Raw genomic sequence first — 110,188 nt, 5'->3', positions numbered from 1 at the left:
TATAGAGTAAACGTAGGGGGAAAACATGTTTTTAGTCAAGAAAAAACTAGTTTCAACTCAAACCAAATGAAAAGTAGACCGAACCAGGCGGAAAGTGGTCAGAAAAACATCGTTTAGCATCCGTTTTGAGTAGACATAGCAGCGATCGGTTCAGGAGAAAAGGGACTGTCCCGTTGAGTGCGTATGCCCGGAAAGGTTTTCAATGAAGGATCAGTTCGTTTGTTCTTCCTTGTTTTTTGGGCCATTACCCGGCGTGGGAAGCTGCGCGATCATAAACCAGCTGACTTGCTTCGAAACGAACATCAGCCTGAGCTTACAGGTTTCGAAAGAGCAAGGAAATTGATAAATGGCTAGTACAAATTATCCAAAATCGACTCATCGAGGTAACTTGTTGACTGAACGTCGACCGCCTCGGGCTCAAGACTAATGTACTGAAACGCGATATCTTTATCCACTAAGCCATCGTCGGTGCCGTGGATGTAGGAATTAAACGAAGACATCTCCCATTTAGAAGGATGACTGACCAGATTATGAATTACCGGGATTTGATGGATGTATAAAAAGCAAGTGGTGATGTAATCAACATTTGCAAAATCGTCGAGGGACGCTATGCGTTCGTGATTTAATATTTTCGCTTTCGTGGGTTGTGAAAAATAGCGGCCGGTTTGTCGATTTTCCTTATTATAGGCTCGGGTGTACGAACTGGTCATTAATCGTAAATTAACCTCCAGCTGCTGCTGCAACTTACCTTTTTTATTGACTCTCAGCGACAATCCTTCGGGTTTTACCTGCACCAAAAGATGAAAATGATTTGGCACTAAACACCATGCCAAAATGTTACAACACGGATGTACGTATGCTCGCAGTCTTTCTTTGAAAAAAAGATAGTTTGTTCTGGACTTAAAGACGGGTTCGTTTGACCGATTGAAAATATGGTAGATGTTATCTGCTTCGAATTTCATAACTACGCTAATTTTACTGGTGTAGAATACAAATTACAACCTTTCGACCAAATAAACTACAAATCTATCTTAAATTATAGTGTTCTTTTTGGGTGCTGGTCAGAGTCTCCGAAACAAGCAGTCATTTGGCGACTATTAGGCTAACGATCAGTCCTCATTCTCCTGTTAATAAACGGAATTCCGAATGTTTCGCCGTACTTGCATCAGTGTTTTCAAGTACATTTAGGCACAAAAAAGCGGAGTCGTAAAATCAACAATTCAATTTTAGTACGAAAAAACCCTTCAGCTGATGATGAGCTGAAGGGTTCCTGAGGATTCATCCCCTGATCACTCTTTACTTCGCCACTAATTTTTCTGTATAGTTACTTTAATTACCTGTGACGCTTCGGGCCAGGGGAATCCATCATCAAGCATGCGCACCGTCCCTCCTTCAACATCTTCGTTCGAGGTTTTCGCGCCGGGATACTCGTTTGGTTCGGTTCCGGCATCCCAAATCATTACTTCGCTGGTAATGTCTTTTACCGCATTGCCAACGGTTAGTTTGAACCCATCGTCGCCAAAAGCAAAAAACTCGTCATTCGAATTTCCCAACATACTGGCTATACTCAGGTATTTATTGGGCTTTGCCTCAATGGTGAATGTATACTTATCACCGGGGAATATTGGCCCTGCACCACCGGCAATATCAGGCATATTGTAAACACCCGAAGTATAACCATTATCCATCAACGATGTGTTTAATTCTGAAGGATCTCCCGTTTCAGCAAGCAGCTCCAGGCCCCATCCATAATCGGGGTCATTTTCGGTAAATACAGGTCTGTCGTCTTTGTCATGAATAACCCATAATACAGGCGCAATTGGCGAAACGTAGCCGCTATTCATCGAAAGGTAATCACCTAAAACAGATGCATTTCCTGTTTCAGCAAGGTCTTCAAGCCCTTTGTCGTAATCAGCCATTCCGGCTTCAAAGAGCGGGTTCTCTGCTGAGTGCACCACCCAGGCGACTGGTGAAATACCCGTTGTTGTTGTAGCTAGATTGTCGATGGTTACCGTAAACATACTGTTGCCATCATAATCCAGCGTCACCTTCAGATTTGTGCTAACCATGCCGTAATCATAGCCATCGCCCACAGCCGACATTAACTGAACGACCCCATTTTCATCAGCACCATCATGCATGTTTGCCATGCCAGGCATCTGGTTCATTTGCGTTCCTGCGTCCCACAACATTACTTGCGAGGTAATATCTCCGGTTACGGGGCTACCACTGTTATAAAGGTCAATTCCCATTCCATCGGGGGCATAAAATCCGTCGTTCGAAAAACCATACATGGTTGCAAAAGACAATTTATGATTTGGACCTGCATGGAACGAAAATTTGAACGACTCTCCCGGGTGTGCGGGACCTGCCACACTGGCTCCCTCCGGAATACTTGAAACACCCGACTCGAAGAACATGTAATTGGTAGAAACATTTTCAACTGTTACTGTGTACATTTTCGCAGGAAGATGATCGCCACCATGTGGAAAATCTTTTTTAAGACATTGGGTGAATAACAATCCGACCAATGCCAAACTCAATGTTAATCTGAAAACTTTCATAGCAATAAATTTTTTAAATTAATCTATCACTAAGGTCTGGCTTAAGTATCACAGAAAAGTCACGAGCCGTTAAACTTTTAATAACGAATTAATTAGAATAAATCCATGCGTCTGAGAGAATGCGAAACGGAGCAGCTCAAGCAACATGATGACTGTCGTTGAAGCCCCGCTATCAGGTTGTTTTGAGTGATGAAGCATTGTGAAATCCTCGGAGGAAATCTTCCGTTTTCATGCGTTTCTTACCACTTAGTTGAAGGTCGGTAACAATTAGCCATTTATCGCCTGCAGCAATTTTCAGATAGGTTTTATCATCCGAATCAATTGTTCCGGGCTTAACATCGGTAGCCTCATCAAAATCGGCAAAGTAGATTTTCATTGAATAGCTTTTGCCCGATTCGTCTTCCAGTTCGGTCCAGGCTGCCGGGTAGGGCGATAAACCTCGAATTTGGTTGCGAATTTCTTCAGCCGGTTTATTCCACTCAATACGGCAATCATCTTTAAAAATTTTAGGAGCCGGCTTTAATTCATCTACTTGAATGTCATCTTGCTCCATCGCTGAGTAGTTGCCTTCAGCTAAAGCATCAACCGTTTTCAACACTAAGCCTGCTCCAATATCCATCAGTCGGTCGTGAATATCTCCAACCGTATCATTGGTGCCGATGGGTGTTTTTTCGTTGAACAGGATTGCTCCGGTGTCAATCTCGTGCGATAGCAGGAAGGTCGTTACGCCGGTTTCTGTGTCGCCATTCATTACAGCCCAATTTAATGGAGCCGCTCCACGGTACTGAGGCAAAAGCGATCCGTGAAGATTGAATGTTCCTAATCCTGGCATATCCCAAACCACTTCGGGTAACATTCGAAAAGCAACCACAACCTGTAAGTCCGCATTCAGGCTTTTGAGTTCTTCAATAAATTCCGGATTTTTCAATTTTGGAGGCTGCATAATGTGCAGTCCTTTTTCAACAGCGTATTGTTTTACCGCGGACTCGTGGAGTTTGCGACCTCTGCCGGCAGGTTTATCCGGCGGAGTAATCACACCAACAATTTGATAGCCATTTTCAACTAAAGCCTTCAAACTCGCCACTGCAAAATCAGGCGTTCCCATAAAAACAATGCGTAAATCTTTTCCGGTCATGATATCTGCTTTTGTGCAAAGATACATTTATCGAGAAAGAAATTCCAAAATACAAATGGATAACCAAGGCAAATCAGGGAGTCTGGTATTTTCTGGCCACATCGGGTCGTAATTTCCGATTTCCTTTTTTAGCTTTCGGATCGTAGGGGCAATGCTTACAGCCATTGGAACAACAATAACCTCGCTTTACCAAATAACTTTCGGTCATTACCCAGTAACCTTCTTTGGAAAGGTAGTAATCTTCTCCTTCTACTGAGTTATCGTAACTATCGGGAAATAAATGATCAAACATCCCCATAACGAGTGCTAATCATATTTGAATTTCTGAAGGAAATGCCCCATGCGGTCGCGTTTGGTCTTCAGGTATTGCTGGTTGTATTTGTTTGGTTCCACTTCAACCGGGATCGTCTCGGTAACTTCCAGCCCGTATCCCTCAATGCCAACACGCTTTACCGGATTGTTGGTCAGCAATTTCATTTTGCAAACACCAACTTTTCGCAGTATTTGAGCGCCAACTCCATAGTCACGCTCGTCAGCCTGAAATCCCAGGTGGATGTTGGCATCGATGGTGTCCATGCCCTCGTCTTGTAGTTTGTAGGCTGCTATTTTATTCATCAAGCCAATTCCACGACCTTCCTGCATCATGTAAACAATCACGCCTTTGCCAGCCTCTTCAATCATTTCCATAGACTTGTGCAGCTGTTCTCCGCACTCGCAACGCATCGAACCAAAAATATCTCCGGTCATGCACGATGAATGCATGCGAACCAGAATTTCCTCTTTTTCTTCCCAGCTACCTTTAATCAGGGCAACGTGTTCTGCTCCGTTTGATTTCTGACGAAAAGGAATAATTCTGAAATCGCCGTATTTAGTTGGCATTTGAACTTCTTCGCCTTGATCAACCAAACTTTCAAATTTCAGCAGGTAGGCTATCAAATCTTTGATGGATATAATTTTCAGGTCAAACTTATCAGCGACCTCCATCAATTCCGGAAGTCTGGCCATGGTGCCATCTTCGTTCATAATTTCGACCAATACACCGGCAGACTTAAGTCCTGCCAAACGAGCCAGGTCGATTGCTGCTTCAGTGTGTCCGGCACGGCGCAATACACCGCGGTCTTTTGCTTTCAATGGAAAAATATGCCCGGGACGCCCCAGCTCTTCCGGATCGATATCATCATCAGTTAGTGCCAAAATTGTTTTTGCCCGGTCGCTGGCAGAAATTCCTGTCGTGCAGCCATGCCCCGTCAAATCGACAGAGACGGTAAACGGTGTTTGGTGTGACGAGGTATTTTTACCAACCATCAGCTCGAGATTAAGCTCCTCACAGCGACTTTCAGTTAACGGTACACAAATGAGCCCTCGCCCATGCGTTGCCATAAAGTTTACCTTTTCAGGCGTCATTAATTCAGCCGCGGCAATAAAATCACCTTCATTCTCACGATCTTCGTCGTCTACAACAATAATCAGATCCCCTTTTCTAATGGCGTCAATTGCCTCGGGTACAGTATTTAATTTGAACTCGTCCATTGTGATATTTGGTTTGCAAAATGCAGGTGCAAAACTACGGAAAAATATCGATTTTAAAATGACAATTTACACCTTTGCCCGCTTGGATTTCTCCCAAACAACAGATTGTTTGCCTTTAAAGTAGCGAACAATTCCTTTTATGGAGGCGTAATTCATGGCAACGAAATAGTACGGAATAAAGAAAAACTTGAAACGAATCTGCTTGTTTTCTGACTGCCAGCCAATTGCGGCAACAACGTACAGAATAAGCTGAAAATACAGAAACACCGCATAGAAATTATCGATATCAAACGTGTTGTTTTTCAGTAAAATTAAGAGATTGATAAGAAAGATGGCAAACAGTGCAAAAGGAGCAATCGTCCATCGAAGTATTTTATGCGAGATATACTGAAAACTAAGCCAGCCGTTTCGGAAAGGGTTGAGCAGCTGTGGCAACCGGAAAATGGTTTGCAGGCCTCCTGCGGCAATTCGTATTTTGCGCTTCAGTTCTTCTTTTACACTTGCCGACGCTGACTCTACAGCATAAGCATTTGGCGTATATGCAACCCGATATCCACTCTCGGCAATACGCAGCGAAATGATAAAGTCATCAAGAATAGTATCCGGCTCAACCGGCTTAAATAAATCGGTGCGAATGGCAAAAAGTTCACCGGCAGCGCCAACTGCTGAACTAAACTCAGCATCCATTCTTTTTATAAACGATTCCAGTTTCCAATAAAATCCTTCCCCGGAAGCAGCTGCAGAGTCCTCGTCCTTTTCCAAGATTCGCTTTTCGCCGGCAACACAACCAACTGATGGGTTTTGAAACTGACGGACAATCTCCATGATTGATTGTTCCCCCAGAATGGTATTACTATCGGAAAACATCACCAGTGGAGTTTTAACAAAAGCTAACCCTCGGTTCATGGCATGAATCTTCCCGAGCCGCTCGGGCGTGTGTTCGACCTGAAGTTCCGGGAACTGTCGCAGAAATTCTGGTGTTCCGTCAGTCGATCCGTCAGTCATCCATAAATACTGGATTTTATCTTTGGGGTAATTCAGCTTGAATGAGTTCTCTACTTTTTGCCGGGCAACTTCAATTTCATTGTAAGCCGTTACAAACAAACATACTTCAGGAAGATTAGCCGTATCAAGATTGAGTCCTTGCGGTTTCGCAACAAACAAGCGCTTAATTATTACCAATATCCATATGATTGCTGCATACCCCACGTAGGTGTATAAAACCACGATTAAGGATATCAGGAATAAGATCTCAAGCATTGATTTGCTGCTTATAAAAATCGATTAAGGATTCGGCAAACGCCATATTGTCAAAATGTTCGTTCGTAAAATCTACGGCATTTTTACAAAGTTGATCGTATTTCGACCGATCATTGATCAATTTAACAATTCCCTCGATAAAGGAATTAGCATCGTCAGCTAAAATAAAATGCTTGTTATTTTCTACCGCAATACCTTCTGCTCCAATTGCCGTAGAAATAATCGCTTTCCCGAGCGCCAACCCTTCGATGATCTTCACGCGCATACCACTTCCGGACAGCAATGGAACCACCATGATTGCTTTTGAATTCATGAACGAATAGGCATCTTCAATTTCACCAAGATACTCTACATTCTTATATTTCAGCTTCGACTCAAGCCAGTCCGGTGCATTTCGTCCGGCCACGTAAAATTTAAGCTCCGGACATTTCTGATGTACTTTCATCCAGACGTTTTCCAGGAACCAAAGCAGTCCTTCCTGGTTCGGAGCCCAGTCGAGCGCTCCAATATGGAATACCGACGGATATTCTAATTTCCCGGCTCTGGGAACAAGCGTGGCTAAGTCGATGCCCGCCTGTGTGGTATGTTTCGGTTTTGTATTCCCCAATTGATCCAGAATGTCTCCATCGCGATCGGTGATTGGAATTAAAACATCATAATCGTTTAGGTGTCCAATCTCAAATATCTTAATGCGTTTAGCGAGTAGTTGAAGATAAATTCGCTTGATTCCCGGCGTTACTGCCGCGGTTCGCTCCCAGATCTCATGCTCTACATTGTGAGCCCGGTAGGCGATTAACGCACTCGAGTGTTCTTTAATTAATGAGATGTAAGGACAAAGGTATAGCCCTTCAAGCTGTATAACATCATATTCATTGTTTCGCAGCGTCTTAATTAGCTGATTAGCGAAACTCTCGTCCAGAAAACGTCGTGCATTATACGGAAGCTGCGAAAAAAGCAAATTGCCGATCAATCCACCCATCGTTATTTTGGCCGGGACTTCAACCAGATGGAAGTTGACTTTTTCTTTAAGACTTTCCGGTATATCCTGAATTGAAATATGATGTTTATGCGTGTTCATGGCCAGTACATCAACCTCGTGCCCAAGTAATGAAAAGCCTTTGCATATGGTTAACATAGCTATTGCACCCCCGTCTTTCGGGGGCCATGGAACTTTATTACACAACTGAAGAATTCTCATATTATGAAGTGGTTTCCGGTTTGCTTTTTCGCTTAAACAAAAAGCTAAATAAGCGTTTAAGCTGATACTGATATACTTCAATGTTGAGTAAGCCGGAGTCGTTAGCTGATTTATAGGTTAAAAATATGCCTAAGGGTAAAAACAAGTAGGTTGAAAACCACATGCCATTGGTCATGTTCCACATGTCTTCCCGCGCAAATTTCTCTCCCGTAATCGAAACCATGTAATAGGTAATAAACATTAAAATGGATACAACCACAGGCATTCCTAATCCGCCTTTACGAATAATGGCTCCAAGTGGTGCTCCAATAAAAAAGAATATAAAGCAGGCAAAGGACCAGGTGAACTTTTTATGTTTCTCCATGGTCAGCTTATTGATCGATTTCTTTTGATTATATAGTTCGTTCAGGTTTTGATTAATGGTCTGATGGTTGGTGCGAGCCTGCCCAATGGCCATGGTTATCAATTCATTTTGAACCTGTGGAGCAAGAGCCTGATAAATTGTGTCAAAAGCAACAATGGTATCCTGTACAAATCGATGAGGATGCTGGATTGAATCCTGGGTTTCGGTTAAGGCAAGCACCCGGTCATTTAAAGCTCTGGGGTATCGCATTGATATTGCAAACCGCCTGACTCGTTTTTTATACGACTGATACATGGAGTCTTCAATGAAGTTCAATTGATCAAGGTTCATCATTTTATAATGACTTCGCACTCGACTTTCGTCAGTGCGCTCAAAATCAAAACCTTCCAGAGGAATCGTTACAACTTCCTTTCCAAATCGTTCTCTTCGAAAAGGGAAGGTTCTGTTTTTCCCTCTTCTATTTGGCTCTACGTCAGTTGCCGACTGACCATTAAACATGGTCATGGTCATGTATTTTTTATCTTCTGAAATCTTCATAAAACCGGAGTCGGCCACCGTTACTTTCACATTTCCTTTATTTTCTTTGTGATCATAAATCATTAAACCATAAAGCATATTGTTATTTTTGCTCTTCCGATCAACTTTTATGCTGTAGCCGTCAATTTCATTTGTAAAAACACCTTCAGATATCACCATTTCCGGCTTTTGTTTTTTCACGCTAACCAATAAAGCTCCAAATTTCAGATTTGTTTTTGGCAGAATATTGTTGGAAAAATAGAAGGCGAATACCGTCAGTGCAATCGCAACACCTATTAATGGTTTCATGATTCGAAATAATGAAATTCCGGATGCTTTAATCGCAACCAGCTCATAATTCTCACCCAAATTACCGAATGTCATAATCGATGCCAGCAGCATGGCAAGGGGAAAAGCCATCGGGACAAGCGCAAAGGAAGCATACAGCATCAATTCTGCGACAATGTTCCATTCTAAACCTTTGCCAACCATGTCATCAATGTACTTCCATAGAAATTGCATTAGCAGTACAAAGACACAAATGAAAAAGGTCATTAGAAATGGCCCCAAGAAAGTTTTTAAAACAAATATGTGTAGTCGCTTCATAATGTATCGTTGGAAACGAATACAAAGCTAAGTTATTTTGAAGAAATTGAAAGTTAAAAAACCCTTAACAACCAAGGATGTGTTTTAGGTCAGCAATTTGCGAATTCCATAATTCCGATGTTTCTTCTTCTTCATCTGTGGTATCAATCACAATTAAAGAAACATCTCCGGTTAAATCATCTTTCGTGATCTTAAACTCAAAATACCCTTCTTCTTCATCAACCCAGTTATACCGAACAAGTTTATCTTCTTTTTGCAGTGTTTTTTCAGCTTGTTGCTCCGACCCTTCCCATATAAAAGTATAAATTTTACCTCTTACCTGTACGTCATCAGCAAACCATTCGGCTAGCCCTGATGCAGTGCTCAGTCGGTTATACAGCACTTTAGGAGAGCAATTCATCGGATATTCTAACTGGATCTCAATTTTTTCAGACATGGATTTTATGTTTGTCGCAATATAAGTAATAACTCTCAAATTAGCAATCAGTTTTAGTCTCCACCACAGAACAATGAAACAACAAATGACAGGCTCCTCAAAAGGACTTTTGAAACGCAAAATGAAAACACTTTACAGAAAGTCACTCATGACTGATCAACTATGAATATACAAAACGTGACATTTTTAACACCGAAGACCATTCATCCAACACAGTCTTTAGTTTTTAGCAGCGCCCACGCTAGCTCTAATCTCCTCTTGATTTATCAATCCAGCCAATCACTACACAACATGGAAGACATACGCCCCACCCCACTTCATAAATATGTAAAAAAGAAACAAACACCCCACCACAAACGGAGCCCACTCTACAATTGCTCACAATTAGAAGCTAACACCCATCAAAAATACAAGACCATGGCCAAAACTCAAGCTATTTTTAAAGAACACCCCCACAGATAACGGCTCCCCCGTAAATTGAAAACAAATTAACAAAACAATGTCTATTTATAATCATTCTAAATAAAGCTCATTTAACAAACACAAATTGCACATAACAACCTGTAAAAAAAAGACATATATAGATTATTAAATATTCCTGAGAAATACAACAAACACTAAATCATGACTTTTGTCATAATAGTTTAACTGCTAATATTTTAAAAATTTCTCTCGTATTTCTATTTTTCTATTTTTGTACTCGTTAATGTTTTTTAACATCTATTGAAATTTCATCAATATCAAATTGAGCGTTTCATGGAGAAAAGACTTAATTAAATCATATTTAACGTTTGGGGGAATGTTAATGATTTGATGTAATTAATAGTTATTATGGAGGGAGTTGTTCTTATTAGCCGTATGGTATCAAAAGAAAGAAGCACAAGAATATCAATAACTTGCGCTCCCTCAAATAGCTACAATTTGAAAAAGCAAGTTATTTGAAGAATTTTCGATACAAATATCCGAATTGCGATTTTTTGAACAATTGTTTTGCAAATTCATTTTTTTATATATTTTCGTATTCGTTAAGGTTTTTTAACATTTATTGAAATTGAAGGTTTCAAACTATTTTTTTTTCTGAGAGGAACGATTTGTTTGGGGGAATAAACGTTCCGAACTCTCAACAGGGGGATAAAAATTGAATTTTTACTATCCTTATTACAGATAAGAATTGATGCTGTTTAATTATTAAAATTATTTCTATGAAAAGAATCGCATTATTACTTGCAATTTTTGCAATTGGTTTGCAGTCGGTTTGGGCTCAAACCAAGGAAATTACAGGTACGGTAACTTCCGCGGAAGATGGAAGTACCATTCCTGGAGTTTCTGTATCGGTTAAAGGTACCACGCTTGGTACAATTACTAATCTTGATGGGCAATATACTTTGAAAGCCCCACAAGATGCCAATACATTGGTTTTTTCGTTTGTTGGTATGCAAACTTTAGAGGCTACCATTCAAGGAACAAAAGTTGATGTGGAAATGGAATCAGATGTCGTTGGAATTAACGAGGTTGTAGTAACAGCCTTAGGTATTAAACGATCTGAGAAAGCCATTGGGTATGCAGCTTCTTCTGTTAACGCAGAAGAACTAACCAAAACCAGAAACTCAGACATCATGTCTGGTGTCTCAGGTAAAGTTGCAGGTGTGCAAATTTCATCGAGCTCGTCTGACCCGGGTGCTTCAAACTCTGTAATCATTCGTGGTGTTTCTTCCTTAGGAGGAAGTAACCAACCATTATATGTTATTGATGGAGTTCCGATGACGAACAACTCCAGCGGTAGTACAAGTCTTGATGAATCCTATGACTTTGGTAATGCTGCTAACTTGGTTAACCCGGATGATGTTGAAAATATCACAATCCTAAAAGGTGCATCCGCTACAGCTCTGTACGGTAGCCGTGCATCCAATGGCGTTGTGCTTATTACCACTAAGGATGGAGCAGGTAAAGCTTCGGTAGATTTCAATTCTAGTATTGAGTTTTCGGACATCTTACGTTTGCCGGAATTCCAAAACAAATTTGGAATGGGCTGGGATGCACACCATACCATGAATGAAAATGGTAGCTGGGGACCTGCTTTTGATGGTAGTCTTCGTTTATGGGGTACTGTGTACAATAACTCGCAAAAGTTAAAACCTTTTCTTCCTCAAGAGAATAACGTAAAAGATTTCTTTGATTACGGTTTAAAGTACACTAATTCTGTTTCTTTATCTGGAGGAAACGATCAAACCTCCTATTATTCCTCTTTATCGTACGTAAAACAAGATGGATTGGTGCCAACTGACATCGACTTATACAATAAGTATACTGCATCTTTCAGAGCCTCTCAACAAATCGGTAATCTGAAAGTGTCAACATCAATAAACTATTCACAACAAGAAAATAGTTTTGCCCAAACCGGTCAGGGATTAACTGTTATTAATGGGCTTTATCAAACTCCGAGAGATATCAGTATTGTAAGTCTGGCTGACTATAAAACGGATCCATTTGATACGCCGGACTATTATTATACACCATATGGTATAACGAACCCATATTTTGTCATTGATAATATGGAAGCTGCATACGAACAGAAAAAGTTTTTTGGTAAGATGCAGTTCGATTATGAAATTATGGAAGGCCTGACTGCCATGTATCGCTTAGGTATTGATGCTTCTGATGATATGCAGAAAATTGGGATCCCCGAAGTACAAGCTGCCCCTGGAACTCCTAACGAGGGTTCGTCAACCAATCAGGAAGGTACTGTTACCAAAGGAGCTACCAGACGTCATGAATATACACATGACATGTTAATGAACTACAATAATACGTTCGACGATTTTTCAATTGGAACAGTTGCTGGTTTGAATATTAACGAACGAAATGTCAGCTCAGTGAGTGGTTCTGTTACCGGACTAGACATCCCTGGATTCTATGATTTGAGTAACTCATCGTCAACTCCGGTTCTCAACGAGTTCTATTCAAAACGGAGGTTAATTGGATTGCTTGCAAGTGTAGAGATCGGGTATAAAGAACTTCTTTATTTAACATTAAATGCTCGTAACGACTGGTCTTCAACTCTTCCTAAAGACAATAATCAATTTTTCTACTATGGTATCGCATCAAGTTTTGTCTTTAGTGAACTACTTTCTGATAATGCAAAAAGTGTAATCGACTTAGGTAAAATTCGTTTAGCTTACGGTACTACTGGTAATGATGCTCCTGTATATGCCATTAATCCGGCATTTATTAAGAGTTCAATTTACAATCCATTCAGAACATTAGATTTCCCATTAAATGGACAAAATGCATTTGAAGTAGGAAACACGTTGGGTAATCAGTTATTACAACCTGAAATTTCGTCAGAGTTTGAGATTGGAATGCAAATGAAGTTTTTTGGAAATCGTTTAGGATTTGATATCGCATATTACAACAAAACCTCAGATAACCAGATTTTTGGATTAGCATTAGCTCCATCCACCGGTTATACGAATCAAACAACCAACCTTGGTGAAATCAACAACAAGGGTCTCGAGTTCCTTTTAGAAGGTACACCAATCCAATCCAGAGATTTTAGCTGGGACATTTTATTAAACTACTCTCAAAACGAGAATGAATTGGTAAGTCTTCCGGAAGAACTTGGAGATAAAATTCCAATCGGAGGCTTAAGCACTGTTGGCTTTGTCGCTATTGTTGGTGAACCTATTGGCTTGTACGAAGGAACAGTTCCTCAGCGAACCGAATCAGGACAAATCATTGTTAATCCGGGGACAGGACGCCCACTGACTGCAACTGAAAAGCAAATTATGGGAAGTGCTGACTATGATTACACCATGGGCATTACAAACTCTTTCAGCTATAAAGATTTTACCTTAACTGCGGATTTGGATATTCGCCAAGGTGGTGTCATGTTCTCAAGAACTGCTGACATTAACTATTTTACCGGAAACATTGTACAAACAACGTATAACGATCGTCATACGTTCATTATACCAAACTCGGTAATCGAAGACCCTGATAACGAAGGAAGCTATGTTGAAAACACAACGCCAATATCAAAAGAAGACTTTGATGATTATTTTTCAGACGGCGGAAGCTTACTGGATGAATCATGGCTGGTCTCTCGTTCATTTGTGAAACTAAGACGTGTTGCCCTTACGTACAACTTACCAAATAGCATTCTTAATAAAACACCTTTCGAAGGGATTTCACTAACTGCTTATGGTAATAACTTGGCACTCTGGACTCCTGCCGAAAATAATTTAATCGATCCTGAGGTAACTACATTTGGTAATGACCTGGAAGGTAAGTTTGGAGAATTTACTGCAAACCCATCAACACGCAGTTGGGGTCTAAACCTTAAGTTGAATTTCTAAAAACAGAGAACATGAAAAGAATATTAATAATACTTACAATATTAAGTACAACATTGGTTTCCTGCGAGAGCTGGTTGGATGTAAACGACAACCCGAATGTTCCAACGGAAGTAACCACTGAATTGGTGCTGCCTGCAGCAGAAGCATCTATTGCTGTTCAGGTTGGAGGAATGCTCTTTAATACGGGTGGATTTTACGCTCAATATTGGTCACAAGCGCCAGAAGCAAACCAATACAACGGGTTGGATAAGTTTGATGTGAAGACCGACTTTTTGGATAACCAATATACGGAATTATATGCCGGTGCATTAAATGACCTGGAATATATCCGTACAGCCTCAACGGAACAAGAGGATTGGGGAAACTACCTTGTTGCAACAGTATTGCGCGCATATACTTACCAACTACTCGTTGATTTGATCGATAAAGTTCCATATACTGAATCTCTTCAGGGCACGGGTATTCTAAACCCAGTATTTGATGACGGAAAAGTTGTGTATGATGGTCTAATTACTGAACTTGATGATGCGTTAGGTCGCGTTACCGGATCTGAGATCGTGGCCTCAACTGACATGTTACTTGGAGCAGACATAGATGAATGGATTGGTTTTGCAAACGCGATGAAATTAAAAATATTTATGCGTCAAAGCGAAACAGCGTCGAATCATTCTGCCGAAGTTAAAGCCTTGATCGACGCTAACAATTTCATGTCAATGGATGTTATGTTTGCCTCTTTCGCAGACGAACAAAACAAAAGAAATCCTTGGTATGATACAGAAGTTGACCGTTTAGGTGGTGTAAACCATGTTGCTACCCACAATATCATAAGCTATCTAAAATCGACTGCTGATCCTAGACTGGAAACGATATGGGCCGCAGCAACTGTTAACGACCAGTATAATGGGAACTTTCCAGCCGGGAAAACGATTCCAGGAATTAAAAACGAAGATTTTAGCTTCCCAATCGTTGGTGCAACTCAACCGATTTACCTGTATACCATGTCAGAATTATATTTCTTTATTGCTGAAGCTGAACTGCGTTACAACAATGATGCAACAGCTGCAAAAGCAGCTTATGAATCTGCAATTGATGCGAGCATAGCGCTACATGGTATTGCAACTCCGGGATCAGAACTTTACGGAGCTGGAAAACCCATAGAATTCAACGAAACTCACAAACAGATTATGATGCAAAAATGGGTATCGTTAGCATTAGTGAACAACATTGAAGCCTGGTTTGAAATCAAAAGAACAGAATATCCGTCTATTTCAGATGCCACTGTGGCCTCTATTCAATCTAATCCAGATGCTTATACTCCCGGAGATCGTATTAAACCATATGAAAATACGCTTGGAGATGGAAAATGGTTAACCCGATTCTACTATCCAGATGCTGCGGTTTCAAGCAATGAAAATACACCATCTCAGCCTGCACTGACAGATAAAGTTTGGTGGGATCAAAATTAATATTTAAAACACAGAGATATGAAAAAGATATTAGCAAGCCTTTTTATATTAAGCATCTTATTTGCTGGATGTGAAAAGGATATTACCACAGAAGATGTTTCTCAAATAACATACTTCGCCAATTTTACGGTTGAAGGAGAAAGTCTGATTTATCATGATCTTGGCACTCCCTACACCGATGCTGCAGTTACAGCAGAAGAAGACGGGCAGGAACTTCCCGTTGAAGTTAGTGTATCAGGGGAAATTACAGGCTATTCAGGCACGACTGTCAATACTGACGTAATGGATAAATATGTAATTTCTTATTCCGCAATCAATAGCGATGGTTTTCCAGCTGCAGCAACCCGAACAGTTGTGGTTGGCAAAAGTGGCGATTTAGTCAACAGCATTGAAGGCGTATACACATCGTCAGTGCAGCGCGCTCCGGCTTTTGCAGCTTCGGATCAGTACAATGACATGGAATATATTTTCATCACAAAAACCGGAGATAATACCTATGAAATATCCGGCGCAATTGGAGGGTATTACTACATTGGACGCGACTATGGCTATGCATATGCTGCCCAGGGAGCTGTCATCACTGCGAATAGTATTCCGGCTAATGATTTCTCTATTACTCAAGCTTCAATCCCCGGATTCGGCCTTGATATCGACATTACAAATTTCACTGTTGATCCAGATAGTAAGATGATTACGTTCACAGGAGCAGGTGATTTTGGCGATGGTGAATTTCATGTTCAATTAAAACAAATACAGTATTAATTGACTATTGATTTTTTTAACATCTAAAATTTTATCAAATATGAAAAAGCTTATTAAATATTTATTCATTCTTGCTCTGGTAATTGGTTTTGCGGCCTGTCAGGAAGAATATGAGGTTGGAGATGCAGGTGCCAAGACCTTATCTGGCGACTGGGTTGTAATCGAGTACAACCTCGATGTTGAAGCCCTTTACGGACCATACACCTTACAGGTGTATAACACTTCTTTTGATCCGGACATGATCTGGATTGAAAACATCTACGATAGTGGGTACAAAGTTAAAGCAAACAAACTGTCGGATACGACATTTGGTGTTACAGGAGCTACTGATGTTACCGGTGGACATGATGGCACTATGGACATTGTCGATGGTGAAGTTTTTGATAACGATAGTATCTCATTCCGTGTCATTTTATATGATGCTGATGGAGAAATCGCTGATGACTACTTAGAAGCAGGACACCGTTATACCGGTTGGGCTGACGATCAACATTAATAAAAACACTGGACTGGAGTGGTACTTCTTTCTCCTTCAATTTCAAAGAAAAGTTCTCAGTAACTGCCGCTCCGGTCCTCCTTACAAAAAAGAAGCTGTCCTTTTGGGCAGCTTCTTTTTTGCTATAAAAAAACTGGCCGCCTCAAACTAAAAATTGAGACGGTCAGTTTATATTTATTTCAGTTCTTAAATCTGTATTGTTTATTTAGAACTTGTCAGTTCTTCGGTCAAAATTAGTTTACTTCACCGTTTGCGATCAGCCACTCCGCAATTTGTACCGCATTCAGGGCAGCCCCCTTTTTAATTTGATCACCCACACACCAAAATGTCAGTCCTTTGGGGTTGGTGATATCTTTCCGCAATCGACCAACATACACATCATCCTTACCCGCTACAAACAAAGGCATTGGATATTCATTGCTCTGAGGTTTATCAATTACCGTTAAGCCTTCGAATTTCTCAAATGCTTCGCGAACCTGAGCAACAGTTAGCTCTTCTTCGGTTTCTACCCAAATGGCTTCGGAGTGAGAACGGGCAACAGGAACACGCACACAAGTAGCACTAACCTCAGTGTCGGTATGCATAATCTTTTTGGTTTCCCAGTTCATTTTCATTTCCTCTTTGGTGTAGTCATTATCCAGGAACACATCAATATGAGGAATAATATTCATCGATAACTGATAAGCAAATTTATTAATCGTAGGCTCTTCACCATTTGCAATCTGACGAGTTTGCTCTTCCAGCTCTGCAATTCCCTGCGCACCGGCACCACTGGCAGCCTGATAAGTTGCCACTTGCACTTTTGTAATTTTCGATAAATCCTGAATCGGTTTTAACGCCACTACCATCTGAATCGTTGAACAGTTCGGGTTGGCAATAATATTTCGTGGGCGAACTTTTGAATCCTCTGGATTTACTTCAGGAACAACCAAAGGTACATCATCATCGTAACGAAAGGCGCTGGAATTGTCAATCATAATTGCTCCATGCTTGGTGATTGTTGAAGCAAAATCTTTAGAAATTGATCCGCCGGCTGATGTCAGGGCAATATCAATATCCTTGAAATCATCGTTATGTTTCAGCTCTTTAACAGTCAGTTTCTTTCCTCTAAATTCATACTCTTTCCCAGCACTTCGGGCCGATCCAAATAAAACTAACTCATCGAGTGGAAAATTACGTTCGGCCAAAACTTTTAGAAATTCCTGACCAACAGCACCACTTGCTCCAACAACTGCAACTTTCATAATTAAAATAATTTTGTTAACTTCATTTTACTAATCTACGTTCTTCTGCACGTAGTATAAAGTCCGCAAAATTAACGGTTTGCTTTTAATTTTTCACACAATGTGGCGTACAAATAGTGTTTTTCTTTTTCTGCTTATAAATTTATTAACAATTGAAAGTCATGCAACTGAGATTTGGCATGAAGATTTTTCAACTCCAAACCTAGGCGTTTGGGGCGATGCCGACGGTTCAACCATTCATATTGACACTTCTTCAGTAAAGAACTGGTCCATCAAATTTGACAACTGCATCTTTACTGCAGAAGACGACTATGTGAAAACCGTTTCAACTTCTGGTGGTCGTTTTGAAGCATTGGACAGTGATGGAGAAGCGGTCTGGATTTCAGAATGGATTTCAATCCGAAACTATTCAATGATTAATTGTGAGTTAGTAGCCAAAGAAACTGGCAGTGGAAAAAATCCGGAGAGCAAGTACCTAAAAGCTTTCTATCAATTGGATGGGAACGAAAAAGTTCAGTTTGAAACAAATGGCATCAACGAAGGGAACTGGGGCGAATCCGTGGTCAGTCAATCACAACTAAACGGCGACTCTCTTCGGGTAATCGTGTACCTAAACAGCAGTTATGCGAACGACAAAATTATTTTGGATGACATCCGGGTTTGGAGCGATCAGGCTGAAAAGATTGATGAAAACCAGCTGGCTAAAGCAGGAGATATTCTAATTAATGAGGTACTTTTTAACCCTTATTCTGACGGTGTCGATTTTGTAGAAATTTTTAATAAGTCCGAAAAAACAATCAGGCTTGATCATTTATTTTTGGCCAATCGAAATGAGGATCAATCTCTAAAACAGCTTATTGCTTTGTCCAAGTCGTCAATCCTGTTTAAACCCCAAACCTACCTCGTGCTGTGCAAGGATCAAGATAAAATACTGAGCTTTTACGATACCAATTGTTCCTCATGTTTTCTCGAAATGAATAGTATTCCGGCGTTTAATAATGATGATGGCCATGTCGTTTTACTCAATGATTCGCTGGAAGTCATTGATGAAATGAACTACGCTGAACGTATGCATCACCCACTTTTAATCGATAAAGAAGGTGTTTCGCTGGAACGAATTTCACTTACTGAATCTGGCATGAATCCCGCCAACTGGAACTCAGCCACTGCTGAAAATCATTTTGCGACTCCCGGTTTTAAGAATTCGATAGCCGATTCAGAAAACATCTCAGAAGACTTGGTGGAACTCAATCCTAACGTTTTTTCACCCAACAACGATGGTTATAATGACATGCTTCACATCAGTTATCAGTTTCGCAGGACGGACTACATTGCCAATCTAACAATATTTAACTCGGCAGGTCAGGCCATTCGTGAGCTGGTGAAAAACGAACCGGTCGGCAGTCGCGGCGAATGGACCTGGGAAGGACAGCAAAACGATGGAAACAAAAGTCGTATCGGCCTCTATATTTTATTGCTCGAACTACATTCGCCCAATGGTGATGTCAAGCAATATAAAAAAGTTTGTACCTTGACTGGCCGACTGGAATGATTTTTTAAAATTTTTGTAACAGACCATCACAATAACAGACCAAAAAGAAAAAACAAAACATGAAACGCAGCCTTCATTACTTCGCGTGGAGAGAAGTCACCCGATCTTCCGCATTTGGGAAAAGTCTGGCAACCACGATTATGCTCGGCTTCTTGGCCCTCTATTTTTCAGCCAATTTTTTGATACTCGGATTTTTTATACCGAATATAATTGGAGAAGAATTCCCTGACGCTAATCCGGTAAGCATTTTCAACAGTTATTTGCTGGTTTATTTTGCTTTTGATCTGCTTTTCCGGCAGATCTTACAAAATTTACCAACCATTAGCTTCAAGCCATTTATTATTCTGAATGTGAAAAGAAGCCAAATTGCCCGTTACCTGCTGTTACGATCAACCATTCACTTTTTCAACTTTCTCCCCTTCTTTTTATTAATCCCTGTAACGTTTTCTCTTGTAGCAGCCAACCATCCACTAGCGAACACATTGGCTTGGTTTATCGGAATAGTGCTAATGATTTTCACGAACCACTTCTTAACAACCTATCTGAAATGGTGGATTAATGAAAGTGGCTATGGCTTTTACATTTTTATTGGCTTGTTTGTAAGCTTGTATGCGATCAATTTCTTTGGAGTAGCAGATTTAACCGGAATGTTTGGTCACTTTTTCGATTCAATTTTGGTTAATCCGTTACTGGCACTTGCATTGCTCATTCCACTTGTTGTATTTATTGCCCTCAATTTCAATTACCTGAAGAAAAACCTTTACCTCAATCTGGTTGCTAAAAAGCAAAAAGACAACACTGTTCGTGATTTTTCGTGGATGAACCGATTGGGAGACTATGGAAAATTTATTTCGCTGGAGCTACGCATGATTTGGCGAAACAAACGCCCACGCACCCAATTTATGATGACCATTCTTTTTCTATTTTATGGTCTGTTAATTTACAAAGATTCCGGGAACGGCATTCCCGATTTTATTTTTATACTGGGAGGACTGCTCATGGTTTCGATGTTTTCCATCTCGCTGGGGCAGTTTTTCCCCGCATGGCACAGTGGCTATTTTTCGATGCTGATGACCCAAAATTTTAAAATGAAGCAATTTCTGCAATCATTTTATTACATGAATGTGGTGGTTTCCTTTGTGTATTATTTACTGACCCTACCCTACGTGCTTCTCGACTCTCGAATCATTTATTATCATTCAGCCATGCTGCTTTATCACATCGGCATTAATATGAACCTGATATTTTTGTTCGGAAAAAACAGCAAACGTGCACTTGATTTAAGTGGATCATCCATGTTCAACTATCAGGGAATGGGAGCATCGCAGTGGCTGATCTCTTTCCCGTTGATCCTTGGTCCGGTTATCATCTATGCCTTATCAAAATTGGTACTTGGTGCCAACGGCGCATTAATTCTTTTAGGAGGGTTGGGTATCGTAGGTATTTTAGCTCAACCTCAACTATTTAATTACTTTACAAGAGCTTACTTAAAACAGAAACATCGTTTAATTAAAGACTATAAAAATTCCTGATCATGATAGAAATTAGCAACCTGATAAAAGCATACAATAAAGAAGTTGTTCTGAACATTCAGCAGCTGACGATAAACCGTGGAGAAGTATTTGGTTTAGTGGGCAATAATGGAGCCGGAAAAACTACTTTATTTAACCTCATTCTCGACCTGATTGTGCCGAGCAAGGGACACGTAATTAACAACCAAATCAACGTTCAGGAATCCGAGGATTGGAAATCATTCACCGGGGCATTTATAGATGAAAGCTTCACCATTGGCTACCTCACGCCCGACGAATATTTTGGTTTTATTGCAGAACTTCGTGAACTGAACCAAGCCGACATGGACAAACATTTGGATCGCTATGAAGATTTTTTCAATGGAGAATTGCGTGGCAAAAAGAAATTTATTCGCGACCTGTCGAAAGGAAATCAAAAAAAAGTCGGTATTGCTGCGGCAATGATGGGTAATCCGGAAGTCGTTGTTTTGGACGAACCGTTTGCAAACCTCGACCCCGGATCTCAATACAAATTGCGCCATCTAATTAAAGATCAGGCTGTAGAAATGGGAACCACCTTCCTGGTTTCCGGGCACACGCTTGATAACATTATCGATGTTTGTTCGAGGTTAGTGATTCTTGAAAAAGGAAAAATTGTAAAAGACGTACCAAAAACGGAAACAACGCTCAGGGAAATTGAAGACTTCTTTGCCGGGGTGAAAGAAGAAGCCGGACTTGAGCTATAACTTCAGGATACAAAACTGGCAGTGGGCTTTCCTCCCACTGCCAGTTTTGTAAAACATAAGTTGTCTTGCTATTAGATCAATTCCTTAATCACTTTTATAGCACTTTCGTAATCGGGCTCATCTGTTACTTCAGGAACAATTTCAGCATATTTTACTACGCCATCTTTATCAATTACAATTGTACCCCGGGTAAGCAAACGCAACTCTTTAATAAGGTACCCATATTTTGTTCCAAAATCAACATCTTTATGATCCGATACAGTGATCACTTTATCCAGCCCTTCGGCAGCACAAAAGCGGTTTTGAGCAAAAGGCAAATCACATGAAATCGATAAAATAACGGCATCGCCTAAGTTCGAGGCTTCGTCATTAAACTTGCGGTTTTGCGCCTGACAAACGCCTGTGTCGATAGATGGATAAAGCGCTAAGACACGCACTTTACCGTCATAGTCTGATAATTTTACGGGGCTTAAGTCTGATCCAACTACTGTAAAATCAGGAGCCTGATCTCCCACTTTTATTGGTTCGCCTAATAATGTTAATGGATTTCCTTTGAAGGTAATTTTTCCGGTTGTTTCTTTCATTTCTTTGTTATTTAATTTCAAGCTAAAAAACAAACGAATATCACACTTGTTTAGTCAACCCTCATGCTATTTTTGAGCTTTTTTTTAGTTCCTGCTTATTTGTTTTATAATCACCGGTTTATCGAGTATCTGTGCGATAGCTGCTCCCGCTTGAATTTTTCGAACCACATTCATTCCTTCAATCTAACCAGAGTGGAAGCTAACTTCATCGCTATTTTTTTTTTAAGAAACAAAAAAAGAACTCACTATGAAGATGAATTCGGTCAATACAAATCAATTAAGAAACGAATAATTTTTTCTTGTGATCATTTAGTTCACATTGTATTAACTACTGATTAACAAAGACTAGCAATCTTAGCATCAACTAATTTACTTAGTTCATGAAATCGAAAATAAGAGATTTAAAAGTTTCTGTTATTTCAGATGTACACTTGGCTACTCACGCTTGCAAAGCCAAACCATTGCTTAAATATCTAAAATCAATCAATCCCGAAATTTTAGTTTTAAATGGTGACATCATTGACTCCTGGCGTTTTTCACGAAACTACTTCCCCAAGCCTCATTTAAAAGTGGTTCGCCAATTTATTAAGATGCTGGAAAAGGGAGTGAAAATCTTCTATATCACCGGCAATCACGACGAATTCCTACGGAAGTTCAATGGTGCCGAAATGGGAAACCTAAAAATCGTCAACCAGTTAATACTGGACTTGAACGACCAGAAAACGTGGATTTTTCACGGAGATCTGTTCGACCACGTCATCCATCAGGCCAAGTGGCTGGCAAAATTTGGAGCCGCAATTTACGGATTACTCACTGTTGCTAATAAATCCGTTAATGCGATGTTGCGAGTGTTCAAATTAAAGGATGTAATTATATACAAAAGCATAAAAAAGAAGTTGATTAAAGATAAAACTCAACTCACACACTTTGAGGAGGTAATCACCAAAATTAGTGGCGAACGCAATTACAAAACCGTAATTTGCGGGCACACGCATATCCCGAGAGATAAGTCGACACTCACAGCGAATGGTTTAGTTCGCTATATCAACTGTGGCGACTGGGTAGAACATTTTACGGCAGCCGAGTACCACCATGAAAAATGGCATCTTTTTCATTATATCGATAATCAGGAAGATGATGAAAACAATGACGAACCGGACATTCCCAATAAAAAGGAAGTCTACAAATCGCTCTTCCAGGAGTTAGCAGTGGCCAACCTATTGTAAGCTGATATATGAAAATACTATACGCCATTCAAGGCACAGGAAACGGGCACCTGGCCCGGGCAACCGAAATTGTTCCCATACTAAAAACAATGGCCGAAACCGACGTTTTGGTGAGCGGTATTCAAGGAGATTTAAAGCTCCCGTTCGATGTCAAATACAAACACTATGGGTTAAGCTTTATTTTAGGGAAAAAGGGCGGTGTCAGTTTTTCCAAAACCTTATTAAAATTAAAACCGTTTCGCTTTATTAAAGATGTATACAAACTGCCGCTCGACAATTACGATTTGGTGCTCTGCGATTTTGAGCCTGTTGCTGCCTGGGCATGCAAACTGCGAGGGAAAAAAGCCGTTGGGGTGAGTCATCAAAATGCCGTGCTTCACCCAAACGCGCCAAAACCCCAAAAAGCAGATTGGTTGGGAAATACGATTCTGAAAAAATACGCGCCAAGCACCAAAAAATATGGGTTCCACTTTCAGGAGTTGGATGAGAACAATTTCACCCCGGTGATTCGCTCTGCCATCCGAAAGGCTAAAGTGAAAAAGCTATCGCATTACACGGTTTACCTGCCAGCCTACAGCGATGATGAAATTATCGCCGCCTTATCGCCATTCAATGAAGTCCGCTGGGAAGTGTTTTCAAAGCATAGTGCAAAAAACGATGAGCAAGGGAATATTCGAATCCGTCCGGTTTCACTCGAACATTTTACCCAATCGTTTACCACATGCACAGGCATCTTGTGTACGGCTGGTTTCGAAACACCTGCCGAGGCTATTTTCATGGGTAAAAAGCTTTGTGTTATCCCGATGAAAAAACAATATGAACAAGCTTGTAATGCCGCGTTCTTAGGTGAAATGGGAGTGATCGTGTTGCCGGAATTAAAAAATCAAACTAAAAAAATAGACGAATGGATCAATCAATCTGATTCACTGCAAATTAACTATCCGGATCATACACTCGAAATTCTTGCTAATATTCTTCACTCGGCATAATTATTGCTAACAAAGAGACTGGTTCGTATTTTTACCAAAAATCAATCTCAGGTGGTCAGAATAATTTTGCTTGTTTGCTCGCTCTTTATTTCAACTTTCCTTTATGCACAGCGGCTTTTAGTTACTGATGCAAAAACAGGAAACCCGATCGAAGGTGTAATCGTTTTTTCTGAAACCAGAAGCACACAAACCAACAAACAGGGATTGGTAGATATCAGGCAGTTTCATCCAAACAAAGCGATTCATTTTAAACACTCTTCGTACCTCAACTACAAAGCCAATAAACAAACACTTTGGTCACTCAACTACAAGGTTGAATTGCTAATTGACCCGGTAAAGTTGGACGAAATCGTTATTTCCGCCAATCGAAGGAGCCAATCGAAACTGGAAGTTCCCAACCAGATAGTCAGTATCAATCACGAAGAAATAGCTTTGGCTAACCCACAAACAACAGCAGACTTGTTGAATACAAAAGGGGGCGTTTTTATTCAAAAAAGCCAGATGGGGGGCGGCAGTCCGATGATTCGCGGTTTTTCAGCAAACAGGTTGTTGCTAGTCATTGATGGCGTCAGGATGAACAATGCCATTTATCGCAATGGCAATTTACACAATGTTATCTCGTTGGATGCAGCCTCAATTGAGCACACCGAAGTTATTTTTGGCCCCGGTTCCGTCATGTATGGCAGCGACGCTTTGGGCGGTGTTCTTCACTTTCAAACCTTGTCGCCCAAATTGTCAACCAACGAACGATACAAGCAGTCGCGCAATGCCTTTGTACGATACGCCAGTGCGAACTTCGAAAAAACAATTCATGCTGATTTTAACCTCGGGAATGAAAAACTGGCGACAGTAGCCAGTTTTACGGTTACCGACTTTGACGACCTGATGATGGGGAAACATGGTCAGGACTCCTATTTAAGGCCTGAATATGTTGAAAATGATCAAATCGTTGAAAATCCGGATTGGCACAAACAGGTTCGAACTGGATACAGTCAGTTTAACTACCTGCAAAAAATCAGATACCGCCCCAACGAACGGTGGAACTTGGTTTATGCCTTTCATTTGTCAACAACTTCCAATATTCCGCGTTACGACCGCTTGATTCAATATAGCGACGAGAAACTGAAATACGCCAAGTGGTATTACGGCCCTCAAAAGTGGAATTTGCACTCACTTAAAATCGAAAGGAAAACTCAAAATTTATTTTTCGATCAAACAAGCTTTTTAGCAGGATGGCAGAACTTTACAGAAAGCCGCCACAGCCGAAAATTAGGCAATGAAGAACTAACCAGCCGAACAGAAAAGTTGGACATATTTAGCTTGAATCTTGATCTCGACAAGAAGATTGACCAAAATAACTTTCTGTATTATGGGTTCGAGGGAAACTTTAATTGGCTGAATTCTATGGGAGTCGTTAAAAACGTGAACACCAGTCAAACGCAGGAAACTTCATCTCGCTATCCAGATGGCTCTACCACTTCAAGCTTGGCAGCCTATGCCAGCTACAAACTTTCACTGCATCAAAGAGTCACCCTGAATCTTGGAGGTCGTTTTTCCATCAATCAACTTCAAGGCGAATTCGACCGACAATTCTTTGATTTCCCTACAGATGGATTTGACAACACCCACTCTTCGTTTACCGGAAATATCGGATTAGTCTTTCACCCAACTGAATATTGGCAGTTTAATGCCAACGCATCCAGTGGTTTTCGCGCCCCCAACATCGATGATATTGCCAAAGTATTTGACTCCTCACCGGGGAATGTAGTGGTTCCCAACCCGGATTTAAATCCGGAATATGCCCGGAACGTCGAAATCGGCATTCTACGAAGTGTGAAAAATCTAGCCAAACTGGAGCTTAACTTCTTTTACACTTACCTCAACGATGCGATAGTTCGCCGCCCTTATTTGCTGAACGGTCAGGACTCTGTTTTGTACGAAGGAGAAATGAGCCGTGTAGAAGCACTCGTAAATTCAGATTATGCACACATTTATGGTGGAGACCTGAGCATGGAGTGGATTCTATCATCGAAAATACGCAGCCGAAATTCCATTACGGCTACATTTGGAGAGGACAGCGCGGGAATGCCTGTTCGACATGTAGCTCCGGTATTTGGCAGTTCTCACTTGTTGTACAACGACCACAATAAAACAATAGACCTATATCTAAATTTCAACGCTAAACTTTCAAATTCGAAATTAGCTCCAAGCGAACGGGAGAAAACCTATCTCTACGCTCAAGATTCCAATGGTAATCCTTATTCGCCCGGCTGGATCACGCTGAACCTAAAATCGTCATTTCAATTAACCGAAAAATACAGCCTGAATTTAGGGATTGAAAATATTCTCGATAAGCGTTATCGTCCCTACTCTTCAGGAATTGTCGCCGCCGGACGAAATGTTATCCTTTCGTTTAAAGCCATCATTTAGACTTCGCTTCTGTCCAAATCTGGAGGCCTGATCATTCTCTGCCGACCTACCAAAGTTTAAATTATCGAACTGTTTACATCACCCAATGATTTTTGTATATTGAGTGTCAAATCACATCATTGTCCAAACTTAGAATTTTCACTATGAAAAAGTTAAAAAATTTTCTAATAGGCTTACTTATCGTCGCCCTTGCATTGTTAATAGTAGCGTTCTTTTTACCCCGCCAGGTTCATGTTGAACGAAGCGGAACAATTGAAGCTCCCCCCAAAGTTGTTTTCAATCAGGTTAATAATTTGCATACCTGGGAAAAATGGGCTGTATGGAACCAAATTGATCCGGAAATGAAAGTTGAATTTGAAAATACAGGTGTCGGAGAAGGCGCTGCTTATACGTGGGAAAGTGAAGATTCTAACGTTGGCTCGGGGAGATTGACCATTACTGCTTCGGAGCCCTACGATTCGATTGCGACAGAAATGGATTTTATGGAAAAGGGAACATCTTCAGGCTATTTTTTATTTGAAGAGGTAGAAAAAGGCACAAAAGTTACCTGGGGATTTGACACAGATTTGGGCAATAACCCGGCTGCCCGCTGGATGGGTTTGATGTTTGATTCGATGCTCGGGAAAGATTTTGAGAAAGGAATTGAGAACCTGGGCGTTGTCTCAGAAACCATTGTCCAGGAAGGGCGTCCCATTGTTGAAATAGTTACTGTCCCTGAATTTAACTACGTGAGTATGCGTAGCAACATTCAATTTGAAAACACTTCAACCCAAATGGGAGTGATGTACGGAAAGCTATCGAATTTCATTGACAATAATGACTTAATGATGACGGATACTCCTTACGCGATTTACCATAAGATTGATGGAACAATGATTGATTTGGAATGTGGTATTCCGGTTGAGTATAAAACTGAAACAAATGGCGATATCATTTCTGGAGTCATGCCAACTAAAAAATATGCCACGGCAGATCATTTTGGATCGCACGAAACGCTGGGTGAAACACATCAATTTATACAAAACTGGATAGTCGAAAATGGCTTTGAGCTTGTTGGCAGTCCGATGGAGAAATACCTGACCGATCCGCAAAAAGAACCGGATGTATCAAAATGGGTGACAGCCATTTATTATCCGGTGAAGTGAGTTTTAATCCAGAATGCTTGTGCTTACAAAGTGGTCAAGCCAAATCATTCTCCCATACTTTTTTTCTAATCGTTGACGGGATGCCTGATAAGCTTCAGTTTGTTCTGTTTGGTAATAGGCTTTCACGATAAGTGCCTGAAGCAAAACAGGAATCCAACTACACTCGGCCATTTCATCGTCTTGAAAAAGGTCGAGCGCTTTTTGGTAGTCTTCGATTGCCTGCACTTTATCTCCACCAAAAGCCTTGGGACGATTAAATAGCTGGTTGCCTTTTTCCAACCACAGAAAAGGCTCGTTTGAATTGAGATCTTCAGCCATTTTTAGGCTTTTTTGCAATTTGGGTAAAACAAGGGGAGCATTAAAAATTGAAAAGGCAATTTGGAATCCGTAAAAAGCCGTTTGAATACAATATAACTTTGGTGAATCGGGGAATTTGGCAATAGCCTGATCCAGCATTTCCTCAGCAGTTTCGTGCATTTTCTTGGCGCTTTCTTTTTTGTCATTCCCCAAATAATAACCAATCAAACCGTATCTGGCCATCAATATTTCAAGCTGCCATTCCAGCGAACCATCAGACTCTTTCTCCATTTTTTGGATATGTTGTTCCCAGTTTTCCATATCTCCCTTAATGTATGTCTTCTTTAACTGGCAACGTGCCTTTTCGAGTGATGTTTGTCCACAAGAGGTGAGCCCTACGAAAAGCACCAATCCAAAAATCAAGAGTCCTATTTTCTGCATACTAAATCCTATCTTCATTCATTTTCAACTTGTTTTTCTCCTTGTACAACTGCCACCAGGGAATACGAGGAACTTCATGATGCTCCCAGTGGTAACCAAAAAAATAACAACTTAACATGGCCCACCAATGTGGCCCTCTCTGGCTGCGTGCTTTATGCGGCTGCATTTCTTCTTGATGTGGTTTTCGATGTGGCAAGAACGTACCAACAAAAAACAACTGAAAAGTAGCCAATATTGCCGGAATAATCCAATAAACAATCAATTGTTCTGGTTCAAACCAAATTTTTAAAAGATTAAAAGCCACAGCCATAAACAAGAATTGCCAAATGGTTGCATAGCGTTTCAAAAACATAAACCACCAAACGAAAAAGTTCTGCGATTTGACATAGTAATCCGGATCCTTCTCTGTTGCCGGAAACTGATGATGCAAATAATGGTTCTTCCTCAATTTTTGATAGGAAAGCCCCGCAAAAAGCAACGATGACATCCATCCGAAAATGCGGTTGACTTTCATTTTATTGTTGATTAAACCGTGCATTGCATCGTGTCCGGTAATAAACAAACCGGTATACAAGTATGCTTGAATAATCACATGCAAGTAAGTCCAAACTGATCCACCATCGACCTGCAAAAAGAGCAGGCAATAAAGCAAATGAACCAGCCAACAAGCAATAACAACTATGGCAACAAAAACACCCATCAAATTAAGTTTAATGTCAAATTTAAGCTCAAGAAAAAGGCTAATTGCAGGAAGAGTATCCAAATAGCCAATTTATTCTCTACCTGCAGTTTCCCGGCTCGCATCAGCGAAAAAACGAATAACGACACCAAGTACCAATCTAAATAGTTTTTAAGCGGAATTTGTTCAGTTTGCCACTCCCACATCTTCAACGCAGTAGCTACCGGCTCCATCACAAAATCAAACCCAACCATCAACAAAGCCCCGAGGAACGGGAAAAACCATCGATGATTGATACTGCCTAAAAGAGCGAAAATGCAGTATGATAAAAGCAGCCAGTTCGCGCCAATCAGCAAAGGAGTATTATTTAGTTGAAAGCCCAAAGCTCTCCCATAAGTATATTGGCCAAAAAGCAGTTGAGTATTTACGCCAATCATTTCGGCTAAAAATCCGAGCAATCCTATTGTCAGGAAAATAATTCCTGCTTTAAAAGTCCACTGCTGATGAAAAACGAACAATAAAATGGTGGTCAATAATAAATTGAAAGAAGTCAGACTAACAAAAATCGGATAAGTTTCATCGAATGAAAAGCCAACGATCCCAACCAGATAAAGAATACCGAGAATTATTTTGACTGACTTTATGATTTTAGGATTTTCGATCATCTCGTTTTTAACTTTTCTTCAACCATCTCGGCAACTATTTTTGCTGATGATAAACACAACGGGATTCCGCCACCCGGGTGCACACTTCCACCCACAAAATAAATATCTTTCAAATCACGCCTGAAATTCGGATGCCGATTGAACGCTGAAAACGAACTGTTTGAACTTGGTCCATACATCGCCCCCTGAAACGAACCGGTTCGATCTTCGATTTTTACCGGATCCAACGTTTTTTCAAAAACAATCTGACCTTCCATATCTTCCCCAAGTATCCGATTCAGCTTTGATAAAATATTCCTGCGCGTCTCCAACTTTAGTCTTGTCCAGTCTTGCCCCACATTTTCAGGCGCATTGACCATTACAAACCAATTTTCCATCTCGTCAGGTGCATCGTCCGAATTTTCTTTACTACTGATAAACACATAAACAGTCGGATCAGTTGTAATTTCTTTTCGATCAAACAAGTATGAAAACTCCTTTTCGTAGTCACCACTAAAAAAGATATTGTGCAAATCCAGTTGGCCAAAACGCTTTTTCATTCCCCAGTAAAAAATCAAGGCCGAAGAAGAGCGCTCTGCTTTTTCAATTCTAGTCAATCGCTTTTTGTCCGGCAACAAATCCGAATAAAACTGATGAATATCCACATCACTAATCAAAACGTCACAATCTTTCGTTTCGCCTTTTACCACCACTCCTTTCAAACTCTTTTCCTCCACCAGTACTTTTTCAACTGGTGTATTGAAATAAAAATTGACTCCCAGTCGTTTCGCTTGCTCCACCAACGAACTCGTAATTTCATACATTCCGTGAGAAGGAAAGAAAGCGCCCAGGCTGTGTTCCAAATGCGAAATAACGCTCATCGTTCCCGGTGTTTTATAGGGATTTGAACCATTGTAAGTGGCATAGCGATCAAACAACTGAACGATTCGCGGATCTTTAAAAGACTCTTCGTTAAGCTTGTGAAGTGTTGAAAAAGCCTTGAGCCGGGCAAATTGCAACGCCTTCAGAAAATTGTCCCAAGTCAGCAATTTCGAAAGTCGATGAAATGAATTGAATATGAATATTGGCGCTGTAAGTTGATAAACCATTGCCGCATGCTTTAAATAAGCAACTATCTTCTTTTCCGAAACTTGCGTTTTCGCCTCAACCTCACGAGCAAATTTATCGACATCAGAGAAAGCCGACAATCTTGTTCCATCTTCAAAAAAGTATTTTGTGACCACATCTAGTTTTCGGTATTCAAATTTTAAATCATCATCAAGCAATTCATCAACTAAATGAGGCAAGGTAAATAACGATGGTCCCATGTCGAAGCGAAAGCCATCTTGACGAAATTCGTTGATTTTTCCTCCGGGATTTGCAGCCTGTTCAAAAACATCTACAGCAAAACCTAAGCGAGCTAAGCGAATGGCAGCAGCCAAACCGGCAACCCCTGATCCAATCACGATGCCATTCAATTTCCTTTGTTTCATGGTTTTAAATCTGGTTACTGAAAAAAATCTTCATCTAATCTAAAACATTTTGCGTCAATTTTGTTTAAGTGTATAGGTAATTTATTGAACAAAGATGAAAAAAAAGGCACTAATTGTAGGAACAGGACTGGCCGGACTATCCACCGCACTAAGACTTACAACGGATGGATACGAGGTAGAGATGGTAGAAAAATACCATCGCCCAGGGGGGAGGCTGAATTTACTGGAGAAAGATGGGTTTAAGTTTGACATGGCTCCAACCTTTTTTAGTATGAGCTATGAATTTAAGGAACTTGCGGATTACTGCAAAATCAAAATGCCTTTTGAATTCGTTGAACTGGATCCGCTGTATTCAGTTCATTTTGAGGGAGACAAAAGATCATACTTAATTTATAAAGATCTAAAAAAGCTGGCAGAAGAATTTCAGAATGTAGAACCGGATTTGGAACGTAAAATCCGACGTTTTCTAAAATCAGCCGGCGAGATCTTTCATGACACAGAGCATATTGTCATCAAACAAAATTTTGACAGTTTACTCTCCTACTTATTGCAATTAACCCGCGTACCAATTAAACATGCTCCAAAAATGTTTTACTCGATGTGGCGGGAAATGGAGAAAAATTTCGATTCGTTTGAAGTCAAAGTCATTTTCTCGTTGGTGGGCTTTTTCCTGGGTGCTACGCCTTTCGATACACCAGCTGTCTATTCCATGCTCAACTATACCGAACTAGTGCACGACGGCTACTACAACGTAAAAGGAGGCATGTACAAAATTGTGGAAGGCATGGTTGAGGAACTCAAAAAGAGAGGTGTTAAAATGCACTATGGCGTAGAGATTGACCATTTTGAAAAGACGAATAAGCAGCTGACAGCTTTCTATGATAAAAGTGGCAAAAAATGGGAAGCTGATGTTTTTGTGGTGAATGCTGATGCCGCCGCTTTTAGAGGCAACGTGATGAACCGAAAAAAATATGCCCCTGCAAAATTGGATCAGAAAAAATGGACCTTGGCACCGCTAACAATCTATTTGGGATTGGATACAAAAGTGACCGGGATGTACCATCACAATTATTTTCTGCGGAGAAACTTTAAAGAGTATGCCAATAAAATTTTTAAGAACAGCATCAAACTAGACAAGCCCTATTACTATGTGAATATCCAGTCGATGCACAACCCAAGCTATGCTCCGGAAGGCAAAGAAAGCGTTTTCATTCTGTGTCCGGTGCCCGATCTTCGGTACAAAACGGACTGGGATGATGCCGAAGATATTGCTGACGCAATTATAGCAGACATGGGCGAACGTACCGGATTCAATTTTGCCAAGCATATCGAATCGGAAACCATCTATACTCCCAAGCAGTGGGAAAGCACTTTTAATTTATATCAGGGCAGTGGTCTCGGCCTTGCTCACGATTTGAATCAAGTGGGTGGTTTCCGCCCGTCAAATAAAGATGAAGAATTCAAAAACCTCTACTACACCGGTGCATCAACAGTACCAGGAACCGGACTGCCAATGACCGTAATAAGCTCAAGACTAGTAACCGAACGAATACTGAAAGACCATGGACACATATCATAAAAATAATCTCGCCTGTAGCCGAATCACGACACAGAATTACAGCACATCCTTTTCGCTGGGTGTGCGTATGCTGAACAAGAAATACCGCCCGGCAATTTATAGCATTTACGGGTTTGTGCGGTATGCCGATGAGATTGTAGACACATTTTTTGAGCAGGATCAGGAAACTATTTTCGAAGAGTTTAAGAAAGAAACTTTCATAGCAATAAAGAGAGGGTTCAGCATTAATCCAATTCTCGACAGTTTTCAACGAGCTGTTCGCACTTATCATATTGAGCGGGAGTTGATTGATGCTTTCCTTTACAGCATGGAGCTCGATTTGCATAAAACGACCTATGATCCGATTATGCTAAAAACCTATATTTACGGATCGGCAGAAGCAGTTGGATTAATGTGCCTGCGTGTTTTTTATGCTGACGAACCAGAAAAATATGACCAGTTGGTTAATCCCGCACGCAAGTTGGGAGCAGCATTTCAAAAGGTAAACTTTTTGCGCGATGCTCAGGATGATTTTAAAAACAAAGGACGAATTTATTTTGAAAATATTGACTTCAACCAGTTTGACGAAGACACAAAAGCACAAATAGAAAGAGAAATAGAACGCGATTTTGCAGAAGCTTTTCAAGGATTGAAAGCCCTTAAAAAGGAAGTCCGTTTTGGAGTTTATCTGGCTTATATCTACTATATAAGGTTATTTCGGAAGATTAAACGAGCAAATCCATCGCAAATATTAAAGACTCGTTACAGGGTTTCAAACCCAAAAAAAATGTATCTTCTGGCAAACGCCTATTTCAAAAATACATTTAACCTTTTGTAAATGGATTTGCAACAGTATACTTATGCCAGTTTATTACTAGTAACCATTGCTATTCCTTTGGCTTTAAGTTTCGATAAAAAAGTACATTTTTGGACGAGTTGGAAATATCTGTTTCCTGCGATTTTAATTACCGCTGTCGTTTTCATTTATTGGGACATTCAATTCACCAAAGCTGAAATCTGGAGTTTTAACCACAGGTATGTTTTAGGCTATTATTTCCAGGGTCTCCCCATCGAAGAATGGCTGTTCTTTCTGGTTGTGCCGTATGCGTGTCTTTTTATTTACGAAGTACTAAACTCGTACATCCCAAAAATTGAGTTCCCAAATCTATTTGCAGCCATCAGCCTGGGGTTAATTATCCTATTCGCAATAATCAGCTATTTTAACTGCGGCCAGCTTTATACCTTTTTCAATTTTCTGTTTGCAGGAATATTCCTCGCTTATGTTATTTTTCGTAACCGCTTTAAGCAGCACCTAACGAAATTCTATTTCACCTACGTCATTGCATTAATACCTTTCCTGATAATCAATGGAGTGCTGACAGCCCTGCCTGTTGTTGAATATCATCCGGCGCACATACTAAATATTAGGGTATCCACCATCCCAATTGAAGATTTTGGTTACCTCTTTCTGTTGCTTTTGATGAACACTTCGATTTACGAGACTTTAAAAACGCAGAAGTATTACTAAATCACCAACCACCAAAAGCAACATTTTGCCTGACTAGGCTTTATTCGGCGACGGCAATCTTAATAACAAGCTTTTTTACGGGCTCCGATTGTTCGATCATCATACAAGGGCGATGCACATCGTCCGGAAAAAACAAAAAAAAGCAATCTGGTGTCGCAGTAAAAAACTCACCATCTTGTTCGCCAAAGAAAATTAAGTCTTTTTGTTCGTTATAATCCTTTGGATCGGTACCCTTTCCGAGTGGCAATACACCTATCAATTCCTGCCCTGCTACGACATATTGTAAATCAATATATTTTCTATGAGCTTCCCATTTTGCATCTTGAGGGTTTTTAGTCTCATATTCTGAAACCATTGCAAATACTTGATCTCCTACCAACGGATATTTTCCCACCTCCAACGACTTTAAGTCTTGTTTTAAAAAGTTGAATACTTTTTGCCACCACTCCGGATGAGCATGATACTGCTCGTAAAACTTACTTAAATTAATTGAAGCGTGTGCTTGTATATCAACCAATTCTCCCCATTGCTTGCTATGGAACCATTCTTGCGTTTTCTTCATTTTCCCAATCCTTATAAATCAACTAAAAAAATAATTCTGAACAAAGATATGAAAATGCTTTGCTGAATATCCGTTTTCATACCACAATTGAGCCGGTTATACTGGCGAACTTGAAGCAAAAACTAAAGACTCACAGAATATCAAACACTTACAAAAATAGTCATTTATGGCATTTTGTGATTCAAATTCGACAGAACAGTTCATTCACATTCGATCGTGCTTTTAATGCAACCACTTGAGGTTTAAGAAAAGCAAGGTTAAATAATTATGAACTATAATGTTAACAAATATTAAACTTTAATTACAACATGCTCAAATGCCAATTTTATTCTCCAACTTTAGGTCTGATATTTTTTTAAATAGAAAAACTTATTGCGGGGATGGACTTATTCGGAGTTGTAAAATTAATTCATGTTTTCCTTTTAGCTACAGTTAAGTATTTTATCACATTTCCTTATGCGTTGCTCATCGGATTGGATAAAACACAGGCTATTATTGCCGTAACCGTAGGTGGAATTAGTGGGTTTTTCTTTTTTTACTACATGAGTACCGTTTTAATCAATTTCGTAAAACGAAATAAAATTCATGCCGTTCATTTTTCCGCTAAATATCTCCGGGTTGATTTGAATCGTTTCATTCAGAAATTTAAAATTAAATCACCCAAATCATTACGGAAAAGAAGACTTTTCGTGAAGTTCCGAAACAAATACGGTTTTTTGGGAATCATCGTGGCTACACCAATATTTCTCAGTATTCCGCTGGGAGCATTTTTACTGAATCGGTATTATTCCAGAAAAAAACATGTATTTGCCTATATGGTGCTTTCTATTTTAGGATGGTCGCTTATCTTCTCCGCCATCACAATCGTTTTCGCAAAGCCACTTTAATTATTGCTCTTTGATACTCAAAACCTTATCTTTAATGATTCAAAAGAATGAATTATTAAGCGATGAAACGTGAAGAGTTTTATACTTTTTTAGACACTTGGGAAAACATTCATATTCTGATTGATTACTTAATTGACTACCCCAATAAAATTAAAGATCTAATTGACATCGGATTGAATGACTCCAAAAAACAAAGCTGGCGAGCTATTTGGATCATCGACAAAGTCCACGAAAAGAAACCGAAACTGGTTCGTCCATTTATCCCACAGTTTGTTGAAGCACTAACTTTTATTTCGAATGAGAGTAAGCTTCGACACCTATTGAAACTTATCAGTCTCAATCCGATACCCAGCGAAAAGTTATCTTTCCTGTGGGATTATGCAATGACCGGATTTACGAATGCCTCGCGCCCCATCGCCATTCGTGTTCATGCGATGCAGATTTTATTTGAGATTTCTAAAACGATTCCTGAATTCAAACCCGAACTTGCTCAGTTGATTGAACATGAAATAGAGTTTCATGATTCAGCGGGTATCCGGTCGCGCGGGAAAAAATTGCTTGCGAAACTATACAGATCGAAAAAAATTTAATACAGCTAAATACTCATTTTCAATTCGCTTCGGTGACACCCTTCAAAAAGCTCGTTTTTTTTCTTTAAAAATGATTGGACGAATGATTTTTTTTATATTTTTGCAGCGTCTTTAAAGAAAAGGCAATAATGATTGACCCGTGGTGTAATTGGCAACACGTCTGGTTTTGGTCCAGAAGAGTCCAGGTTCGAGCCCTGGCGGGTCAACAAAAAGGAAATACAAACGACATCAAAAGCCTGTAAGTCTACTGATTTACAGGCTTTTCTTATTTTTATCCAATCAATGTAAATCAAACAATTTCGGGTCACATAGCTCCGCTCTTTGTCCGTTGACTGTAACCCGCAAATAAATTGGGGACAATCCGTTCTGATCTACCTGTGCATTTCTTATAACAAACAAAACATTCAAGTCGTACTGCATAATCTTTCCTCCATTTTTTAATTACAAAAACACTCCCGATTCGTGGTCGGAGGAAGTGCAAAACAATGCAATAAGAGGCAATAGATGAGTAGATTGCAGGATCTCTGGTGAGTTATTTTGATTTTGGAAAAATACTCCCGAATTCTACGCCTAAACTTCAGGCAATACTGCAAATTTCAGGATAGTACTAAAATAAAAAATGCCTGAAATTCATTGACTTCAAGCATTTTAATTAATTTTATTTAACAATAAGGCTCCCCAGGTAGGACTTGAACCTACGACCTACGGATTAACAGTCCGCCGCTCTAACCAACTGAGCTACTAGGGAATTTATACTGGTTTTTCGACCTGTTTTCGGAACGTTTTCCTGTCAAAAGCGATGCAAAAATAACAGCTTTTATTAAAACAAAAAACAAAATTGGAAAATTTATGCCACCAAAAGCAAGATTTTATTCAGCCATGAATAACCCCGCAGATATGAACTTTCATTCATAGAGCCAAAGAGTTTTGATTTCCAGCGCATTCATCGAAAAAAGACAACAAAAGTCAGATGTCCACCACTGATAATATTTTTCTTCCGGGTCCTGCACAAAAGCCAACAGAGGAAACTAATCGTATTTCTGCGCTACATTAAGAAATCCAGAAAGCAATTCCTTCGATTACCGTTACGTAAAGGATGAATTTCACGGATTCTCTTTCTTTCGGAATCCCATTTTATTAACTATTTTCGCCCTAATTTTTATACGAATTTGAACTATGTGGGTTTGGCTTTCCGGAATTATTCTTAGAAACAGAAGAGCGTTACTTTTCCTATTGGGTCTGGTAACTATTTTTATGGCTTATATGGCCTCAAAGGTTGAAATGTCATATGAGTCAGCCCAACTACTTCCTAAAAAGGACAGCGCCTATGTCGATTATCAAAAGTTCCGTGAGCTTTTTGGCGAAGAAGGAAACTTGATTGTGGTTGGCGTTGAAAATCCCGACTTTTTTAAACTTGACCATTTTAAAGAATGGCATCAGCTCGTTGGCAATTTAAACGACATTGATGGCGTTGAGAACCTTTTGTCTGTTTCAAATGCCTATAACCTAATCAAGAACAAAGAAAAGCGGACGTTCGAAGTTGAAAATATTTTTCCCGCAGAAGTTAAATCACAAGAAGAACTTGATAGCCTGTCCAATGTTTTTCAAAGCTTACCATTTTACCGGGGGCTTCTTTACAACACTGAAAACGACTTCTACCTATTGGCAATTACGGTCAATAAAGACAAAATGAAATCTAAAAAACGGGAAGAACTGGTTAAAGCAATAAAAAACACTTGTGACGATTTCTCCGAAGAAACCGGTTTAACGCTTCACTTTTCAGGGCTCCCCTACATCAGAGTAATCAACTCCATAAAAATTAAAAAAGAAATTTATCTGTTTAGTGCGCTCGCATTATTGCTGTGTATTATTACGCTGTTTCTTTTCTTCAGATCATTCAAAGCGGTTCTATATCCGGTTATCATCGTCATTACAGGCGTAATTTGGGCTATCGGAACAATGGCAATATTCGGGTTCAAAATCACTTTGCTTACCGGGATGATCCCATCCTTACTCATTGTGATCGGGATACCAAACAGTATTTACATGCTAAACAAGTACCATAACGAGTACAAACAGCATGGAAATAACATTAAGGCCTTACAGCGAGTTATTATTAAAATTGGGAATGCCACATTTTTAACAAACCTGACTACTGCTTCCGGCTTTGCAACCTTTGTAATTACCAACAGCGAAATTTTAAGACAATTTGGTATTGTTGCAGCCTTGAATATTCTCACATTATTTGTGCTTTCGCTTTTGCTAATTCCTATTTTATTCAGTTTTGCCCAGCCTCCCGGCGAACGCCATATTAAGCACCTTGAAAGTAAGCTTTTCAAAAATATCGTCCTTCATTTAGAGAACATCTCACTCAATCACCGGAAAGTAGTTTATGGCGCCGCAATTGCCGTGGTGCTCATTGGGTTTTATGGCATAACGTTAATCAAAAGCTCTGGCTACATGGTCGATGACATACCGGAAAGCGATATTATTTACAAAGATTTGAAATTCTTCGAGAATCAAGTTGATGGATTGATGCCGCTGGAAATTATCATCGACACCAAACGCCCGAATGGGGTGATGAACTTAAGTGTTTTCAGAAGAATGGAGAAACTTGAAGAACGTTTAGAGAAATATGATGAGCTTTCATCTTCAACATCATTGCTGAATATTCTCAAGTTTTCGAAGCAGGCCTTTTACAACGGGAAAGAACGTTATTACAGCCTGCCCAACAATCAGGAGAAAAACTTTATCCTGTCTTATGCCACTAAAAGTGAGGAGGAAGAGAACGCTGGCGTAAGTGCGCTGCACTCATTTTTGGACAGCAGTAAACAAGTTACCCGCATTAACATTCGGATGCACGATGTTGGAACTGAACGCATGCAGGAGCTGTATGATGATTTTAAAATGGAAGTCGACTCCGTTTTTCCTCCCGATAAATTTGATGTCACTGTTACCGGCTCGAGCGTTACATTCTTTAAAGGAACACAGTATTTGGTTAAAAACCTGTTCAGCAGTTTAACCCTGGCTATTTTCCTGATTTCAGCTTTTATGGCTGTCATGTTTTACTCTTGGCGAATGGTGGTCATGTCACTCATTCCGAACATTGTACCTCTTATTTTCACTGCGGCCATTATGGGTTTTATTGGTATTCCGATTAAGGCATCAACTATTTTAGTATTTAGTATAGCTTTCGGAATTTCGGTTGACAACACCATTCACTTTTTAGCAAAATACCGACAAGAATTAGCGGTAACCGGATGGAACATCCGACAATCCGTTAAACTGGCATTGCGCGAAACCGGGGTGAGTATGATGTATACTTTTGTTGTTCTTTTCTTCGGATTTGGCGTATACAGTGTGTCAAACTTTGGAGGCACTGCAGCTCTTGGAATTTTGGTTTCGCTAACCTTACTGGTAGCCGTTTCTTCAAACTTAATTTTACTTCCCTCCCTGCTTATTGGACTCGAAAAGCACACAACAACAAAATCTTTTCATGAACCCTTACTTCAAATTTACGATGAGGAAGAGGACATTGAGTTGGATGAATTAGAGATTGAGGGTTCGTCAAACAAAAAGGATGAACAAAAAGGATGAAGTCAGCACAATCAATAAAAGAACTACAACAACTCGTTGTTAATCAAATTGCTGAAGAAGCAGAGAAAATAGGAAAAACGAACCCGGTTAATCTTTATCAACCTATTGATTACACGTTGAACATGGGTGGGAAAAGACTGCGCCCGGTTATGCTACTCTTAGCTTGCGACCTTTTTTCCGGCGATGTTCAAAACGCCTTACCTGCGGCTATTGCCGTTGAAGTTTTCCACAACTTCACACTGCTCCACGATGACATTATGGATCATGCTGAGATTCGCAGAAACATGCCAGCAGTCCACAAAAAATACAGTGAAAATGTGGCGATCCTATCAGGCGATGCCATGTCCATCAAAGCCTATCAATATCTACTGACGGTAGATCATCCCAACATACAAGAAGTTACCCGTTTGTTTTCAAAAACAGCCATCGAAGTTTGCGAAGGGCAACAATACGACATGGACTTTGAAACCCGTCTGGATGTGAGCATCGATGACTATCTGGAGATGATACGACTGAAAACAGCGGTGTTGATTGCCGGAAGCTTTAAAATGGGAGCCTTGCTGGGGAATGCCTCGCAAGAAGATGCAGAAAGGCTTTATCAATTTGGAATCAACCTCGGATTGGCTTTTCAGCTTCAGGATGACCTCTTAGATGTATTTGCAGATCAAGATAAATTTGGAAAAAAAACAGGAGGTGATATTATCGCCAACAAAAAAACTTTTTTATTACTTCAAGCGTTAGCTATTGCAAATCGGGAACAAAAAGCCGAATTACAAGATTGGATCGACCGGAAGGAATTTAATCCGGAAGAGAAGATCGATGCTGTCAAAAATATATACATTGATTTAAAGCTACAGCACATTAGCCAGCAAAAGTCAAATGAATTTTATCAGAAGGCAATGGAAGAGATCGATACAATAAACGTTCATTCAGATCGAAAACAGGCGATCATTAAACTCGCCCAAATGATCATGAAAAGGGAAAAATAATAGCTATTAACAAATGAATCTTGAACACGCCAAACATTAGAATATTAGTCAAATTAAATTTGTGCAATTAGGCACGTTTTAGTAATTTTCCGCCCCACAGAAGTAAAATTTTTATCATGAATAAAAATATCGGTAGAGTCGCTCAGGTAATTGGTCCTGTGGTTGATATCAGCTTTGATCAGGAAGGTAGTGAACTTCCAAATATTAACGATGCGTTAGAAATCGTTCGTGAAGGCAACACCAATCTGGTTGTCGAGTGCCAACAACATATCGGAGAAAATACAGTTAGAACCATCTCGATGGACTCGACTGACGGGCTAAAACGGGGGATGGATGTAATTGCCACCGGAGCTCCAATCACCATGCCCAAAGGACAAATGGCACTCGGACGCCTGCTAAATGTTACTGGAGATGCGGTGGATGGAATGAAAAATATCCCTAAAGAAGGGTTAAATATCCACAACGAACCACCAAAGTATGAAGACTTAACAACCGAAACCGAGGTTCTTTACACCGGAATTAAAGTAATCGACCTGATTGAACCGTATGCCAAAGGAGGTAAAATTGGCTTGTTCGGTGGGGCCGGTGTTGGAAAAACAGTATTGATTCAGGAGTTAATCAACAATATTGCCTTGGCACACAGCGGGCTATCTGTTTTTGCTGGTGTCGGAGAACGAACTCGTGAAGGAAACGACCTGTTACGTGAGATGATCGAAGCTAAAATTGTTGATTATGGAGACGAGTTTAGAGAAGCAATGGAAAAAGGCGAATGGGATCTTTCGAAAGTAGACCCCGAAGCCCTTAAAAAATCCAAACTGGCTCTTGTGTTTGGCCAGATGAATGAACCACCCGGCGCACGTGCACGGGTAGCACTTTCCGGATTGACAATTGCCGAAAGTTTACGTGATGGTGAAGGATCAGACAGCGCAGGTGGTCGTGATATCCTGTTCTTTGTTGACAATGTATTCCGTTTTACTCAGGCTGGTTCTGAGGTGTCAGCATTGCTCGGACGTATGCCTTCAGCAGTAGGGTACCAACCTACTTTGGCAACTGAGATGGGTGTTATGCAGGAACGGATTACCTCAACGAAAAACGGATCTATTACATCGGTGCAAGCCGTGTATGTACCTGCAGATGACTTGACCGACCCCGCTCCTGCAACAACCTTTGCCCACTTGGATGCAACAACTGTATTGAGCCGTAAAATCTCAGAACTTGGTATTTATCCTGCCGTTGATCCATTGGATTCAACCTCACGGATTTTGACTGCAGACATTGTTGGAAACGAACATTACAACTGTGCTCAACAGGTAAAAGAAATCCTGCAGCGTTACAAAGAACTTCAGGATATTATTGCCATTTTAGGTATGGATGAATTGTCGGAAGAAGACAAGCTTGTTGTTCACCGCGCACGTCGTGTTCAACGATTCCTGTCTCAACCGTTCTTCGTTGCCGAACAATTTACCGGACTAAAAGGAAAGCTCGTTTCAATTGAAGATACCATCAAAGGATTCAACATGATTATGGCTGGTGAAGTTGACCAGTATCCGGAGTCGGCCTTTAACCTGGTTGGGACAATTGATGAAGCCATTGCTAAAGGAGAAAAAATGCTGGCTGAAGCCGAAGCTTAAAACTAACCCGAAAAGCTATGTTTCTTGAAATCATAACACCATCAAAAAAAGTATTCTCAGGAGAAATCACATTGATTAAGCTTCCTGGAGCAAAAGGTTCATTCGAAATTCTTAACAACCATGCCCCAATTATTTCAACCTTGGAGGAAGGCAAAATCAAAATCATTGAGGCAAACGAGCAAATTAGTTTTTTTGATGTGGACGGAGGAGTTGTTGAAGCCAAGAACAATAAAATCATTGTACTTGCCGAATCTGCATAAAAACATAACCTATTAAATAAAATACCCTGAAAATATGTATATTTCAGGGTATTATTTTTACCATTGAATTCCAAGATACTCATCATACGATTTAGCTCTATTGGGGACATTGTATTAACCAGCCCTATTATTCGATGCATAAAAGAGCAACTAGACCAAGTTGAAATCCATTTCCTGACCAAGGAAAAACACAAGGATCTTCTTCGTGCCAATCCTTATATAGACCACTTACATCTTTATAATTCAAATCTGTCAGACATTATAAAGCAACTTCAGAAAGAGAATTTTGACTACATCATTGACCTACACCACAATCTGCGGAGCCATATTATTAAGCAGAATCTGAGAACGAAAGCTTACTCGTTGCAAAAACTCAACGTCAAAAAATGGCTGTTAGTCAAATTCAAAATTAATATTCTTCCCCACGTTCATATTGTCGACCGCATGATGGACACTGTTGCTCCACTGGGTGTAGAGAACGACAACAATGGTCTTGATTATTTTATTCCGAAAGAAGAAAATTATCCATTTGGGCAAATACCGGATTCATTCCCCAGAAAGTATGTAGCAATTGTGCTGGCTGGCACTTACTTTACCAAAAGACTTCCCGCCAAAAAACATTTGGAAGTGATCCAACAACTTGATGTTCCATTCATATTACTTGGAGGGAAAAATGAAGTCAAGCTTGCACGGGAGATCGAAAAGCAAACGACACAAAACGTATTAAATCTTTGCAACAAACTAACGATTAACCAATCGGCCTCCATTGTAAAAAATGCCACATTGATAGTAGCGAACGACACTGGCTTAATGCACATTGCTGCGGCCTTTAAAAAGAAAATTTTATCCATCTGGGGAAGTACCACTCCCGAACTTGGAATGACACCCTATCTGGCTCATCCGGCATCGAAAAAGCAAAAAGTTGAAGGTTTAAACTGTCAGCCATGCTCCAAAATTGGTCGACATAGCTGCCCGAAAAAACATTTTCGTTGCATGCTAAATCAGAACACAACGGAAATCGCTAACTGGATTAACAAAAACTTTTAGCCAAATGCTTGCTCTATTCGACCTAAAGCCTGCTCCAAGGTTGCCCGCGGACAACCAATATTTATACGCATAAAACCACTACCCTGCTTACCAAACTGCACTCCTCGGTTTAAACCAACGCCCGCATCAATCAACTTAGCATTCAGATCATCATCACTCAACTGATATTCCGAAAAGTCCAACCAAATCAAATAAGTAGCTTCCGGTTTCATTGGCTTAATATTAGGTAGCTTATCTGCCAGGTAGCTTTCTAAAAAACGATAGTTTCCCTGCAAATAATCCACCACTTGGTCAACCCATCCTGCTCCTTCACGATAAGCTGTTTCAAGAGCAATGGAACCAAAAATATTTCCCATATGTAAATGAGGAACTTTCAGTGTTCGCTCATATCGTACAAATAGTTTTTTATTCGGTATCACCACAAAAGAAGTTGTTAAACCAGCAATGTTGAATGTTTTACTACCTGCCATACACACGATGCAATTATTCGCAATCTCGTCAGAAAGTGTTGGCAACGGAATATGCTTGTGCCCTTCGAAAACCAAATCCGAATGAATTTCGTCAGAAACAATAAGAACCTTGTTTTCAAGGCAGATGGTTGCCAGTTCGGTCAACTCATCTTTGGTCCAAACCATCCCCCCGGGATTTTGCGGATTGCACAACAGAAGCATCTTCGTATTTGCTGTAATTTTTTGTTTGAGATCATCTAAATCGAATGTGTATCTGCCACCAGCTAACTTCAGCGGATTTTCGACCATCTTACGTCCCAATCCTTTTATCGAATCGTAAAAAGGGAAATACACCGGCGGCTGCACAATTATCTCATCGCCAGGCTTGGAGTAAGTATCAATAGCCAGCGTTAATCCGGCCACAACTCCCGGACTAAATGAGATCCACTCTTTCTTTACCTTCCAATTATGTCGCTTGTCTAACCACTGAATAATAGCATCAGAATAGGAATCACTCCGAAATGTGTAACCTAAAACCTCATGCTCCAACCTATCCTTCAGAGCCTCAACAATAAAGTCGGGGGTTTTAAAATCCATATCAGCCACCCAAAGTGGCAATAAATCATCTGTTCCAAAGAACATCTGACGTCCATCGTATTTCAAACTATTCGTATTGGTACGATCAACCAGCTCATCAAAATTATAATTCTTCATAATCTTCTGTTTCCAACGTATTGGTATTATAAGGTCACGGACCTATTTGATATTTTCGGTTTCGCTTCTATCACAAATTGTTAAAGACTCGAAACATGACACTAAATTATTCGCACTACTTATAAAACGTAAGCGATCTTAAAGTTCAAGTTTTTTCAAGAAAAACAAGTCATTTTCACGATCAACTTTTAAAACGAAGTTAAACCGATCCAAATCCAGGCAAAGATCAAAATCAGCAGAAGGAGCCCAACTCTGTTTCCCGGGAACGAAAAACCGCGCTCCGGCACCAACTCTCAACTTTTCGACCATCCCTTCAAAATCAATCGACTCACCCTCTAGCTTAGCTTTAATATATTCCGCCAAAAAAGTGTCTTCATCCGTCGGATATTTACAGGCATACCCCATGCACACCAGCGAAACTGTTTCAGGTTGCCTTTTCTGGATGTATTTAATAATGGCTCCTGCGTTGACAAAACTTCCGGTTATTACCTCTCCTGCATTTGTAGCATTCACAATCCCCTGGGTTCCGCTACTTGTGGTATGCACCATCACTTTCTGTTCAAGATCACCCTGAATGATTTGCGATGGCGAATTCCCAAAATCGAACCCTTCAGGCTTCTGCTCGTTGCGTTCTCCAACAAGGATATAGTCTGGGTTTTGCTGTTTTAATTGATGAGCAAAATCAATTCCCCCCACAGGAAAAATCTTAATAACTCCCCGGTCAAATGCATAACAGGCCACTGAAAAGGCCCGAAATACATCTATAATTACTGTTAGCCCATTCGCTTGTTGAGCTCCATCTAATAATTGTAAAATTTTTATGTCCATCTATTTAAACTAAATTTAAAACCACAACTACATTTAGGCACGATATTTGATAATGGCGACATCGCATTTCAAGACCTCAATGCACACTAGTCTTAGAGAACCCCAATCTAGCCATAGGCAATCTCTATATGTCCGACAACACAAATTTAACCTACCGTTAACGCATGTTTTACAGCACATGCTGTAAAACACCTTACATTTGTGTCAGTAATTCATTATTAAAATTCAAAACTATGAAAACAATTAGAACAATTACCATGATGTTTGCATTAACAGTTATTGCAAATATTGCCCTTGCAACGGGAAACTTGCGTGTCAACATTTTACCGTTAAGTGAAGATCGTGCTGTTGTTGCAATTTCGAACAACATTGAATCTAAATTTCAAATCAGCATTGAAGATGCACAAGGAGATGTTGTATACTTCAAAGAAACCGAAGGCGATGTGGCCGACTATCGTAAAGTTTATGACTTTTCGAAGTTAGAAACCGGCAACTATAAGCTAATCGTTAGTCTTGACGATGTAAAAGGAGAACGTGAATTTGCAATCAATCACGGAGCAATTGAAGTTGGAAAAGAAAAAACACTCGTAGCACCAGTCTTCTCGTACAACGAAGATGTTTTACGTATCGCATTCTTAAACCACGAAGGCGAAAATACAAGCCTGTACATCTACAATGAAGGAGAGTTAGTGTACACAAAAGCACTGAAAAACTCATTCTCTGTAAATGAAGGACTTGATCTTTCTAAACTGGAATCAGGATATTACAATATTGTTCTGGCTTCAGGAAACGAAACCTATGACTATTCTGTTAGCAAGTAATTGCAACAGCAGATACCAAGCAGTTGACAATAGAGCAATTGACTGGATTACAACACAATTTTTTCGTATTTAATGTAAAATAATATGAGACCAACAATAGAATTAGTTGTCCTGATGTCCTCAGGACAACTTTTTTAACATCAATAACCCGACTCATATTAATTTTCATTCACCACAAAGCCAAAAGTCAGAGCTCTATTTATTAACATTAAACACCAAACACATGAAGATATTTACAAAACTACTTTGCGCATTGGTCACAACGACAATGATGTCAGATTTTGCCAGCGCACGGGAACTCCCGAAGATTGAAATGAAAGCCATGGAAGGTAAAAATGCGTTACTTGAAATTGAACATGCGAACAACGCCGTATTGGAAATTACCATCCAAAACAAAAAAGGCGAAATTGTATACTACAATCAACAAGAATCAACATCAGACAAGTACCAGCATGTTTACGACCTTTCGGCATACCAGCCGGGAACTTACAATTTAATTGTTGCCAGTAACGATTTAGTTACCGAACACCAGTTCTCAGTTTCGGACGAGGTCGTGAATATTGGTGAAAAACAATTGACACAAAAACCATTTTTTGCGTTCGACTCAGACAACAACATCGTTCGAGTGGCGTACTTGAATTTTCCTGGAGAAAAAGTGAAGCTGAAGATTTATGAGGGGAATGATCTTATTTTCAACAAGGCATTGGATGATTCATTTTCGGTAAACGAAGGACTAAACTTATCAAAACTTGAAGCAGGAGCGTATCAGATAGTACTTGATGCCGGAGCAAAAGATTTTAATTATCCGGTTGAGATAAGATAAAAAAGACTTAAACAGATGAATTCCAATGCGGTTATCTCAAAAAGAGGCCGCATTTCTTTTTGCGCTAAACTTTGCACTGCGATAATGGCTTAAATTTTGACGCAGGGTCAAAAAAACCAAAATGAAAATTAAACCCTGGTCACTCAGCCTCATTCTTTTGCTACTAATTTCCTGTGGGCCAAACTTCTATTTTGTTGTTAGGGAAAGAGGAGAAGAAAGCCTGGATCCAAGAATAAAAAAAACAGCAAACCATGACAAGAAGAAAGATCGCAAATATCCATTCTTCAAAGAGAACCCGGATATATCCTGCAAAGCAATTCATACGGGGTTTTATTTAGATCCCAGAAGCTCAAGCTACAAACCTTTTCAATACTCATGTGGCGAAGTAAACTTTCACTATCCGGATGTCATCACTTTATCGCAATACAATGAGATCATGGAAAAAAGAGGATTACACGAACCTTTCTAAAAAATACATCGGTGGTTGACATTCATTAAAGCCAGCTTTCTGATAGAGTCTTTGTGCCTTTTCATTGTCATGCCTCACTTCCAGGTTCACCCGGCAAAAGCCATTATCCTTGCCGTAATCGGCAATTGCATCTAACAAGAATTTGCCAACCCCTTTTCCTCTAAAATCAGGATGCACAACAAAATCATGAATATTAATCAGCGGCTTTGCTTTGAAGGTTGAGAAATTCTGATTGCAATTAGCCAAAGCTGCAAACTGGCCATCAACCAGAGCAAAAAATCCTAAATATGCGGAATAACCTTTTAATCCATTTAGTATTTTTGGAGCAAGCTCCTCAGACATCGGAGCGTTATTCCCCATTTCGTCGCGCATGTATAAATCCAACAACCGAATCAGTTGTTTCTGGTGAAGCTCTTTAGACAAATCAACAATAACGAAAGATAAATTCATGATTGAATTGTAATAATAAGTGAATCAACTCACGCAAATTTCAAACTTTGAAGAGACTTAACAAACTATTTTTCAACAAAAAGCCCAACGAATCAAATTGAGTTTTATCATTCACTTTGCGTCATCAAATTTTTCCGGGCAATTGCTTCTCCCCAATCAGACTTTAAAACGCCAGGCATCAATTTCATACTTCTTCAATCGGGTGCCCAACATCCGCTCAGTTACTTTTAAGCCTTCGGCAGCCTTGGCAATATTTCCTTTTGTTGAAGTTAATGCCTCACGAATCAACTGCTTTTCAACTTGCTCCACGGTGTAAGTTAATCCACCTCTGGAGCGGGTATTTGTAGAATCGGCTGTTTGTAGCGAAGGTGGCAAATTGTAACTATGAATGACATTATCAGTACTTAAAATGCAAGAGCGCTCAATACAGTTTTCGAGCTCCCGAATGTTTCCCGGCCACGAATAAACCATCAACATATTCAGGGCCGATGTCGTAATTCGCTTAATCTGAGTGTCGTTCCGTTTATTGAATTTATCGATAAAATGATCAACCAGCATCGGGATATCATTCCTACGCTCGCGTAAAGGCGGTATAAAAATGGGGAACACATTGATCCGATAAAATAAATCTTCTCGAAAATCCCCTTCGTCGATCATCTCTTCTAAATTACGGTTGGTAGCAGCAACGATTCTCACATCCACTTTAATCGTTTCGGTACCACCCAGGCGTTCAAATTCCCGTTGCTGAATAATACGCAAAATTTTAACTTGGGTCGATAAAGGAATATCTCCAATCTCATCCAAAAAAATAGTACCACCATCTGCCAGTTCAAAGCGTCCTTTTCGTCGGCTATCGGCACCAGTAAATGCTCCTTTTTCATGTCCAAACAGTTCACTTTCAATCAAACTATCAGGCAAGGCAGAGCAGTTTACTTTTATAAAACTCTTTTTCTCTCGTTTACTCATGTAGTGGATAGCATCGGCAACCAACTCTTTTCCAATACCACTCTCTCCGCGAATAAGTACTGTGGAATTGGTTTCAGCCACCATATTGATTAAGGAGTAAACATCCTTCATTTTGGCTGAATTTCCAACCATATTCATGTTTGGATTATCTCCCTTCAACTGGTTTTGAAGCTCTTGGTTTTTTTGGCGAAGCAACTCAACTTCTTCAATACGCTCTTGCTTTGAACGAACAACCTGAGAAACCAGACTCCCAACGATGGACAACAGGTTTAAATCCTCATCATTGGTAATGAATGGGTTATATTTTCTTACCAGACTCAATGTCCCGGTTACTTTTGCATCTTCAATAATTGGCACGCACACAAAGCTCAATTCTTCACCATCTTTCGAGGTTAGCTCTTGCTGTGTACGGTTTAAAAATAAACTTGATTTGGAAATTTTTTCAATAATGACAGGCCTGGATAACTCAACCACCCGACCAATGATTCCTTCTCCCAACTTATATTTGCCTCGTGCCTGCTGAGCCGAACTGTATCCGTATGCCGACTCAATATAAATCTTCGAGTTTTTTCGGTTAAAAATGGTCAGCAAGCTTCTTTCGGCTCCGAGGTGGCGAACCAACAATTCCAGCACCGATGATAAGTCATGCTTCAGCTCCTTGCTTTGAATCAGTCGCTGACTGATTTCCGAGAGCAAAACAAGCTCCTTTAAACCATAACATTCGCTACCCGCTTTTTTACACTTAAACTCCATCAACTTTCTTTTTGCCTTGTTTCAGGAAACTATTCCTTCATTTTGTTACAAAATTGCAAATAATACGGACACACATGCTATGCATCACCCAAAACACAATCATATTAATATTCTTTTAACAAGACCTTCTTGTCTTAAAATCAAAACTTTCCCAAAGAAATGTTCATTCTGAAAAAATAATAAGTCATACTTCAGTAATTTCTGTATTTTCGCAGTCACACACATAATTAGTTGAGATCGAATGAAGAATCTGGTAATTATTCCCACCTACAATGAGAAAGAGAATGTAGAGAAAATGATCCGAACGGTATTTTCACTGCAAACCCCGTTTAATATTCTGATAATAGAAGATGGCTCTCCTGATGGAACAGCAGCAATTGTTAAAAATCTCCAACAGGAATTTAAAGACAAGCTCCATATTCTGGAAAGAAAAGGTAAGTTAGGATTAGGCACAGCCTATCTAACCGGATTCAGATGGGCCTTGGAGCGCGACTACGAATACATCTTTGAGATGGATTGCGACTTCTCGCATCCTCCTGAAGATTTAGAGAATCTTTATAAAGCCTGCACAGAACAGGGTGCAGACCTTGCCATCGGCTCGCGATACATTAAAGGTATCAATGTAATTAACTGGCCATTGGGGCGGGTCCTCATGTCGTACTTTGCCTCTGTTTATGTGCGGTTTATCACCGGCTTGAAAGTGATGGACACAACAGCCGGTTTTAAGTGCTACACCAAAAAAGTGCTTGAGACGATCGATCTCGACAACATTCACCTGAAAGGTTATGGTTTTCAGATTGAGATGAAGTTTACAGCCTGGAAACATGGGTTTAAGATTATCGAAGTGCCAATTATTTTTACCGAGCGGCAAGAGGGCACATCAAAAATGAGTGGTGGAATTTTCAACGAAGCACTGTGGGGAATATTGAAAATGAAAATTAGGAGCTGGTTCAGAAAATATCCACCCTACCAAGCTTAAAAACAAAAAGATAAACTATTTCAACTAATAAAGATTGAACAAATCACTCAACATAGCGATTATTTATAACGATTTTAAGGCTGCAGAAATGTAGCCTTTTCAATTTTTGTTTCGTAATTTAAAGGGCAATCAAAACCAATCATCATGAAGACGCTAATCCATAATGCAACCATCATTAACGAAGGAATCCAGTTCAACGGCAGTATTTTAATTGAAGATGAATTGATTAAGCGGGTCTTCAAGGAAGAGGTAGTTCCTGATAGTGTGCTCCGAGAAGCAACAGTGATTGACGGAAGTGGAAAATTATTAATCCCGGGAGCCATTGATGACCAAGTGCATTTTCGCGAACCAGGACTCACCCATAAAGGCGAAATTGCGACAGAATCGGCAGCAGCATTGGCCGGAGGTATTACGTCGTATATGGAAATGCCAAACACAAAACCACAAGCAACAACACAGGAAGAACTGGCAAAAAAATATGCTCGCGCAGCCGAAGTTTCAGCTGTTAACTATTCGTTTTACATGGGTGCAACCAACGACAACCTGGACGAAGTTCTGAAAACTGATCCAACCCAGGTTTGTGGTGTAAAAGTTTTCATGGGTTCATCAACCGGCAACATGTTGGTTGATGACGAGCAGACTTTAGCCGAGATTTTCAAAAACGCTCCGACACTTATTGCCACGCATTGTGAAGACGAAGAAATCATCAAACAAAACACCGAAATCTATCGTCAGAAGTATGGCCAGATTGTGCCAATATCAAGACACCCAAAAATACGAAGTGCCGAGGCTTGCTTTAAATCATCATCAAAAGCGGTAGAGTTGGCAAAAAAATACGGAGCCCGATTGCACGTGCTTCATCTAACCACTGCTGATGAGATGCAGCTTTTCGAAGCTGGCCCGGTAAAAGACAAGAGAATAACAGCCGAAGTTTGTGTTCACCACCTTTGGTTTGAAGAAAAAGACTACATCGCTTACGGTACACGAATCAAGTGGAATCCGGCAGTAAAATCGGCACAAGATCGGGCTGCACTTTGGGAAGCGTTACTGGCTGACAAGATTGATGTGATTGCAACCGACCACGCTCCACATACGCTAGATGAAAAATCACACGCCTATTTTCAAGCTCCATCAGGAGGCCCTTTGGTACAACATTCGTTAACCGCCATGCTGGAATTTGTGAAACAAGGGAAAATATCAGTTGAGAAAGTGGTTGAGAAAATGTGCCACACTCCTGCAGACCTCTTTCGTATTGACCGCCGTGGCTATATCCGCGAAGGCTACTATGCTGACCTGGTTTTAGTTAATCCTGATAAAAAGTGGACGGTTTGTCCCGAAAATATCTTATACAAATGCTGCTGGTCTCCTTTTGAAGGAACTGAGTTTAGCCATCAGGTTTCAAAAGTTTTTGTAAACGGACAATTAGCCTACGACCGTGGTCATATTGATAAGCAGGTAAGAGGTAAACGAATGGAATTCAACAAGTAGTTTTTTTTCAATCATACACGAAGTCATTCTTTTGCATAAACAATGGAGCGCATTGACACCGATCCTAAATCGAACGTTTCGTTAAAAAAGCGAGCTTGTTCATCAGCATATTTCATCCCAAGAACATAAAAAAGCGGTAGCAAATGATCAAACGTAGGATGAGCTAAAGAACTTAGCTCTCCCCACTTTTGAAAGTTCATCGCTTCATTATCATTACCCTGTTTTATCATTTTAGCCAACTGTTGATCGAACTCCAACGCCCAATCATAGACTTTTCCAGCCGCTGACATTTGCCCCAGGTTATGTACCAGATTTCCACTTCCTACAATTAGCACTCCTTTTTCCCGAAGTTGCTTCAACTCCTTTGCTAACTCGTAGTGGTATTGAATTGGTTGATAATAATCGATACTAAGCTGCACAACCGGCACATTGGCCAACGGAAACATTGGTTTGAGCACCGACCAGGCACCATGATCCAATCCCCAATCAAAATCAACCGATACCTGATGACTTTTGCTCATCTGTTGAATCCGATTGCCCAAATCAGGATCTCCCGAAGCCGGATATTGTTGTTCAAAAAGTTCCTTTGGAAACCCACCAAAATCATGAATGGTCTTTGGATTCGTCATAGCCGTAACAGCAGTGCCGCGCGTAAGCCAGTGTGCCGAAATGCACAATATCGCTTGCGGAGTCACCAAGCTGTTTCCCAGCTCCTGCCAGCTCCTTCGGTATTCATTATCCATAATCGCGTTCATTGGATTTCCATGACCAATAAACAGTAATGGCATTCGCTCGGAAGCCGGCAATTGCTTTATCCAGTTCTTAAAATCCTGATTCATCTCTACCTTGAGTTAACGAATATCAAAAAAGGAGCGAAACGCTCCTTTTCTTTTATTTTACTTCTATCACTAAGTATTTGCTTGTTCGCCAAAATCGATCAGGATTATTGATGACCAATTTTTCAACCGGGTCTTCACCAACCAGATCGAAGCTTCCTGCCGGATGAGTTGTAACGACATGTGCTTTTTTTGCATTCAAACTAATTTCAGTGACATTACGGATATCTATTTTTGTAAATAAGTCCGGGTTAAAATCCTTACGAAATTTCAACGTACGTCCCAGGCCTAAAAAACCACCCGTCTTTTCAACGATTCCATTCTCCACCAGCTCATCATCCGTTCCAAAAACATAATATCCCGTATTTAACTCGGTGGTTTGAATATCGATCACTTCCGCCTTTTCTTTAATTTCTTTCGACTGAATTTCAGCTTTTTCCTGGGCTTCAACCAAATCTTTAGTCAACTCAGAAACATCAATGTCCATTTTCTCGAGAGCCATTCTCAGTTCTGCAATTTGATCGTCTTTCTCTTCCAACTGGGTAGTCATCATATCAAGCATACGTTGCATTTCATTAATCCGGTAACCCGAGTTACCTAGCTTTTTCTTTTGACTTTCAACCAATTCCTTATTTCTTATCAGTAAATCAGAAATCAGCTTAATGTCATTCAGAATTTTTTTCTTGTCGCTTACTTTTGGCTCAGCATTATTTAACGACTCCAGATTAACAATTTCTTCCAGCTTTTTAATGGAGTCTAAATTAGTCTGAATCTCATTCATCGATCCGACAAAATCATTGATTGTAGAATCCTTTGCTTCAGCTACGGTTCTCAAACTATCCTGCACTTCTTGCATGCGATCAATTTTCTTTTGTTGGCACGAGGCCAAAAATACGACTGCGATTATAAAAATTAGTTTCTTCATGATCAGATTATTTTTAATCAAAGTTAAAACACTTTCTTGTTAGTTGCTCTATCCACCAGCGACTATATATTGCATTTTGGGGATAAACTTCCACAATGTGTTATTATTTATGACAAAGTCGTTGAATTTCCTCCATTTGCATCTTCGTTTCGTTATAGCCTATTTGGTATATTTCATCTGCTTTAGCGAAATCCATTGGACTGTAGCCATCCAGTTTCTCCGGTTCGAGCAAAAAGTGGCACAACTCGAGTTTCGACTGTGAACTTTGTCCTATAACAATTCGCAAACACCGTTCCGAAATTTGCTTCATTCCCCTTATTCCATCAATCTGACCGACATGAGTTACATGTACTCCAATAAGAACATCCACCTTTCCGACCAAAGGCTCTACCGGTAAATTATTTAAAAGGCCACCATCCACATAGGTTTGTTCATTAACAACTTGTGGTTCAAATAATAACGGAATTGAAGCTGATGCCAATACATACGGAATCAGCTGCCCCTCCGAAATCACTTCATACTCTCCGCTATTCAAGTTTGTAACAGCACAGTAGAATCTCTTGTTTAGTGATTTGAAATCCTGATCACCAACAAACTCCTTCAAGATACTCTCCACTTTCCCCATTTCAAAAAAACCATTCGAAGGCAATTTCCAACTAACTATCCGATAAATTTTACGACGTTTTATCTCTCTCAATATTTCAAGCGGCGAAGTTCCGGCAGCATATAAAACGCCCACCAAAGCTCCCATGCTTGTTCCTGAAATCTCATCAGGTATAATTCCATTCTCTTCGAGAGCCTGTAAAACACCCAGGTGGGCAATCCCCAGCGCTCCGCCACCGCTAAGCGCGATGCCTATTTTTGTTTTCTGTTTTTTCATTCCGAAAAGTTAGCAAGTAATCAAATACAAAAAAAACATTGTCAACCATGACGATAAATAGAGCTCGTCAGCAGCAATTGCAAACTCATTCCATTTTTTACTTCGGCAAAACACATTAAAAAAGAAAACATCAAGTCAAGAAAAAACTATTCTCTATCTTTGTTCGAAATTTTTTAGAATATTGGAATTACAGCATTTTAAAAAAATATTTGGAAAGCTTGAGGTTATTCAACCCATGCTGAAAAAGATGAGTACCCCGGGTGAAAAAATCCACCTGTCGGGGCTTGTTGGCTCGTCGCAAACAGTACTGGCATCGTTAATAGCAGAAAAGCATATCCAGCCGCTTGTTTTTATATTGAATGACAAAGAAGAAGCGGCCTATTTCTATGATGATCTGGCTAATTTGAATACGAACTCCCCCCTGTTCTTTTTTCCAAGTTCGTATAAGAAATCGGTACAATACAATGCAATTGAGCAGGAAAACATCATTCTGCGAACCGAAGTGCTAAATCAGCTGCACAGCGAAAATCACATCAGCATCGTTACCTATCCGGAAGCCTTAGTAGAAAAAGTGATCTCCGGCGAAGGACTGGATTCAAATAGTTTTCCGGTACATAAAAACGACAAGTTATCGATTGACTTTTTAAATGATGTCCTTTTTGAATATGGATTTGAGCGGGTTGATTTCGTTGTTGAGCCGGGACAGTATTCCATCAGGGGAAGCTTAGTCGACATTTATTCCTTTTCTCATGAAGATCCGTATCGACTTGATTTTTTTGGAGACGAAGTCGACAGTATTCGAAGCTTTGATATTGAGAACCAAATCTCAAAAGAACAGCTCAAAAAAATTGTTATTATTCCCAATATTCAGGATGGACTTACAGAAGAAAAAAGAGATAATTTCCTGAATTTCATTCCTGAAAAAACGAGCATCTACATCAAAGATGTGTCATTGGTTGGCGATTTAATCGATCAGATTTATCAGCAAACAATAACCAACAAAGATTTACCGGAGAAGTTAATCACTCAGGTAATTTCCGGTAGTGATTTTCTTACAAAACTGAAAGAATTCACATGTCTGGAAGCCGGTCCAAGCAACTACTTTAACACACCGCTGGAGTTCGAGTTTAACAACTCACCACAACCGGTTTTCAACAAAAACTTCGAACTGTTAGCCCAAAATCTACAGAAAAATTCAGCTGAAGGATACACTAATTTCATACACTCGGCCAGCGAAAAACAAATTGAGCGGCTGCATGCTATTTTTAAAGATCAAAACCTGGATGTTGAATTTACCGACCTCTATTTCACCCTGCATGAAGGCTTCATTGATCATGATTTAAAAATATGCTGTTATACCGATCACCAGATTTTTGAGCGCTACCACCGTTTCAAACTAAAAACACGAAAGCCTCAAAAAGAAAGCATCTCGCTAAAGGAGCTTAACAAACTGCATCAAGGTGATTATGTGGTGCATATTGATCATGGAATTGGAAAATTCGTAGGCTTGGTAAAAACCGAGGTAAACGGCAAAATGCAAGAAGCCATTCGCCTGGTTTATCGCGACAGTGATGTGCTGTTTGTTAGCATCCATTCGCTACATCGTATTTCAAAATATAAGGGTAAAGACGGAGTTGAGCCCAAAATTAACAAACTGGGAACTGGTGCGTGGCAAAAAATGAAAGACCGCACCAAGAAAAAGGTGAAGGACATTGCCAAAGATTTGATTGCCCTTTATGCGGAACGAAGAAAAGAAAAAGGCTTCGCTTTTTCGCCTGATTCGTACCTGCAAAATGAGCTGGAAGCATCTTTTATTTATGAAGATACGCCCGACCAAATGAAAGCGACTGTGGCACTCAAAGAAGACATGGAGCGCGAAATGCCAATGGACCGACTGGTTTGCGGGGATGTTGGGTTCGGAAAAACGGAAATCGCGGTGCGTGGCGCATTTAAAGCTGTGGCCGACAGCAAGCAGGTGGCTATACTTGTGCCGACTACAATCCTGGCTTTGCAGCATTACAAAACCTTTTTGGAGCGCTTAAAAGACTTCCCGGCCCGCATTGAGTATGTGAGTCGGTTGCGGCCTACAGCCGAAGTTAAAAAGGTATTGCGTGAAGTTGCTGCCGGCAATATTGACATCTTAATTGGAACCCACCGCCTGATTGGGAAAGATGTGAAGTTTAAAGACCTCGGATTACTGGTTGTTGATGAAGAGCAAAAGTTTGGCGTTTCGGTCAAGGAGAAGTTGAAACAGCTAAAGGTGAATGTCGATACGCTGACGCTAACAGCTACACCTATTCCTCGAACACTGCAATTCTCATTGATGGGTGCGCGGGATTTATCCATCATACAAACACCTCCACCCAACCGCTACCCAATTATTACCGAGCTGCATGGGTTTAACGAAGAAGTGATCCGCGAAGCAATCAACTACGAAGTTGCTCGAAACGGACAAGTATTTTTCATCCACAACCGGGTGCAAAATATTCTTGAAGTTGAAGCCACCATCAAACGAATGGTCCCGGGAGTAAAGACTGTTGTTGGTCACGGCCAAATGGATGGTCCAAAGCTGGAGAAAATTATGCTCGACTTTATCAATGGCGAGTACGATGTGCTAATTGCCACAACTATTATTGAGTCTGGGCTGGATATTCCGAATGCGAATACAATCATCATCAATCATGCACAAAACTTTGGCTTAAGCGATTTGCATCAATTGCGTGGACGCGTGGGCCGTTCTAATAAAAAGGCCTTTTGCTATTTACTGGCACCTCCACTATCAACATTAAGCCCAGAAGCCCGCCGACGACTGAGGGCGATTGAAGAATTCTCGGAGCTGGGAAGTGGTTTCAACATTGCCATGCGCGATCTTGATATTCGTGGTGCAGGAAATCTGTTGGGTGCCGAACAAAGTGGTTTTATTGCCGACATTGGTTACGAAACTTACCACCGCATCCTGAACGAAGCGATGCAGGAACTTAAGCAAGGCGAATATCAGGAACTGTTTAAAGATGAACAAAAAGATGCCGGGCAGGCCTTTTTACAAAACCAATTTGTTAACGATTGCCAGATTGATACTGACATGGAATTACTGTTTCCAGACCAATACATCCAGAGTATTTCGGAGCGGATGCTGCTATACCGCGAGCTGGATAATATGGAAACCGAGGACGCATTACAACAATTTGAATTGGGCTTGATCGACCGTTTTGGCAAACTACCCAAAGCCAGCCAAGAACTGTTGGAAGTCGTTCGTTTGCGCTGGGTGGCTATCGAAATTGGGATTGAACGTATCATCCTGAAAAACAAAAAGATGATCTGCTACTTTGTATCCAATCAGCAGTCCGACTACTACCAATCGCCAGCTTTTACCAAAGTGCTCCAATTCGTTCAGCAAAACCCCTCCAAGTGCAAAATGAAGGAGAAAAAAGATAAGCTCAGCCTGAGCTTTGATCAAATAAAATCCATTTTATCAGCAAAAGCTGTTTTAGACGAAATTAGCAAAAACTAACTACCCATCCTTCATTTTCGGTCATTCACCGAAAATTTATCAATCTTCGAATAAAAGTTCCAGATATTGAATTTTGAAAAACACCGTTATTTTTCGTTCATACTATTGTGTTTTAGCTTTGCATAATCTATTTTTATCAAAAAAAATCAAAAATTCAGTTTATGAAAATCTCAAAAGCCACCCTGTTACTAATTATTGTCAGTCTGTTTTTTTCGTTTTCAACTCAGGCAAAAACAAAAAAACTCCTTCGATTAAACCTTGAAAAAGGTGCCGTTTACGAAATGACCATGAACATGGATAACCATATGGATCAGGAAATGATGGGGCAACAAATGAAAATGGATCAGAAAATGCAAATGGTTACTTCTATGACTGTTGCCGATGTGCTTCCAAACAAAAATTTCATGCTCACTTATCAATACAAATCAATAAGAATGGACATGGAAACCATGGGACAAACCATGTCATTTAACACCGATAATCCTGACGACGACAATCCTGCCTCAAGCATGCTGAAAGGCATGACGACAGTTGAGCTTAAAATGGAAATCACCTCACGCGGAGAAGTTGTTGATATAGAGGGATTCGAAAGTTTCAACAATGCATTTGGCCAAAATCCGCAACTAAAAGGAATGCTACAAATGTTTTCAGACAAGGAAGCATTTAAGTCCAACTTCAGTAAAACGTTTAGCTATTTTCCTGAAGATAAAGTATCAGTTGGCGATACGTGGAATTCAACTCAGCAGTTGAAAGATTTTATGAATATGAATTTTGATATGCACTTTACGGTGACAGACATTGAAGATGATAAAATAACGCTAGATGTAAACTCAGATTTCAGCTCCAGTTCACCCATTGAACAAGGGGGGATGAAGATGGAAATGGACATGACCGGCAAACAAAATGGCGAAATGAAAATCAATTCTGAAGATGGCATGGTGAGCTCGTCTGATCTCTCCCAAGATATTTCGATGCTTATGAAAATGACCAATCCACAAACTCAAAAAGAACAGGAAATTCCGATGGAAATGAAATCAACGGTGAAGATTTCTGTCATCAAATTCTAGCCCCAAATGCTATTATTTATTGGGCTACCGAAAATGGCGGTCGTCACAACCTGAAAAACTGCCTTAGCCAAATTTATCAGAATAAATCCGGATAAATGGTTAAAACTAACTAATTAAGGATGAATGATGAATCTCATTAAGCTCCTTTTCCGTTTGAGCTCGAGAACCTAAGCTGGCAGCTTTATCTTTCATAACCACATTTCCTACCAAATAAAAAGGCAGTCCTCTGACTGCCTTTTCCGTCCCGATCTCTCGGGAACTAACCTAAACCAACTAAACCTAATAAACCATGAGCTCACCGGGAATTGTGGTGTGTTGATAAATCAACGAATCCCCAGCTTGCTACTAACATACTTGCTATTAACAAGTACATTCGATTTCGGCTCAAAGATATTAAAAAAATCAACAGAATTGCAACGATAACCATGAATTAGCTCGGTGAGTATTTGCTTTAGCAACAGCACCTGAAAGGCTTTATGTCATGTAAATGTCTTATTATCAAAGCTGCTATTCCGAACAATGATCTGGTTGTAAATTCGATAAATATCTTGGTATTGTTTCTTTGAATCATTAGTTAAACACAAAACTGACAATAGCATTTTGCGCAGCCCTAAAACAATCTTTATTCAAAAGACACTTTTTTAGTAAAATTCGTCTGCTTTTTTTAATCATCAATAAAATAAAGAGCAAAAAGAGCCACAGAATCAACAAATTAAGACACCAAACTCCTCTATTAACGTTTAATTAACCCAATTAGTTGACGAAGTCAACTAATGTATTTCTAACTTTGCGTCATAAATTTACAAAAATGCAATTACCAAAACCATTAGGATACTTGCTTGGTCAAACCATGCGAATATTCAAACATAAATTAACGTCAAAGTTTAAAGCAAACAACATCGACCTGAGCTTGGACTTCTTTCTAATTTTGTTGCAACTATATAATCGAGAAGATGTAACGCAACAAGATTTATCAAATCAGCTACAAAGAGACAAGTCGATAGTTTTAAGGCAAGTAAACACCTTGCTCGATAAACGGATTGTTGTTCGGTTACCCGATAAAATCGACAAACGTAAAAAAAATCTCATATTGACACAAAAAGGATATGAGCTCCTATTGGAAGCAAAAGAGATATCGCGAAACCTATCGGATGAGCTTTTAGCCGGACTGAGTGAAACAGAAGTTAATTCCTTTTTTAAAGTGCTACAAACCATTCAGGAAAATAGTGGATTGGAAGAAGATCAGTGGTGCTGTTGATAAAATCAACTAAATACAAGTAACAAGCAATAGAAACATGAAAACAATTAGACAAATCAGAAACTTAAGTTTCATTTTACTGATGTTCGCCTCCGTTTCCTGCTCACAAAAGCAGGGAGCAAACGGTGTAGGCCAAGCACAACAAGCCAGAGAATACAAGGTTATTGCCGTGAAACCAGGGGCTGTTACCTTGAACAAACAGTACCCAGCAGCCCTGGAAGGACAACAGACTGTAGAAATTCGTCCGCGAATTGCTGGCTACATTGAAAATATTCTGGTTGACGAAGGTGCGTATGTGAATAAAGGTCAGGTACTATTTCGCATCAACGCCCAGGATATCCAGGCGCAGGTCCGTTCGGCTGAAGCACAAGTAAAAGTTGCCGAAGCACAGGTGAGCACCGCAGAAATTAACCTTGGAAAAACCAAACCGCTGGTTGAAAAAAGCATTATCAGCGCGTATGATCTGAAGTCGTCCGAGGCAACGCTGGAATCGGCAAAAGCACAGTTGGCACAAGCAAAAGCCAACCTCGAAAATTCAAAAGCTAATTTGCAGTACACTGTTATCAAAAGTCCTGCAAGCGGAACTATCGGAACTTTTCCGTACCGTGTCGGAAGCCTGGTGAGCAGCAGCATTGCCCAACCATTAACAACTGTTTCAAACACATCAAGCATGTATGCTTATTTTTCAATGAATGAAAAAGATTTTCTGCAATTGACAAAAAGTCTTGAGGGAGACAACCTTCAGAAAAAGTTTGAAAACATGCCGAAGGTTTCTCTAATTTTAGCTGATAACACTCCTTACTCAGAAAAAGGGAACATACAAACTGCCAGCGGATTAGTCGATCAACAAACCGGAGCTGTAAATATTCGTGCGTCTTTTCCTAATGGCGACGGTATGTTGAGAAACGGCAGCAGCGGTAGGGTTAGCATTCCTCAACATCTTGACTCTGTTCTCCTGGTTCCTCAAAAAGCAACCTATGAATTGCAAGGCAAACACTTTGTATACATTGTTGGAAAAGATAACAAAGTGAAGAACACTGAAATTAGCGTATTAACAGGAAACCTGAAGGATCAGTACGTAGTAACTTCCGGATTACAAAAAGGCGATCAGGTTGTTGTTGAAGGCGTGGCAACGCTTCGCGATGGAACACCAGTAAAACCGGAACTCGTTGAAAACACAAATTCAGCTCAAAGCAGCACTTCAGCGAATCAGGTAGAAAACTAAAATCAGCAAAAAATCATGTTCAGAAAGTTTATAGAAAGGCCAATCCTATCATCGGTCATATCAATTATTATTGTCATTCTAGGAGTACTGGGATTAACCAGCCTGCCTATTGAACAATATCCGGACATCGCTCCGCCAACCATTCAGGTTTCGACATCCTATACCGGTGCCAATGCCGAAACAGTGCTCAAAAGTGTTATTACCCCCCTCGAAGAACAAATCAACGGGGTAGAAAACATGACTTACATGTCTTCAACTGCCAGCAATAACGGGGTCGCAACTATTCAGGTATATTTTAAGCAAGGCACCGATGCCGATATGGCAGCTGTAAATGTGCAAAACCGAGTAGCACGAGCTACCAGCTTATTGCCAGCCGAAGTAAACCGTGCAGGGGTAATTACAGCCAAACGGCAAAATAGTATGTTGATGGTATTCTCGATGTATAGCGAGGATGGCAGATACGACGAGACATTCCTACAAAACTACAGTCAAATTAACTTGCTCCCTCAAATTCAACGTGTAAGTGGAGTTGGCCAAGCCTTGGTTTTTGGTTCAAAAGACTATTCCATGCGGATTTGGTTAAAACCCGACATGATGGCAACTTACAATTTAATGCCGTCCGACGTTGTTGCCGCACTGAATGCGCAAAACCTGGAAGCAGCTCCCGGAAAGTTTGGAGAACAAAACAACCAAACCTTTGAATATGTGCTGAAGTACAAGGGGAAATTGTCAATGCCTGAAGAGTTTGAAAACATCATCATAAAGGCAGATCAAGACGGGAATATCCTTCGCCTTAGTGACGTAGCAAAAGTAGAGATGGGCTCTTTAAGCTATGCTTCATCCACCGAGGCAATGGGCCAACCGGGTATTGCCATGGCAATTTTTCAATCACCGGGCTCAAATGCTCGTGAGGTTAACGTTGAAGTTCAAAAAGTACTGGACAATGTAGCAGAAACATTTCCTGAAGGAGTAAAATATCATGTTTTAATTAATGCCAATGACTTCCTGGATGCGTCTATCGAGAAAGTAATCAGCACTTTACTCGAGGCCTTTGTGCTGGTATTCATCGTTGTGTTTATTTTCTTGCAAAATTTCCGGGCAACACTGATTCCTGCAATTTCAGTTCCTGTGGCAATTATTGGTACATTTTTCTTCCTAAATGTTTTTGGTTTTACCATTAACCTACTGACATTATTCGCCTTGGTGCTTGCCATTGGGATTGTGGTCGACGACGCCATTGTAGTGGTCGAAGCCGTGCATGCCAAGCTGGATCAGGGAGCTAAAAATGCCAAAGAAGCAGCGGTATCAGCCATGAGCGAAATCTCCACAGCAATTGTTTCCATTACGTTGGTTATGGCTGCGGTATTTATTCCGGTGACTTTCATTACCGGAACAACCGGAGTTTTCTATAAACAATTCGGGATTACACTGGCCGTGGCGATTGTTTTGTCGGCCGTAAATGCATTGACACTAAGTCCGGCTCTATGTGCCATTTTCTTAAAGCCTCATAGCGAGAGCAAACTTCACAATGCGGGTTTAATGCAACGTTTCTATGCGTCGTTTAACGTAGCATTCGATGCAATGACAGAAAAGTATAAAAAGACCACTCACTTCTTTATGGTCAGAAAATGGTTGTCCTTTGGACTGATTATTATTTTTTCCGCTGGACTCCTTTACCTGGTCAGAACAACCCCCACAAGTTTTGTACCTTCTGAAGATACCGGAATCATGATTGTTGACATTAGCATGCCTCCTGCAACTTCAGCGGAACAAACAAGAGAGGTTGTCCAACAAGTCGACCGGATATTAGCTGAAACGCCTGAAATAGAAGGAAGATCAACGATTGTTGGCCGTTCGCTTATCAGTGGTCAGGGTGGTTCCTACGGAATGATGTTCTGTGACCTGAAACCATTTGAAGAAAGAAAAGGTGAAGGCCAAGATATAAATAGTGTCATCAATAGGCTTTACGGAGCTACTTCTCAGATCAAAGATGCTCGCATTCTTTTTATTAAGCCACCAATGGTTCCTGGATTCAGTATCTCAGGAGGTGTTGAGCTCCAGTTGCAGGATAAAACGGGTGGAGATATCCAAAAATTCGAAGGAATCGCACAAAAATTTCTTGGAGCACTTAACCAGCGCCCAGAGATGCAATATGCAATGACTTCTTTTAATACCCGGTTTCCTCAGTTTCAAGTTGATGTTAATGTCGCTAAGTGTATGCAGTCAGGCATCACAACCAGTACGGTGCTCTCTGTCCTGCAGGGGTATATTGGTGGATATTATGCATCCGATTTTAACCGTTTTGGAAAACAATATCGTGTCATGCTACAAGCGGGTCCAAGTTATCGTGGCAACCCGGAGGATCTGAATAATATTATGGTGCGAACTTCCAACGGCGAAATGGCACCCATCACTTCATTCGTTACTTTGAGCAGAGTATACGGACCTGAAAACATCACCAGGTTCAACATGTATACTTCAATTTCGGTAAACAGTTCTCCGAATGCCGGTTTCAGTACTGGTGATGCAATTAACGCGGTTGAAGAGGTTGCGGCAGAAACACTGCCACCCGGTTATACCTACGAATTTTCCGGACTGACCCGAGAGGAAATAGCTTCAGGAAACCAAACGGTATTCATATTCATCCTTTGTCTAATCTTCGTTTATTTCTTGTTGGCAGCACAATATGAAAGTTACATACTACCGCTTTCCATCCTAATCTCATTGCCAATTGGGATTGCCGGTTCTTTCATTTTTGCCAGAATAATGGGAGTGGATAATAATATCTACCTACAGATTTCATTAATCATGCTGATTGGTCTTTTAGCCAAAAACGCGATCCTGATTGTTGAGTTCGCCTTGCAAAGACGCATGGCCGGAATGTCAATCATTCAATCGGCAGTGGAAGGAGCAACGGCCCGTTTACGGCCTATCCTGATGACCTCCTTTGCGTTTATTTTCGGGCTAATCCCATTGGTGCTTGCCGGAGGCGTTGGAGCCAACGGTAACCGTTCCATTGGTGTTGGTGCCGCCGGAGGTATGCTGGTCGGAACATTGATCGGAATTCTTGTCATCCCGGCTATGTACGTTGTTTTCCAAACACTTCAGGAAAAAATCAAGAAACCGGAGATAATAGAAATTTCAGACATGAACACCATGGAATAGCTTATTCCGGAAAAAACAGAACGATTATGAAAACAAATTCATTCAAACATATCATTTTACTGGCTGGCGTATCGGCAGTGCTATTTTCATGCAGCACTTCCCGACACTTTCAACCAGATACAATCAATACCGAAGGGCTTTTTGGAACCGAACAGACTGACTCCGCAACCATTGCTGAAAAGCCTTGGCAGGAATTGTTTACCGATCCTCAGTTGAAGGATTTAATAGAAGAAGGTCTAAACAACAATCCTGATTTGCAAATTGCCACTCAGCGGGTACTGCAGGCAGAAGCTTATTTCGGACAAAGCAAGGCGTCGCTTCTTCCGGGAATAAACGCCAAGGGAACCGGCAATTACCAGCATAATCCAAAATCAATCTATCCGGATGGGCCGCGCGATGTGAGCAGCTACCAACTCGGGCTGGAAGCCAATTGGGAAGTTGACATTTGGGGGAAACTGCGCAGCTCAAAGCGTGCAGCTTATGCTGATTTATTAGCAAGCGATGCTGGCAAAAAAGCGGTGCAAACCCGATTAATTGCCAACATTGCATTGGCCTATTACAACCTGGCTTCGCTGGATGCCAAATTAGCCATCACCCGTCAAACGGTGAAAAACAACATCGATTTGGTTGAAACGATAAAAGCACTGAAGGAAAGCGGACGCGTAACCGGAGCTGCCGTGGTTCAAAGCCAGGCGGCACGATACGCAGCTGAAGTCACCATTCCGGATTTAGAGCAACAGATTCGAGAATCGGAGAATGCCTTGTCGACTTTGCTGGGGCGCGTTCCGGGATCAATTCAGCGGAACAAGTTGAGCGACCAGAAAATAAGCGCATTACTGAAAACGGGTGTGCCATCTCAATTACTCGAAAATCGCCCCGACGTAATGCAATCGGAGTATTCGGTGATGAGTGCTTTTGAAATGACGAATAACGCACGTGCCTATTTTTATCCATCGCTGACCATTACCGCATCAACGGGTTTTGCAGCCAGCGATTTGGACGAATTACTCGATCCCACATCATTTGCTTCGAACGTTATCGGTGGATTAACTGCTCCATTATTCAATAAGCGGGCTAATGTTACCCGACTCAAAGTTGCCAAAGCTCAGCAAGAAGAAGCGTTATTAAGTCTTCGGAATACCTTGCTCAATGCCGGACAGGAAGTAAACAATGCACTGAATTTGTATGAAAACACCGAACGGAAAATGTCCTTGCGAGCTCAACAATTGGAGGCACTGGAAAAGTCGGTTGAGTACACCCGGGAACTGCTGACTTATGGATCGGCTACCTACACTGAGGTACTGAATGCCCAACAAAGCTTATTGGGAGCTCAGCTCAGCGATGTAAACGACCATCTACAAAAACTGAGTGCCGTAGTTTCACTATATCGCGCAGTTGGTGGCGGCTGGAAGTAAACTAGTTTTTAATTTGAAGTTTGGATAAAAACCTCTAAAACAGGAGCGTCATCCCGAACTCGTTTCGGGATCTGTGTCAATATCAAACAGACCCTGAAATAAATTCAGGGTGACTTTTTCCATCCGGGTTTTTTTGTCCAAACTTCATTTTTTAAAACGACATCGCTCACCTTTTCCAAACAGCCAAAAATAGCAGCACCCACCCAGCAATAAAACTCAATCCGCCAATTGGCGTGATGGCTCCCAGCCAACGAATACCGATGATAGCCAACACATACAAGCTACCGGAAAAAATCACAATGCCGGCGGTGAGGCAAATAGCCGACCAATTGATTAAAGTTGACGGTATTTGAACAGCCAACACACCAATCAGCAACAAGCCCAGTGCATGATAAAAATGGTATTCCACCCCGGTTTTATATACCTGCATCAAGTCGTCGCTAAGTTTTGCTTTTAAAGCGTGAGCACCAAAAGCCCCAAGAATAACAGCGGCCGCTAATAATGCAGCAGCCAACATCAATATTGTTTTACTCATTTTCGTTGTGGTTCTATATTTATCCTTGATAACAATACACCCAAGCTTTTGTTAAAAATGAGCCGACATTAGATTCCTTCAAGGAAATACCACCGCCGGAGTCATTTATTCTCTAAAAACTCTTTAATTTAGATGTCCTAAAAACAGAATGCTTACAATACCGTGTGTTGAAAAACAAAGGCAAAAGGGATTGTTACATATGTCGACATCCAATCACTTCACCCGAAAGAATAATGAAAAGAAAAATTGAATTACTGGCACCTGGAGGAGATCTTGATTCGGTGAAAGCGGCAATTATAGCAGGAGCTGATGCGGTATATTGTGGACTGAATAAGTTTAATGCCAGAAACCGGGCTGCCAATATCAGTTTCGAGAATTTATACGGGATTATAAGATTGGCGCATAAAAACGATTGCGAAGTTTTTCTCACGCTTAATATCCTTATTGTTGAAAGTGAAATTCCCCTTCTTTTAAGTGTGTTAAACAAATTAGTAAATACCGGCATCGATGGTGTGATTGTTCAGGATTTTGGTCTGTTTTATCTTTTATCCAACCACTTTAAAGTCCTTAAAATCCATGCTTCAACACAGCTGACAACGCATAACGAAGGACAAATAAAATTCCTACGTCGGTTAAACGCTGGCAGAGTAAATCTATCCCGTGAGCTAAATATTGATGAAATCAAACACTTAACTTCGGTAGCACATGAAAATGAGCTTTTAACGGAGGTTTTTGTCCACGGTTCTTATTGCATTTCCTTTTCGGGTGTTTGCTATATGAGTTCGGTTTTATCAGGAAAATCGGGAAATCGTGGCCGATGCAGTCAACCCTGCCGAGACCGTTACTTACCGACTTCGGCAGGAAAAAACTATCCGTTGAACCTGAAAGATAATTCAGCCTATTCCGACCTGAGAGAGCTGTCGGAAGCTGGGGTGGATTCATTAAAAATTGAAGGTCGAATAAAAGAATTTGAATACGTTTATACGGTAGTGAATGCCTGGAGAAAACAACTCCACAGTTTTTACAAGCATGACATCCTGCTTGATGACAAGAGCGATTTGCATAAGGTGTTTAATCGCAAATTCTCAAATTCCTTTCTGAAGGGAAATCTCAATAAAGATCTGTTTATTGATAACCCCATGAGTAACTCCACGCTACACCTATCGGAAATTAACCAATACTCTTCGGATGACAAACGAGAGCAAGAAACTAAAGAATTGTATGACGAAAAAGAAGAAGCCCGAAAGCAAATCAAAGATAAAATTGACCAACTAAGTGTCGATGACATTCCTTTGGTGATTGAGATTTCCGGAGCATCGGGAACCGTTTTAGAGACGACCGTAAAAACACCTGACCGATCATTTACCGTGCAATCGGCAAGCAAACTGTCCGATAAGGGGGTTGAGTGTTTAAATGAGGCGATCATATTAAAAAAACTACAATCGATAAACGACACGGGGCATTCCATAAAAGAATTAAATACCGACCAACTTGGATCGGAACTTTATCTTCCATTTAGAGAACTGACCGCTTTAAAAAGAAAAATATTATTTGTGCTGAACGATTCCAGGGAAGTAATCTTACCCATCGCTCTTCCTACTTTAAAGAAGGCAATCCCGGTAAAGATTAAGCCCACTCTTTCAGTATTAATCTCCTCGCCAAAAGATATCTCACTTTGCCAAGACGGCTCAATAGTGGTTTATTTTCAATTGCCCAATTCATTTAAAAATAAATCGGCCGAATTCCTCAACCTTTTTAAAACCAACGAGAACTTAATCCCTTGGTTCCCGTCTATTCTATTGGGTGAAGATTATACTGCCGCAGTCGATTTACTACACCACTTCCGAGGGAAAACAATTGTGACAAATAACACCGGGATAGCTTACGAAGCTTATAAAAAAGGGATTGATTGGATCGCCGGTCCGTACTTGAATCTGACCAATTCGTACAGCCTTTTAGCTTTGAAAGAAAACTTTAATTGCTCCGGGTCATTTATTTCGAATGAACTAAAATTCACGCAAATAAAAAGCATCAAGAAACCTGATAATTTCGACTTGTATTACAGCATTTATCATCCTATTTTGATGATGACAAGTAGGCAATGCTTGTTTCATCAGGTAACCGGATGTAAAAAGCATATACTCGACGAAAGCTGTATTCAAGAATGTTCGAAATCTTCAACCATTACAAATTTGAAACAGGACAGGTTCATTGTTGAGAAAGCAAAAGGCAATTACCATCGCATCTACAACGAGGCTAATTTTCTGAATACAGAGATTATTAAAGATATGCCTAATCACTTTTCCAGCTTTTTCATTGATTTAACAGACATAGAGACCGAAACAAAAATTGAACTGGATAAAGCAAGCATCGTCAAACTTTTTAAAAATCACCTCCGAGGAAATCCGGATTTGAAGGAGCAACTCAAAAAAGTTATTTGCCCATCAATAAGTACGCAGTATAAAGACGGAATCTAAACCGAAAACCGAGCGGGGTTCTTAACTTCCCTATTTCCATTTTTTGAGAAGCCGTCATCCCGAATTCATTTTGGGATCTCCATAGAACAAGGAAAGGCTCAAAAAAAAGGAGATCCTGAAACAAGTTCAGGGTGACGCTTCCTGAAAGATCCCGAAGTTCTTACTCTTCGTGAGCCGAAATTAAAACCTCCAGAATTTTTTTACCTGCAGCTGATACGCTGGTTCCGGGGCCGAAGATGGCGACCACACCGGCTTCGTACAGGTACTTGTAATCCTGTGCAGGAATCACACCACCGGCAATGACCATGATGTCTTCGCGACCCAGTTTTTTCAGCTCTGCAATAACAGCAGGAACCAAGGTTTTGTGTCCTGCAGCCAGTGAAGAAACACCCATCACATGTACGTCGTTTTCAACGGCCTGCTTGGCAGCTTCTTCCGGAGTTTGGAACAGCGGTCCCATATCCACATCGAAACCAAGGTCGGCATAACCGGTTGCCACTACTTTTGCTCCACGATCGTGACCATCCTGCCCCATTTTGGCAATCATGATCCGTGGTTGACGGCCTTCCAACCCGGCAAACTTTGTTGCCAAATCCTGTGCTTCCTTGAAGGTTTTGTCTTGTTTACTTTCTGATGAATACACGCCTGAAATTGTTCTGATTACAGCTTTATAACGTCCCACGATTTTTTCGCAGGCATCTGATATTTCACCCAATGACGCACGTTTCTGTGCCGCTTTAACAGAGAGATCAAGCAAGTTGCCTTCGCCTGTTTCTGCACATTTTGTGATAGCAGCCAGAGCTTGTTGAACTTCCTCTTCGTTGCGCTCGCCACGTAGTTTCTCCAATCGCTTAATTTGCGATTTACGAACTTCGGTATTGTCAATATCCAAGATATCAATCGGATCTTCTTTTTCCAAACGGTACTTATTTACCCCAACAATGGTTTGACCACCGCTATCAATCCGTCCCTGAGCACGGGCAGCAGCTTCTTCAATACGCATTTTTGGAACACCGGTTTCAACGGCTTTCGACATACCACCCAGTTTTTCAACCTCTTCAATCAATGCCCAGGCTTTGTTGTACAACTCCTGAGTCAACGACTCAACATAGTACGAACCCGCCCATGGATCTGCACCACGGCAAATCTCGGTTTCTTGCTGAATATACAACTGTGTGTTACGGGCAATACGAGCTGAGAAGTCGGTTGGCAAAGCAATTGCTTCGTCCAGCGCATTGGTGTGCAACGACTGAGTGTGTCCCAAAGTAGCAGCCATCGCTTCGATAGCCGTACGACCAACGTTGTTGAATGGATCTTGCTCCGTCAACGACCAACCCGAAGTTTGCGAGTGCGTACGCAAAGCCATCGATTTTGGGTTTTTCGGGTTGAATTGTTTCACCAGTTTCGCCCAAATCATACGTGCAGCACGCATTTTTGCAATCTCCATAAAATGGTTCATTCCAACCGCCCAGAAGAAGGACAAACGTGGCGCAAAAGCATCAACATCCAGTCCGGCTTTAATACCTGTGCGCAGGTATTCCAAACCATCAGCCAAAGTGTAGGCCATTTCAATATCGGCAGTTGCACCGGCTTCTTGCATGTGGTAACCCGAAATAGAAATTGAGTTGAACTTAGGCATCTTTTGAGAAGTAAACTCAAAGATGTCGGCAATCGCTTTCATCGAGAATTCCGGTGGATAAATGTAGGTATTACGCACCATGAATTCTTTCAGAATATCATTTTGAATAGTTCCTGAAAGCTGCTCCAGTGTTGCTCCTTGTTCCAATGCTGTCACAATATAGAATGCCATTACCGGAAGTACAGCTCCGTTCATGGTCATCGAAACAGACATTTTATCCAATGGAATCTGGTCGAACAGGATTTTCATATCCAGGATCGAGTCAATCGCCACACCGGCTTTACCCACATCACCAACTACACGAGGGTGATCCGAGTCGTAACCACGGTGAGTTGCCAAGTCAAAAGCTACTGAAAGCCCTTTTTGTCCGGCAGCCAGATTACGGCGGTAAAACGCATTCGACTCTTCAGCGGTAGAGAATCCGGCATACTGACGGATCGTCCACGGACGCATAGCGTACATCGCTGAATATGGTCCACGAAGATATGGTGGCAAACCGGCAGCATAATTTAAATGCTCCATGCCTTCCAAATCGTCTTTCGTGTAAACTGGTTTCACCGGAATCTGTTCCGGAGTCACCCAGTCTTTCTCAATTTTATTTTGAGCAGCCCACTCGCCGGCCTCTGGCTGGGGAGCAACTGTTTTTATGTTTATATTCTTAAAATTCGGTTTCATACATTATAGATTTTAGATTTTAGATTCTAGACATTAGATAAATTCTTCTGAAAAGCTATCAGCATTTTAACAATCTCGGAAGTTTTATCTAACATTTCTTCTTTTGCGTTTTCCGAAATATACTCCAGATCGCAGGCAAGAATCATTAATGATTCAACTTCGAACAAAGATCCCTTAGCGAAACGCAGAAAGTGGTTGAAATCTTTGTTGATACCACGACCAGCTCCTTCTGCAATGTTTAACATGATCGAGACGGCTGCCCGTCGAGTTTGCGAGATCAATCCATAAAGCTCATCAGAAGGAAATTGCTTGGTTACCAGATATACCTCTTTAACAAGAACTCTTGCCCTTTGCCAAATCTTTATTTCCCGGTAATTATGCATTCTGAATGTCTATTGTCTAAATTCTGATGTCTTTTTATCTGATTAGTTTATTCCCAACTTTGCATTGTAAACTGTCAACTCTTCCAGCAAATTACTCTTCAGATGAATGAAGTTTTCAATGCCTTTGGCTTTCAAATCATCTGTGCAAGCAGGAGCACCGGCCACTACAAAAATGGCTTCGTCTTTTATTAAGTCGAAAGCAGCAGGAGCAGCTTCAGCATATTCATCATCAGAGCTACAAATTACAATGATATCGGCACCAGCTTCTTTAGCCGCAGCAACGCCATCGGCAACACTGGCAAAACCATTGTTATCTTTCACTTCGTAACCGGCAACAGCAAAAAAGTTGCAAGCAAATTGCGAGCGTGCTTTACTGAAATTAATGTTACCAACAGTTAGCATGAAAGCCAACGGACGTTTGTTCTCTTTTGAGAATTTGTCAGTCGCTACACGAAGTTTTTCGAAAGCCATTGCACCACGATATGGTTTTAGGGTTTCAATCTCAGCATCGTCGGCAGTTAAGTCGGTTGGAGCAAGAGCATCTTTTACCAATTCCGCCTTTTCCAATCGCTCAGTAAAATTTGGGAACTGGTTAATACCCAACAAATTTTCGCGGCGAATAGCAACATTTAAGTCGCGTTTAGCGGACATTTCATTCACCTTAGTTTGAATGAAACCTTCTTTTGCTGCAGCAAGGAAACCGCCTTTATCCTGAATTTCGAGGAATAACTTCCAAACTTCATCAGCAATCGATGCGGTTAATTCTTCAATATAATATGAACCAGCACCCGGATCAACGATTTTATCGAAGTGCGATTCTTCTTTCAACAACAATTGTTGGTTACGGGCAATACGATCAGAGAAAGTTGTTGGATCTTCGAAAATCGCGTTGAACGGAAGCACTGTGATTGAGTCAGCACCACCTAGCGCAGCACTCATTGCTTCGGTTTGTGTGCGAAGCATATTCACATAAGGATCGTAGAACGTTTTGTTCCAGCTTCCGGTTTCGGCATGAACACGCATTTTGCAACCGCTCTCACACTTAGGTTCGTAAGCTTTTACAATCTGCGCCCACAACAGGCGAGCTGCACGTAACTTGGCAATTTCCATGAAGTAATTGGCACTTACACTCAAATTAAATTTGATGTTTTTAGCCACATCTTCAACAGCCACTCCTTTTTCGGTTAGCGTTGAAAGATATTCAACACCCTGAGCCAACGAAAAAGCCAACTCCTGAACAACAGAAGCACCAGCATTTCCAAAGTTTCTACCATTTACAGCCAATACTCGGTATTTGGGTAATTCAGCAGATTTGGTAATTAGATTTTGAGCCTGAGTCAACACATGATCAACACCTTTTTTGAAACGCCCGTAAAGCAGGTAGTTTCCGAAGGGATCGTAAGCCACAGATGCAACAATATTTTTTGCATCCCATTTGCCAGCCAACACATACTCTGCAAATGCTTCCGCAACTTTACAGGTACAGCACTTCGCTTCAAAGTTCACCTCAACTGATTCCAAACAAATACCTTTTAGCAAAACAGCCAGGTCGTCAACGGTAACTTCTGTACACTCATTAAAAACAAAGCCCAACGAAGTGACACCTTTCATCAATACGTCAAGTGCTTTTTTGTTGGACTCTCCCAAATCTTTTACGATGATATTCTGACGAACATACCAATCGTTGTTATTGGTTTTGGTACCCCGTACATAAGGAAACTCTCCTGGTAATGCATTCAGGTAGTCCAGTTTTGCAAGGTCTTCCTGTCTGTAATACGGCTGAACCGAAAAACCTTCGTTTGTCCTCCATACCAGCTTGCGGTCAAAGTCGGCACCTTTTAAATCGGCAACCACTTTTTCTTTCCAAGCCTCAGAACTGACAGGAGGGAACTCGTTAAATAGTTTGATATATTTTTCTGTCATAATGTAACTGTTAAGAAAATCAGGCTGCAAAATTAACCTTTTTACATAAGGACTACTCAAAAACGAACAAGTTTTTAACCTTTAGGTAACAAATATCATCTTTTGATTTTCAAGCATTTACATATGAAGCAATCTTCATACTTTGAAATCGGCAGTTATTTTTAATGAATATAAATAAGAACCCGCTCCCGGGACAATAAATTCTATTGATAGAAGAGTTGCAAGTCTGAAATTTTAAGATTCGATTTTTCCGGAAGATCACTCTCGAAATACCAAAACTTCAATGTAGAAAAACTAAAACGCACACAATCGTGCATTTTAGTTGAATACCCGAGGAATCCTCTTTATTAACTATACCTTTGTTGGGAAAAGCGGGTAATAAGAGCTACAATATGTGGATACGCATCTCAACTTTTCGAATGTTTTTGAATATACATGTAAGTAAAATGAAATTAAATGCACCACTGAAATTCAATCAATTAACAAAACAAAAGTTTTTATCGAACATTAATTGTCATCATTTGTCTGCTTTTTGCAGAGCAGATAATCGAACATATTTTAGTTAACTTAAAGAACACGACAGCCACACAAACAACTACGACTGGAGTTAAAAATGAAATAAAAGCGATGAAAGATACGGGGTGTTTATACACATTAATTACGGGAGCAAGCATAGGTTTAGGCAAAGCTTTTGCCGAAGAATGTGCCGGCAGAAAAATGAATCTGATCCTGATTTCACTACCCAATGAGAACCTTGAAGTATTGAGTGAAAAGCTAAGGCAGACCTATCAGATAAAAGTTCATTGCAAGGAAACCGATCTCACCAAGCTCGATACCGTCCTTGAAATTGCTAATTGGGTAACCACGAATTTCACCGTTAATATGCTGATCAATAATGCGGGTATTGGAGGCACACAAGTTTTTGTTGATTCGGAAATCGACTACCTCGACAATATGATTCAGTTGAACATCCGTGCGATGACCTTATTGACAAGAACTCTTCTGCCGGAATTAAAGAAACTTAAGTCAGCATACATTCTGAATGTGTCTAGTCTGGCTGCCTTTTCTCCCGTGCCATACAAAACCATTTACCCGGCTACAAAAGCCTTTGTTCATCATTTTACAAGAGGTTTGGAAGCCGAACTGCAAGAGACCAATGTGAGTGTTAGCGTATTAAATCCAGGTCCTATCATGACCAATGCAGATGTTTCCACTCGAATAAATGGACAAAGTTTTTATGTGAAGTTATCCATCATGACCCCGGAACAGATTGCAACTATTGCAATTGGGAAGATGTTGAAAGGGAAATCAGTAATCATTCCAGGCATCATGAACCAGATCAATGCCTTCTTTATTCGTTTGGTTACGGAAAACTTCCGTATATCTGTAGGAACCCGAATTTTCAAACGTGAGAAAAAAAACTGCGATGAAAGTACTAATAACCGGAGCAAACAGCCTTCTTGGAAGCAATCTGGCAAGAAAACTATTGCAAGGTAACGATGAGGTAAAAGCCATGGTACGCGAAAGCAGTAACTTGCTTTCACTAAAAGATACAAATCCGGAAATTGTCAAAGGTAATTTCATGGATCGTCATAATCTGCAACAAGCACTCGCCGACTGCCGGGTCGTGGTTCATGTAGCGGCCAATACTTCGCAATGGCCATCAGCTTACAAGTATTATCAAAAAGTAAATGTTGATGGCGTACAGTTTATGCTAGAAGAATGTAAAAAAGCCGGAGTCGAACGCTTCATCTTCGTTGGTTCGGCCAATGCATTTGGTCCGGGAACGAAAGAAAATCCGGGCAATGAAACAACGCCTTTCACCAGCCTTCAATACCAATCAGGGTATATGCGAAGCAAATACGAAGCACAACAATTGGTATTGGATTTTCATCAGAAACACAACTTTCCGGCCATAGTTGTTAACCCCACTTTTATGCTGGGTAAACATGATGCCAAACCAAGCTCGGGACAAATGCTGTTGATGGCACATGGGAAAAAGCTGATGCCTTATCCTGCGGGAGGGAAAAACTTTGTGCATGTTGAAGATGCAGCCACCGGAATTGTAAATGCCATTGAGATGGGAGAAAATGGAGCGTGCTATTTATTGGCGAATGAAAACCTCACTTATCAGGAGTTTTTTACAACGATGAAAGCTGTTTCAGGCTACCCACAACAACTTGTAAAAATACCAAGACCAATCCTGAATATCGCCGGATCATTTGGTTCGGCTTACGAAAAAGCAGTTCGCAAACCGACCAAACTGAATCAGGTGAATGCCCAACTATTGCAAGCTGATAATTATTATTCTTCGGCAAAAGCTCAGAAAGAATTACAACTGCCCCAAACACCAATTGATCAAGCAATAAAAGATTCGTTGGAATGGTTTGAGGAATTTGGCTATTTGAACTAAATAAAGAAAATTCTCAAAGCTGACTATCCCGTGGCAGAGCCTCGATGAATTAGTTGACTAAACCAATCAAATCGTCTAAAAATATAAACCGAGCATGATCAATATTTCTCACTCGTAAGTAATTACTCCTGTTTATCATTAAAAAATAGAATGATTCAGTCAGCCACTCAATCAGCGGGTAACCCGAAAAACGCTTTGCTCTTTGATATATCCTTCAATCATCTTTCTGAAAGATGATCGACCTGCTACACTTTATAATCATTCCAAACTACATGTACATAAATAATTTTTCGTATCAATTTAGTACTTTGGAGCTTGATTGTTGATAACACGAAAAATAGAAATTTTGTACTTAGCCTCACTAACACTTTATTTCAAAGCCTATTTTATGAAATACAAAGCAAATACCCTGAAACATCTATTTGTCGCCTTTTTCCTCATGGGGGTTGGAGCGACCATGTCAGTAACGGCACAACGCGAGCCTTACGCCGGCCAAGATACCACCGTGTATGGCGGTAAAATATGGCGTGACACCATAACCCTGTCGGAGATAAAACCTTTTGAAAACTTAACGAAGGAAGGCGTGGATGTGCTCTCCGCTGATTTTACCGCTTTGATTTCCACCGGTAATGCCCATTCCGATAGTATTGTAGCCCGGCTTGAAACCGTATTAGATTATTATGCAAAAACTATGACTAATTGGAGATACTACGCATATCTTAAGTCAACAGATGTAACTAATACAACTGTTGCTAACCTCCATATCCAGACAAATGAATTATACCAATATACCAAAGCAAAGGGGCTTGGTACAATCGGAGCAGCTCTGTCCACAAAATATCAACCAGTGGTTTGGAATGCCTTAGGAGAGGAGTTGCAAAAATCATTTTTAAGCGCCATCCAACAAACCCCAACTCAACTCGCACTTCAGACCCAGGAGAGTGAGTTAAATGCCCGATACAATGCCGCCTCAGCACAGAAAATTGAGGTGGAGATAGCCGGACAGACGGTCACTTTTTCTAATTTAGACTCGCTCGGACTTAATAGCGAGGCAAGGACAGAGGCCTACCTGGCCCTTTGGCAAGAAAAAAATCGAATTATAGGCACAATTTATCTTGATTTGGTCAAGGTGCGCAGGCAAATAGCTGAAGCCTCATCGGTGGAGTATAGCAATTTTTCAGAATACATGTACAAAGAAACTCAAGGACGAAACTACTCTCCAGAAGAACTAAAGGCTGTTCATGATTTTGTACAGCAATATTTCACTCCGTTTTATGAAGAACTAAAAGGCATACGCAGCCATGAAAACGAGTTTGAAGATGCATTGATAGCTAAATCGCCTGAAGATATGATGCAAAAACTTGCCGGGGTGATGGACAATACAAGGGATCTTAATCTGTCGGAGTTCAAACCTGCCTACGATTATATGATAAAATACGGGCTTTACGATATTGCTGGAGGAAATACAAGAGAAAAAATCGGGTACTGTACAAATTTCGTTTACTATAATGCTCCTGCTATCTTTATAAATTCTAATGTGCACCCCGGCTATAATGTCTTGTTTCACGAGTTTGGACATTATTTAGATGATTATGGAAAGACACGTGAAAACGATTTGTATGTTCTTCCTAATTATGATCTGCTAGAGGTTCCCTCGATGTCTTTTGAATCCCTTGCCCTGAGATCAGAACTCTCCACTTTTACCGACCTGGCTACAGTCAGTGGAATTGAGGCTGTAAAGGTAGCATCAATCATTATTGGCGATGTGTTACATCAAACACTTTTTGATGCTTTTGAGCAGGAGGTCTATACGCAAACAGAGCTTTCGCTGGAGGATCTAAACAACATCTACAAGCGATTGTACGGTTTATTTCTTGGAACAGAGGCTGCAAATAAAACAGGTTTACAATATCAATGGGTGTATATGGCTCATCTCTTTCACTCACCTAATTATACCATCTCATACACCATGAGCGCATTGCCAGCACTCAATATTTGGTTTAAAAGTAAAGATGACTTTGCCTCTGCCATGCAAACTTACAGAACCTTGCTCAATAATATTCAACAAGGAGATTATGTGGCGGCCATGGATTCTGCCGGGATGCTTACGCCTTTGGATGAGCAACTGTACATTGATCTTGCCGGTAAAGTGGAAGATATGCTGGAAAATAGTCCCTACCGGAGAACCATTACTGCGACTGCCGGCATTGGAGGCACTATCTTCCCTAATGGCACTATCCGCGCTCAACAGGGACAATCAGTGAAAATGATGATACAGCCTGATGAAGGGAATACAATTGCAAGCATTGTTGTTGACGGCGATAGTATCGCTATAAGAGACAGTCTGTACCTCCACACGAAATACGACAGAAATATAGCTGTCACTTTCCGGCAGGTGCAAACCGGAATCGGGGATAAAACAATTTCAGAAGTGCAGCTCTATCCCAACCCCGCTGCTGACTGGGTAACGCTAAAAACCCCCGATGCCAAAGCCGAATACTATACGCTGTACAACAGTTTTGGGCAAGTATTAGTGAGTCGACCGATAGTTTCCAAAGAGACAAAAATTGATATCAGTGGCTATCCGAACGGCATCTATGTTGTTGAAGTAGAAGAACGGAAAATTAAGTTAATTGTTAATGATCGCTGATATGAAGAAGTTATTCCTGGTTATTGCCATTGCTATATTTTTGTCGGGATGCACAAAGGCACAGGAGATTGCGAAGGTTGAAAAAACAGTCATCGTTCAAGGCACAAAAACATGGGATGGTACAATTCTTCCCCTTTATCCACAGGGTCAGCCGGAGGTCACACTTGTAAAGTTTACCATACCGCCACATACAAAACTGGAATGGCATAAACACCCCGTAATCAATGTGGGCTATATGCTCAAAGGCTCGCTTTCGGTGATTTCAGAACACGGTGACGAACTCATTTTGAATGAAGGCGACCCTATTATTGAGCTGGTAAACACCTCCCACTACGGCGAAAACAGAACGGATGCCCCTGTGGAAATAATGGTGTTTTATGCGGGAGTAAAGAACGAACCATTTACCACTTTGATTCAGGATTAAGATCTCTTTAAATAAAGACATTTTCGAAAATAAGCCTCAATTATCAACATTTACAGTTCGAGTTTTTTAACTACGGACTTGCTGCCCGAACCAAATACCCATACGTCGTTTAGAGTCCGTGGCCTATCCTGAAGATGAAAACAATCACATTCTTCTGACGATTAACAGATCCTGAAACGACCAATTGCAGCTGGGAATGGATATTTAAAATGAATAAGAAACTATCCTTGTGAATCTGCTTTTGATAATTCTAGTTTTCATAAATCATATATTTTGAATTGTTTGTTAGATTTGAAAGAAAAAACAAAATGGAAAAGAAGAAAACTCCTCTACATTTTAACATCTCCTTCAAAAAAAGAAAGTCAACGAAAAAAGAGAAATCTTATAAAGTCACTATTAATGAACCTTTTGAATTAGGTTCTCCCATAAAAGTAAATGAACCTATTTCTGTAAAAATGAAAGAGAATTGGGTTGATAGAATTGCCAAATTCTCGGCACTCGCAGCAGTGCTTCTGGCAATTGGAGCAATTGCTTTTGATTATAGGCAGTCAAGCCAACAAGCAGAATCATTTAATAAGTTCCAAGAAAAGCTAGATTCTACGCTCGATACTCAACTAACCAATGCGAAAGAACAGCATACTTCTACAATTGCAACATTACAACAACAACAAATTCAAAACGATTCAACTATTAAATTACTAACCATTCAGGCTGATCGTTTAAAAAAGCAAAATGAAATTTGGAAGATTAACCAGCAAAACAAAATTCTCTCTGAAAGTGTAAAAATTGCCCCTGTTGTTTCTGAACATTATTTAAAGAATGACACTGTTATTTTCAAACTAAGTTACCAAAATAATGGACAACGAACTGCAAAAGACATAAAGTGCCATGTTGGCATTTTTGTATTTGACAAAAAAAATCAGATTTCAATATTAACTGACGGAGAAGCACCAATGACAATGGGTAAGATCATTCCTAGGAATTCAGTGAACTGGGCCATAAATAAATCCTTCCCTGAAAGGATTAACAATAGAAATATTTACATATGTTCAAGATTGACTTACGAAGATGAATTTTTTAAAACCAAATTTGTGACAACAGACTTTATCCGCCTATTTTTAGAAGACAACATATCGAACGTTTCATTTTGCACATTAAGCGAAATCGATATAATAGAACGCAATTCTCACTACAAGGACATTGAAATAGAAAATTACACAATTAAGGACAAATACCTATTTAAATAAAACTGTCACACCAAAAACTCCAGAAAATTCTCTTTTGAAATCACTTGAATAACTCCTCAAAAGTTTACAAAGAAAATTTATCTTTCCATTTTGGGCCTTTTTCAGTCCACTCCACCGTAGCGCATTCGGAGTAAAAATCATGCTCAAAAAACAGAACATATTTGTTGTCGGCCGCTTCTTTTAAAAAAGCTTCTTTTTCTTCCATGGCGGTAACCGGATACAAATCGTAGGAAGCCAGCCACACAATTGGAATATTGGCTGTTGTAGGAATCAAATCGGATGTATAAACGTAGGTTTTCCCTTCGAGCTTCACCAAAGGAATCATTTGCCCGGGGGTGTGTCCATCAAAAAAACGAACTTCGAAGTCAGGAAATAGCTCACCTTCATTTTCAACCAACTGCATGTTACCGTCTGCTTTCAGAACATTCAGTACATCGTAAAAATAAGCCACTCGTTCGCGCACATTCGAAACCTGAGCATGCTCCCATTGGCGCTTGCTACACCAGTGCGTGGCATTTGGGAAAAGTAATCTCAAACTTTCTCCTTCTTTTAAAACGGCTCCATTGCAATGATCCCAATGCAGGTGGGTAAAAACAACATCCGTAATATCCTCAACCGAATAGCCCTTTTCTGCCAGCGATTTTGGCAGGGCATCCGTTTCTTCGTGACCATTGTTACGCTTCACTTTCTCCGGATAATGATCGCCAACCCCTGCTTCAATCAATATTTTCCGTTCTCCCTGATCAACCAATAAGCAGCGCATGGTTAATTTGGTCACATTGTTCTCGTCTGCCGGGTAAGCTTTCGACCACAATGGTTTTGGAATCACACTAAAAAGGGCGCCCCCATCGCATGAAAAATGGCCGGCATGAATGGCATGGATTTGCATAGTTCTCAATTTTAATTCGATGGCAAAAATAGTAAAAAGTGGACAGATGAAGTGGAACGATCCTACTGAGACTGCCCCTGTAAACCGATCACTCTTTTCTGCGAAAGCGAATCAGTTTCAAAGTCCATGACAAACTTAACCACACCCGTATAATCATCAATACCCTTTTCTACTTTATTCGTCTTCAGGTAGGCATCGTTCACTTTGGATGCATAATCATCTATTTTTTCATCACGAAGTCGGAGCCAATGTTTTCGTATCCGGCGCAAGTCTGCCTTTACCCGTTCATCCAACTTTTCAATAATGTCGGTGTAGCCTTCCAATTTATAGCCCTCATAAATAAAGTAGCGCAGCACATACAAATTGGCGCTGTATTGCAATTGTTTTTCCTGACTTTGTGAGCACACCAACCAAGCATAAAAATTGGCTTCGGCCTCACCCGTAATTCCAAACTGATGAGCCTTTTCGTGGGCCAGCACCAAGGGGTACTCAACCGGCAGCAAGTAATTATTCACGTGCACTTCGTTAAAAAATGGCCCGTAGTAACCCGAAATGGTAGCCGCGGCAAAAAAGCGGCTAAAGGTAATCGACTTTGACCGACGCACTCCCGAAGGATATTCAATCTGCAAAAACGGAGCTAAGTGTTGATAGGAATTCTCAATCCATGAATCAACTTGCGATTTTCTCAATGAATCAATTTTCACATACGACTCATTGGTTCGTTCGACCAACTTTTCAAAAACATTTAAAAATAATTCAGTACCCGGGTCACTTTCAGAAATTGACAAGCGTTGATTCAGATCTTCCCTGTAATAGTTGAAACCCCAAAGCCAGTAGAAAAGCATATACAAGATCGCTAACGAATTGAACCAAATAAGAAGAAATTTTCGCCATTTGATTTTTCGAATTACCAGCGCAACAACGGTCACAACTGCCAAAATGATCAACACCACATAAAATAAATCATCCAGCGAAAACGGTACCTGTCGACTCACTGCTGAAAGAATGGTGGCCACAACCGGGTAAATTTGCTGCGAATAAAACGCCTCGGTCACTGCAGGAAAAGCTGCCGCCAATTCGGTGAGTAAAAAAGTTGCCACCGCCAGCCAAACACCCAATAATGATTTACTGAAAATCCTCGTTCTCATGCTTCTCTTTTTATCAAATTTCAAAACTACAGAAAACAAGTCAATCCTGAAATCTGATAATTTTTTCGAAGAAGCGCTGTACTTGTTCTACTTTCATTAATTTTAAGCTTTCAAAAAAACAGAATCCGAACTTCATGCACATTCATTTTATTGCCATTGGCGGAAGTGCCATGCACAACCTGGCTATTGCGCTGCATAAAAAAGGCTACCGAGTTACCGGAAGCGATGATGAAATTTTTGAGCCATCCAAAGGCAGGTTGCAAGCACATGGTTTGCTTCCGAATCAAAATGGCTGGTACCCCGAGCAAATTTCAACCGACATTGATGCCATTATTTTAGGCATGCATGCGCATCCTGACAATCCGGAACTAAAATGTGCACAGGAGCTTGGGGTGAAAATTTACTCGTACCCCGAATACCTTTATGAACAAACCAAAGACAAAACGCGGGTGGTGATTGGCGGTTCGCATGGAAAAACCAGCATCACGTCAATGATTATGCATGTTTTGAAAACCAACCACATCGACTTCGATTACATGGTCGGAGCTAATCTGGAGGGGTTTGAAACCATGGTTTCGCTAAAAAAAGAAACACAGATAGCTGTTTTTGAAGGGGATGAATACCTGTCCTCCCCCATCGACCGTCGGCCGAAGTTTCATTTGTATCATCCGCACATTGCCCTGTTAAGTGGAATTGCATGGGACCACATCAATGTGTTTCCAACTTTTGATAATTACGTGGAGCAGTTTCGGATTTTTGCCACAAAAATTGAAAAAGGTGGTTCGCTTATTTATTATGAAGACGACGAAAACCTTCGCCAAATTGCGACTGCCACATCCAATGGCATTGAGCAAATCCCGTACAAAGAGCATAAATCAACGGTTGTTGACGGTGTAACTTACTTAAACAATGATGACCAAAAAATTCGCCTGCAGGTATTTGGAAATCATAACCTGCAAAACATTGCCGGCGCTAAATTAGTTTGTGAAAAATTGGATGTGAGCGATGAGCAATTCTACCGTGCCATGAGCTCGTTTAAAGGAGCCGCGCGCCGTTTGGAAATTTTATCAACAAACGAAAACTGTACTGTTTTTTATGACTTCGCTCATTCGCCTTCGAAACTAAAAGCGACAACATCGGCCGTAAAAAAGCAATTCGGTAACCGACAACTCGTCGCTGTGATGGAGTTGCACACGTTTAGCTCGTTGAAGAAAGAGTTTCTTCCTCAATACAGCGGATGCATGGAGGAAGCCGATCAGGCTTATGTTTTCTTCAACCCAAAAACGATCGAGCACAAACGGCTGGAGCCAATTACAAAAGACGAAGTTGCCCATGCTTTTGCCAAAAAAGGACTGCAGGTTTTTACTGATCCGACTGAGCTATTTGACAAGCTGCGAAAAATAGATTGGACGGCGAAAAATCTTTTGATCATGACATCGGGCAATTTTTCGGGGCAAGATTTAAAGAGCTTTGCCAAAGAGATCACCAGGAAACCGATTCAAACTAAATAAAAAAACAGGCTTCGACACCCCAACGGCGGACGAGCAACTACGAATTTATCACTGAAATGAAAAACCTACTTTTATTAGCCTTACTCGTTTTAAATTTGGTCACAAGTGCTCAGGAAAAAGATTCCCGACTTTGGCGAAAAGCTCAAAAACTTCACCAACGGGTAACAACAATCGACACCCACAACGACACGCCTATGTTGTTGCTGAAAGATGGATTCGATATTGGCGAACGGCACGATGCTTCCGAGTGTCTGGTCGATTTTCCGAAAATGGACGAAGGCAGTCTGGACGTTTCATTCTTTGGCGTTTTTAGCGGGCAAAAACCGCGAACAAAGGAAAACTACCGTCATGCTTTTCAGCATGCCAATACCATGATTGATTCAATTCATTCAATGGTTGTTTCCCATCCCGATTTTGTACAATTGGTGTATAGTCCGGAGAACATCTCCAATATTCAACTTGCCGGGAAACACGCAATCTGCATTGGGATGGAAAATGGATTTCCAATTGCCAAAGAACTATCTCGAATTGAGCACTTTTACAACCGAGGGGTTCGCTATATTACACTTTGTCATTCTTTTCATAACGACATTTGCGATTCGTCGAGCGACTTAACTCCTCCTGAACACGGTGGAGTCAGCGAATTTGGGAGAATGGTCATTCATGAAATGAACCGGCTGGGCATGATGGTGGACATTTCACACCTGTCGGACGATTCCTTTTTTGATGTGATGAATATGACTCAGGCGCCGGTTATTGCCAGTCATTCCTGTGCAAGAGCAGTCGCTAATCACGATCGCAATATGAGTGACAAGATGATTAAAAAACTAGCCGAAAATGGTGGCGTCATCCAAATGTGTCTGCTGGATGATTACATCAAGGAACCCGACACAAGCACTGAAAGATACGCAGCAGAAAGCCGATTGATGAAGATATACCGCACCGAATACAGCAAAATGTCGGATCTGGAAAAAGAAGTTTTTGAAGCCGACTGGAGAAACATGAAGAAACTTCCCAAAAAACTTCCAACAGTGGCTGATTTGGTTGACCACATTGATCATATCGTACAACTTGTGGGTGTTGACTATGTTGGAATTGGCAGTGACTTTGATGGCGGAGGTGGACTGGCAGACTGCAACGATGTTAGCCAATTTCCCAACATCACTTACGAACTGCTAAAACGCGACTACAAACCCAAAGACATCCGTAAAATCTGGGGAGGTAATTTCCTTCGTGTTTGGAAAGAGGTGGAAAAAGTAGCCGGGAAACTAGACGCACACTTATAAAAAAAGCCGACTAAAAGCCGGCTTTCTTGAGAAAAAACTATTATTAATTGTTGGAAAATTAATCGGTATAAAACGGAAGTACAAAGTAGGTGTAGATTGTACATCCTGCGCAAAAGGCAAAAGCAAACTCAAGCCCTGCGAAAAACACAAGCACACCGGCCACTACTGCCGCTGCAGTGTGCAACTGTAATACAAATAATAAAGCAACAACCAGCGCCATGGTAAATCCCATGCGGGCAGCAAAAATCTTAGGTGCTTTATCTATTTTATTTACAGGTAATTTTAATGCCTTTACCACTTTCGAGGCCACAAAACTTATTGGACTGAATTTCATTTGAGTAAACGCCCGAATAAAAAAATCAGCTGTTAATAATCCCATGACCACCACCGAGTCTAAAGCAAACGCAGCAATCACAACCAGCATGACTAACAAAGCTGTTACGCGCGGTACCTGCTCGTTGATTCTTTCTTCTGATATGGGGCAAAATACACTCTTCATTTTTAAATCTCCTTTCATCCAATTTAGGTGACCTATTCCGTCATCCAAATATATTCAGACAAATTTATCTGTTTTTGTTGATTATTTTGAATTATTCTAAATAACAATACTTGAACTTAATAGTTTATTTACATTAAATGCTAATTTAATCATCAGGTATCGATTAATAATCCATCTTACAATTACAATCAAATAGTCGCTCAATTCGTTATTTCCTGACACGGATTATTCTATATTTTTCGTGTATTTTTGAAAATCTCAGAAAAAGTTAACGAACTGCCCCATCCAAAATATTGGATCGCCAGTTAAAACATTGCAATAAGCTTATTATGAACAGACAAACACGATTAAAGCACCTCCTGTCAACTCTAGTTCTTCTAATTCTCGCGTATACAGGAAACTGTCAGGAGCTAATCAAGTTTCTGAAAACACAACCGGAAATCGTCACTATCGATTCGATTGAAGGAAATTCTTTTTTCAAACAAACATACGTGTTAAAAATCAGGCAGCCGCTCGATTATAAAGACACAACCAACGAATTCTTTCTGCAACGCGTATTTTTAGCCGATAAAAATCCATCCAGCCCTGTCGTTTTAAATACCGAAGGGTACGATGCAGGTTATGCTTCGAACCCCAAATACATCAACGAACTCACAAGCATGTTGGATGCGAACCAGATTTGTGTGGAGCATCGTTACTTTGGAGAGTCGATCCCTGATTCGCTGGATTGGCAATTTCTTACCGTTGAAAATGCGGCTAACGACCACCATCGCATAGTTGAACTTTTCAACAAGTATTATCAGGCAAAATGGTTAAATACGGGAATTAGCAAGGGCGGACAAACAGCCTTGGCACATCGGGCTTTTTTCTCAAACGATGTCTCGGCCACTGTTGCCTACGTTGCCCCGCTAAATTTTGGCGTGGAAGACGGGCGTCATGAACTATTTTTGAAACAGGTGGGGACAAGCGAATGCCGATTTCAGATTGAAGTATTTCAACGAGAAATACTGAAAAGGAGAGATCAGATGCGACCCCTGTTGAAAAAATACGCCGCAGCCAGAGCATATCAGTTTCCAATAGCACTTGATGAAGTGCTGGACTACATCGTCCTTGAATTTCCTTTTGCTTTTTGGCAATGGGGCTACGATTGCACTGAAATTCCTGACAGCAATTCAGATGACCAGCTTCTTTTTGAATACCTGACAAAGTCCAGTCCTCCTGACTATTTTTCGTACGAAGGATCGGCTAAATATCGCGCCTTTTTTTATCAGGCAGCTCACGAACTGGGTTACTACGGATACGACACAAAACCTTTAGACGACCTTTTGTCTGTAAAATCAGCCAAAGGGTACATGAATCAATTTATGGTTCCAACATCAACACCTGTCAAATACAGCGACAAGACATCTCGCAAAGTCAAAGCCTTTTTGAAGAATGATGCTGAAAATGTTATCCTTATCTACGGCGAGATTGATCCCTGGAGCGCAAGCTCTGCATCGGTAAGAAGAAGAGGAAACAACTACAAAATCGTTTTAAAAAATGGTAGTCACAAAACACGAATTGCCTCGTTTGATGAAAAGACTCGCCAAAAAATTGAAAAACAAATCAACAAAATGGTTAGAGCAACACCATAATCTGCATTTAATAATGCTCAGCAAGAAATCAACGCAAACATTTTTCACAACATAATCCGACATACACACCTGACAAACAAACCCTTAGCAAAAAAGAAGTTTTTGATCTTTTAATGCATACATTGTTAAAAGTTGTTAAATTTACAGCCGCTTAACTAATCAATAACGTCGTCTATGACCAAAAAGGCCATTGAAAGAAGAAATTTTTTAAAATTACTAGGTACTGGAATAGGCTCACTCCTAACACTTCCCTATTACGCAAATGCCTTTGAGTACCCTGCTGCGATTGACCGAGACCGTTTTAAAATCGGTAAGCCGCAGTGGATTCTTCATAACGACGGTACCTTTGACTTAGTTGCAGGAAGAATCAGTCTTCAAAATTGCCGCCCTACGATTGATGGACAAAGTATTTTCGTCCGTAATACGTTTATGGGTGACTCTCCTAAAGGAAAACGAATCATTTATGAACTGGATCGCGGCTTTGTTATGCTCGATCTGAAAGTGAACTCAGGTTCTATCTCTATCGGTGCCGAGCTGAGTGGGATGCCGCGTGCCCCCTACTGGTTTTGCCCCTTGGGCGAAGCAACGGTTAACGGCGTCAAGCATTTCTTCAAACAGGGACGAGGATTTGGAGGTCCAACAGGCCTATATGAATTTCAAAAGCCATCACAAGAAGAATTTGGTAATGAGCTCGGGGAACAGGCCTGGTCCTATGATTCATATCTGACAACAGGTTTGATATCAGCTGAAAATGACACCTTAGTCGTTGGTACATTTGAGCATAACGATTTTGTCCAGAAAAGTTCGCTATATAACCGCCCACACCGCCGAGGCTTAGTTGACCGCTACCCCGATGTTGAGTCAATCTTTTTCGAAACCGGCTTTGTTACAGAAAGAATTCCGCTAAAAGATGATTTTATCAAACTGCCGGACATCTATATTTATTATGGAAATAAACCCTATGAAACGCTGCAACATCTAGCCTGGAATATTTCAGAAAACCTGGATGCACGAAAAGATTCAAAAACGAGCTATCACTGGGATTCATTTAACGAGTTTCAACATGATTTCGACCACGAAAAACTAACAAAACTGTTGACTTCATTGGAGACAATGGATCCGGAAATTTTGCTTGATACTATTTTAATTAATGATGGCTATGCCGTTCATGGCGATTGGCTGGATACGAATGACAAATGGCCAAAAGGACTCGAACCCGCTGCTCGCGATATCTTTCAACGACGTTACCGGGCAGGCATTTGGGTCGCTCCATTTATGGTAAGCGAGGAAAGCAAAGTCTATAAACGACATAAAGACTGGTTAATTCGTGATAAGGAAGGCATTCCTATTCCTGAGTGGAATTTCAAGGAAGGCACGCATTATGCTCTCGATGGCAGTCACCCCGAAGTAAAGCGTTATATCCAAAAAGTTTTCCGGACATTCCGAAAAATGGGATTTACCTTCTACAAGACTGAATTTATGGATTGGGGACATAAACCTTCAATTGGCATTGAACGATACGATAAAACCAAAACTTCAGTTCAGATTTTTACGGAAATTTTAAATATTATTCGGGAAGAAATTGGAGCCGGAAGCTTTTGGTTAAGTGGCACATCGCCTTATGCACCGATGATTGGTTATGTTGACGCCATGCGTATTGCAAATAGCATTAATTGTGAATGGGAGCAAAACGGTGTTGGCAATATGCTTCAGGAAAGCTACAACTGCCAGTACTTCAACAACGTATTTTGGCAAAACGATCCGGATGTTATTTCGCTTCGTAATATGAATTGCTATCTAACGGATACCGAAAAAACTAGTCTGGCTTATTGGAGTGGTATTCTAGGTGGGGTCGTAAGTATCTCCGACCGCTTTTCAACCCTAACTGACGAACAGCTGGAAACCTGGCGCCTATTGCTTCCACATGAACGGCCACAAAGTGCTACCCTTCCGTATTGGGGTCAGGACAAAACATGCAAGGTTGCGCTACGGCGTTACCGCTCACCCAAAGCCTGGGGGCTCCTAATTTTTAATGATACAGAAGAAACAGTAACCGAAAACTTTGTTTTTTCCGAGATCAATGAAGAGAGCAGCAATTGGGTATACGAGTGGACCTTGGGTGAAAGTGTGGGGCTGGGAAATCTCAGCGAAATTACGGTCACTCTCCAAAAGCACGAGTCAAAGCTATTTTATTTATCTGACGGAAACGACAGCCCATCGGAAGACCTATCAATTAGTGGAATCCGCCTGAAAAAAGTTTACCGCAAACAGGATACTTAAACCTTACGACCATTTATTTTCCGGCGATTGCACAGGAATGAGCCGTGTAATTAAATTTATTCAAAACTAAATCTTATTTTAGAAGTCATTTTTGAATAAACCGCTATGGATTTTCGCACACTGAATATTGACACACCAATTGAATTAATTAATCAGGCCTCGCAAAGAGGATTGATTGGAAGCCTTGGTATTGAATTCACCAAAATTGAAGCTGGAACAGTTGAAGGACAAATGCAACTCTCTGAAAAAAACTGTCGCCCCGATGGTATTTTACATGGAGGTGCTAATCTGTCGCTGGCCGAAACGTTAGCTGGACTGGGAAGCATGTTGCTTGTTGATGTAAAAGAATTTAATGTACTTGGCATTCAGGTAAACGGCAGCCATACCGGCACTTTAAAACAAGGGAAAGCTTTTGCTACGGCAAAAATCATACATCAGGGAAACCAGACCCACGTTTGGAATGTTGATGTAACAAATGAAGAAGGCCGACTGATTTCAGCAGTTCGGGTGACGAATATGATTGTAAAAAGGAATGACTAAAAAAAGAACACTAACACAATTTCTGGATAAACTCATCGAAAAGAATTGCGCTTTTGCCATATGGTCTGAACCCGGAAGCGATGAACCCGAAATTCTACTGACAGATAAAAAAGACCTGATTTACCCCAAAGAGTTTTGTAAACTGAATGGGCAAGAAGGTTTCGTTTTTGCTCCCTACGAAGTCAACTCAACCACGCCGCTGGTATTGTTAAAGCCAGGCATCTACCGGAAAGGAATCGAAGAAATTATCAAAATCGATCTGGACGAAATTCAGAAAAATCAAGCTGCCGCAAGTAAAGAAGATGAACATTTCATCATTGAAAAAGAGGTGTATTTAAAGGATATTGAAACAACAATCGAAACAATAAAAACCAGCAAACTGTCAAAAGCAATTATCTCTCGTCTAATTCCTTCAACCCGGGGAGAGGAGTCGATCGGTGAAGTTTACATGCAATTGTTTGAGCAAACAACTAACGCTTTTATATATCTGGTTAACTTGCCCAAAGCGGGCTGCTGGATGGGAGCCACTCCCGAAGTCCTCCTGAAATCAGATGAAAAAACATTGGAGACTGTGTCCCTGGCCGGCACACAAACCCGAAGGTCAGATTCAGATTACAGCTGGCACACCAAAGATATTGAGGAGCAAGCCTTTGTTTCCCGTTACCTACTCGATGTGTTTTATCAATTCAACATTCACCCATACACAACACGAGGCCCGGAAACACTCGAAAGCGGAAAAGTAGCACATCTGTTTACCAGCTTTCGGTTCTCAGCAAAAAAATTAAGCCGTCGGCTAGGCGATTTTGTCGCCGAACTTCATCCAACACCTGCAGTTTGCGGCTATCCAAAATCAAAAGCCAGCAAGTTCATCACTAAAATTGAGAAACATAATCGTCGCTATTACACCGGTTATCTGGGACCTTGGCAATTAAACAATTCCATCAGATTATTTGTAAATTTGCGATGCATGGAAATAACACCCGAACAATACATTTTGTATTCGGGAGGTGGAATTACAGCACGGTCAGTTCCTGAAGAGGAATGGGAAGAAACAAATAACAAAGCGAGAACACTTTTATCAGCCATCGAAGCGGTTCAAAATAATGATATCAACCAAAAAACACATTCAACAGCTAGCCAGCTTACTTCTGAGCAAAGGAATTGATGACATTATCATTTCTCCGGGATCACGAAATGGGCCGCTAACCCACACCTTTGCCGGAAGCGGAAAGTTTAACTGTCGCAATATTGTAGATGAACGAAGTGCCGCCTATTTTGCACTGGGCCTAGCTCAAGCCAAGCAAAAACCGGTTGCCATTGTATGTAGCTCCGGAACAGCAAGCTTAAATTATGCTCCTGCCGTTGCCGAAGCGTTTTATTTAAATGTGCCCCTAATTGTGCTCACTGCCGACCGCCCGGATTATTGGATCGATCAAGCTGAAAGTCAATGTATCCGACAAGAAGGAATTTATCAGAATTTCACCAAGAAAGCTTTTTCACTGCCTTTGGGCGAAACGGAAAAAGAATTGTGGTTTGCCGCACGTGAAATAAACGAATGCCTGAACACTGCAATTAACGGAACTCCGGCTCCTGTGCATATCAACATTCCGCTGGAAGAACCATTGCATGATTTGTTGGATGAAAAACTTCCGACAGTAAAACATATAGCCCAGGCCGGCATTGCAGCTTTCCTGATCGATTCAGAGTTAAACCAGATAGCGCAAGCGGTCAACAATGCTCAAAAAATATTGGTTTTAGCCGGACAGCAAGTCCCAAATCCAGATCTGGAAAATCGGTTGATCGAATTGGTAGAAAAAACCGGCGCTGTTGTTTTGAAAGAGTACATCTCAAACTTAAACCACACCACTTTCTGCAGTAGCATTGACACGATTATGGCGGCTATCCATGACGGTCAATCAGAAGACTTCGCCCCTGATTTACTGATTAGCTTTGGTGGTCAGTATGTTTCAAAGTCATTGAAGCAATTTTTACGAAACACCCATCCATCAAACCATTGGCATCTGAGTTTGTCCAACGAGCATTTCGACACCTACCAATCCTTAACCAAGGTGGTCAACATGCAGCCAAGTGACTTTATAGAGCAACTTTTGCCAAAAGTCACATCCAGCGAGCGGACTTATTTTAGTCGTTGGAAAGAAAAAGAACAGCAAGTAAATCAACTGCGTGATAACTTTATTAGGCGAACTGAATACTGTGATTTGACTGTTTTTGACGAACTCAGAAAAGCCATCCCACAAAACTCAGTGATTCATTTAGGCAATAGTTCCCCGGTTAGATATGCATTGATTTGCGCCCCCGCGAAAAATGCCCGGTATTTCAGCAACCGTGGAACCAGTGGGATTGATGGGCCTCTTTCAACAGCTGTTGGCTTCGCTTCAGAGTCTGAAAAGTTAAACACCATTATTCTGGGTGATCTGTCGTTTTTTTACGACTCAAACGCACTTTGGAACAACTACCTCAAAGGAAACCTGCGAGTGGTTGTGATTAACAACCGGGGTGGAAATATATTTAGCCTGATAAAAGGCCCGAGTGATTCACCTGCTTTTCAGGAACACTTTTTTACTGAGAATAAGTTCAAGGCTGAAGGAATTGCTAAAACATTTGAGTTGGATTATTTTAAAGCTGAAAATCAACAAGAGTTACGCGAAGTTTTAAAAGATTTTTATTCCCCGAAACAGCAAACACCAGCATTACTGGAAATATTTACTGATGCGGAGTTCAACACAAAAATGTTTCGGGAGTTGTTTAAGATGATGAAAATGGAGATTTAAATTCTCATTTCGAAGCGACGATTTATTTCAGCCCAACGGTATCGCCTTGAAGATAGTAGGACGTAAGATAAACAGTCGTCCTGACGAGAAAAACTAAAAATGGATAATATTTAAAACAAAATAGAATGAGCACACAAAGACAATGGGAAACCATTAAAGAATACGAAGATATTTTCTTCGACTATTACGACGGAATTGGAAAAATAACTATTAACCGCGAACGCTACCGCAATGCTTTTCGCCCTACGACGGTTAACGAAATTAGTGAAGCGTTGCGTATTTGTCGCGAAGACCAACGCATTAATGTGATCGTGCTAACCGGAGCCGGCAACAAAGCTTTTTGTGCTGGTGGCGACCAAACGGTAAAAGGCAAAGGTGGCTACATCGACGAAAATGGAATTCCACGATTGAATATTCTGGAAGTTCAGAAACAAATCCGCAGTATGCCTAAACCCGTGATTGCGATGGTGAACGGTTTTGCAATCGGTGGCGGTCATGTACTGCATGTGGTTTGCGATATCAGTATTGCCAGCGAAAACGCCATCTTCGGACAAACAGGCCCGAAAGTTGGAAGCTTCGATGCAGGGCTCGGATCCTCATACCTGGCCAGCATTGTCGGCCAGAAGAAGGCTCGTGAAATCTGGTTTATGTGCCGTCAATACTCTGCTGCCGAAGCCTTGGAAATGGGCTTGGTCAACAAAGTTGTACCATTCGACCAACTGGAAGATGAGACAGTTGCGTGGGCACAAAAAATGCAGGAGCACAGTCCATTGGCTATACGCATGCTGAAACTCGGGCTAAATGCAGAACTCGATGGGCAAGTCGGCATTCAGGAATTTGCCGGAAATGCCACACTGCTTTATTACCTGACAGAAGAGGCTCAGGAAGGGAAGCATGCATTTTTGGAAAAACGCAAACCCGACTTCGGAAAATATCCCAAGTTCCCCTAACGGCAATATTCATCGAACTCCATCATAATTTCAAACTGGTAGCGATCTATTTTTAAACTATGGCAACAGCAAAAAGTTGGATTAAGGCAGCACGTCTACGCACACTCCCATTGGCACTTTCCGGTGTTTTAATGGGTTGTGGTCTGGCTTGGTTTTACGGATCTTTCATCCTCCATATTTGCATTTTAGCAATCATTACAGCCACCCTAATCCAGGTATTCTCGAACTTTGCCAACGACTTTGGTGACAACCAACGCGGAACGGACAATGAGTTTCGCCTCGGCCCCACCCGAACGATGCAGAGCGGAGAAATCAGTCATTCGGAAATGAAAAAAGGGATGACCATTATTGGTGGTTTGAGCCTGATCTTTGGCATTTGGCTGGTTTATACCGGAACCTGGGAGTTTTCGAAAACAGCTTTTTTCAGCTTCATCGGACTCGGAGTTTTATCGTTAATTGCCGCCTACTTTTACACAGCTGGCAAGAAATCCTACGGCTATGTTGGCTTGGGCGATTTGGCAGTTTTTCTGTTCTTTGGGCTGCTGCCTGTTATTGGTGTTTTCTATTTGAATGCTGCTTATTTTGAAACAGCCATCGTTTTACCTGCCTTAAGTATGGGTTTTTTCAGTACCGGCGTTCTCAATCTAAACAACATGCGGGATTTGGAGAATGACCAAAAATCGGGCAAAATTACGCTGCCTGTCAGAATGGGTGCGCGAAACAGCCGGATTTATCATACCGCAATGATTCTTTGGGGTTGGTTTAGTGTTATCATTTTCACGTTGCACCAGCAAGAATCAATATGGCAATGGTTATTTTTATTAACTTTACCTTTGTTTATCAAAGATTTAGCAACCATTCACCGGATTAATGAAGAGCAAAAACTTGATCCGTTTCTCAAAAAACTAGCACTTTCTACCCTTGCCTTTACCTTGCTTTTTTGTTTAGGATTAATACTGGCTGTTTTATGATTGCATATTTCAAAAAATATCAACTTCTTTTTAAACGTCCGGCGGGAACATCGCGAGGCGTTTACCATACAAGAACTATCTGGCTTCTTTTTCTGAAAGAAAATGGGAGAACCGGGATTGGTGAATGTGCGCCACTTCCTGACTTAAGCAAGGAATCGCCCGAACAGGTTGAACAGATATTAAAGGCAATCTGTGCTAATCCAACCGACTATATCAATCATCCCGAACTTTTACTGGATATTCCATCGGTTCGCTTTGGTTTGGAATCCGCTATGTTGGATCTTGAAAACGGAGGAAATCAGATTCTGTTTCCGTCATCCTTTACCTCAGGGAAAGAAGGGATTCCAATCAATGGTCTGATTTGGATGGGAGACTACACGTTTATGCAACAACAAATCCGGGAAAAGTCGGAAGCGGGATTTCAATGCATCAAGTTAAAAATTGGCGCAATTAATTTCGAACGGGAGCTCTCCTTACTGCAGTCATTGAAGTATTTGAGAAGTCGCCAAGATATAACGATCCGGGTTGATGCAAATGGTGCCTTTCAGCCTGAAAAAGCACTGAACAAACTGAATGAACTGGCTCAATTTGATCTGCATTCGATTGAGCAACCAATTGCTGCAGGACAATGGGAAGAAATGGCGAGACTTTGTGATGAAACGCCAATTCCAATTGCACTTGACGAAGAGCTGATTGGCATTAATTCAAAAGATGAAAAAGAGGCTCTTTTAGATGTCATCAGACCCCAGTTTCTGGTATTAAAACCAAGTTTGCACGGCGGAATTTCAGGTTGCGATGAATGGATCAACTTAGCCAACGAGCGATCAGTTGGCTGGTGGATCACCTCCTATCTCGAATCTAACATCGGGCTTAATGCCATTGCTCAGTGGGCATTCACCAAACATCCGAAAATGTATCAGGGGCTCGGCACCGGTCTGCTATTTACCAACAACTTTGATTCGCCGCTTGAAATTCGTGGAGAACAGCTTTGGTTCGATCAGCAAAAAAGCTTCGTTCTTCCGAAAGAGTTTGGCAATTCTAATCAAGAGGTTTGATTCCATCATGAAACTGTTTCCAACACACATCAGGCTCAATGGAAGGCTGACTGCAGTCACAGATCTTCTCCAGCGGCAAGTTGCCGTGCAGCCTGACTGGGAAAAACAATGGCTGAACTTTCTGCAAGAATGGTATAATCAGAACAAATACATTGAAGTAAACACCTCGGGTAGTACCGGAACACCAAAAACGATAAAGCTAAACAAGGATTTTGTGGCTGCCAGTGCGCAACGTACCATTCAATATTTCAATCTGAAAAAGGGAGACTGCATATTACATTGTTTACCTACGAAATACGTCGCCGGAAAACTAATGGTAGTCCGCGCCCTGCTTGGCGAACTTGACTTACATCTTGTTGACCCGACTACCGATTTTCAATTTCTGAGACAAAAGCATTTCAAGTTTACAGCCATGGTTCCAACGCAGGTTCATAAAGTTTTGGAATCTGGAATCTGGAATCTGGAATCTCTTCTGATTGGAGGCTCGGCAGTTCCTCAACCATTAGTTAATGAGCTACAAAGCGTTCCAACTCAATGCTACTCCAGCTATGCCATGACCGAAACTGCGACCCACATCGCCTTGCGAAAACTGAACGGCAAAAACCAAGATCAATTTTACCATTGCTTAGACCATATAAAAGTGCAACTCTCGCTCGACAATTGCCTCGAAATTTTTATGCCCGGACTAAAACAACAGCCGCTAAAAACAAATGACTTGGCGGAGTTAGCAGACGAAAAGACGTTTCGAGTGCTCGGGCGAGCAGACAATGTGATCATTTCCGGAGGCATCAAATTTTCGCCCGAACAACTGGAAAGAAAACTAGAGCCTTTTATTTCCTGTGCTTTTTCTATCTCATCACTGCCACATGAAACATTGGGACAACAACTTATTTTAATCGTTGAAGGTGAAGAAGATGAAAAGCGGATCCGTCAAATTCAAACGATTTGCAGTCAGCAGCTTTCTAAATACGAGCAACCAAAGCAAATTCGATTTATTAAAATATTCCCGCGAACGGAGAATGGGAAAGTAATGCGAAAAGCATTATAAAATAAAAGAGCTACAAACACCTGCTTGTAACTCTTTCATTTTCAGTGGAGAATATCGGAATCGAACCGATGACCTTTTGACTGCCAGTCAAACGCTCTAGCCAACTGAGCTAATCCCCCATCATTTTGCACCGCAAATATAATAATATTTTCAAAACGTAATCACCATTGGTTCTTTTTGGTTTGGTTTTTGTTTTCTTACTCTTATTAGCCATTCATTTTTAAACAATTAAATCAAAAAGTTATGAAAACAAAAAAATCTAAAAACGCCGATTTAGAAAGTAAACGCTCATTATTCCTCTCCCTTGGATTAGTACTCTCACTCGGTTTTACCTTGCTGGCTTTTAGTTGGAAAACGCCGGTACAAAAAGCCGACGATGTTGGATCCGTTAACTGGGACTCCCCTACTGATATTATTATTCCCCTAACTAAACCAGAAAAAAAGGAACTCGCCCCTCCGATAAAAACAGTTGAATTGTTTCAGCTGGTTGATGATGACACAGAGCTGGATGATGATGATCTGGATATTTTTGACACCGAAGTAACCGACGAAGGAATTGACGTTGATGCATTACAAGATTTCACAAACGATAATGACACATACGACAAGGAAGAAATTGTGCTAATACCTGATGAAATGCCCGAATTTCCCGGTGGAATGAAAGCTCTTTTGAAGTTTATCGCCAATACGGTCGACTATCCGTCGGTGGCTCAGGAAACTGGAATTCAGGGACGAGTATTTGTCAATTTTGTTGTTAATACTGATGGGCAAGTCAGCGATGCCCGCATCATTCGGGGTGTCGATTCTTCGCTGGACAGAGAAGCACTCAGGGTTGTCAATAAAATGCCAAGATGGAGCCCCGGAAAACAGGGCGGACATGCAGTAAGGGTTTCCTATAATGTGCCGATCAATTTTGTATTACAATAAAATGTCCGACGAACACAAAGGATAAAATTTTAATTTTTTCAACTCTTGATTTTGAAGATTATTTTTTATCTTTAGCCCCTCAATATCGAGAAAAACTAGTATCTGAAAAATAGAAAAAACTTCTAAAACTGAATTATGGAACCAAAGAAATCACCAAAAGCCGATCTTGAGAGCAAAAGAAATATTTTTGTTCAGATAGGGTTAGTGGTGTCTCTAGGTCTTTGCTTACTAGCTTTCGAATGGACTTCCAGAGTAGAACAAGCTTCTTCTTTAGGATCTGTTGCAGAGCAAGAGGTGGAGGATGAGATTATCCCGATTACCCGTCAAGAAGAAGTAAAACCACCACCACCACCACCACCACCAAAAGTTGTTGAGGTGTTAAATATCGTGGAGGATGATGTTGAAATCGAAGACGAACTTGAGATTCAAGACACCGAAGCGGATGACGAAACAGTGATCGACGTTGCGCCTGTTATTCAAGAAGAAGAGGAAGTTGACGAAGGTCAGGTATTCTTTATCGTAGAAGATATGCCTGAATTCCCTGGTGGAGAATTAGCTCTTCGTAAATTCATTGCCAATGCTGTAAAATATCCTGTAATTGCTCAGGAAAACGGTATTCAAGGAAAAGTTTACGTTAACTTCGTTGTAGATAAAGACGGAAGTATTATCAATGCGCGCATCGCTCGTGGTGTTGATGCATCACTTGACAAAGAAGCACTTCGTGTGGTAAACAGTCTTCCAAAATGGAAACCCGGAAAACAAAGAGGAAAACCAGTAAGAGTTTCTTATACGGTTCCTATCAACTTTGTATTACAATAAAGATTTAAACAATAAAAAAATCCTGGTTCCGTTTTTTCGGGGCCAGGTTTTTTTATGGAACGAACATGAATTTTAAGATGCGAGAATTCACAAACAAGCATATTAAAATTCATCGTGAGTTACATCGAATGCAAATGAAATGGACAATTTTAATGAAACAAACTTTGAAATTATTTGAATGATTGAAACCGAGAAAGTACAAGAAACTGCCGTATTAGTTGGACTGATAAACAAGGAACAAGACGAAAGACAAGCTCAGGAATATTTGGACGAGTTGGAATTTTTGGCTGATACAGCGGGAGCGCAGGTCAAAAAACAGTTTTTCCAGCGATTGGATGTTCCTAATCATGCTACATTTGTTGGATCAGGCAAGCTACAGGAGATTCAGAACTACATGAAGGTTCATGAAATTGACACGGTCATTTTTGACGATGAACTAAGTCCAACCCAACTCCGGAACATCGAACGACAACTGGAATCCAAAGTACTCGACCGGACAAATTTGATTTTAGATATTTTTGCCAAACGTGCGCAAACAGCCCATGCCAAAACTCAGGTTGAACTAGCGCAATACCAATACATGCTTCCACGGTTAACCCGAATGTGGACTCACTTGGAGCGGCAGCGAGGTGGTATTGGAATGCGGGGACCCGGAGAAACACAGATTGAGACCGACCGCAGGATTATTTTAGATAAAATTGCCCGATTAAAAGTTCAGCTAAAAAAGATCGACAAGCAAAAAGCCACGCAGCGTAAAAACCGTGGAAAATTAGTTCGTGTTGCCCTCGTTGGCTACACCAATGTTGGTAAATCAACCATCATGAACATGCTGGCTAAATCAGAAGTATTCGCCGAAAACAAGCTTTTTGCAACACTCGACACTACCGTTCGGAAAATGGTAGTTGGCAACCTCCCCTTCTTGTTGGCCGACACTGTTGGGTTTATCAGAAAGCTGCCTCATGGTTTGGTCGAGTCATTTAAATCAACACTTGACGAGGTGCGCGAAGCCGACATTTTGGTTCATGTGGTAGATATCTCACACCCGGGTTTTGAAGAGCAAATCAACACCGTAACCGAAACCCTGTCAGAGATTGAAACGGGAGAAAAGCCAACCATCTATGTGTTCAATAAAATTGATGCATTCGAATATGTGCAGAAAGATGAAGATGACTTAAGTCCAAAAACACAAGAGAACTATTCGCTGGAAGAATTAAAAAAGACATGGATCGGCAAAAACAACACGCCTTCTCTTTTTATTTCAGCTACTGAAAAAGAAAATGTTGATGAATTTAAGAAGACCCTTTATGAAGAAGTCAAAAAAATTCATGTAACCCGATTTCCATACAATGATTTTCTGTACGATATGGACTGGACAAAACCTCAGGAATGATTAAAAAGAAAGTTCCCATTTTTGACTTTCCTGAGCTTCTGCTTTTTACCGAAAATTTCTTTGGATGAATATTGACGACTAAATGAAACCCAAAAGTTTGCTTTAGCTCTCATGTTATGACCGCCCATTTTTTTAGAAAAGCTTACACGACAAATGAAGTTTGGTCGGGCTAAAGCCACCACAATTTATCACTTCTCCGCGTTGGAGTAGCTTGCGTTTGTGTCCGGGATTTACTCTTTTATCATTATTTTATTGTCCTGTCGCAGTTATTTCTTTTCTCCCGTTAGTGCTGATTTGTATACCCTGATGAGCAAGACTTGATCCCACTATCAATTCTTTTCACAAACCCATATTCGTCTGGCGAAATTTGCCTTTCCTCTTTTCCGAACACGACAATGATCTGATATGCTGAATCCAGCGTTGCTGATTGGGCTTGTAATGTCCGAGGTCGACACAATAACAAGTCGATTTGTGATTTTTGCTGTCGACTCAATAATGTGGAAGACATCATGATCGGTTGCACAGCTCAGCAAATTGTACGGCAGGTCGATAATAGCAGCATCATACTTTTTACTGATGTCTTTTATGTCGGAGCGATATATCGTTGCCGTGTAGTTGAAATGAGCAAGATTCACCCGAGCGTCGCGACACACCTTCCAATTAATGTCGCAACCCTCAATACTATTTCCTGCAAAACAGGCTTCTAACATGATTGTGCCAACTCCACAACATGCATCGAGTAGCTTTTTCTCTTTGTCTGCCTTTGCTGCAATATTGACGAGAGCTTTGGCAATATTTATACTGATTGAGTTACTGTATGAACATGGTTTTTCCTTGTGTTTGTACCACGCAAAACGATCTTTGATCAAAACGCCAAAATACCAAACCCCCTCGTAATAGCATAAAGCATACGTTATTGTTGGGCAATAGTAATCCGGGTTGCCTTCGATGCTGTAGCCGATATCTTTTAACTTTTTAAGCCTCTCAGCATACTCCGTCGGGTCACTATCCAACACTAAATACTCAACTTTAAACCCTTCAATGCATATACGTTCTTTCTTAATCTCATGGATTAGCGTCGAATAATCTTCAGAAAACAAAACAATATCAAGTCTCGCTTTAATGAACGCACTGGTTGAAGGCTCTGCTTTTATCTCGGAAAAAAGTAGTTTATTCTTTTCTTCCTCACCAAAAATAGATCTCGATTCGAGCTTACATAACTCACTTTCCGTATTGTCGTAAGTAAAGGCGTATAGATGTGTTTTTTTCTGCATGTGCTTTGTCCCTGATATTTTCCGATCTGGCGAATTTAAGTATTGTTGTTCTTCAAGCTGCTCAATGCCACCAAGAAGATAAAATGACGTGCTATTGTTATTCTACTAATTCTGTTCAGTTGAAATAGCCTCCATAATTCGAATTCCGCTCTTTTTCATGAGTTCACTTGCATTAAAATCATTACATATACCCGGGCGAATTTCATAACTAAAAATCATTGAATCATTTATAATTTCACTGTTGAAACTATAATTTGTAACCAGCTTTTTATTCCCTGATAGTTTTGCCAGTTCAATATCGTGTGTTGCAATAATTCCTGATGTTTTGAGCTCTCTCAATTGGTTAATCAATGAAAAACCTCCTTTATGTCTATCTTCTGAGTTTGTGCCTTTAAACATCTCGTCTAACAGAAAAAACGTATTTTGATTACTTTCGATCAGTTTCAGCATCTTTTCAATTCTGCTTAATTCGGCATAAAAAGAAGAGATTCCTTCCTTCAAATTATCCTGGGTTCTCATACTCATATATAATTTCAGGTTCGAAACCTGCCCATTTTTTGAACAACAAGGTGCACCCGCTAATGCCAATACCAGGTTTACGCCCACGGTTCTTAAAAAAGTGCTTTTCCCTCCCATATTCGAACCGGTTATCAAGACAACATCACCTTGTCCCTCGGAGTGAAAATCATTACACACCCGTTTAGTCGAATTGATTAAGGGATGCCCCAACGACTCAAAATGTACGGTGTTGTCCTTTTCTGTTATCTCCGGAAATGTATAGGATGGGTTTGAATAGCAAAAACCCGCAAGACTATTGATTACCTCAAACTCACTAACAACTTCAGCCCATAATTTTAAAAATGCCTTATTTTTTGATTTCCATTTTTCTACGCCAATAATCATGTAAATATCCAATAGCAGGAAACTGTTTAATAAATGATAAAACGGATTTCCTCCTATTTGTGTAATTTTTATTTTAACACCTCTTTGCTGAGCGAATTCCAGTGATCTACACAGCCTATTGATTTCCTTGAATGCTGACCGGCGGCTCTTTATGAACACGGATTGCAATTCGCTTATTTTTTTTGATTTAAAACGTTCACTTTCAATTTTTTCGATAAGGGCTCGATAACCTTTTAACGTATCGATATTCTCTTGCGAGGTTTTAACGATATCATCGGCTAAGGGTTTTACCTTTTTTATAATCCTATTAATAATGAATAGAACGGTAAGAAAAGGAAGCAAATAAATAAACCAGCTTGGTGAAGTAACATAAGGTAGGTAAGAATATAAGGTGAGAAATGATAGAACCGAAAGGGTTATAGCGGCTGCCTGATAGATTCGTCGATATTTTAATAAACCTAAAGGTGCTTCTACCCAATCTAACAACTTATTGTAATCACTTTTTTTATTCTGAAAGTGCATGCCTGACGCCTGAAAATCTTGCCTCCAATCCAATTTTTGAGCTAATTCTTTGATGGCTTTTTGTCGGTCGTGTATTTCATTATTCGGTGCAGGTTCCGACAGCCATTCTGATAACAAAATCATACCCGACTCTGTCGTTGTTCTGTTGAGTAACTGAAAAATGGAATGTTCTCCGAAAATATCTAAATCAGAAGTATAAGGATGATTTGGATTCATAAACTGGTCTCCGGGTTCAAATTCTTCCAGATGACATTTTTCTCTTAAAATTTCGGATTCATTTATACGTTTCAGGAATGCGGCATGCTTTTTCAGGTAGGCTATTTTGTTGTAATACTTGATTGCAGCACCAAAACATACGATCAATAGTGGGAAAACAATCAGAACGGGAGCTAATAGATTTGAACTAAATAAGTAAATCAGAATGATACTTGAAATGACAAAAATAAATAACCTAAGAAATGAAATACGTTTCAACAACTTACTTTGCTTAAGCAAGTTGTCATCGTATTTTTTTATATTATCGCGATAGATTTTCATCTCATTATAATTTAAAATTTTCAACGGTATTCGATGGAACTCGCTTATAATGATTCTCCTGTGTGTGATGGCCTGTACATGCTCGTTTCATGTGTTTCTAATCGTTTACTTTTTTCACTTTAAGTTCGTGCAGTTTCAGTTGCAAATTATGCGTCAATGAATAAGCTTATTCGTTGCATGATGGTTTTTTTACAAGGTTAATTAAAACGTTACCTGTTTTAAGCCCTTTAATTACATACTCGTAAGCTTCGGATATTTCTTCGATTAAATACTCCCGATCAATAACGGGTTTGAATTTTCCTGTCTCCAAAAGATGACTGATATACGGTATTGTTTTCTGCTTGTTGTAAGGAATAGGGAAAATTACTTTTTTACCAGACATTGAAGTTAAGAGAGGATAGAAAACATTTTGGGAATAGGAACCCAGCTCAGACGAAATATAGATACCTTTTTCTTTCAATATCAACTTACACTTCCCAAATGTGCTTTTACCAACGGTATCAAAAACAAAGTCGTATGTATCGTTATCATTCGTAAAATCTTCTTTGGTATAATCAAAAACTTTGTCGGCACCTAAAGATTTGACAAGCTCGATATTTTTCGTGTTACAAGTAGCTGTTATTGTGACATCATATTGCCGAGCAAATTGCAAAAGAGCAGAACCAATTGCACCAGTTGCACCATTTATTAGCATATTTTGTCCTGACTTGATCGTTACTTTATGTATGAAAGAGTACGCATAATGAGCTCCTTCTAAACCAGCGGCGGCCTGTTTAAAATCAATGTTTCCCGGGATTGAGAATACATGATCTTTTGTTGTCGTTATATATTCAGCTTGAGATTCAGCCCCAGTATCGTTAAAGCCAAATACCCGATCTCCGATATTAAATGCCTTCACATTTTTGCCAATTGCTATTACTTCACCGGCGAAGTCGGTTCCTAAAATGATTTTACGTGGCTTGAATAGTCCTAAGACAAATCTCATGATAAGTGGTTTTGCCGTAAGGTTGGCACAATCTGTCCTGTTGACAGTTGTATTATAAACTCGAATTAGTACTTCATCGTCTTGGGGTGTTGGTTTTTCAACCTCTTCAATTCTTATTCGACTTGGAGAACAATAACTTCTTCGTATGGAGGCTTTCATGTTTTATTCTTTATTCTTCAATAGAGTACAACAGTTGGTAAATGCTGCTACAGCGGATTTCGGAGCACGTTCATGTCCGCCAGGACTAAATAGTGATGCGAGTCTGTAGTTAAGAACCGCACCACCTCCGCTCTGAAATAGGTACTGTATTATGCGTTCGGTTTTATCTTTTTTAATGCTATCACTATTTTATTTCTCTCACCTTTTGCGGTCATAATTTCAACTTTTACAACAGACTTGCTTTTAATATCAATAACTTCATGAAAATCAACTTCATTCTCATTGAGGAATAAACAATAGTCCTCTTTCAATTTATCATAGTCGGATACATTGATTTTTTCTTTGGTACTCGCTTCCACAATTCTCTTTAGCTCTGTCAGAACAAAGTTTTTTGTGTAGATTTTAACTACTCCATTAGTTTGATTCGTATATTTCCTGGTTTCTTCAGGCTTCTTGAGAACTTCTATGCTTGCTATATCATTGGGGTCTATTTTCTTTAAATCAAATTCTTTTTCTAAATCTCCGTCGACGATGAATACTGGTGGAATGGGCTTTTTCCCTTTGTACAGAATTTTATTTGAGTTGTAATATAATTTAAGATCATCGTTTGTTGTTGGTTCAAAATCTGAAAAAGTCCAAATCAATTGATTGTTATTTATTTCAACGTTGTTTGGTTGTTGTGAAATTATTGAATCAATTTCTATGTCTTTCAAGTTTACAACAATTTCAGCTTTTCCAATGGTACCATTCCAGTTGGCACCCGTACTTAACAGGTAGGTGAAAAATCTTTTGTTGCTTTTATAGAGCATGCCAAACGGTAATGAGTATTGAACTTCAATCGTCTTAGATTCACCCTTTTGAAATTCTCCATCCCATAAATACCAGTCCTCTATAATTTGATGTGTGTCTACTTTTTCTCTGAATCCTTCATCGTTTTTCAATGAATCTGAAAGGTAAAACGTTAAAACCTTGCCATTTTCTTTTACTGCAAATCTATTCAGTTTTTCTGACTTGCTTATCAATCGATAATGATAGAAATTCATCTCTGGAAAACCAATTTGGAGTTTTTCATGTTCTCCAAGGTTTTTCATGTTAAAACAACATTTAACAACCGAACTATCATTGTAGAGGTCGATAACGACTTTTTCGGATTCCATTCTTACCGATGTTGTATTGTTTGGGTAGATTGTTTTTGCCTTAATCACAACGGGTTTGATGTCTGCAAACAAATTTATGTGTTGAAGAATAAGTATCAGAATTACGAATACTAAATTATATCTTTTCATAGTTTGGATGTTTTTTATTTAATCGACGCATAACGTCTACGTGCACTCCGACAGGATTGCATATCTCCTATCTGTTTCAAATCGTCGTCTCCTACATCAGAGGCTTTAACTCCTATTCATCAGAATCGCAAACGTCGTCGGTTCATTAGTTGTGTATTTGGGTTTTAACTGTCCCAAGTTAGCAATTTTGGGAGGCAAGTGACACTGTTGACTATAATTTATTTCATTCAAAATAATACCGACCAGAGGCCATTCTGAAGAAAAAGGGGTTCGTGGATATTCAACCAGAAATGTAGAGGAGACTTCCGATTGGCAAATTCGACTACCAATTGTAATAATTTCCGCCCCTCTGTCTATCGAAAGGCTGATAGCTGCCCCTGATTTTAATCTGGTAAACCTTAAGCTTAAACAGATGTTTTACAATTATCTATCCTGAGCAAATAATACTTAGTTATGAAACAACTGCTTTATCTTTTTTTAAACAGCCTGACACTTCTTTTTGCTTTAACCATGAACTATTTATCCGGAACGGGTGCCATAAATGGTATGACGGTAGGAGAAGTGAGTGCCAAATTTGAAAACCTGTTTACTCCGGCTGGTTATGCTTTTGCCATTTGGGGAGTCATTTATCTGCTATTGATTGCTTTTGTGGCGTATCAATGGTATGCATGGTTCAAACATAAACAGGATGAAGCATTGACTCAAACCGGGTTCTGGTTTGCCGTATCCAATGTAGCTAACGGGCTCTGGATTTATGCGTGGACGCATTTACAACTTGAGTTTTCAATTCTGCTGATGCTGGTATTGCTTTTTTCATTAATCATCATGACACTGCGATTACGGCTCGAAATATGGGATGCTCCCCTACGCATCATCTTTTTTGTTTGGTGGCCGGTTTGCATCTACTTAGGGTGGATTGTTGTCGCTACCGTAGCAAATTTCTCAGCCTGGCTGGTGAGTATCGGCTGGAGGGGCGGTTCGATACCCGAAACATACTGGGCACTATTGATGATTGCAGTTGCAACATCCATTTACGCCTTTCTCATTTATTATCGAAATTTGAGGGAGGCAGCACTCGTTGGAGTGTGGGCACTCATTGCTATTGCAGTAAAACAATGGGAAATGGAGCGTGATGTGGTATATGGAGCGTTAGCTGGCGCGCTTATTCTGTTCATTTACAGCATGTGGCATGGCTATAAAAACAGGCTGACATCTCCCGCCAAGAAACTAGAACGGGGAGAATTTTGATATCAGCACCCTACCCATGGCATGAGGTCAAAGCTTTTCGCTTTTATTCAACACGTGGTGAGAGCACAGCAACAGGACTCCGGATTGTCGTTCAACCGGGGCTCTAAGCCGGGCACTACGTGCCGCTTAAAGCCCTATTTATTATAGCCAGTTTTTTTTAATAATTTAAAATATACCATCTTATTGCTAATAAAGATGCAGCAATCATTATTATCCAACCAATCCATTTAATAATCTTTGTCCCGTTGTTTGTTGTTTTTGCTAAATCTTTAGATAATGATTTATAGTCAACATATTTACTAGCTGATATTTCAAAGCCTGTCTTGCTAGATAAGTTCAAAACATATTCGTTAACTACTAAGTATTTGAAAATAGATTCAGCCTCAATTTTGGAAATATTCAATTTGTCTACGACTAAATCAACTGTTAATGAGTCAAGTTCTTCGAGTAAAGAAATTACCTTTTTAATATTTTTCTTTCTCATTTATTCAATTTATAGATATATCCAGAATTGTCAGAGAAGACGATAGCAAGTAAATTCACTTCCTTTACAATGCCATTTGCATAATCACTCAATTTGCTAGTAGACATTACAGTTTTAACTTTTGCTCCATCAAAACTTCCATTGCCGACCACATTATACATATATAATTTGTTCTCACTGTCAAAATGTGAATAGGAAACATTAAAAGACGTTGTAACTGCATTGGTTTTTATATTGTATGAATTACCATTTTGAGTAATTGTCCATGAAAACGAGGATTTATTAAAATTACCTGTTTTCCCATTTACAATGTTAGTACCGTAATTATTCTTGTAGGTTGTTGATTGACTAGTTGTTGATTGACTAAATGCTAATGTGCTCGCAAAAAGAAAGATTAGGATTAAGATTTGTTTCATTGTTTGTGATTTTTATAATTAAAATGTCTTGTTGTTTTAAAATTGGTTATAACGTCTCTGTAATATAACAGGCGTATTCTATATCTCTTATATACCTCAATCCGTAATGCACTGACGCAATACGAATTGTCCCTCGGAATCAAGTCCAATAGACTTTTCATTTTTGCCAAAGAGCAACCGAACATTTCGGTTCATTATTCGCGTATTTAGCTTTTGACTGTTCCAAGTTAGCAATTTTGGGAGGCAAGTAATACTACTGACTATAATTTAATTTCATTCAAAATAACAATCGACCGGATTCAAAGCAACCACCTCCCGGACTAAAGTCCGGACTCCTCCTTGGAAAGAAGGAGAAATAAGGACAGATCAACAACGCTTGCTTGACTATTTCATGGCCGGCGATTAACCACAGACCCATTTCCCATCCTCACCGAGGAGGGGTGGCAATCGCAAAGCGGTTGACGGGATGGTTTTGGTTATTCCTCGAACCATGAACAGCAAAAAACGAACTGACACAATTTTATGAACACAACCAAGCTCTTTTCATACTAAATAACCGTTAATGTGGGCTAGCACCTGTTTCAAGTAGGCTGAAACCTGTTTAATGTGGACTAAAACCTGTTTAATGTCCTCTAAAACCTATTTAATGTTAGCTAAAACCTGTTTAATGTGGACTAAAATCTATTTAATGTAGACTAAAACTAGTTTAATGTTCACCAAAACCAGTTTAATGTCGGCTAAAACCTGTTTAATGTTCACTAAAACCTATTTAATGTCGGCTATAACCTATTTAATGTGAACCAAAACCTGTTTCAAGTCGACTTTAACTGGTTTGGAATGCATTCTAAACAAACTACGATTCACTTTATAGAGTAAACGTAGGGGGAAAACATGTTTTTAGTCAAGAAAAAACTAGTTTCAACTCAAAC

Annotated in this window: 90 protein-coding genes and 3 tRNA genes; 54 read left to right on the top strand and 39 right to left on the bottom strand. The window is 40.4% G+C overall.

Annotated elements, in window-relative coordinates; all coding sequences use genetic code 11:
* Nucleotides 1–350: 350 nt before the first annotated feature.
* The 9 genes from ACTB00_RS08895 to ACTB00_RS08855 form a co-directional block, all read right to left on the bottom strand.
* Entirely contained in the window at nucleotides 351–962 is a 612-nt protein-coding gene (locus ACTB00_RS08895; RefSeq protein ID WP_463299560.1) for a transposase, read from the bottom strand.
* Between the two features lie 345 nt (nucleotides 963–1,307).
* Nucleotides 1,308–2,564 carry a spondin domain-containing protein gene (locus tag ACTB00_RS08890; protein WP_463299559.1) on the bottom strand — a complete coding sequence of 419 codons (1,257 nt, stop codon included), beginning with the start codon at nucleotides 2,562–2,564 and terminating at the stop codon, nucleotides 1,308–1,310.
* A 172-nt stretch (nucleotides 2,565–2,736) separates the two neighbouring features.
* Nucleotides 2,737–3,699, bottom strand: a complete 963-nt coding sequence (gene fmt, locus ACTB00_RS08885) for a methionyl-tRNA formyltransferase (protein WP_463299558.1) — start codon at nucleotides 3,697–3,699, stop codon at nucleotides 2,737–2,739.
* A 73-nt stretch (nucleotides 3,700–3,772) separates the two neighbouring features.
* Nucleotides 3,773–3,991: a DUF5522 domain-containing protein gene (locus ACTB00_RS08880; protein WP_463299557.1), complete on the bottom strand. Its 219-nt coding sequence runs from the start codon at nucleotides 3,989–3,991 to the stop codon at nucleotides 3,773–3,775.
* Nucleotides 3,992–4,005: 14 nt separating this feature from the next.
* Entirely contained in the window at nucleotides 4,006–5,229 is a 1,224-nt protein-coding gene (locus tag ACTB00_RS08875; protein WP_463299556.1) for a bifunctional 3,4-dihydroxy-2-butanone-4-phosphate synthase/GTP cyclohydrolase II, read from the bottom strand.
* 66 nt (nucleotides 5,230–5,295) lie between these two features.
* On the bottom strand, nucleotides 5,296–6,489 hold the full coding sequence (locus ACTB00_RS08870) for a glycosyltransferase family 2 protein (RefSeq protein ID WP_463299555.1): 1,194 nt from the start codon (nucleotides 6,487–6,489) through the stop codon (nucleotides 5,296–5,298).
* A complete protein-coding gene (locus ACTB00_RS08865; RefSeq protein WP_463299554.1) occupies nucleotides 6,482–7,687 on the bottom strand; it encodes a glycosyltransferase family 4 protein in 1,206 nt (401 codons plus the stop codon). Before ACTB00_RS08865 ends, ACTB00_RS08870 begins: the two co-directional genes overlap by 8 nt.
* A gap of 1 nt (nucleotide 7,688) precedes the next feature.
* Nucleotides 7,689–9,173 (bottom strand): LptF/LptG family permease, encoded by a 1,485-nt coding sequence (locus ACTB00_RS08860; protein ID WP_463299553.1) that lies wholly within the window; start codon nucleotides 9,171–9,173, stop codon nucleotides 7,689–7,691.
* A 64-nt stretch (nucleotides 9,174–9,237) separates the two neighbouring features.
* Complete coding sequence (locus tag ACTB00_RS08855) at nucleotides 9,238–9,609, bottom strand: START-like domain-containing protein (protein WP_463299552.1); 372 nt, start codon at nucleotides 9,607–9,609, stop codon at nucleotides 9,238–9,240.
* 1,202 nt (nucleotides 9,610–10,811) lie between these two features.
* Here ACTB00_RS08855 and ACTB00_RS08850 point away from each other — a divergent pair.
* Genes ACTB00_RS08850 through ACTB00_RS08835 form a run of 4 tightly spaced genes read left to right on the top strand, consistent with a single transcriptional unit; the run spans nucleotide 10,812 to nucleotide 16,688 of the window.
* Nucleotides 10,812–13,964, top strand: coding sequence for a SusC/RagA family TonB-linked outer membrane protein (locus tag ACTB00_RS08850; protein WP_463299551.1), 3,153 nt, complete (start codon nucleotides 10,812–10,814; stop codon nucleotides 13,962–13,964).
* Between the two features lie 11 nt (nucleotides 13,965–13,975).
* Nucleotides 13,976–15,430: a SusD/RagB family nutrient-binding outer membrane lipoprotein gene (locus ACTB00_RS08845; protein ID WP_463299550.1), complete on the top strand. Its 1,455-nt coding sequence runs from the start codon at nucleotides 13,976–13,978 to the stop codon at nucleotides 15,428–15,430.
* An 18-nt stretch (nucleotides 15,431–15,448) separates the two neighbouring features.
* The gene (locus ACTB00_RS08840; RefSeq protein WP_463299549.1) at nucleotides 15,449–16,192 is read left to right on the top strand and encodes an immunoglobulin-like domain-containing protein; all 744 of its coding nucleotides are present in this window, start codon (nucleotides 15,449–15,451) and stop codon (nucleotides 16,190–16,192) included.
* A 40-nt stretch (nucleotides 16,193–16,232) separates the two neighbouring features.
* Nucleotides 16,233–16,688 (top strand): lipid-binding protein, encoded by a 456-nt coding sequence (locus ACTB00_RS08835; protein ID WP_463299548.1) that lies wholly within the window; start codon nucleotides 16,233–16,235, stop codon nucleotides 16,686–16,688.
* Between the two features lie 233 nt (nucleotides 16,689–16,921).
* Here ACTB00_RS08835 and ACTB00_RS08830 read toward each other — a convergent pair whose 3' ends face one another.
* The gene (locus ACTB00_RS08830) at nucleotides 16,922–17,932 is read right to left on the bottom strand and encodes an aspartate-semialdehyde dehydrogenase (protein ID WP_463299547.1); all 1,011 of its coding nucleotides are present in this window, start codon (nucleotides 17,930–17,932) and stop codon (nucleotides 16,922–16,924) included.
* A gap of 100 nt (nucleotides 17,933–18,032) precedes the next feature.
* On the opposite strand from ACTB00_RS08830, the gene ACTB00_RS08825 reads away from it, so the two are divergent.
* The 3 genes from ACTB00_RS08825 to ACTB00_RS08815 are packed head-to-tail and all read left to right on the top strand — an operon-like array spanning nucleotide 18,033 to nucleotide 21,741.
* Complete coding sequence (locus ACTB00_RS08825) at nucleotides 18,033–19,484, top strand: T9SS type B sorting domain-containing protein (protein ID WP_463299546.1); 1,452 nt, start codon at nucleotides 18,033–18,035, stop codon at nucleotides 19,482–19,484.
* Between the two features lie 59 nt (nucleotides 19,485–19,543).
* Nucleotides 19,544–21,016, top strand: a complete 1,473-nt coding sequence (locus ACTB00_RS08820; RefSeq protein WP_463299545.1) for a DUF5687 family protein — start codon at nucleotides 19,544–19,546, stop codon at nucleotides 21,014–21,016.
* Nucleotides 21,017–21,018: 2 nt separating this feature from the next.
* The gene (locus ACTB00_RS08815) at nucleotides 21,019–21,741 is read left to right on the top strand and encodes an ABC transporter ATP-binding protein (RefSeq protein WP_463299544.1); all 723 of its coding nucleotides are present in this window, start codon (nucleotides 21,019–21,021) and stop codon (nucleotides 21,739–21,741) included.
* 71 nt (nucleotides 21,742–21,812) lie between these two features.
* On the opposite strand, the gene tpx is transcribed toward ACTB00_RS08815, so the two are convergent.
* Entirely contained in the window at nucleotides 21,813–22,325 is a 513-nt protein-coding gene (gene tpx / locus ACTB00_RS08810; RefSeq protein ID WP_463299543.1) for a thiol peroxidase, read from the bottom strand.
* Nucleotides 22,326–22,705: 380 nt separating this feature from the next.
* On the opposite strand from tpx, the gene ACTB00_RS08805 reads away from it, so the two are divergent.
* The 4 genes from ACTB00_RS08805 (at nucleotide 22,706) to ACTB00_RS08790 (ending at nucleotide 28,115) form a co-directional block, all read left to right on the top strand.
* Nucleotides 22,706–23,551, top strand: a complete 846-nt coding sequence (locus ACTB00_RS08805) for a UDP-2,3-diacylglucosamine diphosphatase (protein WP_463299542.1) — start codon at nucleotides 22,706–22,708, stop codon at nucleotides 23,549–23,551.
* Nucleotides 23,552–23,559: 8 nt separating this feature from the next.
* Entirely contained in the window at nucleotides 23,560–24,540 is a 981-nt protein-coding gene (locus ACTB00_RS08800; protein ID WP_463299541.1) for a glycosyltransferase family protein, read from the top strand.
* 51 nt (nucleotides 24,541–24,591) lie between these two features.
* A complete protein-coding gene (locus ACTB00_RS08795) occupies nucleotides 24,592–26,970 on the top strand; it encodes a TonB-dependent receptor plug domain-containing protein (protein ID WP_463299540.1) in 2,379 nt (792 codons plus the stop codon).
* 143 nt (nucleotides 26,971–27,113) lie between these two features.
* Complete coding sequence (locus ACTB00_RS08790) at nucleotides 27,114–28,115, top strand: SRPBCC family protein (RefSeq protein ID WP_463299539.1); 1,002 nt, start codon at nucleotides 27,114–27,116, stop codon at nucleotides 28,113–28,115.
* Nucleotides 28,116–28,118: 3 nt separating this feature from the next.
* Here ACTB00_RS08790 and ACTB00_RS08785 read toward each other — a convergent pair whose 3' ends face one another.
* Genes ACTB00_RS08785 through crtD form a run of 4 tightly spaced genes read right to left on the bottom strand, consistent with a single transcriptional unit; the run spans nucleotide 28,119 to nucleotide 31,669 of the window.
* Nucleotides 28,119–28,871 carry a hypothetical protein gene (locus ACTB00_RS08785; protein WP_463299538.1) on the bottom strand — a complete coding sequence of 251 codons (753 nt, stop codon included), beginning with the start codon at nucleotides 28,869–28,871 and terminating at the stop codon, nucleotides 28,119–28,121.
* The gene (locus ACTB00_RS08780; RefSeq protein WP_463299537.1) at nucleotides 28,855–29,553 is read right to left on the bottom strand and encodes a fatty acid desaturase; all 699 of its coding nucleotides are present in this window, start codon (nucleotides 29,551–29,553) and stop codon (nucleotides 28,855–28,857) included. Before ACTB00_RS08780 ends, ACTB00_RS08785 begins: the two co-directional genes overlap by 17 nt.
* Nucleotides 29,553–30,197: a carotenoid biosynthesis protein gene (locus tag ACTB00_RS08775; RefSeq protein WP_463299536.1), complete on the bottom strand. Its 645-nt coding sequence runs from the start codon at nucleotides 30,195–30,197 to the stop codon at nucleotides 29,553–29,555. The genes ACTB00_RS08780 and ACTB00_RS08775 overlap by 1 nt, the downstream gene beginning before the upstream one ends.
* Nucleotides 30,194–31,669, bottom strand: a complete 1,476-nt coding sequence (gene crtD / locus ACTB00_RS08770) for a 1-hydroxycarotenoid 3,4-desaturase CrtD (protein ID WP_463299535.1) — start codon at nucleotides 31,667–31,669, stop codon at nucleotides 30,194–30,196. The genes ACTB00_RS08775 and crtD overlap by 4 nt, the downstream gene beginning before the upstream one ends.
* 94 nt (nucleotides 31,670–31,763) lie before the next feature.
* Between crtD and ACTB00_RS08765 the strand changes: the two genes are divergently transcribed.
* The 3 genes from ACTB00_RS08765 to ACTB00_RS08755 are packed head-to-tail and all read left to right on the top strand — an operon-like array spanning nucleotide 31,764 to nucleotide 34,755.
* The gene (locus ACTB00_RS08765) at nucleotides 31,764–33,248 is read left to right on the top strand and encodes a phytoene desaturase family protein (protein ID WP_463299534.1); all 1,485 of its coding nucleotides are present in this window, start codon (nucleotides 31,764–31,766) and stop codon (nucleotides 33,246–33,248) included.
* Nucleotides 33,232–34,065, top strand: a complete 834-nt coding sequence (locus ACTB00_RS08760) for a phytoene/squalene synthase family protein (protein ID WP_463299533.1) — start codon at nucleotides 33,232–33,234, stop codon at nucleotides 34,063–34,065. Before ACTB00_RS08765 ends, ACTB00_RS08760 begins: the two co-directional genes overlap by 17 nt.
* Entirely contained in the window at nucleotides 34,066–34,755 is a 690-nt protein-coding gene (locus ACTB00_RS08755) for a lycopene cyclase domain-containing protein (protein WP_463299532.1), read from the top strand.
* 40 nt (nucleotides 34,756–34,795) lie between these two features.
* Here ACTB00_RS08755 and ACTB00_RS08750 read toward each other — a convergent pair whose 3' ends face one another.
* Nucleotides 34,796–35,317: a NanQ anomerase/TabA/YiaL family protein gene (locus ACTB00_RS08750; protein WP_463299531.1), complete on the bottom strand. Its 522-nt coding sequence runs from the start codon at nucleotides 35,315–35,317 to the stop codon at nucleotides 34,796–34,798.
* A gap of 380 nt (nucleotides 35,318–35,697) precedes the next feature.
* On the opposite strand from ACTB00_RS08750, the gene ACTB00_RS08745 reads away from it, so the two are divergent.
* The 3 genes from ACTB00_RS08745 (at nucleotide 35,698) to ACTB00_RS08735 (ending at nucleotide 37,000) form a co-directional block, all read left to right on the top strand.
* The gene (locus ACTB00_RS08745) at nucleotides 35,698–36,204 is read left to right on the top strand and encodes a hypothetical protein (protein ID WP_463299530.1); all 507 of its coding nucleotides are present in this window, start codon (nucleotides 35,698–35,700) and stop codon (nucleotides 36,202–36,204) included.
* A gap of 62 nt (nucleotides 36,205–36,266) precedes the next feature.
* On the top strand, nucleotides 36,267–36,794 hold the full coding sequence (locus ACTB00_RS08740) for a hypothetical protein (protein WP_463299529.1): 528 nt from the start codon (nucleotides 36,267–36,269) through the stop codon (nucleotides 36,792–36,794).
* Nucleotides 36,795–36,927: 133 nt separating this feature from the next.
* Nucleotides 36,928–37,000: transfer RNA gene (locus ACTB00_RS08735), tRNA-Gln, on the top strand.
* A 73-nt stretch (nucleotides 37,001–37,073) separates the two neighbouring features.
* Here the strand turns inward: ACTB00_RS08735 and ACTB00_RS08730 are convergent.
* Together ACTB00_RS08730 and ACTB00_RS08725 are read right to left on the bottom strand one after the other, a co-directional pair.
* A complete protein-coding gene (locus ACTB00_RS08730) occupies nucleotides 37,074–37,214 on the bottom strand; it encodes an Arm DNA-binding domain-containing protein (RefSeq protein ID WP_463299528.1) in 141 nt (46 codons plus the stop codon).
* Between the two features lie 254 nt (nucleotides 37,215–37,468).
* Nucleotides 37,469–37,542: transfer RNA gene (locus ACTB00_RS08725), tRNA-Asn, on the bottom strand.
* 428 nt (nucleotides 37,543–37,970) lie between these two features.
* Here ACTB00_RS08725 and ACTB00_RS08720 point away from each other — a divergent pair.
* From ACTB00_RS08720 to ACTB00_RS08700, 5 genes are all read left to right on the top strand, one after another.
* Nucleotides 37,971–40,391, top strand: a complete 2,421-nt coding sequence (locus tag ACTB00_RS08720; protein ID WP_463299527.1) for an efflux RND transporter permease subunit — start codon at nucleotides 37,971–37,973, stop codon at nucleotides 40,389–40,391.
* Complete coding sequence (locus ACTB00_RS08715; RefSeq protein ID WP_463299526.1) at nucleotides 40,388–41,380, top strand: polyprenyl synthetase family protein; 993 nt, start codon at nucleotides 40,388–40,390, stop codon at nucleotides 41,378–41,380. The genes ACTB00_RS08720 and ACTB00_RS08715 overlap by 4 nt, the downstream gene beginning before the upstream one ends.
* A gap of 116 nt (nucleotides 41,381–41,496) precedes the next feature.
* Nucleotides 41,497–43,011 (top strand): F0F1 ATP synthase subunit beta, encoded by a 1,515-nt coding sequence (gene atpD, locus ACTB00_RS08710; RefSeq protein ID WP_463299525.1) that lies wholly within the window; start codon nucleotides 41,497–41,499, stop codon nucleotides 43,009–43,011.
* 17 nt (nucleotides 43,012–43,028) lie between these two features.
* Nucleotides 43,029–43,271: an ATP synthase F1 subunit epsilon gene (gene atpC / locus ACTB00_RS08705; protein ID WP_463299524.1), complete on the top strand. Its 243-nt coding sequence runs from the start codon at nucleotides 43,029–43,031 to the stop codon at nucleotides 43,269–43,271.
* 63 nt (nucleotides 43,272–43,334) lie between these two features.
* A complete protein-coding gene (locus tag ACTB00_RS08700) occupies nucleotides 43,335–44,318 on the top strand; it encodes a glycosyltransferase family 9 protein (RefSeq protein ID WP_463299523.1) in 984 nt (327 codons plus the stop codon).
* On the opposite strand, the gene ACTB00_RS08695 is transcribed toward ACTB00_RS08700, so the two are convergent.
* Both ACTB00_RS08695 and ACTB00_RS08690 read right to left on the bottom strand, forming a co-directional pair.
* Nucleotides 44,315–45,481 carry a MalY/PatB family protein gene (locus tag ACTB00_RS08695; protein ID WP_463299522.1) on the bottom strand — a complete coding sequence of 389 codons (1,167 nt, stop codon included), beginning with the start codon at nucleotides 45,479–45,481 and terminating at the stop codon, nucleotides 44,315–44,317. The two genes, ACTB00_RS08700 and ACTB00_RS08695, sit on opposite strands and share 4 nt — an antisense overlap.
* 138 nt (nucleotides 45,482–45,619) lie before the next feature.
* Nucleotides 45,620–46,309, bottom strand: coding sequence for a 2-phosphosulfolactate phosphatase (locus ACTB00_RS08690; RefSeq protein ID WP_463299521.1), 690 nt, complete (start codon nucleotides 46,307–46,309; stop codon nucleotides 45,620–45,622).
* A 233-nt stretch (nucleotides 46,310–46,542) separates the two neighbouring features.
* Between ACTB00_RS08690 and ACTB00_RS08685 the strand changes: the two genes are divergently transcribed.
* The 3 genes from ACTB00_RS08685 to ACTB00_RS08675 all read left to right on the top strand — a co-directional run bounded on the left by ACTB00_RS08685 (nucleotide 46,543) and on the right by ACTB00_RS08675 (nucleotide 48,422).
* Nucleotides 46,543–47,130: a hypothetical protein gene (locus ACTB00_RS08685; protein ID WP_463299520.1), complete on the top strand. Its 588-nt coding sequence runs from the start codon at nucleotides 46,543–46,545 to the stop codon at nucleotides 47,128–47,130.
* A 223-nt stretch (nucleotides 47,131–47,353) separates the two neighbouring features.
* Nucleotides 47,354–47,953, top strand: a complete 600-nt coding sequence (locus ACTB00_RS08680; RefSeq protein WP_463299519.1) for a DUF3244 domain-containing protein — start codon at nucleotides 47,354–47,356, stop codon at nucleotides 47,951–47,953.
* A gap of 121 nt (nucleotides 47,954–48,074) precedes the next feature.
* Nucleotides 48,075–48,422 carry a hypothetical protein gene (locus ACTB00_RS08675; RefSeq protein ID WP_463299518.1) on the top strand — a complete coding sequence of 116 codons (348 nt, stop codon included), beginning with the start codon at nucleotides 48,075–48,077 and terminating at the stop codon, nucleotides 48,420–48,422.
* Here ACTB00_RS08675 and ACTB00_RS08670 read toward each other — a convergent pair.
* Both ACTB00_RS08670 and ACTB00_RS08665 read right to left on the bottom strand, forming a co-directional pair.
* The gene (locus ACTB00_RS08670; RefSeq protein WP_463299517.1) at nucleotides 48,405–48,872 is read right to left on the bottom strand and encodes a GNAT family N-acetyltransferase; all 468 of its coding nucleotides are present in this window, start codon (nucleotides 48,870–48,872) and stop codon (nucleotides 48,405–48,407) included. The genes ACTB00_RS08675 and ACTB00_RS08670 overlap by 18 nt on opposite strands.
* Nucleotides 48,873–49,028: 156 nt before the next feature.
* Nucleotides 49,029–50,591, bottom strand: coding sequence for a sigma-54 interaction domain-containing protein (locus ACTB00_RS08665; protein ID WP_159517612.1), 1,563 nt, complete (start codon nucleotides 50,589–50,591; stop codon nucleotides 49,029–49,031).
* A 241-nt stretch (nucleotides 50,592–50,832) separates the two neighbouring features.
* Here ACTB00_RS08665 and ACTB00_RS08660 point away from each other — a divergent pair, with 241 nt between their 5' ends.
* Nucleotides 50,833–51,570: a polyprenol monophosphomannose synthase gene (locus ACTB00_RS08660; RefSeq protein ID WP_159517613.1), complete on the top strand. Its 738-nt coding sequence runs from the start codon at nucleotides 50,833–50,835 to the stop codon at nucleotides 51,568–51,570.
* A 144-nt stretch (nucleotides 51,571–51,714) separates the two neighbouring features.
* Nucleotides 51,715–53,058: a dihydroorotase gene (locus ACTB00_RS08655; RefSeq protein WP_463299516.1), complete on the top strand. Its 1,344-nt coding sequence runs from the start codon at nucleotides 51,715–51,717 to the stop codon at nucleotides 53,056–53,058.
* Nucleotides 53,059–53,081: 23 nt separating this feature from the next.
* Here the strand turns inward: ACTB00_RS08655 and ygiD are convergent, their stop codons facing one another.
* The 3 genes from ygiD to ACTB00_RS08640 all read right to left on the bottom strand — a co-directional run bounded on the left by ygiD (nucleotide 53,082) and on the right by ACTB00_RS08640 (nucleotide 55,699).
* A complete protein-coding gene (gene ygiD, locus ACTB00_RS08650; protein ID WP_463299515.1) occupies nucleotides 53,082–53,897 on the bottom strand; it encodes a 4,5-DOPA-extradiol-dioxygenase in 816 nt (271 codons plus the stop codon).
* Between the two features lie 52 nt (nucleotides 53,898–53,949).
* Complete coding sequence (locus tag ACTB00_RS08645) at nucleotides 53,950–54,819, bottom strand: coiled-coil domain-containing protein (protein ID WP_463299514.1); 870 nt, start codon at nucleotides 54,817–54,819, stop codon at nucleotides 53,950–53,952.
* A gap of 103 nt (nucleotides 54,820–54,922) precedes the next feature.
* Complete coding sequence (locus ACTB00_RS08640; RefSeq protein WP_463299513.1) at nucleotides 54,923–55,699, bottom strand: patatin-like phospholipase family protein; 777 nt, start codon at nucleotides 55,697–55,699, stop codon at nucleotides 54,923–54,925.
* Between the two features lie 181 nt (nucleotides 55,700–55,880).
* On the opposite strand from ACTB00_RS08640, the gene mfd reads away from it, so the two are divergent.
* The 6 genes from mfd (at nucleotide 55,881) to ACTB00_RS08610 (ending at nucleotide 67,340) form a co-directional block, all read left to right on the top strand.
* Nucleotides 55,881–59,210 (top strand): transcription-repair coupling factor, encoded by a 3,330-nt coding sequence (gene mfd, locus ACTB00_RS08635; RefSeq protein WP_463299512.1) that lies wholly within the window; start codon nucleotides 55,881–55,883, stop codon nucleotides 59,208–59,210.
* 161 nt (nucleotides 59,211–59,371) lie between these two features.
* Nucleotides 59,372–60,277, top strand: a complete 906-nt coding sequence (locus ACTB00_RS08630) for a DUF6263 family protein (RefSeq protein WP_463299511.1) — start codon at nucleotides 59,372–59,374, stop codon at nucleotides 60,275–60,277.
* Between the two features lie 808 nt (nucleotides 60,278–61,085).
* Nucleotides 61,086–61,535 carry a MarR family winged helix-turn-helix transcriptional regulator gene (locus ACTB00_RS08625; protein WP_463299510.1) on the top strand — a complete coding sequence of 150 codons (450 nt, stop codon included), beginning with the start codon at nucleotides 61,086–61,088 and terminating at the stop codon, nucleotides 61,533–61,535.
* A gap of 37 nt (nucleotides 61,536–61,572) precedes the next feature.
* Nucleotides 61,573–62,760 carry an efflux RND transporter periplasmic adaptor subunit gene (locus ACTB00_RS08620; RefSeq protein ID WP_463299509.1) on the top strand — a complete coding sequence of 396 codons (1,188 nt, stop codon included), beginning with the start codon at nucleotides 61,573–61,575 and terminating at the stop codon, nucleotides 62,758–62,760.
* Nucleotides 62,761–62,775: 15 nt separating this feature from the next.
* A complete protein-coding gene (locus ACTB00_RS08615; RefSeq protein WP_463299508.1) occupies nucleotides 62,776–65,925 on the top strand; it encodes an efflux RND transporter permease subunit in 3,150 nt (1,049 codons plus the stop codon).
* Between the two features lie 26 nt (nucleotides 65,926–65,951).
* A complete protein-coding gene (locus tag ACTB00_RS08610; RefSeq protein ID WP_463299507.1) occupies nucleotides 65,952–67,340 on the top strand; it encodes a TolC family protein in 1,389 nt (462 codons plus the stop codon).
* A 166-nt stretch (nucleotides 67,341–67,506) separates the two neighbouring features.
* Here ACTB00_RS08610 and ACTB00_RS08605 read toward each other — a convergent pair whose 3' ends face one another.
* Nucleotides 67,507–67,875 carry a DUF423 domain-containing protein gene (locus tag ACTB00_RS08605; protein WP_463299506.1) on the bottom strand — a complete coding sequence of 123 codons (369 nt, stop codon included), beginning with the start codon at nucleotides 67,873–67,875 and terminating at the stop codon, nucleotides 67,507–67,509.
* Nucleotides 67,876–68,108: 233 nt separating this feature from the next.
* Here ACTB00_RS08605 and ACTB00_RS08600 point away from each other — a divergent pair, with 233 nt between their 5' ends.
* Nucleotides 68,109–70,352, top strand: coding sequence for a peptidase U32 family protein (locus ACTB00_RS08600; RefSeq protein ID WP_463299505.1), 2,244 nt, complete (start codon nucleotides 68,109–68,111; stop codon nucleotides 70,350–70,352).
* Nucleotides 70,353–70,512: 160 nt separating this feature from the next.
* Here ACTB00_RS08600 and scpA read toward each other — a convergent pair whose 3' ends face one another.
* From scpA to mutA, 3 genes are read right to left on the bottom strand one after another with little or no spacing between them, the layout of a single operon-like run.
* A complete protein-coding gene (gene scpA / locus ACTB00_RS08595) occupies nucleotides 70,513–72,666 on the bottom strand; it encodes a methylmalonyl-CoA mutase (protein WP_463299504.1) in 2,154 nt (717 codons plus the stop codon).
* A 26-nt stretch (nucleotides 72,667–72,692) separates the two neighbouring features.
* Nucleotides 72,693–73,049: a four helix bundle protein gene (locus tag ACTB00_RS08590; RefSeq protein ID WP_463299503.1), complete on the bottom strand. Its 357-nt coding sequence runs from the start codon at nucleotides 73,047–73,049 to the stop codon at nucleotides 72,693–72,695.
* 42 nt (nucleotides 73,050–73,091) lie between these two features.
* Entirely contained in the window at nucleotides 73,092–74,972 is a 1,881-nt protein-coding gene (gene mutA, locus ACTB00_RS08585; RefSeq protein WP_463299502.1) for a methylmalonyl-CoA mutase small subunit, read from the bottom strand.
* 627 nt (nucleotides 74,973–75,599) lie between these two features.
* Here mutA and ACTB00_RS08580 point away from each other — a divergent pair.
* From ACTB00_RS08580 to ACTB00_RS08560, 5 genes are all read left to right on the top strand, one after another.
* Complete coding sequence (locus ACTB00_RS08580) at nucleotides 75,600–76,469, top strand: SDR family NAD(P)-dependent oxidoreductase (RefSeq protein ID WP_463299501.1); 870 nt, start codon at nucleotides 75,600–75,602, stop codon at nucleotides 76,467–76,469.
* A complete protein-coding gene (locus ACTB00_RS08575; protein WP_463299500.1) occupies nucleotides 76,399–77,385 on the top strand; it encodes an NAD-dependent epimerase/dehydratase family protein in 987 nt (328 codons plus the stop codon). Before ACTB00_RS08580 ends, ACTB00_RS08575 begins: the two co-directional genes overlap by 71 nt.
* Nucleotides 77,386–77,773: 388 nt before the next feature.
* Nucleotides 77,774–80,035 carry a M3 family metallopeptidase gene (locus tag ACTB00_RS08570; protein WP_463299499.1) on the top strand — a complete coding sequence of 754 codons (2,262 nt, stop codon included), beginning with the start codon at nucleotides 77,774–77,776 and terminating at the stop codon, nucleotides 80,033–80,035.
* A gap of 1 nt (nucleotide 80,036) precedes the next feature.
* Nucleotides 80,037–80,459 carry a cupin domain-containing protein gene (locus tag ACTB00_RS08565; RefSeq protein WP_463299498.1) on the top strand — a complete coding sequence of 141 codons (423 nt, stop codon included), beginning with the start codon at nucleotides 80,037–80,039 and terminating at the stop codon, nucleotides 80,457–80,459.
* A 308-nt stretch (nucleotides 80,460–80,767) separates the two neighbouring features.
* The gene (locus tag ACTB00_RS08560) at nucleotides 80,768–81,706 is read left to right on the top strand and encodes a hypothetical protein (protein WP_463299497.1); all 939 of its coding nucleotides are present in this window, start codon (nucleotides 80,768–80,770) and stop codon (nucleotides 81,704–81,706) included.
* A gap of 64 nt (nucleotides 81,707–81,770) precedes the next feature.
* Here the strand turns inward: ACTB00_RS08560 and ACTB00_RS08555 are convergent, their stop codons facing one another.
* The gene (locus ACTB00_RS08555; RefSeq protein WP_463299496.1) at nucleotides 81,771–82,595 is read right to left on the bottom strand and encodes an MBL fold metallo-hydrolase; all 825 of its coding nucleotides are present in this window, start codon (nucleotides 82,593–82,595) and stop codon (nucleotides 81,771–81,773) included.
* 62 nt (nucleotides 82,596–82,657) lie between these two features.
* A complete protein-coding gene (locus ACTB00_RS08550) occupies nucleotides 82,658–83,743 on the bottom strand; it encodes a DUF3810 domain-containing protein (RefSeq protein WP_463299495.1) in 1,086 nt (361 codons plus the stop codon).
* A gap of 134 nt (nucleotides 83,744–83,877) precedes the next feature.
* Between ACTB00_RS08550 and ACTB00_RS08545 the strand changes: the two genes are divergently transcribed.
* Nucleotides 83,878–85,254 carry a UDP-N-acetylmuramate--L-alanine ligase gene (locus ACTB00_RS08545; protein ID WP_463299494.1) on the top strand — a complete coding sequence of 459 codons (1,377 nt, stop codon included), beginning with the start codon at nucleotides 83,878–83,880 and terminating at the stop codon, nucleotides 85,252–85,254.
* 56 nt (nucleotides 85,255–85,310) lie between these two features.
* The gene (locus ACTB00_RS08540; protein ID WP_463299493.1) at nucleotides 85,311–86,540 is read left to right on the top strand and encodes a dipeptidase; all 1,230 of its coding nucleotides are present in this window, start codon (nucleotides 85,311–85,313) and stop codon (nucleotides 86,538–86,540) included.
* Nucleotides 86,541–86,598: 58 nt separating this feature from the next.
* Here ACTB00_RS08540 and ACTB00_RS08535 read toward each other — a convergent pair whose 3' ends face one another.
* Complete coding sequence (locus ACTB00_RS08535) at nucleotides 86,599–87,057, bottom strand: DUF4395 domain-containing protein (RefSeq protein ID WP_463299492.1); 459 nt, start codon at nucleotides 87,055–87,057, stop codon at nucleotides 86,599–86,601.
* A 311-nt stretch (nucleotides 87,058–87,368) separates the two neighbouring features.
* On the opposite strand from ACTB00_RS08535, the gene ACTB00_RS08530 reads away from it, so the two are divergent.
* The 9 genes from ACTB00_RS08530 to ACTB00_RS08490 all read left to right on the top strand — a co-directional run bounded on the left by ACTB00_RS08530 (nucleotide 87,369) and on the right by ACTB00_RS08490 (nucleotide 98,309).
* Complete coding sequence (locus ACTB00_RS08530; RefSeq protein ID WP_463299491.1) at nucleotides 87,369–88,673, top strand: S28 family serine protease; 1,305 nt, start codon at nucleotides 87,369–87,371, stop codon at nucleotides 88,671–88,673.
* A 174-nt stretch (nucleotides 88,674–88,847) separates the two neighbouring features.
* Nucleotides 88,848–90,953, top strand: coding sequence for a glycoside hydrolase family 36 protein (locus ACTB00_RS08525; RefSeq protein WP_463299490.1), 2,106 nt, complete (start codon nucleotides 88,848–88,850; stop codon nucleotides 90,951–90,953).
* Between the two features lie 105 nt (nucleotides 90,954–91,058).
* Nucleotides 91,059–91,493 carry a PaaI family thioesterase gene (locus ACTB00_RS08520; protein WP_463299489.1) on the top strand — a complete coding sequence of 145 codons (435 nt, stop codon included), beginning with the start codon at nucleotides 91,059–91,061 and terminating at the stop codon, nucleotides 91,491–91,493.
* Nucleotides 91,486–92,658, top strand: a complete 1,173-nt coding sequence (locus ACTB00_RS08515) for a chorismate-binding protein (protein WP_463299488.1) — start codon at nucleotides 91,486–91,488, stop codon at nucleotides 92,656–92,658. Before ACTB00_RS08520 ends, ACTB00_RS08515 begins: the two co-directional genes overlap by 8 nt.
* Nucleotides 92,597–94,285, top strand: a complete 1,689-nt coding sequence (gene menD / locus ACTB00_RS08510; protein ID WP_463299487.1) for a 2-succinyl-5-enolpyruvyl-6-hydroxy-3-cyclohexene-1-carboxylic-acid synthase — start codon at nucleotides 92,597–92,599, stop codon at nucleotides 94,283–94,285. The genes ACTB00_RS08515 and menD overlap by 62 nt, the downstream gene beginning before the upstream one ends.
* 125 nt (nucleotides 94,286–94,410) lie before the next feature.
* Nucleotides 94,411–95,235 carry a 1,4-dihydroxy-2-naphthoyl-CoA synthase gene (gene menB, locus ACTB00_RS08505; RefSeq protein ID WP_463299486.1) on the top strand — a complete coding sequence of 275 codons (825 nt, stop codon included), beginning with the start codon at nucleotides 94,411–94,413 and terminating at the stop codon, nucleotides 95,233–95,235.
* A gap of 59 nt (nucleotides 95,236–95,294) precedes the next feature.
* Complete coding sequence (locus ACTB00_RS08500; RefSeq protein WP_463299485.1) at nucleotides 95,295–96,206, top strand: 1,4-dihydroxy-2-naphthoate polyprenyltransferase; 912 nt, start codon at nucleotides 95,295–95,297, stop codon at nucleotides 96,204–96,206.
* Nucleotides 96,203–97,261, top strand: coding sequence for an o-succinylbenzoate synthase (gene menC, locus ACTB00_RS08495; protein ID WP_463299484.1), 1,059 nt, complete (start codon nucleotides 96,203–96,205; stop codon nucleotides 97,259–97,261). The genes ACTB00_RS08500 and menC overlap by 4 nt, the downstream gene beginning before the upstream one ends.
* A 7-nt stretch (nucleotides 97,262–97,268) precedes the next feature.
* Nucleotides 97,269–98,309, top strand: a complete 1,041-nt coding sequence (locus ACTB00_RS08490; protein WP_463299483.1) for an AMP-binding protein — start codon at nucleotides 97,269–97,271, stop codon at nucleotides 98,307–98,309.
* Between the two features lie 45 nt (nucleotides 98,310–98,354).
* On the opposite strand, the gene ACTB00_RS08485 is transcribed toward ACTB00_RS08490, so the two are convergent.
* A tRNA-Ala gene (locus ACTB00_RS08485) sits at nucleotides 98,355–98,428 on the bottom strand.
* A gap of 124 nt (nucleotides 98,429–98,552) precedes the next feature.
* Between ACTB00_RS08485 and ACTB00_RS08480 the strand changes: the two genes are divergently transcribed.
* The 3 genes from ACTB00_RS08480 to hflX all read left to right on the top strand — a co-directional run bounded on the left by ACTB00_RS08480 (nucleotide 98,553) and on the right by hflX (nucleotide 101,445).
* Nucleotides 98,553–99,236 carry an energy transducer TonB gene (locus ACTB00_RS08480; RefSeq protein WP_463299482.1) on the top strand — a complete coding sequence of 228 codons (684 nt, stop codon included), beginning with the start codon at nucleotides 98,553–98,555 and terminating at the stop codon, nucleotides 99,234–99,236.
* 135 nt (nucleotides 99,237–99,371) lie between these two features.
* On the top strand, nucleotides 99,372–100,055 hold the full coding sequence (locus ACTB00_RS08475; RefSeq protein WP_463299481.1) for an energy transducer TonB: 684 nt from the start codon (nucleotides 99,372–99,374) through the stop codon (nucleotides 100,053–100,055).
* A gap of 178 nt (nucleotides 100,056–100,233) precedes the next feature.
* The gene (gene hflX, locus ACTB00_RS08470) at nucleotides 100,234–101,445 is read left to right on the top strand and encodes a GTPase HflX (protein WP_463299480.1); all 1,212 of its coding nucleotides are present in this window, start codon (nucleotides 100,234–100,236) and stop codon (nucleotides 101,443–101,445) included.
* Between the two features lie 329 nt (nucleotides 101,446–101,774).
* On the opposite strand, the gene ACTB00_RS08465 is transcribed toward hflX, so the two are convergent.
* From ACTB00_RS08465 to ACTB00_RS08450, 4 genes are all read right to left on the bottom strand, one after another.
* A complete protein-coding gene (locus ACTB00_RS08465; protein WP_463299479.1) occupies nucleotides 101,775–102,719 on the bottom strand; it encodes a TRM11 family SAM-dependent methyltransferase in 945 nt (314 codons plus the stop codon).
* A gap of 105 nt (nucleotides 102,720–102,824) precedes the next feature.
* Nucleotides 102,825–104,681, bottom strand: a complete 1,857-nt coding sequence (locus ACTB00_RS08460) for a MutS-related protein (RefSeq protein ID WP_463299478.1) — start codon at nucleotides 104,679–104,681, stop codon at nucleotides 102,825–102,827.
* Between the two features lie 166 nt (nucleotides 104,682–104,847).
* Nucleotides 104,848–105,825 (bottom strand): NAD(P)-dependent alcohol dehydrogenase, encoded by a 978-nt coding sequence (locus ACTB00_RS08455; RefSeq protein ID WP_463299477.1) that lies wholly within the window; start codon nucleotides 105,823–105,825, stop codon nucleotides 104,848–104,850.
* A gap of 149 nt (nucleotides 105,826–105,974) precedes the next feature.
* Nucleotides 105,975–107,111 carry a hypothetical protein gene (locus ACTB00_RS08450; protein ID WP_463299476.1) on the bottom strand — a complete coding sequence of 379 codons (1,137 nt, stop codon included), beginning with the start codon at nucleotides 107,109–107,111 and terminating at the stop codon, nucleotides 105,975–105,977.
* Between the two features lie 453 nt (nucleotides 107,112–107,564).
* Between ACTB00_RS08450 and ACTB00_RS08445 the strand changes: the two genes are divergently transcribed.
* Nucleotides 107,565–108,359, top strand: coding sequence for a hypothetical protein (locus tag ACTB00_RS08445; protein WP_463299475.1), 795 nt, complete (start codon nucleotides 107,565–107,567; stop codon nucleotides 108,357–108,359).
* 157 nt (nucleotides 108,360–108,516) lie between these two features.
* Here the strand turns inward: ACTB00_RS08445 and ACTB00_RS08440 are convergent, their stop codons facing one another.
* Both ACTB00_RS08440 and ACTB00_RS08435 read right to left on the bottom strand, forming a co-directional pair.
* Entirely contained in the window at nucleotides 108,517–108,843 is a 327-nt protein-coding gene (locus ACTB00_RS08440) for a hypothetical protein (RefSeq protein WP_463299474.1), read from the bottom strand.
* Nucleotides 108,840–109,259, bottom strand: coding sequence for a hypothetical protein (locus ACTB00_RS08435; protein ID WP_463299473.1), 420 nt, complete (start codon nucleotides 109,257–109,259; stop codon nucleotides 108,840–108,842). Before ACTB00_RS08435 ends, ACTB00_RS08440 begins: the two co-directional genes overlap by 4 nt.
* Between the last annotated feature and the right edge of the window lie 929 nt (nucleotides 109,260–110,188).

It is taken from the genome of Sunxiuqinia sp., from assembly GCF_055140945.1.
The sequence above is the reverse complement of the archived record's forward strand: the minus strand, read 5'-3'. Positions and strand labels throughout refer to the sequence as shown.

Bases quoted from the DNA above. Each gene is read 5' to 3' on its own strand.
- scpA (WP_463299504.1), bottom strand. From the start codon at position 72,666: ATGAAACCGAATTTTAAGAATATAAACATAAAAACAGTTGCTCCCCAG.
- ACTB00_RS08450 (WP_463299476.1), bottom strand. From the start codon at position 107,111: ATGAAAAGATATAATTTAGTATTCGTAATTCTGATACTTATTCTTCAA.
- ACTB00_RS08830 (WP_463299547.1), bottom strand. From the start codon at position 17,932: ATGAAAGTTGCAGTTGTTGGAGCAAGTGGTGCTGTTGGTCAGGAATTT.
- ACTB00_RS08785 (WP_463299538.1), bottom strand. From the start codon at position 28,871: ATGAAGATAGGATTTAGTATGCAGAAAATAGGACTCTTGATTTTTGGA.
- ACTB00_RS08790 (WP_463299539.1), top strand. From the start codon at position 27,114: ATGAAAAAGTTAAAAAATTTTCTAATAGGCTTACTTATCGTCGCCCTT.
- tpx (WP_463299543.1), bottom strand. From the start codon at position 22,325: ATGAAAGAAACAACCGGAAAAATTACCTTCAAAGGAAATCCATTAACA.
- ACTB00_RS08895 (WP_463299560.1), bottom strand. From the start codon at position 962: ATGAAATTCGAAGCAGATAACATCTACCATATTTTCAATCGGTCAAAC.
- ACTB00_RS08465 (WP_463299479.1), bottom strand. From the start codon at position 102,719: ATGCAGAAAAAAACACATCTATACGCCTTTACTTACGACAATACGGAA.
- hflX (WP_463299480.1), top strand. From the start codon at position 100,234: ATGATTGAAACCGAGAAAGTACAAGAAACTGCCGTATTAGTTGGACTG.
- ACTB00_RS08780 (WP_463299537.1), bottom strand. From the start codon at position 29,553: ATGGGTGTTTTTGTTGCCATAGTTGTTATTGCTTGTTGGCTGGTTCAT.
- ACTB00_RS08580 (WP_463299501.1), top strand. From the start codon at position 75,600: ATGAAAGATACGGGGTGTTTATACACATTAATTACGGGAGCAAGCATA.
- ACTB00_RS08655 (WP_463299516.1), top strand. From the start codon at position 51,715: ATGAAGACGCTAATCCATAATGCAACCATCATTAACGAAGGAATCCAG.
- ACTB00_RS08800 (WP_463299541.1), top strand. From the start codon at position 23,560: ATGAAAATACTATACGCCATTCAAGGCACAGGAAACGGGCACCTGGCC.
- ACTB00_RS08835 (WP_463299548.1), top strand. From the start codon at position 16,233: ATGAAAAAGCTTATTAAATATTTATTCATTCTTGCTCTGGTAATTGGT.
- crtD (WP_463299535.1), bottom strand. From the start codon at position 31,669: ATGAAACAAAGGAAATTGAATGGCATCGTGATTGGATCAGGGGTTGCC.
- ACTB00_RS08520 (WP_463299489.1), top strand. From the start codon at position 91,059: ATGGATTTTCGCACACTGAATATTGACACACCAATTGAATTAATTAAT.
- ACTB00_RS08870 (WP_463299555.1), bottom strand. From the start codon at position 6,489: ATGCTTGAGATCTTATTCCTGATATCCTTAATCGTGGTTTTATACACC.
- ACTB00_RS08720 (WP_463299527.1), top strand. From the start codon at position 37,971: ATGTGGGTTTGGCTTTCCGGAATTATTCTTAGAAACAGAAGAGCGTTA.
- ACTB00_RS08550 (WP_463299495.1), bottom strand. From the start codon at position 83,743: ATGAGAACGAGGATTTTCAGTAAATCATTATTGGGTGTTTGGCTGGCG.
- atpC (WP_463299524.1), top strand. From the start codon at position 43,029: ATGTTTCTTGAAATCATAACACCATCAAAAAAAGTATTCTCAGGAGAA.
- ACTB00_RS08440 (WP_463299474.1), bottom strand. From the start codon at position 108,843: ATGAGAAAGAAAAATATTAAAAAGGTAATTTCTTTACTCGAAGAACTT.
- ACTB00_RS08805 (WP_463299542.1), top strand. From the start codon at position 22,706: ATGAAATCGAAAATAAGAGATTTAAAAGTTTCTGTTATTTCAGATGTA.
- menD (WP_463299487.1), top strand. From the start codon at position 92,597: ATGATATCAACCAAAAAACACATTCAACAGCTAGCCAGCTTACTTCTG.
- ACTB00_RS08815 (WP_463299544.1), top strand. From the start codon at position 21,019: ATGATAGAAATTAGCAACCTGATAAAAGCATACAATAAAGAAGTTGTT.
- ACTB00_RS08645 (WP_463299514.1), bottom strand. From the start codon at position 54,819: ATGAAGAAACTAATTTTTATAATCGCAGTCGTATTTTTGGCCTCGTGC.
- ACTB00_RS08600 (WP_463299505.1), top strand. From the start codon at position 68,109: ATGAAAAGAAAAATTGAATTACTGGCACCTGGAGGAGATCTTGATTCG.
- ACTB00_RS08610 (WP_463299507.1), top strand. From the start codon at position 65,952: ATGAAAACAAATTCATTCAAACATATCATTTTACTGGCTGGCGTATCG.
- ACTB00_RS08670 (WP_463299517.1), bottom strand. From the start codon at position 48,872: ATGAATTTATCTTTCGTTATTGTTGATTTGTCTAAAGAGCTTCACCAG.
- ACTB00_RS08590 (WP_463299503.1), bottom strand. From the start codon at position 73,049: ATGCATAATTACCGGGAAATAAAGATTTGGCAAAGGGCAAGAGTTCTT.
- ACTB00_RS08625 (WP_463299510.1), top strand. From the start codon at position 61,086: ATGCAATTACCAAAACCATTAGGATACTTGCTTGGTCAAACCATGCGA.
- ACTB00_RS08750 (WP_463299531.1), bottom strand. From the start codon at position 35,317: ATGAAGAAAACGCAAGAATGGTTCCATAGCAAGCAATGGGGAGAATTG.
- ACTB00_RS08675 (WP_463299518.1), top strand. From the start codon at position 48,075: ATGAAAATTAAACCCTGGTCACTCAGCCTCATTCTTTTGCTACTAATT.
- ACTB00_RS08765 (WP_463299534.1), top strand. From the start codon at position 31,764: ATGAAAAAAAAGGCACTAATTGTAGGAACAGGACTGGCCGGACTATCC.
- ACTB00_RS08855 (WP_463299552.1), bottom strand. From the start codon at position 9,609: ATGTCTGAAAAAATTGAGATCCAGTTAGAATATCCGATGAATTGCTCT.
- ACTB00_RS08455 (WP_463299477.1), bottom strand. From the start codon at position 105,825: ATGAAAGCCTCCATACGAAGAAGTTATTGTTCTCCAAGTCGAATAAGA.
- ACTB00_RS08500 (WP_463299485.1), top strand. From the start codon at position 95,295: ATGGCAACAGCAAAAAGTTGGATTAAGGCAGCACGTCTACGCACACTC.
- ACTB00_RS08860 (WP_463299553.1), bottom strand. From the start codon at position 9,173: ATGAAGCGACTACACATATTTGTTTTAAAAACTTTCTTGGGGCCATTT.
- ACTB00_RS08475 (WP_463299481.1), top strand. From the start codon at position 99,372: ATGGAACCAAAGAAATCACCAAAAGCCGATCTTGAGAGCAAAAGAAAT.
- ACTB00_RS08890 (WP_463299559.1), bottom strand. From the start codon at position 2,564: ATGAAAGTTTTCAGATTAACATTGAGTTTGGCATTGGTCGGATTGTTA.
- ACTB00_RS08530 (WP_463299491.1), top strand. From the start codon at position 87,369: ATGAACAGACAAACACGATTAAAGCACCTCCTGTCAACTCTAGTTCTT.
- ACTB00_RS08630 (WP_463299511.1), top strand. From the start codon at position 59,372: ATGAAAATCTCAAAAGCCACCCTGTTACTAATTATTGTCAGTCTGTTT.
- ACTB00_RS08560 (WP_463299497.1), top strand. From the start codon at position 80,768: ATGGAAAAGAAGAAAACTCCTCTACATTTTAACATCTCCTTCAAAAAA.
- ACTB00_RS08820 (WP_463299545.1), top strand. From the start codon at position 19,544: ATGAAACGCAGCCTTCATTACTTCGCGTGGAGAGAAGTCACCCGATCT.
- ACTB00_RS08730 (WP_463299528.1), bottom strand. From the start codon at position 37,214: ATGCAGTACGACTTGAATGTTTTGTTTGTTATAAGAAATGCACAGGTA.
- ACTB00_RS08545 (WP_463299494.1), top strand. From the start codon at position 83,878: ATGCACATTCATTTTATTGCCATTGGCGGAAGTGCCATGCACAACCTG.
- ACTB00_RS08775 (WP_463299536.1), bottom strand. From the start codon at position 30,197: ATGATCGAAAATCCTAAAATCATAAAGTCAGTCAAAATAATTCTCGGT.
- ACTB00_RS08540 (WP_463299493.1), top strand. From the start codon at position 85,311: ATGAAAAACCTACTTTTATTAGCCTTACTCGTTTTAAATTTGGTCACA.
- fmt (WP_463299558.1), bottom strand. From the start codon at position 3,699: ATGACCGGAAAAGATTTACGCATTGTTTTTATGGGAACGCCTGATTTT.
- ACTB00_RS08460 (WP_463299478.1), bottom strand. From the start codon at position 104,681: ATGAAAATCTATCGCGATAATATAAAAAAATACGATGACAACTTGCTT.
- ACTB00_RS08685 (WP_463299520.1), top strand. From the start codon at position 46,543: ATGAAAACAATTAGAACAATTACCATGATGTTTGCATTAACAGTTATT.
- ygiD (WP_463299515.1), bottom strand. From the start codon at position 53,897: ATGAATCAGGATTTTAAGAACTGGATAAAGCAATTGCCGGCTTCCGAG.
- ACTB00_RS08845 (WP_463299550.1), top strand. From the start codon at position 13,976: ATGAAAAGAATATTAATAATACTTACAATATTAAGTACAACATTGGTT.
- ACTB00_RS08570 (WP_463299499.1), top strand. From the start codon at position 77,774: ATGAAATACAAAGCAAATACCCTGAAACATCTATTTGTCGCCTTTTTC.
- ACTB00_RS08715 (WP_463299526.1), top strand. From the start codon at position 40,388: ATGAAGTCAGCACAATCAATAAAAGAACTACAACAACTCGTTGTTAAT.
- ACTB00_RS08840 (WP_463299549.1), top strand. From the start codon at position 15,449: ATGAAAAAGATATTAGCAAGCCTTTTTATATTAAGCATCTTATTTGCT.
- ACTB00_RS08695 (WP_463299522.1), bottom strand. From the start codon at position 45,481: ATGAAGAATTATAATTTTGATGAGCTGGTTGATCGTACCAATACGAAT.
- mutA (WP_463299502.1), bottom strand. From the start codon at position 74,972: ATGACAGAAAAATATATCAAACTATTTAACGAGTTCCCTCCTGTCAGT.
- ACTB00_RS08515 (WP_463299488.1), top strand. From the start codon at position 91,486: ATGACTAAAAAAAGAACACTAACACAATTTCTGGATAAACTCATCGAA.
- ACTB00_RS08640 (WP_463299513.1), bottom strand. From the start codon at position 55,699: ATGAAAAAACAGAAAACAAAAATAGGCATCGCGCTTAGCGGTGGCGGA.
- ACTB00_RS08525 (WP_463299490.1), top strand. From the start codon at position 88,848: ATGACCAAAAAGGCCATTGAAAGAAGAAATTTTTTAAAATTACTAGGT.
- ACTB00_RS08665 (WP_159517612.1), bottom strand. From the start codon at position 50,591: ATGGAGTTTAAGTGTAAAAAAGCGGGTAGCGAATGTTATGGTTTAAAG.
- ACTB00_RS08680 (WP_463299519.1), top strand. From the start codon at position 47,354: ATGAAGATATTTACAAAACTACTTTGCGCATTGGTCACAACGACAATG.
- ACTB00_RS08535 (WP_463299492.1), bottom strand. From the start codon at position 87,057: ATGAAAGGAGATTTAAAAATGAAGAGTGTATTTTGCCCCATATCAGAA.
- ACTB00_RS08690 (WP_463299521.1), bottom strand. From the start codon at position 46,309: ATGGACATAAAAATTTTACAATTATTAGATGGAGCTCAACAAGCGAAT.
- ACTB00_RS08565 (WP_463299498.1), top strand. From the start codon at position 80,037: ATGAAGAAGTTATTCCTGGTTATTGCCATTGCTATATTTTTGTCGGGA.
- ACTB00_RS08480 (WP_463299482.1), top strand. From the start codon at position 98,553: ATGAAAACAAAAAAATCTAAAAACGCCGATTTAGAAAGTAAACGCTCA.
- atpD (WP_463299525.1), top strand. From the start codon at position 41,497: ATGAATAAAAATATCGGTAGAGTCGCTCAGGTAATTGGTCCTGTGGTT.
- ACTB00_RS08740 (WP_463299529.1), top strand. From the start codon at position 36,267: ATGAAACGTGAAGAGTTTTATACTTTTTTAGACACTTGGGAAAACATT.
- ACTB00_RS08445 (WP_463299475.1), top strand. From the start codon at position 107,565: ATGAAACAACTGCTTTATCTTTTTTTAAACAGCCTGACACTTCTTTTT.
- ACTB00_RS08755 (WP_463299532.1), top strand. From the start codon at position 34,066: ATGGATTTGCAACAGTATACTTATGCCAGTTTATTACTAGTAACCATT.
- ACTB00_RS08490 (WP_463299483.1), top strand. From the start codon at position 97,269: ATGAAACTGTTTCCAACACACATCAGGCTCAATGGAAGGCTGACTGCA.
- menC (WP_463299484.1), top strand. From the start codon at position 96,203: ATGATTGCATATTTCAAAAAATATCAACTTCTTTTTAAACGTCCGGCG.
- ACTB00_RS08575 (WP_463299500.1), top strand. From the start codon at position 76,399: ATGAAAGTACTAATAACCGGAGCAAACAGCCTTCTTGGAAGCAATCTG.
- ACTB00_RS08660 (WP_159517613.1), top strand. From the start codon at position 50,833: ATGAAGAATCTGGTAATTATTCCCACCTACAATGAGAAAGAGAATGTA.
- ACTB00_RS08825 (WP_463299546.1), top strand. From the start codon at position 18,033: ATGTGGCGTACAAATAGTGTTTTTCTTTTTCTGCTTATAAATTTATTA.
- ACTB00_RS08745 (WP_463299530.1), top strand. From the start codon at position 35,698: ATGGACTTATTCGGAGTTGTAAAATTAATTCATGTTTTCCTTTTAGCT.
- ACTB00_RS08760 (WP_463299533.1), top strand. From the start codon at position 33,232: ATGGACACATATCATAAAAATAATCTCGCCTGTAGCCGAATCACGACA.
- ACTB00_RS08875 (WP_463299556.1), bottom strand. From the start codon at position 5,229: ATGGACGAGTTCAAATTAAATACTGTACCCGAGGCAATTGACGCCATT.
- ACTB00_RS08850 (WP_463299551.1), top strand. From the start codon at position 10,812: ATGAAAAGAATCGCATTATTACTTGCAATTTTTGCAATTGGTTTGCAG.
- ACTB00_RS08620 (WP_463299509.1), top strand. From the start codon at position 61,573: ATGAAAACAATTAGACAAATCAGAAACTTAAGTTTCATTTTACTGATG.
- ACTB00_RS08865 (WP_463299554.1), bottom strand. From the start codon at position 7,687: ATGAGAATTCTTCAGTTGTGTAATAAAGTTCCATGGCCCCCGAAAGAC.
- ACTB00_RS08605 (WP_463299506.1), bottom strand. From the start codon at position 67,875: ATGAGTAAAACAATATTGATGTTGGCTGCTGCATTATTAGCGGCCGCT.
- menB (WP_463299486.1), top strand. From the start codon at position 94,411: ATGAGCACACAAAGACAATGGGAAACCATTAAAGAATACGAAGATATT.
- ACTB00_RS08555 (WP_463299496.1), bottom strand. From the start codon at position 82,595: ATGCAAATCCATGCCATTCATGCCGGCCATTTTTCATGCGATGGGGGC.
- ACTB00_RS08880 (WP_463299557.1), bottom strand. From the start codon at position 3,991: ATGTTTGATCATTTATTTCCCGATAGTTACGATAACTCAGTAGAAGGA.
- ACTB00_RS08435 (WP_463299473.1), bottom strand. From the start codon at position 109,259: ATGAAACAAATCTTAATCCTAATCTTTCTTTTTGCGAGCACATTAGCA.
- ACTB00_RS08615 (WP_463299508.1), top strand. From the start codon at position 62,776: ATGTTCAGAAAGTTTATAGAAAGGCCAATCCTATCATCGGTCATATCA.